Here is a 115,343-nt window from a genome sequence, read left to right on the forward strand (position 1 = left end):
GCGAGGATCTTGATGTTCAGCTGGTTCGGCCACCACACGCGGTTCGCCGACCCCGTCGCGGGGTGCGGCTGGCTGTCGCCGTGGATGACGGGGCATCCGTTCGCGTCCTCGTTCGGGCGCGGGCGGGTCTCGCCGTCCTCGCGCTCGTCGACGGGCGTGTCGATCGGGGTGACGGCCTGGTCGATGTCGGTCGGGTTCTCGCCGATACCGGGCATCGTGTCATCGATGTCGCTCATGTTTTCCTTCCTCGTTTTTCATGTCGGGGTGAGTCAAGAGGTGGGGGCGGATGCAGCGGCCGCACAGTCGGGACACACGCCCCAGTACGTCACCTCGGCCGTGTGCAGGGCGAAGCCGTGCGTATCCGATGGCGTCAGGCACGGGGCCTCGCCGATCGCGCAGTCGACATCGCGCACACCGCCGCACGTCGTGCAGACGAGGTGGTGATGGTTGTCGCCGACACGTAGCTCGAACAGGCCGGGTCTGCCCGCCGGCTCGATGCGGCGCACGAGGCCGGCTTCGGCGAAGTCGGCGAGGGCGTTGTAGACGGATTGCAGGCTCGTCTGCGGCACCGTGTTCGCGACGACCTGGAAGACCGCCTCGGCGCTGGCGTGCGGGTGGTCACGAAGCGCCTCGACCACGGCACGGCGGGGCTCGGTGACGCGCAAGCCGACGGTGCGGATGAGCGCGGCGGCATCCATCTCATCGATCTCAGCCGCGGGTGCACTCATGCCCCCAATCCTAGCGCTTTATTTTGAGTTATTCAAAGTAAGGCATCATCCCGCGACGAGGGTCGGCGTGCCCGTTTCATACTCGGTGAGATCGCCCGACTCACCTCGGCGGGCGGCGCGACCGCCGACGACGACCATGTAGAACACGAAGGCCGCGAGCGCGAGCGCGCCGATGCCGATCTTGAGCGGCCAGGGCCACGGCTGCGCCGTCACGAAGCCCTCGATGAGACCCGCCACGGCGAGCGCGAGGACGAGCCCGATCGCGATCGTCGCGAGCGAGCGCCCCGCCGCGGCGAGCGCGGCGCCACGGGACTGCCGCCCGGGCGCCACCCAGGCCCAGAAGATGTGCAGCCCTGCGGCCCCGGCGACGAAGATGCACGTCAGCTCGAGGAGGCCGTGCGGAAGGATGTACAGCAGGAAGACATCGCCGCGGTCGAACGCCAGCATGATCGCGGCCGCCGTGCCGACGCCGATCGCGTTCTGCACGAGCACCATGAGCGGCCAGATCCCCGTGATGCCGAACATGACGCATTGCGCCGCGATCCACGCGTTGTTGGTCCAGACGGTGCCCGCGAACACCGCCGCGGGGTTCTCGCTGTAGTAGGCGGTGAAGTCGTTCTCGGCATACTCCTCGAGCTGCAGCTGAGGCCCGAGGGTCGCGATGAGGGCGGGGTCGGACGAGACCCAGAACGCCACGAGGGTGCCGATCGCGATGAAGCCGAGCGCGATGACGAGGGTCGTCCAGCGCACGCGGTAGAGCGCCGCCGGAAGCTGCAGCGCGAAGAACCGTGGGATCTGCTTCAGCACGTTCTCGGGCGTGCCCGTCAGCGCAAGCCGGGCACGCGAGAGGATCGTCGAGACGAGATCGCCCTGCGGTGTGCGGCCCGCCGAGGTCTTCAGATCGGCCAGATCGGCGGATGCGGCCTGATAGCGCGCGACGAGTTCATCGGCCTGCGCACCGCTCAGCCGACGGGCCCGGCTCAGCTCGTCGAGACGCTCCCATTCCTGCCGGCGTGCGGCTGTGAGGGCGTCGAGGTCCATGCGGTTAACTGTACGCATGCCTCCGACCGTCGCGCCCGACTCCCGGATGACGACGATCCACCAGGACGAAGTGCTCACGGGCGAGGCCGTCGCCCTCGACGTGCAGCCCGTCGGGTTCTTTCTGCGCGCGCTCGGCGCGCTCATCGACATCGTCGTGGGGCTCGTACTGCTGCTCACGTTCTTCCTCGTCGCGACGTTCCTGTTCGGGATCGACCTCTTCGGCGACTCGGCAGCACAGATGGTGACGATCGCGATGGTCGTCCTCGTGCTGGTCGTGATCCCGACGGCCGTCGAGACGTTCACGCGCGGACGCAGCCTCGGCAAGCTCGCCGTCGGTGGGCGGATCGTGCGCACCGACGGCGGCGCGACAGGGTTCCGTCAGGCATTCATCCGCGCGCTCGTCGGCGTGCTCGAGCTGTGGTTCACCTTCGGAGGGCTCGCCGCGATCGTGGGCGCGTTCACGCCGCGGTCGCAGCGCCTCGGCGACCTGCTCGCCGGCACCTATTCCGAGCGCACCCGCACGCCGCGCCTCCCCGCCCCCGCGCCGGGCCTCCCGCCCGCCCTCGCCGAGTGGGGAGCCGTCGCCGACGTCGCCCGCCTGCCCGACCGGCTCGCGCGGCGCATCGCGCAATTCGCGCGACAGGCTCCCGAGATCGAGCCTCCGGCGCGGGCACGCCTGGCTGCATCCCTCGCGTCCGAGGCGGCGGCCTACGTCTCACCCGTGCCGCCCGTGGACCCCGAGTCGTTCGTGTGCGGCGTCGCCGCACTCCGGCGTGACCGTGAACTGCGGGCGCTCGTGCTCGAGGATCAGCGCGTCGCGGCCCTCGCCTCCGGCGCCCCCGTGGTCCCGCGCGGCTTCCCCGTCCGCTGATCCCGCGAGTGGGGGCATCCGCTGCGGATCAGCCGCGGAGCGTCTCGTGCCGCACGACGACCCAGCCCTTCGGCACCGACAGCCGATCGGTGTGGATCGCACAGAGATCGTGCGCGTGCGGGTCACCCGACGCCCCGAGCGGACCGACCGCCGCCATCTGGTCGTTGTAGTCGTACGTCAGGGTCGACACAGCCTCGCGGGCGCATCCCACCTTGGAGCAGAGTCTCTCGCGCATCGCTCCGACACTAGTCGCGCCCCGACGCCGATTCCGGATGCCGCGCCGCGCCGCGAGGCCCGGGCTCCCCGACGTCCATCTCCCCGTGCAGGCGTCACACGACGTTCATGTGTCGCAGAACGTCGACGATGCACGCCTCGGGGCGCAAAGTGAGACATGTGAACCTCGGGAGGACCGCCCTCGCCACGGCATCCGTCGTTCAGTTGTCACAGAACGCTGCCGAACCAGCGGCCCGGCAGCAGAGTGAGGCACATGAACCGCCGCCCGCGGCGGGATGACGATAAGCCCACCCCCGCACGGCCGCCATAGGATGGGGCGCATGGCATGGCGTCGTTCCTCGAGTGTGTCGAAGCCTGCCCGTCGTCCGGCACGTCACGGCCGGCACGGGCGCCTCGGACGCAGCGCCGTCGTTCGGCCGCCGCTTCCCCCGCTCGACACACGCGTCGAGCGCTTCGACCTCGCGGTCGGAACGGCGGCGGAGTTTCTGCGGTCGGCCTGGCCCGAGCTGCGCGAGGTCAGCTTCGAGATCGCTGACATGCCCGCGGCATCCGATGCCGACGGGATCCCGCGATGGCTCGTGCTGGGCGCCGACAAGCGGATCATTCTCTTCCGGCTGCCGATCGAGCGGCTCAGCCACCTGCACCGCGACGATGAACTGCACCGCCGCATGATGATCGAGAGCGCGGTGTTCCGCGCGGCGGCCGAGTACCTCGACCGCGATCCGTGGGATCTCGGCCCCGAGCGTTTCCGCTTCTTCTGACCGGCGTCAGGGGTACACGCGGACAGCGGGTGCGGCGGCGTCTGCGGGCCACACCGGGAATCCGGCGAGCGCGCCCGGTCCGCTCATCGTGACCGCCGCGAGCACGGGGGCACCGCCGCTGTCGAGCGTGTAGACCGTGCGCGACTGCACGCTCAGCGTCACGCTCCCACCGCCATCGAGCACCAGCTCCTGGGCCGACGAACCGGTGCTCTCAGCCACCATGACAGCCACGGGCTCGCCGCCGGGGTTGGCGACCGTGAGCTGGGCCGGCGGACCGTCGGGCACGGCGAACAGGCTCGGCACCGTGATCTCGGGCGAGGGCAGAAGCCAGGCGAAGTCGGACCCCGCACCGAAGCCCGACGCCTGCCACAGGCCGGCGACGACGGGTGAGTCCGCGAGGACCTCGACGTCGTACTCTCCTTCGGCGAGCCCACCGAGGCCGACCTCGGTCGGCACACCGGCCGCAAGCGGCACGACGAGGGGCTCGAGCATCTGCTGGTCGCCGCCCACGGCGCGCACCATGACGGTCGCCTCGGCGTCGGCGCTGGGCGCCAGCACGCGCAGGATCGTCCCGGCGCCGATCGGGCTCGCCACGTCGGACTCGGTCACGACGACACCCAGGATGCGCTGGACGGTCGCGGTCGCGCCGACTCCGCCGGTCTGGTCGGCGCCGACGGGTTCGAGCACGCGCGTCAGGCTCGACTGCACCGAGGCCTGCACGGGGGCGCCGACCGCGCTCACCCGCACGACGGGGCTCGTCTCGCCGCGCGCGAGGCCCGCCAGCGGCACGGCGCGCTGCGCGCCGGCGGCGACGACGAGGTCCGCGCCGCCCGGGGGCGTGTCCGGACCCGTCGCGCCGTAGACCGTGAGCTGGACGGTCGCTGCGACCGTTCCGGGGTTGGACAGCAGAACGAAGTCCGCCGATCCCGTCGCAGCTGATCCTGCGACGATCCACGACTCCATGAGCGGCGGCCGGCACGCGGATGCCGCGAACCCGGCCAGATCGTCGGCGTCGGCCAGCATCGAGCCCGAGGCCGCGATGTCGGTGCGCTGGTCGCCCTGCGGGGGCGCCGTGTAGGCCTCGGGGCTTGCGCCGGGTGCGACGCCCGTCAGCATCCGCGCCTCGGGCTGCGGCGTGCCAGGGAGCCCTCCGACCGTCACGCTCTGCGCCGCTGCGAGGGCGAGTTCGCTCGGTGCGTCGAGGTCTCGCCCGAGGGCGAGCAGACCGCCCGCGCACGAGATGACGGTGTCGGCGGGCGCGGGCTTGGCCGTGATGGCGACGGGTTCGCGCTCGAGCGTCGGCCAGGGCAGCGTCACGGCGGTCGCGACGGCGACGACGGCCGTCGCGGCGACGACGGTGCCGGCCAGCATCCGGGCGCTCGTGGACGCCCAGCGGAAGAAGCGGCGATCGCTCATCGGCCCTCCTCCCAGTGCGGTCCGACGACGCGCGGCGTGCGTCGTGCGTCACGGCGCGATGCGGCGGTCGGTGCGGCAAGCAGCACGGCGATCGCGACGAGCGCGAGCTGCACGGCGAAGATCCCGCCCGACGTCCGATCCACGGATTCGCCGGGTTCGGGCCGCGGCGCGACGTCGAGTTCGACCCGCCACAGCGAGCCGCGCGCGGTCTCGCCGACGGCTTCGAGGTCTTCACGCTGGTCGATGGCAGACTCGGCGGCGAGGCGGAACGCGCGGGCCGCGTCGGATTCGGGTTCGGCGCCGTGCGCGAGCAGCACGAAGCTCACGCCGCGTGACGCGAGCTGGGCGACGGGGTCATCGGCTGCGCCGGTCGTGAGACCGGCGGCGAGCTGGGCGATCTGCCGGTCCTGCTCCGACGGTTCGGTGCGGGTCGCGAGCACCGTGCTCTGCGCGCCGAGCGTCTCGCTGCCGCCCCACACGACCCGCGCCGACAGGGCGCCGGAGTTCTGCGGGGTCAGCACGAACGTGCCGACGTCGGGGTCGTCCGCGCCGCGCGCCGCGACGTATGCGGGAAGGGTGCTCGCGGGCCCGTTGGTGAGCAGCGTCGTGTCGCGGGTGACCGAGGTGAGCGCGGGCACGGCGAGCGCCACGATGCCGGCGCCCGCGAGAACGACGAGGCCACCGCGCAGCAGGGCGACCTTCGGGGCGAGGCCCGCGTCAAGGGTCACGAGCGCCCCTCCGACGACACCGAGCCACGCGAGGCTCAGGCCCGTGCCCGGCCACAGCGGAACGGCCTCGGACTGCGCGAACGCGACCGAGATGCCGACCGCGGCGAAGGCGGTGCCGGTGCCGAGCGCGGCGATGCCGAGCAGGGTCATGCCGGCCGCCCACCGCTGAGTGAGAGGTGCAGCCAGGGCGAGGATCGCCAAGGGGGCGGCCAGCAGCGGCACCCACCACGTCGGCGCGTCGCCGAGGAATCCCGCCCACCCCGCGACATCGGAGGTGGGGATGCCCGCGGCGAGCAGGCCGCGACCGGCGGCATCCGGCCCGACCTGGGGCCCTGACCACGGCACGCCGGGGTCGGCGAGAAGGCCCCACGCGCCGTTCGTGCGCAGGGCATGCCAGACGAGCGGTCCGGCCATCGCGACGGTCGGCACGACCACCCAGATCAGGCGGGCGACACCGCGCCCGGCGCGCAGCGCGACCGCGAGCACGATCGTGACGGCCCAGAGCACGATGAGCGCCGGGGCCAGCGACGGGGCGCACGCGATGACACCGGCCAGAGCGAGGGATGCGACCCCCGCACCCGGCCACGAGCGGTGCGCGACGGCGGCGGCGCAGAACAGCCACGGCAGCAGCAGGTGCGCGATGACGGCGGCGGGGCGGCCCTGCGTGAGCGAGATGAGGAACGTCGGGGCGAGGGCCCACAGGGCACCGCCGAGCACGCGGAGCACCCCGCGGTCGGTGACGCGCGTCGCGGCGAACCAGCCGCCGAGGGCTGCGAGGGGCAGGGCGAAGAGCCACAGCAGCACGAGGCCGCGCGACGGATCGCCCGGCCACAGCGTGCCGACGATGGCGATGACCGTCGCGAACGGGTCGGCGGGTGCGATCGTGTCGAGGCCGAGTCCGCGCTGGCCGTAGAGCGTGTCTGCCCACAGCTGCGCGACGGTCGAGCGCAGCGGCTGCAGGCCGCCGCCGCCGAGCACGGGCCAGGCGAGCAGCATCGGAAGCGCCGCGATCGACACGACGAGAGCGCCGAGCACGAGCCAGGCCCCGCCGCCGGAGAAGAACCGCAGATCTCCGCGCAGGCGTCCGCCGGGTTCGATGGGGTCATCGCCGAGGCGCGCGCGCAGCTGTGCATTAGTGACGCGCAACGGGGCGAGCTGGCTCCACGGCAGTCGGCGCGTGCGCCGCAGGTGCGCACGGGCGCGGGCGATGCCGGCGAACTGCACCATCGCCAGCGCCGAGGCAACCCATTCCGGCCCGATGCGCGCGGGCTGCTTGCGTACGAGATGGAGGATCGTGCGCAGCAGCGCGAGCGGGAGCAGCGAGAGCCAGTGCAGCGGAACCGCCCACAGCGGGGCGTACACGAGCCGACGATGCAGCTGCGCGACGCGCTCGGCGAAGGCGATGCGACGCCGAGTCTGCCGTGTGACGGGCGCCGGAAGACCGGCCACGCCGTCGTTCGAGACCGCCACGATCGCTGTGGGGGCCAGGGCGACGCGTGAATCGGCGAGCCGGGCGCGAACGCCCAGGTCGAGGCCTTCGTCGGCGCCGTGAAGGGCGGGGTCGAGCCCTCCGATCGAGGTCCACGCGTCGACGCGCACGAGCACACCGCGCACGTCGGTGCCGAGCACATCGTCGGCGGCGTCGTGCTGGCCCTGGTCGAGCTCGCCGTCGGCGAGGCCGACCGAGCGTCCGAAGCGCGTCATGCCCACCCCGAGCGACACGATCTCGCTGCGATCATCGGCGCGCACGAGCTTGGGTGCCGCGAACGCGACGGACGGCGACCGCTCGAGCACCCCCGCGAGGCGGGCGAGGGCCTGCTTGTCCGGCGTCGTGTCCTGGGCGAGAAGCCACACGGCGTCCGCGCCTGGCGCGGGCTTGGCGAGCGCGAGCGCCTCGGCGAAGCGGGTGGATGCCGGTGCCTCGATGACGAGGCCGGCCCGCGAATCGCGAGCCGCCTCGATGACACCGGGGTCGGTGCCGCAGATCACGATCGTCAGACTGTCGACGGGGCGCGTCTGCGCCGCGAGGGCTCCGACGGTGCGTCGCAGGTGGTGCGCTGCGGGCGTTCGGCCGTCGGGGCGCACGACGAGAAGAGCGTGGACACGTGCGGGCATGGCCTGGTCAGCCTAGGCGCGGCTCGCGCGTCCGTCGCGCCGCACGCGCCGTTCGCTGCGATCCCGTCGCCGGGGAAGACAGCTCGGGCGAGATCCGATCAGACGGCCCGGCGCTTGAGCTTGCGACGCTCGCGTTCGCTGAGGCCGCCCCAGATGCCGAAGCGCTCGTCGTTCTGCAGCGCGTACTCGAGGCACTGATCCCGCACGTCGCATGTCGTGCAGATCCGCTTGGCGTCGCGGGTCGAGCCGCCCTTCTCGGGGAAGAACGCTTCGGGGTCGGTCTGCGAGCAGAGGGCGTCGGTCTGCCACGAGAGCGGGTTGTCGTCGTCGCCTGCGACGGCACGGCGAACGCCGGGCACTCCGAGGTTGACGGGGTCGACGAACCAGTTGTCGGGTACCGCAGAGCGGTACTGGGAACCGGTCATGTCGTTCTCCCCCCGGAGGCTCCTACACACGACATCGTGCCGCGCTAGGGATAATTACACCCTTGTAGTTCGCCGCGGTCAAGTCGCAGATACTAAAGCCTCATGCACGGGTTGAACCTTCACGACGCGCCGACGGCGTGTCGCCTTCCGGTAACAACCGCGTGATCACGCGGGCGTCGCGACGTACATCTCCCCCGAGCCCGAGACGCGGAGGGTGCGTTCGTCGGCGGTCACGAGGACAGCGTCGCCTGGTCTCAGCACGACGGAGCCGCCGCTCATCCCGGCGGTGACGGTGACCGAGCCCGCCGTCGCGAGGACGATCGCGACGCCGTCGATCCCCACCTCGAGCGACGCGCCGCCCGGCCGCAGCCGGCGCAGCGCGAAGTCCGGCACGGGCGCGGGGTACCGCTCGACGCCGGGCGCCTCGGTGATCGGTCTCACGATCGGCGGTGGCCCTGTGCGCGCGTCGAGCACCGCGACGAGCTCGCCGACGTCCACGTGCTTGGGGGTAAGACCCCCGCGCAGCACGTTGTCGCTCGTGGCCATGATCTCGACGCCGAGGCCCTCGAGGTAGGCATGCAACACACCGGCCGCGACGAAGACGCCCTCGCCGCGGCGCAGTGCAACGAGGTTCATGAGCAGCGCCACGACGATCCCCGGGTCACCGGGATACGCATCGTCCAGGCGGGCGACGAGCGCGAGTTCACCGGCGAACGCACCGCGGGCCGGCCTCGCCCGCGCGGCGCCGATGATGGCACGGACGTCGTCGGCGGCGGCATCCGACAGCAGCCAGGCGATCGCATCGCTCGTCGCCTCGACGGAGCCGTCCAGGCGCGCAGCGAGCCCCGCCGTCGCGTCCCCGATCTCACCCAAGAGGCGCCGCGTGTCGGGCAGGGCGCGCAGGCCGACGAGAGCGTGGAACTCGTCGCTCAGGGCGACGATCAGCTCGGGCTTGTGGTTGCGGTCGCGATACGTGCGCTCAGCGGCATCACGGGCGATCCCGGCCGCTTCCTCCCGCGCGAAGCCCGCTTCGGCCTGCCCCTTCGACGGGTGCGCCTGGATCGACAGAGGCGACGCCGCCGCCAGCAGCTTCAGCAGGTAGGGCAGCGGCTGCGCTCCCCGCTCTGCGAGCCATGCGTCCAGCGGCGAGCCGTCAGCTGCCCGCGCCGGCGCGCCGGGGTGATCACCGAACCACAGCTCGGCTTCGGGTGCGTCCGACGGAGCGAGTCCACGCAGCTCGGCCAGCAGCGTCGTCGAGCCCCACGCGTAGTCGCGGGGTGTGTTCGACAGAAGAGTGAGCATGCGCCCGAGCGTATCCGCGCGACCGAGTACCTTGGTATGCGATGGCCGTGTATTCGAAGCATCCGGCATCGGCACCGCCGACAGCCCCGGTCCGAGAGAAGACCGGGCATCTGCTGTTGCGCGGCTGGTGCATCTTCGTGCTCGTCATGGCTTTCGCCGGGGCCGCATGGGTGCATGCCTTCGGCGAGCTCTTCGCCGCCGTCGTCGGTGTGGGCGGCATGCTCGTGTCGATCCTGCTCTGGTTCCTGCTGCGCCCGCCCGTGCAGTGGCGCCGCCTGCCGTGGTTCGCCGTCGCATACATCGTGTGGGCGACGGCGTCGATCCTCTGGTCGGCGTGGCCCGCGACGACGGCCCTGACGCTGCTGCTGATGTACGTGACGACCGTGCAGGGGTTCTTCGTGGGGGCGGTGCTGACGTGGCGAGAACTGGTTCGCGCCGTGGCATCCGCCCTGAAATGGACGCTCGCCCTCTCGCTGCTGTTCGAACTGTGGGTGTCGGTCTTCGTGCGCGTGCCGCTGCTGCCCGGGTTCGTGCCCCGCGATGAGCCGGTCGACCCGATCCTGTACTGGTCACGCAACAACCTCTTCGACGGCGGCCGGATCCAGGGCATCATGGGCAACGCGAACCTGCTCGGGCCCCTCGCCCTGCTCGCGATCGTCGTGTTCGCCATCCGCTTCGCCGCCCGCGCCCCGCGCCGCACGCTGCTGATCGGCTGGATGCTGCTGGCGGCGTTCCTCTTCGTGCGTGCGGCGTCGGCGACCGCATTCGTCGCGGCAGCAGCGGTGGTGCTCGTCCTGACGACGGTGCTGCTCATGCGCACGACGACCCGGCCCGGCGAGCGCACCCGCTACTACATCGGCTACGCCGTCGTCGGTCTCGGCGGAGGGCTCGGCCTGTGGCTGCTGCGCGATCGGCTTTTCGAGGCGATCGGGCGCGGTTCCGACCTGACGGGCCGCGAAGCCATCTGGCAGGCCGTCACCGAGCGCGCAAGCGAGCGCCCCTTCGCCGGGTGGGGCTTCGCGACGCCGTGGATGCCGTGGGACCCCGCATTCGACGGCTGGATCGTCGACCACGGCGAGACCGTCATGCAGGCGCACAACGTCTGGATCGACATCTACTTGCAGCTCGGCATCGTCGGGGTCGTGCTGTTCTCGCTCGTCATGTTCGCCTACGTGTGGCGCACGTGGTTCTTCGCCGTCGACCGTCCGCGGTGGGATCTGCGCGCCGACCGGCCCTACTCGCCGCTCACGCTGCTGCCGACCCTCGTCGGAACGATCCTGCTCGTGCAGGGCGTGGCCGAGTCCGCCCCGCTGCTGCTGTGGGGGTGGATGCTGCTGGTCATGCTCGGCTTCAAGATCAAGCAGTCGCCGCACATCGGCGTCGGCCCGGCCGAGCAGAGCGCGGCGATCGAGCGCGGCGAGCCGACGAAGCAGGGGTCGTGACGGCCGCCGCGAGCGCGCAGCGGCGCTGGCTCGGCGCGCTGCTGGGCTCAGCGGCTTTCGCGCGCGCCTACACGCTCACCGCACTCGCGGCGGTCTTCTCGTCCTTCGCGATCGAGCGGCTCATGAGCCCCGTGACCTACGCCACGATCGTCGCGGGGCTGTGTATCGTGGGCGGCGGGGTGCTCGTCGCGCGTCGACGCGAGATCTCGTTCGTGCGGCTCGTGCCGACGACGCTCGTGGTGTTCCTCGGCTGGGCGCTCGTGAGCATCCTGTGGGCCTTCGACCAGGCGGAGTCGTGGTGGGGCTGGGTGTCGCTCGCCGCAATCGCCTTCCTCGCCGTCGTCGTGGGTCACATCCGCGACACGCTGCAGACGGTGCGAGCCGTCGCCGATGTGCTGCGCGTGCTGCTCTCGATCTCGCTCGGCGTCGAGATCCTCTCGGGCATCCTGCTGGACATCCCGTTCCGCTTTCTCGGCGTGCAGGGCGCGATCGCCGAGCTCGGGCCCGTGCAGGGCATCTTCGGCACGCGCAACATGCTGGGCTTCGTGGCCGTCATCGCGCTCATCACCTTCCTCGTCGAATACCGCACACAGTCGGTGCGGGCGGGACTGTCGCTGTACTCGGTCGTCCTCGCCGGCATGCTCGCCGCGCTCTCCGACTCCCCCACCGTGCTCGTGCTCGCCGTCGGCGTCGGCGTCGCCGTCGGCGCGCTCGCTCTCGTGCGGCACACCCGCCCCGCCCAGCGCGGCGCCCTGCAGTGGGTGCTGGGAGGGCTCGTCGTCGTCGGCGTCGTCGTCGGCTATCTGCTGCGGCATCCGATCATCGCGTGGCTCGGTGCCGGCAGCGACTTCTCGACGCGCGTCGATCTGTGGAACGTCATGGTCGACTACTTGCGGACGCGACCCGTGCAGGGCTGGGGCTGGTACGGCCCGTGGCCGCAGGACGGCGTGCCGTTCGGCTCGATCAACTTCTTGCTCGACGACACGCACGCGACGGGCCTCAACGCCTACTTCGACGTCCTGCTGCAGCTCGGCTGGGTCGGGCTCGTGCTGTTCCTCGGCTTTGCCGGCGTCGCGCTCGTGCGCTCGTGGCTCGACGCGAGCGAGCGGCGCTCGGTCATCTACGCCTGGACGCCGCTCGTGCTCGTCGCGCTGCTCATCGACTCCTTCTTCGAGAGCTTCACCCTGATCGGGATCGGGTGGATGCTGCTCGTTCTGTGCGCCGTGCGCGCGGGGCAGTCCCGCTCGTGGCGCGAGCGGATAGGCGTGTCCGCAGCGCCGAGCCTGCCGCACGTCCAGGATCCCCCGAACGCGGCGGGGTAGGATCTGCTGTCGGTCCGCCGCCCCAAGCACCGCCGGAGACTCTCACGTGACACACGTCCTGCAGAATGTCGTCTTTCCCACGGATCGCGACCCTGACCTTCTTCCTCTCTATGTGGACCCCGAGACGTGGTCGGTGATCGATGAAGAGCCCGTCCGGGTATCGAGCCGCGCGCAGCTGGGCAACATCCTCGGCCGCAACACGGCGCGCATCGTCGCGGGCCGACGCGTGTCGTTCGGCACCTACTTCAACGCCTTCCCCGCCTCGTACTGGCAGCACTGGACGCCGGTGCGCGCGGTGACCCTCGTGGTGCGCACGAGCGGAGACGCCACGATCCTCGTCTACCGCTCCAACGGGTCGGGGGTGCGCCAGCGCATCGAGACGAGAGAGGTCGCAGGTTCGACGACGAGCCGCTTCGACCTGGTGCTGGATCAGTACAGCGACGGCGGGTTCATCTGGTTCGACATCGTCGCCGACCAGGAAGACGCGAAGTTCGAAGGCGCTGAGTGGACGACCGAGCAGGAGCCGGCCCGCACGGGCAAGGCGTCCATCGGCATCACGACGTACAACAAGCCCGACTACTGCATCTGGACGTTGCAGAACCTCGCCGACGCCCCCGACGTGCTCGAACTCGTCGACCGCATCTTCCTCATCGACCAGGGCGATCGGCGCGTGGACGCCCAGCCCGAGTACGACGAGGTGTCTGCGGCGCTCGGCGAGACGCTGCAGGTCATCACGCAGCCGAACCTCGGCGGCTCGGGCGGTTTCGCGCGGGCGATGCTCGAGACCCTCGAGCGGCCCGAGAGCGACTTCGTCCAGCTGCTCGATGACGACGTGCGGATCGAGCCCGAGTCCCTGCGCCGCTCGATCGTGCTCGGACAGTTCGCGACCGTGCCGACGATCGTCGGCGCCCACATGTTCGATCTGCTTGACCGCCCGAAGCTGCACGCGTGGGCCGAGGTGGTCGACGAAGAGCCCTTCATGTGGCGCGCGCTCTATCAGGAGCGACTGCCGCACGACTTCAGTGTCGCCAACCTGCGCCAGTCCCCCCAGCTGCACATGCGCCTGGATGCCGACTACAACGGCTGGTGGATGTGCCTCATCCCGCTCGACGTGATCCGCGAAGTCGGGCTCTCGCTGCCCGCCTTCATCAAGTGGGATGACGCGGAGTTCTGCCTGCGCGCCAGGGATGCCGGTTTCCCCACCGTTTCCATGCCCGGGGTCGCCCTGTGGCACGTGTCGTGGGTGGGCAAGGACGACTCGATCGACTGGCAGGCCTACTTCCACGCGCGAAACCGCATCGTGGCCGCACTCCTGCATTCCTCGATGCCCGGCGGCGGCACCCTGCTGCGGCACAGCAGTCGTGTCGACCTCAAGCACCTCATGATGATGCAGTACTACCCCGTCGCCCTTCGGCATCGAGCGCTGCGCGACATCCTCGAGGGGCCCTCCCACATGCGGGCGAACCTCGCCACGGCGATGCCGGCGGCGCGAAAGCTCGCGTCGTCGTTCCCCGAGACGGTCGTGCACAAGGCGTCCGGCGTTCCCCTGCGGGCGCGGCGCGGCCGGCTCGCCTTCAAGCGGACGGTGCGCAACACCTTCGACAGCCCCACGGGTCTGCGCCTGCGCTGGTTCACGCTGTCGACGATCGTCGCGCACTGGCTGCACGCCCCGAAGCCCGAGAACATCGCGCAGCCCGAGGTCGAGTTCGGCAAGCAGGATGCCCACTGGTGGCGCGTGCCGCTCTACGACAGCGCGCTCGTCAACTCGGCCGACGGATCCGGCAAGAACATCTACACGCGCGACCGCGCCAACTTCCGCCGGATGCTGGTGGACAGCGTCCGTCTGCACCGGCGGCTCCGCCGGGAGTGGCCGCGCCTCGCGAAGCAGTACCGTGCCGCCGCACCGGAGCTCACGTCGCGCGACGCATGGGCACGCACGTTCGGAGTCGAGTCATGACGGCTCCCGAGCAGAACCCCGTCCGCAGCTCTGCGGCCTCGTTCGACCCGGCGTCGGCGACGATCGCCATCGTGACCTTCAACCGCTCGGGACTGCTCACTCGCCTGCTCGAGAGCATCGAGCGCATGGATCCCAAGCCGGGCCACGTCGTGATCGTCGACAACGCGTCGTCCGATGACACGACCGAGGTCGTCGAGTCGTTCCGCGAACGGGTCGGCACCGACCTCGTCTACCGCAGGCTCGACACCAACACGGGCGGGTCGGGTGGTTTCAGCGAAGGCATGCGCGTCGCCTTCGAGCTGGGCTCGGACTGGATCTGGCTCATGGACGACGACGTCGAGGTGATCCCCGACGGCCTCGCCAAGATGGGCGCCTGGGCACCGCGTTTCAAGAGCATCCAGGGCCGCCGGTACGACTACGACGGCAGCGAGTTCTACTGGCAGTACCGCATCGCCGAGCGCCTGGGGATCCCGATCCCCTTCGCGCCGTCGAAGTTCGACTCCTCGGGCTTCAAAGAGATGAACTCCGGATGCTTCGAGGGCATGTTCATCCACCGCGACATCGTCGAGCAGATCGGTCTTCCCGACCCGCGCTTCTTCATCTACTGGGACGACCAGACCTACGGTTGGCTCGCATCACGCAAGACGACATCGGTCATCGTCGACGAATTCGTCCTGCGCCGCACGCGCGAGATCAAGCAGTGGGACATGGGCATCCGCCACATGAACGCCTCGAGCGACAACTACCGGTACTACATCATGCGCAACCGCGCGATCATCAAGCAGTACTACCGCGCGCACGGGGTCTACAACCCGGTGCTGTTCGGACTGGGCACCTCACTGACGTTCGCGAAGGAACTCATCCGTCTCATCGCCGTGGAGCGCAAGGTGCGCGGCACGTCGAACCTCTTCCGAGGGCTGAAGGACGGCCGGGCGATCGCTCGCGACGCGTCGTGGCGCCCGATGGAGCCGCTCACCGCAGCGAGCTGACGCCCGTTCAGGCAGCGCGCTGCGTCTCCCACGCCACGGCGTCGCGGATCGCGTCTTCGACCGTGCGCTCCGCACGCCACTGCAGCGCCTCATGGGCGCGGTCGACGATCGCGTAGCCTCCGGCGACGTCACCCGGGCGCCGGGGTCCTTCGCGCACGTCCAACCCGCCCCCGACGACGGACTCGAAGGCGCGCACGAGTTCGCGCACCGTCGTGCCGTGGCCCGTGCCGACGTTGAGGATCCTCGACGGCGTCTCGGACGAGGTGACGTCGTCGAACCGGCGCACGGCTTCGACATGTGCGCGGGCGAGGTCCCACACGTGCACGAAGTCCCGCAGCCCCGACCCGTCGCGTGTGGGCCAGTCCGTGCCCGTCACGGTGAAGGGCTGACCCGTGCGCCATGCGGCCAGCAGCAGGCCCAGCGCGTGCGTCGGCCGTTCGGCGGTGGGGCCGGTCCGCAAACGGGGGTCGCACCCGATCGGGTTGAAGTACCGCAGCGACAGCGCTCGGAGCGCGCCCCCGGCCGCAGCATCCGACAGCACCTGCTCGACCTGCAGCTTGGTTCGGGCGTACGGGCTGGCCGGGGCGACCGGCGCTGACTCATCGAGCCCCGTCCCGAACTCACTCGCGTACACGGATGCCGATGAGCTGAAGACGATCCTCTGGATGCCGTGGCGCTCCAGATGCTGGAAGTGACGGACGGACCGCGCGACGTTGACGTCGTAGTACCCCAGCGGGTCGGCGACCGAGTCCGCGACGACCGTGCGCGCCGCACAGTGGACGACGGCGTCGATGCCGGGGTGCTCGTCGACGATCCGATCGATCAGCGCCGCATCGGCGATATCCCCCCGGTAGAACGCGCGGCCCTCAGCATAGGCTTCGCGCCCCGTCGAGAGGTCGTCGAGGATCACCGGTGCCATTCCGGCGTCGAGACATGCCGAGGCGATGGTGCTGCCGATGTAGCCGGCACCTCCGGTGATGAGGATCTTCACGCCACGCTCCCGTTCTTGTTCCAAGGACATTGCCGAGTGACAGGACCTACGCCGGGTGGTCCGCGTTGTATCGGTCGAGCACTTCGGCGATGGGTGCGTCCATCGCCAGACCGTGCTTGTCGAGGTAGAGACCGCGGACGCAGAATCGCCGAAGGTCGCGTTCGTTGTGCGACACGAAGAACAGCGTGCGCCCCTCGGCGAGCAGCTGGTCGATACGCCGGTAGCACTTCTCGCGGAACGCTTTGTCCCCCACCGCCAGCACTTCGTCGACGAGGAGGATGGGCTCTTCCAACTGCGACACGACCGAGAAGGCCAGACGCACCTTCATCCCGTTGCTGAGGTGCTTGTACGGAGTGTCGACGAAGTCGGCGAGCTCGGCGAAATCGATGATGTCGTCGAACCGGCGCGAGACCTCGGCTTTCGGCATTCCGTGCAGACCCGCCGTCAGGCGCACGTTCTCGCGCACCGTGAGGTCGCCGACGAATCCGCCCGTGATCTCGATGAGCGGAGCGACGCCGCCGTGCACGGTCACACTGCCCTCGTCGGGGAGCATCACGCCCGCGACGAGCTTCAGCAGGGTGGACTTGCCCTGTCCGTTGCGCCCGACGACCCCGATCGATTCCCCCGGCAGCACATCGAAGCTGACGTCTCGCAGCGCCCAGAACTCCCCCGGTCGACTGCGGCGGGACGAATCGGCGAACAGGTCTTTGAAGCTTCGGCGCCCCCGGCGGTTGCGGCGGAAGCGCACTCCGAGGTCGCGCACCTCGATGGCGAGTTCGGAGGCGGCCATCACAGCTCCTTCAGCAGGGGACGCTCGAGCCGGCGGAAGACGAGCAGACCGACGACGAAAAGGACGATGCACATGGCGACGCTGAGAAGGACGCTCAGGGTGTCCCAGACGTCGGGGAAGAACCCGACGCGGTACAGCGTGAAGATGCCTGAGAGGGGGTTGAACGCGGCGAGCTGAGGGAAGATCCCGGGCAGGTCCGACACCGAGTAGATGATGGGTGACGCGTAGAACAGCATCCGCAGGACCAGCTTCGTCGTGCGCTCCAGATCGGAGTACAGCACGCACAGCGGGGCGATGAGAAGACCGACCCCGACCAGCAGCAACGTCTGCAGCAGGACGGCGACGGGAAACAGCAGGAGCCCCCAGTTGAGTTCGAGCGGGTCCGCGCTCGTGAGCGCCGCCACGACGACGAACGCCACGAGGACGGGGAGCGCGCAGAGGAACTCGACGCCCTTGCTGAGGACGATGCGGATGACCCAGATCGAGCGGGGAATCGCCGTCGATCGCACGAGCCGCGCATCTTTGTTGAAGGCGCGGGTGAAGTCTGAGACGGATGCGTTGAACCACACCCACGGCAGAAGGGCCGTGATGAGGAACACGATGTACGGCGCCTGGCCGACGGTGCGCTGGAAGACCTGCGTGAAGACGAACCAGTAGATGAGGCTCATCACGAGCGGGTCGAGCACCGACCACAGGTAGCCGAGCGCACTCGTGGCATAGCGGACGCGCAGGTCGCGAGCCGACAACAGCCACAGCGAGTGCAGGTAGCGCCGCGGGGATCCGGGGGCGCCGACGGTGGCGGACGTCACGTCGTCGAGTCTAGAGGCGCGCGCTCAGGCGAGCTGGTTGTTCCACATCGACAGCGCCGAGCCGATGGCCATGTGCATGTCGAGGTATTGGTACGTACCCAGTCGCCCGCCGAAGAGAACGCCGTTCTCGCCCTTCGCCAGCTCGCGGTAGGCGAGCAGGCCTTCGCGGTCTTCGGGGGTGTTGACCGGGTAGTAGGGCTCGTCGTCGCGCGTCGCGAAGCGCGAGAACTCCCGCACGATCACGGTCTTGTCGGTCGGGTATCGGTCGGCGCGCTCGGGGTGGAAGTGCTTGAACTCGTGGATGCGGGTGAACGGCACCTCGGCGTCGGCGTAATTCATGACCGATGTGCCCTGGAAGTCACCGATCGAGAGCACTTCCTGCTCGAAGTCGAGCGTGCGCCACGACAGCGAGCCCTCCGCGTAGTCGAAGTAACGGTCGACGGGCCCCGTGTAGACGACGGGCACCTGGCCGACGGTGTCGCGCTTGTTGAGCGGCTGGGTCTCGTCGAAGTAATCGGTCGAGAGCTTCACGTCGATGTTGGGGTGGTCGGCCATCCGCTCGAGCCAGGCGGTGTAGCCGTCGACGGGAAGGCCTTCCCACGTGTCGTTGAAGTAGCGGTTGTCGTAGGTGTACCGCACGGGCAATCGGCTGATGACCTCGGCCGGCAGCTCGGTGGGGTCGGTCTGCCACTGCTTCTTGGTGTAGTCGCGGATGAACGCCTCGTAGAGAGGACGGCCGATGAGCGCGATGCCCTTCTCTTCGAGATTCGCGGCGTTCTTCACATCGAACTCGCCGGCCTGCTCCTGAACGAGCGCGCGGGCTTCGTCCGGGGTGTACGCGGCCTGGAAGAACTGGTTGATCGTGCCGAGGTTGATCGGCAGCGGAAAGACGATGCCCTTGTGGGTCGTGTAGACCCGGTGGACGTAGTTCGTGAACTGCGTGAAGCGGTTGACGTACTCCCACACGGTCGGGTTCGACGTGTGGAAGAGGTGCGCTCCGTAGCGGTGCACCTCGATGCCCGTCTCGGGCTCGTTCTCGCTGTATGCGTTGCCGCCGATGTGGTGACGGCGGTCGATGACGGTGACCTTGCGGCCTGCTGCCGCCGCTCGCTCGGCGATCGTGAGGCCGAAGAAGCCTGAGCCGACGATGAGAAGATCCATGCGGGTGGCCTTTCGGCTGACAACGGAGGACACGGCCGGTCACGGCCGCACCGCCCAAGTCTAGGTGAGTCATGCTGTGCGTCCGGTTCCGGCACAGGCTCGCTCTGGCAAGATTGGCGGGTGCCCCCCACCCAGCCCGCGCGTTCGACCCTGCTCGCGCGCCTGTGGGCGAACAGCGCTGTGCGCTACCTGGTCGTCGGCGGGTTCTGCTTCCTCGTCGATATCGGCCTGCTGTGGCTGCTGCACGATGCGTTCCATGTGCCGCTGGCCATCGCCACGCCGATCGCATTCCTTGCCAGCTTCGTCGTGACCTATTCGCTCCAGCGGATCGTCGCGTTCAGCTCTGACGCGAAGGTCGCGCCGAGCGTGGGTCGTTACACCCTGCTCGTCGCGTTCAATACGGTGGCGACCACCGGTATCGTTGCGGGGTTCGCCGCGCTGGGCGTTCCGTGGGTGATCGGCAAGGTCGTCGCGGTCGCAGCGACGACGGTATGGAACTATTTCGCCTACCGCTTCTGGGTCTTCGCACGACCGGGCACCACGAACACGAAGGACGATCACGATGTATAAGGGCGCCACGATCGCGGCAGTCGTACCGGCCTACCGGGAAGAGAAGATGATCGCGCAGGTCATCGAGACCATGCCCGATTTCGTCGACCACATCGTCATCGTCGATGACTGCAGTCCCGACGACACGAGCGGCGTCGTCCGACGCGTCGACGACCCGCGGGTCGCACTGATCCGCCACGAGGTCAATCAGGGCGTGGGCGGCGCGATCATCACCGGCCACACCGAAGCGATGAGACTGGGCGCCGACATCGACGTCATCATGGCCGGTGACGCACAGATGGATCCCGCGCACCTGCCTTCTCTCCTGGACAAGGTGACCGACGACGGCTACGGCTTCGCCAAGGCGAATCGCTTCTACGCGCCGGAGTCGTTCGCCGGGATGCCGCGGTACCGCGTGCTCGGCAACATCATGTTGTCGTTCATGACCAAGTTCGCCTCCGGCTACTGGAACCTCTTCGACCCGCAGAACGGCTACACGGCCGTCCGCACCGAGGTGCTGCGCCGAGTGCCCCTCGAGCGTGTGGCCAAGCGCTACAGCTTCGAGAACGACCTCCTCATCCACCTGAACATCCTGCAGGTCTCGGCGACCGACGTGCCCATCCCCGCGGTCTACGGCGATGAGGTGTCGAGCATCCGGCTGAGCAAGGTCGTGCCCGAGCTCATGCACCGACTGACCGTCGGATTCTGGACGCGGATCTGGTATCGCTACGTGCTCTGGTCATTCTCGCCGATCGCTCTGCTGCTCTTCGCTGGGCTCTTCCTCGTGGCGTTCGGGCTCGGGTTCAGCATCTGGGTCATGTTCCAGATCGCGGCGTCGGTCGTGGCCACCGCGGCGACGGTCATGCTGGCGGCGCTTCCGCTCGTCATCGGATCGCAGATGCTCTTGACAGCGCTGCAACTGGATATCCAGTTGACGCCGTCACGGCCCGACCTGCAGCCCTACCGCGATCTCAGCGCGGAGCCTGACAAGCGGTGATCCGATAGAGGCGGGCCGCGTCGCCTTCGCTGTCGACGAGTTCGACCACCCCGGCTGACTCGAGGTCGTCCAAACCCGGGTAGGGATGCTCGGCATTGTGGATCTCTCGCGTGCCGAAATCGAGTACCCAGCGCGTGTCTGTCCTCTCGAGCGCCGCGCACACTTCGGGATCATCCTGCGCACGGTTGAGCCCGAGAAGGATCGTCGTCATGTCGGCGTCGAGCTCCTGATAGATGTGCGGAATCAGCACTCGGCGATCGGAGATCGCATACGCCAGCGACGTGCCGGTCCAGGGACTCCCGACGATCACTTCGTTCTCCGGAACATGGTCGGCGACCCGCTCCAGCAACGCGACTTCCTCGAGCGTCAGCAACGGCGAGTCGTCCGAGATCGTGTGCATCCATCGCGCGGCAGCGGTCGAACGAGCCATCGGTGCGCTCAGTTGCGTGGCGAGGATCACTCCGACGACCAGGATGCCCGTGATCGCGAGTTCGTTCCGCAGCCGTGCCTGCTGGGTGCGCGAACGCGTGTATCGGGTGATCATGGTGACCAGGGCGCCGAAGCCCACCGCCGCGAGGGGGATCACGACGACCGGGAACAGCGCCATGACACGGTACATGTCGCTGTACCAGGTTCCGGTGAGCCCGTAGCGCAGAAGACCGTACGGGGCGGCGGCGCCCACGACATAGATGACGGCGAGCGTCGCCCAGCCCGCGACGAGCCACCATTTCGAGCGCATCCCGACGAGCACGACGATGATCCCCACGATCATGAGGAGCGTCGGCGCCCACTCGACAGGCAATCCCTTGTGCGAGTTCGTGAGCACCTCGACCACCGCGCCGCCGAAGGACGTGAAGGGACCCCAGAACGCCTGCTCCATCGTGGGACGGGCAACGATAAGGATCGCGGCGACGACAGCCAGGCCCGCCGCCCACAGCAGCACTGAGGCCCACACGCGCACACGTGGTCGTTCGCGTGCACTGCGGAAGTACCGAAGGCCCGCGGCAGCGGCCGGCCAGAACCCGATGGCGAAGAACGCCATGAGCGTGCTGGGGTGGGCGAGAGCAAGAGTGGGGATCCACGCCAGCAGAAGCACCCATGCCACGACACGACTGCCGCCGAGGTCGGCGCCCACGCGCGCCACCGCGATCAGCGCCGCGAGCACGGAAGGCAGAAGCGCGATCGACAGGACGTTCGGGTACAGCACCCCGAAATCGAGCATGAGCAGCGGGAAACCGGCCATGCCCGCGGCGAGGACTCCGGCGACGAGCAGCGGTGCGGGCTGTCGTCCCGAGATCTGGCGCACGAGATAGACGCAGCCGAGGGGCCAGACCAGTCCGGCGACGAGCAGGGCGGTGAGGTTCGTGGCTGCCGCCACCGAGGCGCCCGTCAGCCCCGCGACGAGCGCGGTCACCGCGTGCCAGAGACTGGGATAGAAGCCCGGGATGAGTTGCTCGGTCGGGGCCGCGGCGCCCGTATCGAGCATGTGCCGCACGGCGTTCAGGTGATAGATGTTGTCGAACGTCTGCGAGATCGACTCCGGGTCGCCGAACACCGTGAGCAGCCGCGGGATCAGCAGCGCTGCTCCGAGCGCGACGGCGATCCACGGCGCCCACCGCCGCGACCAGTGGACCGCGGGCGACGCGGCGGGCACGGGCACGAAGCGACGCCCGATCACCCAGGCCGCAGCGGCGACGACGACGGTCGTGACCGCCACCGGGAGAAGCGACCAGCGGAAGGGGACGACGACCGCCACCATCGTGGTCAGACCGATCACGGCGAGGCTGAGCGGGGGCGCGGCCGCGGCGAGCGCGAAGCCGCGCAAGCGCAGGAGCGCTCCGATCAGAAGGCCTGGCGCGAAAAGGACGCCGAACACCACGAGCACGGACCCCCACTGAGCGAACCACATGTCAGCAGTGAGCCCCTCGGTCGCCTGGGCAGGTCTCGATCATATTCACGGGGACTCCTCGGGCCTTTCGGCTCGGCGGGCAAGGCAACGGGCAAGTCTACCGCTGTGTCACGATGGGCAGATGAAAGGCATCATCCTCGCTGGTGGCTCCGGCACTCGACTGCACCCGATCACCCTGGGCGTCTCGAAGCAGCTCGTGCCGGTGTACGACAAGCCGATGGTCTACTACCCGCTGTCGACGCTCATGCTCGCCGGCATCCGTGACATCCTCGTCATCACGACTCCGCACGATGCGGCCCACTTCGAGCGACTGCTCGGAGACGGATCCCAGTTCGGGGTCTCGATCACGTTCGCGCAGCAGCCCTCGCCCGACGGCCTCGCGCAGGCGTTCACGATCGGGGCGGACTTCATCGGCGACGACAACGTCGCTCTCGTCCTCGGCGACAATCTGCTGTACGGGCCCGGGCTCGGCACGAGACTGTCCCGGTTCGCCGACATCCAGGGCGGCGCGGTCTTCGCCTACTGGGTCTCGGACCCGCAGGCCTACGGCGTCGTCGAGTTCGACGAGTCCGGCGCCGCGGTCTCGCTCGAAGAGAAGCCGTCCGAGCCCAAGAGCAATTACGCGGTTCCCGGTCTGTACTTCTACGACAACGACGTCGTCGAGATCGCTCGATCGCTGACTCCGAGCGCTCGCGGCGAGTACGAGATCACCGACGTCAACCGCGCCTACCTCGAACGCGGCGCCCTGTCGGTCGAGGTGCTCCCCCGCGGGACGGCGTGGCTGGACACCGGCACCTTCGACCAGATGACCGATGCCGCGGATTACGTCCGAACCATGGAGCGGCGCACCGGCATGAAGATCGGGGCGCCCGAAGAGGTCGCGTGGCGACAGGGCTTCCTCTCGGACGATGAATTCCGCGAGCGCGCGCAGAAGCTCGTCAAGTCGGGGTACGGAACCTATCTGCTCGCGACGTTGGAAAGAGGGCGCTGATGTCGAAGCTGCTCGTGACCGGCGGAGCCGGGTTCATCGGTTCGAACTTCGTGCACCACGTCGTCGCCCACACCGATCACCACGTCACTGTGCTGGACAAGCTGACGTATGCCGGCAACCGCGCCTCGCTTGCCGGGCTGCCCGAGGACCGAGTGCGTTTCGTGCTCGGCGACATCACGGACGCCCCCTTGGTGGACGACCTCTTCAGCGAGGTCGACGCCGTCGTGCACTACGCCGCCGAATCGCACAACGACAACTCGCTGCACGACCCGCGACCGTTTCTCGACACGAACATCGTCGGCACGTACACCCTCCTCGAAGCCGCGCGCAAGCACGACCGCCGACTGCATCACATCTCGACCGACGAGGTCTACGGCGACCTCGAGCTGGACGACCCGGAGCGCTTCACCGAGCAGACGCCGTACAACCCGTCGAGCCCGTACTCATCGACCAAGGCCGGCAGCGACCTGCTCGTCCGCGCCTGGGTGCGATCCTTCGGCGTGCGTGCGACGATCTCGAACTGCTCGAACAACTACGGGCCGTACCAGCACGTCGAGAAGTTCATCCCCCGGCAGATCACCAACGTCATCCGCGGCATCCGTCCGAAACTGTACGGCAAGGGTGAGAACGTACGCGACTGGATCCATGCAGACGACCACTCGTCGGCGGTGCTGACGATCCTCGACAAGGGAGTCATCGGCGAGACCTACCTCATCGGGGCAGACGGCGAGAAGAACAACAAGGACGTCGTCGAACTCATCCTTCGGCTCATGGGGCAGCCTCAGGACGCATACGATCACGTCACCGACCGCGCCGGGCATGACCTGCGGTACGCCATCGACTACACGAAGCTGCGCACCGAACTCGGGTGGACGCCGACGTACGGCGACTTCGAGACGGGACTGGCCGCGACGATCCAGTGGTATCAGGACAACGAATCGTGGTGGGCGCCGGCGAAAGACGGTGTCGAAGCGTTCTACGCCTCCAAGGGACAGTGATGACGGTCGACGACGTGGAGTTCGGGAAGGAACTGCGGGTCACTCCGACCCCGATTCCGGGGCTCATCGTGTTCGACCTGCCGGTCCACGGCGATGCGCGCGGCTGGTTCAAGGAGAACTGGCAGCGCGAGAAGATGACGTCGCTCGGCCTCGAGGACTTCGGGCCCGTGCAGAACAACATCTCGTTCAACGACGCCGTCGGCACGACCCGCGGAATCCACGCCGAGCCGTGGGACAAATGGGTGTCCGTCGCGACGGGGCGGATCTTCGGCGCGTGGGTCGATCTCCGTGAAGGGCCGACGTTCGGAGCGGTCTTCACGACCGAGCTCGACCCGTCTCGCGCCATCTTCGTGCCGCGGGGTGTCGGCAATTCCTACCAGACGCTCGAGCCCGACACCGCGTACACGTACCTCGTGAACGACCACTGGTCGCCCGCCGCGGCGTACTCGTTCCTGAATCTCGCCGATGAGGCCGCCGCAATCTCGTGGCCGATCCCGCTCGAAGACGCCGAGATCTCTGCGAAGGACACTGCGCACCCGCGTCTGGACGAGGTGACACCGATCCCGCCGCGCAAGATCCTCGTGCTGGGGGCTGCCGGCCAGCTGGGGCAGGCGCTTCGCGCCGAGTTCGGGGATGCCGCGCACATCGAGTACGCCACGCGAGCTGACCTCGACCTGGCCTCGCCGGACATCGATTCTGCCCGCCGCTGGCGCGAGTACGGCACGATCATCAATGCGGCGGCGTACACGGCGGTCGATCTCGCCGAGACCGACCAGGGGCGCCGTGACGCGTGGGCCGCGAATGCCGTCGGCGTCGCCACGCTGGCCCGTGTCGCCTCGCGCCACGGCATCGTCCTCGTTCATGTCTCGACCGACTACGTCTTCGACGGCAGCGCCCCCGGCGCCTACCGCGAAGACGACGCCCTCTGTCCACTCGGCGTCTACGGGCAGTCCAAGGCGGCGGGCGATCTCGCGGTCAGCGTCACGCCGCGTCAGTACATCGTGCGCACCTCGTGGGTCATCGGCGACGGGGGCAACTTCGTCCGGACGATGGCGCGCCTGGCAGCCGACGATGTGAATCCCCGGGTGGTCGATGATCAGGTCGGGCGTCTGACCTTCACGAGCGATATCGCCCGCGGCATCCGCCATCTGGTCGAGACCGATGCTCCATACGGCACCTACAACCTCACGGGAGCGGGCGAACCGACCTCCTGGGCCGACGTCGCCCGTCTGGTCTTCGCACTGACCGGTCACGATCCCGGTCGTGTGACCGGGTGCTCCACCGAGGACTACTTCGCGTCAGCGAGGATGCCCGTCGCTCCCCGGCCGCGCAACAGTGTGCTCGACATCGCGAAGATCGAAGCGACCGGGTTCACACCGGCGGATGCGCGCGATGCGCTCGGGGCGTGGCTACGCCGCTGAGCTCTCATGGCGGGCGAGGTCGGTCTCGCGCCGTCGCTCCCCCCATGCAGGTGGACGGTAAAGCCAGCGCAGCGGGCTACGCATCGCGAAGTCGTGCATCGCGGTGCTCGCCCAGACGAGCAGCACGGTCGTCACGGGCACGAACAGGACGATCACTGCGGACGAGTCGACGGCGAACCCCGGCCACACCTGTCGAAGCGCAATGAGTCCGGCGGCGAGCACTTCCACAAGGAACGCGTGACCGACATAGATCGCCAGGGTGCGCGATGCGAGGTACCGGGACAGTCTTCGCACCGGACGTGAGCGGCTCATCAGCACGCTGATCCCGATCACCGCGCCCACGCCCGAGATGCTCAGCAAGGGCGCCTTGGCCACGCCCAGCGGGATGCCGTCCGCGAGGAGAATCGCGCCGAAAACAAGCGACGGCCCGATGACCAAGAAGATCGGGTGTCTGCCGGCGCGGATCACGAGGCGGTGACCGAAACAGCCCACGAGGAACCACACGAGGAAGACCGTCCAGCGCGAAAGATCCAGCGCGAGCGGTGGGTACAGAGACTCGTTCGCCCAGGCCATGATGGGGCCGCGCAGCACATAGGCGAGCAGAGCCGTCGACACGATGGCGAGGACCGGGAAGCCCCGCGCGAGCTTCGCGATGACGAGGAAGACGATCAGCGCCGGGAGGAACCAGAGGTGGCCGGCACCGAAGACGAGCGCGTCCGCGAGGGGGCGGAGGTGGGGCGAGCCTTCGGCGTGCAGGCGAAGACTCCAAAAGGGCGAGATGAGCAGCGTCCAGATGAAGAACGGCCACAGCAGGTCGAGCAGCCGGGTCCGGCCGAGGTCTCGCCAGCTGCGGTGGACAGCGCGGGTGGCGAGAAGTCCCGAGACCAGGAAGAAGAGCGGGATGCGCACGGGAACGAGCGCCACACTGAGTGTGCGCCACGCAGCTGCAAGGGGGTGGGTTGCACCTTCGAAGATGAAGCCGAAGAGCCAGCCCGAGACATGATAGACGACCACCAGGACGATCGCGATCGTCTTGGCCGTGTCCACCCAGTCGATACGGCTCGTCCGCTCGGCCGTCTCACGGATGACAGAGGGCACGTCGTCGGCGGGTCGAGCGGCGGCGGTCAGGCGGAGCCGACGACGATCCGCGGGATGCCCGCCCAGAGAGCGGCGTCCGTCGCGTTACGTCCGTCGACCATCAGGCGGATGCCCGGGAGCTGCTCCGGCGAGAGCGACCGGTACGCTGCGTGGTCGGTCTGCAGCACGGCGAGATCGACGGGATCGCCCAGCGTGTGCGGCTCGAAGCCGAGTGCGCGCAGCTCGTCGTCCGAGTAGAGCGGATCGTGCACGGTCACCGTGGCTCCGCGCGACGCCAACGCTTCGACGGTCGGGAAGACACCCGAGAAAGCCGATTCCTTGACTCCCCCGCGATACGACGCGCCGAGCACGACGGCGCGAAGTCCGTCGAGCGATCCCAGGATGCCCTCGGCCTGGGCCACCATGCGCTCCGGCATCGAGGCGTTCAGGATGCGTGCCGTGCGCACGATGTCGGCGTCCGGATCAGTCGCGAGGTACAGGCGCGGGTACACCGGGATGCAGTGGCCGCCGACCGCGATGCCGGGACGATGGATGTGACTGTACGGCTGCGAGTTGCAGGCCTCGATCACTTCGTAGACATTGATGCCGTGCTGAGCGGCGAAGAGCCCGAACTGGTTGGCGAGCCCGATGTTGACGTCGCGGTAGGTCGTCTCGGCGAGCTTGGCCATCTCGGACGCTTCGGCGCTCCCGAGGTCCCATACGCCGTTCGGCCGGGGAAGGTCGTCGCGTTCGTCGAACTGCAGCACGGCCTCGTAGAACTCGCGGGCACGCTGGGCGCCCTCCTCCGACAGACCGCCGATGAGCTTGGGGTACTTGCGCAGGTCGGCGAACACCCGACCGGTCAACACCCGCTCGGGTGAGAAGACGACGTGGAAGTCCTCGCCCTCGACGAGACCCGATCCCTCTTCGAGCATGGGCTTCCAGCGACCGCGCGTGGTTCCGACCGGAAGGGTCGTCTCGTAGGAGACGAGTGTGCCCGGCGTGAGGTGCTCGGCCAGGGAGCGCGTGGCGGAATCCATCCAGGCGAAATCGGGCTCCCACGTCGTGTCGTTGACGAACAGCGGCACCACGACCACGACGGCGTCAGCGCCCGGGATCGCCTCGGAGTAGTCCGTTGTGGCGCGCAGGCCACCGGCGGGGACGACGTGGCTGAGCTTCTCCTGCAGGTGCGCCTCGCCGGGGAAGGGCTCGCGCGCCGCGTTGACGCTGTCGACGGTCGCGGGGTTGACGTCGACGCCGATGACTTCATGCCCCGAGTCGGCGAACTGTACAGCGAGGGGAAGGCCGATCTTTCCGAGGGCCACAACGGCGATGCGCATGGGTTCCAGTCTATTGCGGCACGGGATCGGGTCGGGTATGCCCGTATCCGGACCAGACGCCGGCCTCTTCAGAAAGATCGGGGAGATGCGCGCCGCGACAGCTAGGACGCCTCGCGATGGTCGAGTTCGGGGAAGCGACTCACCAGCTCGTAGATGTCCGCTGACGAGAACAGGCCCCCGGCGGGCCGCAGTCGCGCGTAAGCCTCCCGCACGAACGCGAGGTCGGCGGGGGTGTCGACCGTCCACCGCAGGTCGGAGCGATCCTCAGCCTGAACGACCGAGGTCAAGGTGAATCGGTCCGGGCGACTGTAGATGCCCAGGGTGACGTGTTCGCGCTCCCGCTCCGTCGCGACGTCGGCCACTCGCCGCAGTGCCGCTGTGGTCACCGATTCCACGTCGAGTCCGCGCGGGTAGGTGCGCTGAAGGACGTTCGACGCGTAGTCGACCTCGCGCTCGTCGTGGGCGCGCACGACGGCGTCGATCACGTCGGGGTCGGTCAGGGGGCAGTCGGCCGTCAACCGCACGATGCGTTCTGCGCCGAGCGATTCCGCCGCGGCGAGGTAGCGTCCGAGCACGTCTTCGAGCGCGCCGCGAAAGACCTCGACCCCTCGCGATGAGAGAGCTTCGACCAGCACATCGTCGCTCGGGTCGACCGAAGTGACGACCACGGTCCGGTCCACCGTCTCGGCCTGGGCGATGCGGGCGAGCTGCCTCACGATCATGGGCTCGCCGTCGAGGTCAGCCAGCACTTTGCCCGGCAGACGCGACGAACTCATGCGGGCCTGAACGAGAGCCAAGACCATCAGGACCTCGACCCCGCGGCGCGGTCGAGTTCGGCGATCACCCGATCGGCAGCGTGTCCGTCTCCGTAGGGTTCAGCTGTCGTATCCGCCGGGCGCGGCCTCATGACCGCCGCAGCGATCTCGTCGGCAGTCTGGGCAAGGCGGTTCCAGCCCAGGTCGACGGTTTCGGTCCATTCGGTCTCGGTCCGCACCGTCGTGCACGGCACCCGCAGAAGGAATGCCTCCTTCTGCAGGCCGCCCGAGTCCGTCACGACACCCGCCGAGGCCAGTGCCATCGAGATCAGTTCGGCGTACGGGAGCGGATCGGACACGCGAAGCGATCCCTGAGCCAGTTCCACGCCCATTTCCCGCGCTCGCGCCCGCACGCGAGGATGCGCCAGGAGGACCGTCGGACGGTCGAGCTCGGAAAGCGCCGTCACGATCTGCCGAAGGCGGACCGGGTCATCCGTGTTGTCGGCTCGATGGATCGTCGCCAAGTAGAAGCCGCCGGTTTCGAGCTGGAACTCGCTCAGCGCCGACGGCGTGGCGCGGACCGAATCCCGCACGGCATACAGAACGTCGGTCATGACGTCACCGACGAGCACTGCCCGGTCGGACAGCCCTTCATCCGCCAAGTGCGAGAGTGCGACCTCGGTGGGAGCGAGCAGGAGGTCTGCGGCATGATCCGTCAAGACACGATTGTGTTCTTCGGGCATGCGGCGGTTGAACGATCGCAGACCCGCTTCCAGGTGAGCAACGGGATAGTGCAGCTTCACCGCGCTCAGCGCGGCCGCCAGGGTCGAGTTGGTATCGCCGTAGACCAGAACCCAGTCCGGCTGATGCTCGAGGATGACGGCGTCCAACGCGCCGAGCATCGCGCCCGTCTGCACGCCGTGCGAGCCGGACCCCACGCCGAGGTGCACATCCGGCGCAGGAATATCGAGATCCCGGAAGAAGACGTCCGACAGGAGCGGATCGTAATGCTGCCCCGTGTGGACGATGACATGGTGGACACCCGCGCGAGCTGCCGCGTGCGCGATGGGTGCGAGCTTCACGAACTGGGGGCGCGCGCCGACGACGCTCATCACCTTCACGGACATGGAGTCTACGCGTTCGGGTCTGCACGCCTGGGGCGGCTTCGCTCTTCCAGCGCGACGGCGACACGTTCGGCACCACGACCGTCGAACAGGTCGCGGCAGGCAGACACGAGTCGGCGACGAAGCGCCTCATCGTCGATCAGGGGCACCACCGCCCGCACGATCTCGTCCGCGGCCGGTGGCGAGTTCACGACATCGAAGCCGAGCGCGATCTGGGCCGAAACGGCCGCGGCCAGCGAGGCCTGCTGATTCGGCACGGTCGCAAGCAGAAGGCTCGGCGTTCCGATCGTGGCGATGTCCCACGCACTCGTTCCTCCGGCCGAGATCGTCACGTCGGCTTGTGCGAGCAGAGCGGGCAGCTCGGGCGTCGGGGGAAGCACGCGCCACAGCGCGCTCTCGCCGCCGAGTTCGTTCAGCCGGTGATGCTGACGAACGGGTGCCACGAAAGTGAAGGCGGCGCGACCGACGAGAGCGACACACGCGCGAGCGACCTCGACCGTCCGATCATCGGGGTCGGTTCCCCCGAGCACCACGACGATCTCGGGCGGTCGATGCCGGATCTCGGCGGGGTCGGGGTGTGCCACCTCACGGATGGCACGCCGCACAAGAGCGAACTCGCCCCCGATCAACTGCGCCTGCGCATCTGCGCCGGGCAGAAGAGGTGCGCCGAGGTTCTGATCGAGATACAGCGATGCTCGTGCACCTCTGGCGTCTCCGTCGGCGAGGAGCAGCACGGGCACGACGTCGTTCAACGCGGATACCGAGTCGGCCGGCACGAGGTAGCTGTCCACGACCACCCAGTCCGGCTCGAGCGCCGTCAGAGCCTCGATGTCGATCTCGTCGCGCGGCGAGTCGACAACATCCACTCGCGACGCCGTCACAGCCGCCGAAAGCCACGGAATCTCGATCTCCGCTGTCGCCAGAGTCACACGGTGCCCGCGTGCCAGCAGCGCCTCGGCGAGCGTCAGCAACCGCATGACGTGACCGGTGCCCTGCGTGCGGCCGGCGTCGGCACGCAGCACGACATGAAGAGGCCGGTGCCGCCGGTTCGCCCCTGTCTCGTGCGGATGCGACCCCGGGTACGCTTGGTTGGTCGCAGCCGTCTGTGAGCCCGCGGCACGAGCGAGAGGTTTCACGATGTCCATCCTCAATGGTTCGTCGATCCTGGTCACCGGCGGCACCGGCTCGTTCGGCAAGGCGTTCATCCGTCGCATCCTGACAGACTTCGATCCTCGCCGGATCGTCATCTATTCACGTGACGAACTGAAGCAGTACGAGACCCGTCTGCTGCTCGGAGACGACCCCCGACTGCGGTGGTTCATCGGCGACATCCGCGACGAGCACCGGCTGCGCCGTGCGATGCACGGCGTCGACTACGTGGTGCACGCTGCCGCCCTCAAGCAGGTCGACACGGCCGAGTACAACCCGTTCGAATTCGTCCGAACGAACATCATCGGTTCGCAGAACGTCATCGAGGCCTCGATCGACGCCGGCGTGAAGAAGGTCGTCGCGCTCTCGACCGACAAGGCCTCGAGCCCCCTCAACCTCTACGGTGCGACCAAGCTCGCCGCCGACAAGCTCTTCCAATCCGGCAATCACTACGCGGCCGGCTACGAAACGCGCTTCTCGGTCGTCCGGTACGGGAACGTCATGGGTTCACGGGGATCCGTCGTCCCGTTCTTCCGCGGACTCGCCGAGCGAGGCGAATCGCTGCCCATCACGGATGAGCGGATGACCCGCTTCTGGATCACGCTGCCTCAGGCGGTGCAGTTCGTCGTGGATTCCTTCGACCAGATGAACGGCGGTGAGCTCTACGTGCCGCGCATCCCCAGCACGCGGATCCTCGACATCGCCGAGGCTGTCGCGCCGGGCGCACCTCGCCACGACGTCGGAATCCGGCCGGGAGAGAAACTTCACGAAGAGATGATCTCGGCGGACGACAGCCGTCGCACGATCCTCGCCGGAGACCGCTACATCGTTCTGCCCACGATCGCTGACTGGGGTTTCATCAAGCCCGAAGGCGAACCGGTCGCCGATGGGTTCGCCTATCGCTCGGACAGCAACGACCAGTGGCTCTCGGTGGAGGAGATCCGCGAACTCGTGGACGGGATGAGCTGAATGGCCGTCCCGTACGGGCGCCAGTGGATCGATGAGTCCGACATCGAGGCGGTCATGGCGGCTCTGCGCAGCGATTGGCTGACGACCGGCCCCGCCGTCAGCGAGTTCGAGCAGGCCGTCGCAGACGCAGCCGGCACCGCGCACGCCGTCGCGGTCTCGTCGGGGACCGCCGCGCTGCATGCTGCCTACGCTGCGGCCGGCGTCGGAGAGGGAGACGTCGTTCTGACGACGCCGCTGACGTTCGTCGCGACCGCCGCGACCGCCGCTCAGCTGGGGGCTCGTATCGAGTTCGCCGATGTCGAACCCGATACGGGCAACATCGATCCCGACGCCGTCGCAGCGGCGATCACACCCACGACGCGCGTCGTGGCGGGCGTCGACTATGCGGGGCATCCGATCGACGCCGACGCCCTGCGACGCATCGCTCATGACGCCGGCGCTCTCCTTCTCGAAGACGCGGCGCATTCGATCGGCTCGACCCTCGACGGTCGCCCCGTCGGCTCGCTCGCGGACCTCACGACGTTCTCCTTCTTCCCCACCAAGAACCTGACGACAGCCGAGGGCGGCGCCGTCGCCTCTGGCGACGTCTCTCTCACTGATCGCGCGCGCGCCTTCCGCACCCACGGTCTCGTCCGTGACCGCGCGCTGCAGCGCCACCGCGACGAAGGCCCCTGGCACCAGGAAGTCCACTCGCTCGGCCTGAACTACCGTCTTCCCGATGTGCTCGCCGCGCTCGGCACGAGTCAGCTTCGACGCTTGGCGATGTTCAAGGCCCGTCGCTCGGCGATCTTCGACCGCTACTCGACCGAGCTCGCCGATCTCGGACTGACCCTCCCGACTCGCCGGAGCGGCGCCGACCCGATGTGGCACCTCTACCCGCTTCGCGTGCCGGCCGCTGACCGTCGTCGCATCTTCGAGGAACTGCACGCACGCGGCATCCTGGTGCAGGTGAACTACGTCCCCGTGTACTGGCATCCTGTTTTCGAGGATCTCGGCTATCAGCGCGGAATGTGCCCCGTCGCCGAGCAGTACTACCGCGAAGAGATATCGCTGCCCATGTTCGCGGCGCTGTCCGATGACGACCAGAGCCGCGTCATCGATGCCCTGCGTGAGGTGATCGCATGACCCCGCTCATTCCCGACACCGGCGACCACCCTCCGCTCGTCGTCGCCGAGATCTCCGGCAACCACAACGGTTCTCTCGACAGGGCGCTCGACATCGTCCGCGCTGTCGCGACGACCGGCGCTCAGGCCGTGAAGATCCAGACGTACACCGCCGACACGATCACCCTCGACGTCGACACCCCCGCCTTCCGGGTCTCAGAGGGCCACGCCTTGTGGGGCTCCCGCACGCTGTACGACCTCTACACCGAAGCGCACACGCCTTACGAGTGGCACGAGCCGATCTTCACCCTCGCTCGCGAACTGGGACTCGTGCCCTTCAGCACCCCCTTCGACGAGTCTGCGGTCGACTTCCTCGAGAGCCTCGACACTCCGCTCTACAAGGTCGCCTCGCTCGAGATCGTCGATCTGCCGCTCATCGCGCGGATCGCGGCGACCGGCAAGCCCGTCATCATGTCGGTGGGCACCGCCACGATCGAAGAGGTCGCCGCAGCGGTCGATGCCGCGCGCTCGGCGGGCGGTGACGACCTGACGCTCCTCGCCTGCACGAGTTCGTATCCTGCCCGCGCAGAGGACGCGCACCTTCGCCGTATGGCCGCGATGCGCGACCTGTTCGGCGTGAAGGTCGGGCTCTCCGACCACACTCTCGGTATCGGGGTATCCGTCGCAGCCGCTGCGCTGGGCGCACGCGTGATCGAGAAGCACGTCACGCTCTCACGCGCAGACGTCGGCGTCGACAGTGCCTTCTCGCTCGAGCCGGACGAACTGAGGATGCTCGTCACGGAATCTCGCGCCGCCGTCGCCGCGCTGGGATCGGCGAGCGCGTGGTCGACAGCGGCAGAGGCGGAATCGCTGCGCCTGCGCCCCTCGCTGTGGGTGAGCGCCGACGTGCGCGCCGGTGACGTCGTGACAGAGGCCAACGTCCGCTCGGTCCGTCCGGCGGGCGGCCTCGCCCCTGTCCACCTCCCGACGGTTCTCGGTCGCCGTTTCAGCGCGGATGCCGCACTCGGCACACCGCTGTCATGGGACCTGCTCGCCGGCGCCTGACGGCCGCGAATAGGTGTCCGCCTCGCTGCCCTCGTGGACGCGAGAGAATCCGGCGGCCTCGAAAAGCTGAACGGATGCTGCGTTCGCGGGCCGGATGATCGCGGTGAGCGTCACGATGTCGGCGTGGTCTCGCGCGAAACGATCGATCGCCCCGCTCAAGAGCGCTTTGGCGAATCCGCGACCGCGCGCGCTCGGGGCCACGGTGATGCTGACCTCGGCCGTGGGCGAATCCTCGTCGACATCGAAGCGACATGTGCCGATCGGCAGCCCGGTCTCGGCGTCCTCCCCGATGACGATCTCCCGACGCGGCGACGCAAGGCTCGCCTCGAGCCACGGGATGTGATCCGCGGGAGACACCGCGTCGGTCTGCAGCGACATCCGGCGTGTCAGCGGGTCGTTGCGCCACGCCAGCAGCATCTCCGCATCCGCCGCCGCGGCAGCGCGGAGCCGTACGCGCCGTGCGGAATGACTCATCAGGACAGCGTAGCGAGCCGTGTCGACGCCCTCGCGCGGGTAAACTGAGCCGTTGCCCTCTTCCCGCGCGAAGGAGACCGCTGTGGCTGAGACCGCCGGGATGCGTGCGCTCCTCGACCTCGAGGACGCCGCACCCGATGCGCTGTTCGAGCGGATCTCGGGGATCGACCTCCCCCTGTGGCCGCTCGCGCGCTGGCCGGTCTCGCGTGCACTCGCCGAGACAGACATCGGCACGACACTGCCCCCGCAACCGCTCCGGCCGCTTCGGCAGCGGGTCCTCACAACGGCGCGCCAGGCGTTGCCGAACCCCTGGTCGTCTCGACGGGCGCCGCATGCTGACCACCTGTTCGTCGTCTCCGGATGGACGAGGGTGCCCGGGCCCGAGGGCTTCCACAATTGGCTGAGCGACGATTTCGCCCGTGCGCTCGGGACCGACGCCGTCGTCGTGCAGGATGCGTATGTCGACCGGCTCAGCCAGAGCGACACCCGCCCCGCGAACCCGCGCACCTACTCCTATGCACGTGCCATCGAGCGTACGACGCGCGCGACACGGGCTCGGCCCCTGCCTGCCCAGGAACGCGCACGCCTCGAAGCCGCCCTCCGCGCGGCCTTCGCGGCGCTGGACCACCCTGTGACCGACTCGGGACGCGAGCGCGCCATCGCCGACGTGCTCGGCCGGGCGGATCGGGCCCCCCATGCGCGCTGGGAGTTCGGCCGGTTGCTCGATCGCGTGCGGCCGCGACGGATCTACATGCAGACCGCCTCGTACGGCACCCGGGCGAGCGAGATCATGCTCGCCCACGAGCGGGGCATCGAGGTCGCCGAACTGCAGCACGGCTGGATCGGCAGCAGTCATGCTGCGTACAACTTCGGCGCCGCGATGCACCGCGACGACCTGGAGAAATGCCTGCCGGACGCGCTCCTCGGCTATGGCGAGATGTGGGGCCGGACCATCCGGTTCCCGGGGCGGTTCATTCCCGTGGGCAAGCCCTCGCTCGACCCCGCCGTCCTCGCCACGACATCGTGGAACGAGCGACCCAAACGGGTCCTCTTCGTCTCGAGCAACTTCGAGCATGTCCTCGTGGATCGTACGCTCATCGCACTGCATGACGCTCTGCCCACTGACTGGACGGTAGCGCTGCGGCCGCACCCCGTGGAGCGCGCGAGCGCCGCGCAGCGGCACGCGACGGCGCTCGAGCGTCCTCGGATCGAACTCGATCTGAGCGCTGATGCCTCAGCAGCGCTGGCAACCAGCCGAGCCGTCGTCGGGTTCTCCAGCACGATGCTCTTCGAAGCGCTGGCCTACGGCAGCCACGTGGCGGTCGTCGACTCCGTGCTCGCCGAGCACTACGCCGATGCCAGCGTGTTTCCGCTGCGCATCGCGTCCGACCTCTCAGACGCCGCCCAGGCTGCCGCTCGTATCCAGTCCGAGCCGGATGCCCTCGAGGCTGCGCTCACCGAGGCGGTCTGGCAATCGGGATCCGTCGCGTCGTTCTGCCGGTTCGCCGCGACCTGATCACGGGTCAGCTCCCTCGGGCAAGCAGCCGCGACGCGAGGCCGAAGCGAACGGGCGCTTCGCGTGCGAACAGGAAACGAACATCACGCGGCGCGAGGTTGCGCGGTTTGAGCGCGGTGCGGTGAGGCAGCAACGTCAACGCGCGTGAGAGCTGAGGTGGCGCGCTGGTGAACGAGTCGAGGATCTCCCGATCGGTGCGAGACAGCGGATGGAACGCCCGCGGAGCGATCGCAGCACAACGACGCACGGTCTCGCCGAGGACACGCAGATCGTCGTCACTCCAGAGGGCGGCTTCAGGCCTGGCCAAGACCCACTGGATCACGTTGTTGCGCAGAATCTTCGTGATCAACGCGTCGCGCTGCGCCGCCGACAGCCCAGCGAACGTCGCGCTCGTGAGCAGGCCGTCGAGAAAAGCCACGTCAGCGGCGACGGGCTTGCGAGCGGTGGTCACACGCGTGGGCGCATCTTCGTGAACGAGGTAGGCCGGACCGCGTCGGTCGAAGGAGATGTTCGCGCCCGAGAACCACAGTCGGGTGCTGTACTCCACGTCTTCGCCGGACGCGACCCCGGCGGGAAAGCGCAGATCCCCGAAGCGCGGCCGCGAGACCAGACCGAGCGGCGCCGACCGATACGCAAGCCGGTCCGCGACGCCCTGCAATGCCCGCCGGCGTCCGACGCGCACGGGCGGCGTCAGCGTCGGACCGCGCCCGACCACCGATACGCGGGGGATGACGACGTCAGCATCCGTGTCGTCTGCGAGGGCGAGCCAGGAGTCGATCGCTCCGGGCGAGAGTTCATCGTCAGAGCCCATGATCGACGTGAACCGTGCCGTCGACTGCTCGAGGCCGAGGTTGAAGGGTCCCGACGGGCTGGGGATGCCGTCGTCGAGGCCCAGGAGCCGCAGCCGGTCGTCGTCGGCATACCGGCCGAGCGCCGTCGAGACATCGGCCACGGGGAGGTTGTGGCAGACGACCGTCACGCGGACGGAACTTCGCGTGCCGTCGAGCACCGAGCCCACGGCGCGCTCTATGGGGCGGCGCAGGTCGTGGACCGCGATGATGTGGTCGACATCCGGCTCCGGCACCCGACGAGCCTACCAATCGGCGTCAGGGCCGCGCCGGCTTCGGGTCCGCCCCCAGGAAGTCAGCCAGCACCTCTGCGGACATGCGCCCGTCGTGGACCGCCGAGACAAAATCGATACCGGCGGTGGCCACGCCCTGGAGCGCTTCGGGATGACCGGCGATGTCCCGCAAGACGTCTTCGAGGGTGCGCGGATCCGCTTGCACGACCGGCAGCTCGCGACCCGTCGTCCGTCGCACGTGGTCGCGCACCTGATCGTCGACGTTGCCCACGACGATGCGACCCGCCGCCATCGCCTCGCAGGCCGCAACCCCGTAGTCACCGACCCGCACCTGGTCCAGGACGACGTCGGCGCGTTGGAACCGGGCGGGCATCTCTGCCGCGGGGACCCCCTCGACCCGCTCGTAGCGGATCACCCCCTCGGCGGCGAGCTTGTGCAGCACCGGTTCCACCATGGCGGTGCCCTTGATCCACGGATTGCTCGGGGCGTGGACCACGAGGGGCACCTCAGCGTGGGGCGCGCGCTCCGTCTTCCAGCGCTGGGTCTCGATCACGACGGGAAGCCACCGACCCTCCGGCACGTCGATGAGCATCCCCGGCGTCGAGGCGAACGCGGGGACCTTCACGTCATCGAGAAGCGCACGGTTGCGCGCCGTCTCTTCGATCAAGCGCGGCGTCATCGCCCACTCCCCCGTGACGAACGGAGAGAACTCGTGCGTGCGAGCGTGCAGCTCGGGCGAGCGCATGTCGCTGCCGTGCGTCAGCATCGCCACCCGGAGCCCTCGCGCTTGGAGCCAGCGGATCTCGTCGGCCACGGACTCGTGATAGACGTCGCCGAACAGATGGCGCCCGGCCTCGACGATGACATGCGTGAACCGGGCGGAGACATCCGCACGCTGGCGTCGCTGCCAACGCCGTGACATCAGATACGTGGATGCCGGCACATTCTGGTCCACCGGAAAACGGAACCCCGTGCCGGCGCTGTACGCCATCGACACGGCGGAGACTTCGTCGAGATGCTGCTCTGCCGCGCGCGCCCACTGCCAGCCCTGTCCGGCGAAGTTGACGGGACCGATGAAGAGTCTCGTGCCGGTTTCCGCGGGTTCCGGGCCGCGCACCGTGGCTGCGGGCTCGAACCCCAGCCGCCCCGGCAGAACCCGCATCAGCATGGGCTCGGGCATCCTCCGAGCCGCGCGGACCGCGAGGGCACCGAGACCAGCGGGAAGAGCCATTCCTAGGCCTCCCCGGCGATTCTCTCGATCGCGCGCCGCCAGACTTCGACCTGCGCGCCCGCCGAGAGATCGAACGCGGCCGCATCCGAAGCTGATTTCCAGCCGGCGACGGTCTCCCTGTCCACGTCGTCGAGCACGCGAGTCAGTGCTGCCGTCGTGAAATCATCGGCGACTGCTCCGATCCCACGCTCTCTCACGAGCGCTTCCATCTCAGGGGAGGGACCCACGATGACTCCCAGACGCGCTTGCACGTAGTCGAAGATCTTGTTCGGCAACGCCCAGGCGTTGTTGAAATTGACGGGCGGAAGCACGTGCACTCCGACGTCGTATCGGTTCAGTGTCTCGACCAACTGCGCATAAGGCACGGGTGGGTGAAGCGTGATCCGCGGATTGCTGTCGGCGATGGCGCGAATGCTCTCGAGAAGTGGCGGGTCGTTCGGCATGAGGTAGAGGTCGAGCGAAACCTCCGTTCGAGCCTCGATCACGGCCGCGACGAGCTGCTCGATTCCGCGGTCCGGTAGACATGCGCCGCTGTGGACGAGCCGGATGGGATCATCGACGGGCGTCGGCTCGATCCGTGCATATGGGGCGGAGTTGGTCACGACCTCCACGTCCACGCCGAAGCACCGTCGGTATTCGGCCGCGATGCCGTTGGCGACGGTGGTGATGGACGCGACTCGCGGAAGGTGACGTCTGCAGATCCAACGGATGAACGGTGCGACGAAGAGTCGCCACCGCTGATTGTCTTCCTTCTGACGCGGCGCATACTCGTGGAGATCCGCGTGCACGCCGATCCGGGGGGCCAGAGCGAGGGCCAGTGGGACGGTATCGATGTCGTTCGCGATCACCACGTCGAAGGTCTCGCCCACGAGGGCCTTTCGCGCATAGGCGACAGCCGGGTTATGCCAGTACCCACGTCGGTAGAGGCGTGCGACCAGGGCCAACCGGTCGTACCGCCAGTACACGCGGTCGTCGGGCAGTCGCACGTGACGGACGACGCCGTCGGGGGCTGGACCGTAGCCGAACGTCACGACGTCCCAGTCGTCGCGGAAGAGTTCGATCTGCTTCAGCACCCGCGCATCCGAGGAGATCGGCGAGAACGACAGGATGAGCATTGTCTTCCTCATCGGCGTTCGCCCCGTTCAACGAGGTCGCCGATGAGCCGGTCCCAGATCTGCATCTGCACTTCTGCGCCGAGTTCCCGCGCCGACTCCTGCGCAGCCCGCTTGAAATCGGCGACCGCCTCGGGCGTGAGCCCATCGAGCGCCCGGCTGATGTCGTCGACGTCGAAGCCGTCGGTCACCAGGCCCAATCCGTACCGCCGAACGTAGTCGGCCATCTCCGGGGAAGGACCCACGACGATCCCCAGCCGCGCTTGCACGAAGTCGAACAGCTTGTTCGGCAGCGCCCACTCGTGGCTGAATGAATTCGGAGGCAGGATGAAGATGCCCATGTCGTAGTCCTGCAGCACCGTCACGAGCTCGCTGTACGGGACCGGCGCATTGACTCGGACGCGGCCGGGAACCTCGTCGGCCGCCGCCCGCAGCTCTTCCAGATGGACGGGGTCATTGGGCATGAGGTACAGGTCGAGAGTGCAGTCCGCAGACGACTTCTGGACCCCTCGGATCGTCTCCAGCAGATCCCTGTTCCGCAGGCACACGCCCGAGTGGACGAGCCGGATCGGAGCGTGAACAGGACGCGGTTCGACGTCGCGATAGGGCGTCGCGTTGGTGACGACCACGGGCGCGAAGCCGAAATCGATCTCATACTGGCGGGCGAGGCCCCCGCTGACCGTGCTCCATGATGAGGCCCGGCTGACGTAACGCCGGCACACCCAATCCCAGAACGGCTTGATCAGGCGCATCCATGCTTCGTTCTGCTCGTGCAGCCTCGGGCTGTACTCGTGCAGGTCGGCGTGGACACCGAACGTGGGGCGCTGCCGGAGCGCGAGCGGGACCGCCTCGACGTCGTTGGCCAGGATGACGTCGAACCGCCGGCCGCGCAGCGCTTTCGCCGCCCAGCGCACGGCGGGGATGCGCCAGTACGCGGCACGGTACTGACGAAGCGTGATCAGCTTCCCTTCCAGCTCACGTGCGGCGAGGCCGTCGGGAATGCGGATGTGGTCGATGCCTTCCCGCTCGAACTCGCCGATGCCGCACGTGGTGACGGCGTATCGATCACGGAAGAGCTCGATCTGCTTCAGTACCCGCGCATCCGACTCCAGCGGCGAGAACGAGAGGATCAACAGGCTCGGTTTGGCGGATTCCGTCGTCATCGTGGGCTCCTGTCGATCGCGTAGCGTGCGTACCTGCGCAATACGCTCTCCCTTCCGAACACCCGCGTGATCCTGCGCGGCACGAGCTGGTCGATCCGCCCCGCGGTGCGGCGGCGTGCGATCGCCTTCTCCAGATCCCGCGCCGTCGATGACGACGACGCGGCGACGTCCAGCAGCGCGCGGTCACCGCGCGGAAGATCCTCGAACCCGCGCGCGGAATATGCCGCGAGAGATCCGATCGTGTCCGCCAGTGACGCCCGCGCATCCGCCGGCCAGGAATCCGCGGCGGGCCGCGCGTGCAGAGCACCGAGGATGTTGACCCGCACCAGCTTCGCCACGAGCGACGCCCGCACGTGTGCGGGTTGCTTCGCGGCCCACGAGCTCTGCAGCAGGCGGTCGACGGGGGCGAGCACGGTGCGCATATCCCGCGGGCTCGTCGTCACGCGTTCGTCGGCATCCGCACCGATGACGTACGCAGGCTGCGTCCGATCGAACGAGATGACCCGGCCCGACGTCCACAGGGCGCTGCTCCAGGCGAGGTCGCCGCCGACGGGCATGCCTTCCGAGAGCGGTCCGTCATCGGGCACGAGGTCGCGGCGGATGAGCCCGAGTGGTGCCGTGCGGTGGAAGAGCCGATCCCGCACCGCGTCGAGTCTGAGCCGTCGCCAGGGGCGTGCGAGCGGGTTGGCAAGGAGCGCGCCGTTCTGGTAGCGCAAAGGGGCGAGGAGGATGTCTGCACCCGTCGCCTGCACCGAGTCGATCCACGTGTCGAGAGCACCGGGTTCGGTGAAGTCGTCCGACCCCATGATCATGACGTACGGTGCCGTCGCCAGCCGCAGCCCGTGGTTGAAGGGCCCGGAGGGCGACGGGATCCCGTCGGCGAACTCGACCACGCGGACATTGTCCGCAGCCGGCACACGTGGTGTCACGGCGTCTGCCGGGATGCCGTGACAGACCACCGTCACGCGCACACGCGTGCCTGCGCCGATGAGGGATTCGACGGCACGATCCACGCGCCGACGCGGGTCGTGCACCGCGATGACGACGTCGACGACGGGCGCCGTGCTCACTCGGTGACCCCGAGCCCCGCGAGCATCGCCTGCTCGGCGAAGTCCGGGTCTGCCCGAACGACATCGTCGAATTTGCCGTGGGCCACGATCGTGCCGTCCCGCATGAAGCAGACCTGATCGCTGTCGCGGATCGTCGAGAGCCGGTGGGCGATCGCGATCACCGTCACTTCACCGTGCAGCTGCCGGATCGCGTGCGCGACGGCGGACTCGGTCTTGGTGTCGAGCGCGCTCGTCGCTTCGTCCATGACCAGCACGAGAGGCTCGCCGTACAGCGCCCGGGCGATGCCCAGCCGTTGGCGCTGCCCGCCCGACAGCGACATCCCCCGGTCACCGATCTGCGCGTGGATGCCGCCCTTGCGCGCCTCGATGACGTCGAGCAGCTGAGCGCGTTCGAGCGCGCGCCGCACCTTGGCCTCGTCGTAGTCATCGCCCCAGGTCAGAGCGACGTTCTGCGCGACGGTGCCGGTGAAGAGCGACACCTCTTGCGGCACGTATCCCACGCGCGAGCGCCAGGCGGCCAGCACGTCGGGAAGGGGCTGACCGTCGATGGTCACCGAACCCTCGGTCGGCACGAGAAGGCCCAGGATGATGTCGACGAGTGTCGATTTGCCGGCACCCGACGAGCCGACCAGGCCGACGCTCGAGCCCATCGGGATCGTCATGTCGACGTCGTGGACGGCGGGGGCGCCGCCCGACGGGTAGGTGAACCCGACGCCCTGCAGCTGGAGCGTGACCGGGTCTCCCACGAGCGGCCGGGTGCCCGCGGTGTCGTCCCTCGTCGCCTCAGCGGCGACGATGTCCTTGAGGACCGCCGTGACGACCGGGATGCTCGACTGAGACTGCGTCAGGATCGATTGGAACCCGGTCAGCGACGGCACGATGCGGAACCCTGCGACACCGAAGAGCGCGACCGATGAGAATGCCTGAGCCGGCCCGCCGATCGCCCATGCGACGCCCCCGATGAGCAGGAAACCGCCCACCAGGGCTGCGTCGTAGACGTAGCGAGGAACAGCGCCGAGGAAGCTGAGGTTCGCGCGCGCCCGTACGGCGCGGGCTCGGTTCTCATGCACGACAGAGGCGACGGATGCCGCAGAACCGCGAAGGGTGATCTCTTTCAGGGCGCCGACCATGTCGGACATCAGCGCTGCGACGCGGAAGGAGTAGTCGCGGTTGACGCGTCCGGCGATGGTCGCCCGCCTGGTCACGAGGAAGAACAGCACTGTCGCGATGATGCCGAGGTAGGCGAGCGTCACGAGAGCGATGAACGGCTGGCTGATGAGCAGAGCCACGAGCACGGCGACGAAGGTCGTGACCAACGCGGGGATCATGCTGAGCGGCACCAGGAATCCGCCGATCACCGACGCGATGCCGACATCCGCCATGCGCACGAGCTGCGCCGTGTTGCGACGGAGGCGCTCCGTCCACGGTGCACGGATGTAGACGTTGAACAGCGTCGCGCCGATCTCGAGTTCGTACCTCGCGAAGCGGCGCGTGGCGACCCACTGCAGCCACGTGGCGAGGGCCGACTTCAAGACGATCAGCACGCAGACGATGACGAGCAGCCCGATGGCGCCGTCCTGCTCGATCTTGCCGATGACCGGGAGGGTGATTCCGCTGCCCTGCATCATCGAGCTGAACGCGACCGCCAGGAGCATCAGCGCGGCGATGTCCAGCACCGCGAGCGCCGACGTCAGGACGATGTACACGACCATGAACCGCCGTGCGCCCGCCGGGAGGTGCGGAAGGAGCGCGCGGAGGGTCTCGATGACGCGCTTCACGACGTGATCCGCCCGAACCGCGACAAGGGAGCAGGGGATGCGAGCATCAGAGCACCGCCGCGGTGTTCGTCCTCGCTGATTCCAGAGCGGCCTCGACGACGACGAGGGTCCGCTGACCTTGAGCCATCGTGACGACGTCACTCGGCTTGCCGAGCACCGCGTCGCGGAAGGCTTCGTGCTCCACCCGGAGAGGCTCGCGCTTGGCGAACGCGTAGCGCGTGACGTCTCCTTCGGACACCCCACGGAAGGCGGCCATCGATTCCCATTCCAACGGGACCGTGCCGTTGGCGAAGAAGGTGAGGTCGCCCGTGGACGTGTCGGCGGCGAACGCGCCCTTCTCGCCCGTCACGACGGTGAGCCGCTCCTTCATGGGGCTGAGCCAGTTGACGAGATGATTGACGATGACCCCGGACTCGAGCCGTCCGGTGATGGTGATCATGTCTTCGTACTCGCGCCCGCTCTTGAACGTCGTCTGCGCGAAGAGTGTCGCGTAGTCGCTCTGGGCGACCCATGCGGTGAGGTCGACGTCGTGCGAGGCGAGATCCTTCGCGACTCCGACATCGGCGATGCGTGCGGGGAAGGGCCCCTGGCGACGAGTCTGGATCTGGTAGACGGCGCCGAGGTCACCCGCTTCGATCCGCCGACGCATCTCCTGAAGCGCGGGGTTGAAGCGCTCGATGTGGCCGACGGCACCGACCAGCCCCGCGTCCGCGAACGCGTCGACCATGCGCTGTCCTGCGTCGATGGAATCCGCTATCGGCTTCTCGACCAGGGTATGCACACCGGCGGCGGCGAGCTTGAGCGCCGCATCCTCATGGAACCGCGTCGGCACCGCGACGACGGCGATGTCGATCCCCGCCGCGATCAGCGCTTCGATATCGGGCAGCACCTCGAGTGAACCTGCGACGCCGTGGGGATCACCGCCGGGGTCGGCGATCGCGACGAGTTCGACGCCGTCGAGTTCACGCAGCACCCGCGCGTGGTGGCGTCCCATCATCCCGACGCCGAGGAGCCCTGCCCGCAGCACGGCCATCAGGCGCCTGCCCCTGCGACGGCGTTGACCGCCGCGACGATGCGATCGAGGTCGTCCTGCGAGAGCGACGGGTGGACGGGCAGCGAGACGACCTCGCGCGCAGCTCGCTCGGTCTCGGGAAGGTCGAGACCCGGCGCGAAGTGTGCGAGCGATGGGAGCCGGTGGTTCGGGATGGGGTAGTACACCCCGCTGCCGACGTTGTGCTCCTCGCGAAGGGCGCGCACGAAGCCGTCACGATCTTCGGGAACGCGCACCGTGTACTGGTGGTAGACGTGCACGGCACCCTCGGCGACGGGGGGAATGATCACGCCGCGCAGGTTGGCATCGAGGAACGCCGCATTGCTGCGACGGGTCGCCGTCCAGCTGTCGACCTTGGTCAGTTGCACCCGACCGATTGCGGCGTGGATGTCGGTCATCCGGGCGTTGAAGCCGACGACCTCGTTCTCGTACTGCTTCTCCATGCCCTGGTTGCGCAGGAGCTTGAGCATGCGGGCGATCTCCGGCGTCGCGGCGGAGACCATTCCGCCCTCGCCGCTTGTCATGTTCTTGGTCGGATAGAGCGAGAACATCGCGAACTCGCCGAACGTCCCCACCTGACGGCCGTCGAGCGATGCACCGTGAGCCTGCGCTGCGTCTTCATACAGGGCGATACCGCGGCGCGACGTCAGCTCTTCCAGCTCACGCATGCGAGCGGGGTGACCGTACAGGTGCACCGGCAGCACGCCACGGGTCTTGTCCGTGATGGCGGCTTCAACGGCCACAGGGTCGAGCGAGAAGGTGTCCGGTTCGATGTCGACGAAGACCGGAGTCGCTCCGGTCAACGCGACGGAGTTGCCGGTCGCGGCGAAGGTGAACGACGGCACGATGACTTCATCCCCCGCTCCGACCCCTGCGGCAAGCAGACCCAGGTGGAGGCCGGACGTGCCGGAGTTCACCGCGACGGCGGGGCGCCCCGCGAGGAAGTGCTGGGAGAACTCCTCTTCGAACGCGGCGACCTCGGGCCCCTGTGCGACCATTCCCGAACGAAGGACGCGGTCGACGGCCTCTCGCTCGTCGTCGCCGATGATGGGCTTGGCGGGCGGGATGAACTCGGTCATACGACCTCCTCGTGAAGAATTCCGTCAATCTCTTTGTATCGATCTCCCGATGACGGGCAGACCCAGGCTCCATCGCCGCTCTCGACGAGCGGCACTCCGGCTCGGCCGACCCAGCCGATCCTGCGCGCGGGGACACCCGCGACGAGCGCGAAGGCGGGGACGTCCTTGACCACCACGGCTCCGGCGGCGACCGTCGACCACGCACCGATCGTGACCGGAGCCACGCAGATCGCGCGCGCACCGATCGACGCGCCGCGTTCGATCGTGACGCCGACCGGCTCCCAGTCGTCCGCGCTCTTGAGCGCCCCGTCCGGGGTGATCGCGCGCGGGTACGTGTCGTTGGTCAGCACGACGGCCGGTCCGATGAAGACACCGTCCGCCAGGCGCGCGGGCTCATAGACGAGGGCGTAGTTCTGCACCTTGCAGTTGTCGCCCATCGTCACACCCGCACCGATGTACGCGCCGCGGCCGATGACGCATTTGCGACCGAGCTGTGCGTTCTCGCGCACTTGCGCGAGGTGCCAGATGGACGTGCCCGCACCGATCCGCGCGTCGGCAGAGACATCAGCCGAATCGACGATTCGGACGGCGTCTTGTTCGGTCACAGTGAAAGCTCCTACCCGCGGCGAACTCGGGGCCGCCGGTACTGCATGAAGTCTACTCGCCGAGCCGGTTCTCACCCTGTGCGTCGGCGCCCGCGGGCCGCGGCCTCGTCGATCGCGTCGATCACACGGCCGGCGACGGCCGTCGCCGAGACGTTCGCGACCGCCCACTCGGCGATCTCAGCCCGCCGGTCCGGGGACGGCTCGGATGCCACGGCCTCTTCGATGGCGTCCGCGACAGCGGCGGGAGACTCATCACACGCCCACCCAAGATCGGCGTTCTCGACGACCGCCCCCAGGCTCGCGGGTGCCGACAGCACGACGGGGGTACCCACGGCGAGCGCGGAGTACATCTTGGTGGGCACCGCGAAGTCATAGCCGATGTGCGGTCGAAGGGAAGCGAGCGCGACGCGCGCCCCCCGGAGGCGTCGGGCGGCCGACTCTGCATCGACGGGCGGACCGAAAGTGACATGCGGCAGATCCGCGAGCTCTGTCGCGAGCTCTTCCCAGTCGCTCCCCTGCCCGACGAATGCGACCCGCGGCCGCACACCGCGTGCATCCAGAGCCTTCAGCGCCGCCGCGAACACTCCGGCACCGTGCCATTCGCTCGCGGTGCCGACGTACGCGGCATCGACCTCGGGCTGCTGTGGAACGACGTCAGCCCGGAACGACTCCGGATCGACCCCGTGGCCGACGACGGATACCCGGGCGGTCGGTGCGAGTTCGCGCACGGCGTGAGCCACCCCGTCGGATACCGCGACGACGTGGGCCGCACCGCGCAGGGCGTGGGACTCGAGCCACCGCACGACGCGCAGCACCACCCCGGGTGCGCCCGTCGATGCCGCCGCGAGCGAGAGGACGTCGGCCGCGTAGTAGACGTAGGGCGTGCGCCGCAGCGCGCAGGCGATCCGCACCGCCATCCCGGTCGTGGGTGGCGGTTCGACGATGACGACGTCTGCGCGGCGCGAGAAGAGCACGCGGAACAGCGCCGGAACATCGAAGCTGAGATAGGGCAGGTAGCCGCGGACATACCCGGCACGATCGCGCAGGACCGGCCAGCGTCGGATGCGGTAGCCCGTAGGCGACGGGTCCGCCCTGCGCACACGCGGTGGCGTGCTCGTGAGCACGGTCACCTGGTCGCCCCGCTCGGCGAGCGCACCGGCCAGCGCGGCAAGACGCTGACTGGCCGCGGACGGTTCCGGCAGGAAGATCCGGGTGACGAGAGTGATCCGCATGACGTGACGATCCTAGGCGAGGCATCCGATCGGCAAGGGCGCCGCGGGTGGCTCTGACAGAATGGAGGCCATGACTTCTTCCGTCGAGCCGGGCGTTCCCGTGTCGCCCGATCCGGAAACGTGGGTCGTGATCCCGCTTTTCAACGAGGCATCCGTCATCGCGGACGTCATCAGCGGCCTGCGTCCGCATTTCGCCCACATCGTGTGTGTCGATGACGGCTCCACCGACGATTCGGTGCGCAATGCCGAACAAGCGGGCGCGGTCGTCGTGCGGCATCCCATCAACCTCGGGCAGGGAGCCGCGCTTCAGACGGGGATCGAATACGCGCTCTCTCATGCGTCCTGCCAGTACATCGTCACGTTCGACGCCGACGGTCAGCACCGGGTCCAAGACGCCGTCGCCATGGTGGCCGACGCCCGCGCGCACGGCGCGGCGATCATCTTCGGCTCCCGATTCCTCGATGACCGCACCAATCCCGGCGTCATGAAGAAGGTCATCCTGAAGACCGCCGTCTGGGTGACGAACATGTCGACGGGACTGCGTCTCTCGGACGCGCACAACGGCCTCCGGGTCCTGCGGCGCGATGCCGCTGCGCAGATCCACTTGAACCAGGACCGCATGGCCCACGCCACCGAGATCGTGCTGCAGATCGGCCGGACGGGGCTGCCGTGGCGTGAGCACCCCGTCGAACTGCTCTACACCGACTACTCGAAGGCCAAGGGACAGAGTGTGCTCAACTCCGTCAACATCCTGGTCGACCTGATCATCAAGTAGGGCTCGTATGTGGATTCAGCTGCTGCTCATCGCCGGTGTCGTCGTGCTCGGCGGGTTGCTCATGCGTCGCACGGGTGCCGACAGCCACCTTGCGATTCGGCGCATGCTCATGGGGCTCTTCGTCGTTGCGGCGATCCTGTCGATCCTGTTTCCGCAGTGGCTCTCGTGGGTCGCAAACTTCGTGGGTGTGGGACGCGGCACCGACCTGCTGCTGTACGCGCTCGTCCTCGCCTTCTTCGCCTTCATCTACACTCAGCACCGCCGTAACCTCGCGACGCAGCGACAGGTGACGCTTCTCGCGCGTCGAATCGCCCTGATCGAGGCCGAACGAGCCGAAGGATCCGGCACCGCTGAGGAACCTATCGGCAGGCAGTGATCCGCCACAGCGACGCGTCGCCCTGGCTATCGACGAGTTCGAATCCGGGCTGCCCCTCGAAATCGGTCATTCCCGGCAGGACGAACCGGCCCGGAGTCGCCTCACCCTCACCGAAGTCGAGGACGAACTCGGGGCTGCCGAGGATCTCGAGCGCGTCGCACACGGCGTCGTCGGTTCCGGCATCTCGCAGACCGGTCTGAATCGTGCTCCACGTCGGATTGCGCGGATGTGACCACGTCCGCGGATAGACGTCCACACCGCTCATGACGTAGCCGAAGCCTGTCCCTGTCGAGGGGTTTCCGATGACGCGGGAGCCCTCGGGCACATGCTCGGGAAGCCTCTCCAGGAGTTCGCGCTCGTCCGAGGACAGCCAGGTGTCGCTCCCGATCTCGTACCGCGACTCCTCGTCCCATTCGTTCTCGATGACCTTCGGCATCAGCACGACAGGCGCAGCCACCAGGCCGACGAGCACGATCACCGACGCGGCACCGACGGCGACCCCGCCGACGAGACGCGGTCTGCGCAGGCGTCCGGCGATCCACGTGACCGCCGCCACGAGACCGATCGCCGCGAGCGGGATGACGACGACGGGCGCGAGCGCCGCGAGACGGTACGGGTCGGCGTACCAGGCGCCCAGAAGCCACTGGCGCAGGAACGGCTGCCCGATCGACGCCGCGACGATGTACAACCCGCCGAAGACGAGCCAGGAGGCCGCGAGCCACCGCAGCTGCGGACGGCGCACGGCGATGACGAGGCCGATGATCGCGAGGACACTCACCACGATGCCGAACGGGAGCATGACCTGTCCGTTGAACACGACATCGACGACGGCTGCGACCTTGCCCCGGAACGGAGGCCAGTGCGACCCCGTCGTCGAGCGGGTGAGCATGAACCAGACGACCGCGGCGAGGATCCACACCGCCGCGAGGCCGGTCCAGAACAGAGCACGCCGCCGCCCGTGTGCGCGAAGAGCCCGGGGCAGCGCCCAGCCCGTGGCGAAGGCGACCGCCAGAATCAGCCAGGCCAGCAGGGTCGCCGGCTGGGCGAGCGCGACGGCGCCGAGCACTCCGACCAGAACAGCGGCGGACAGCACGGCACCACGGCCACCAGCATCGACGGGGCCGCGGCCGGAGATCCACCCCGGCACCGCGATCACGGCGGCCGCAGCCCCGGGGAGCAGCGCGACGCTGAGCAGGTTCGGGTAGAGGACGCCCCACTGCACCATGAGCATCGGGAACGTGAGCAGTGCCGGCGACAGCGCCGCGGAGACCGCTGCGGTGACCTGGGACGACGTCGCCAGTCGGACGAGCCACGCGATCCCGACCGGCCACACCACGACGGCGGTGACCATCGTCACGGCGTTCACCGCGACGGGGACGTCCGCACCCGACAGCAGCGCGACGGACGACGTGACCGCATGCCACGCGCCGGGGTAGAAACCGCCGGCGTCCACGACGCCGGTGAGATCGAACGACGAAGCCGTTCCGGTCTCGAGGATCCACCGCAGCACGCTCAGGTGGAAGACGGCGTCGTTCGACTGCGAGATCGCGATGGGGTCGCCGATGTACAACCCGACCCGCGCCGCCCCGAGGACGGCCCCGACGGACAGCCCCACCCAGAGGAGTGCCCGCGAACCCGACGAAGCGACAGCGCGTCGAGGCCCCAGGGCGATCGCGGCGACCCACACCACGACGACGACCGCCAGGACTCCGAGGACGATCGTCAACGGCGCCCAGGCGATGCCGAGCGCTCCGAAGACGATCGCAAGTGCGCTGAGCACGACTGTGCTCGCGGCGGGCGCGAGCGCGACGAGGGCGAGGCCGCGCAGCCGGAGCGCGGCCACCACGGCAAGGCCCGGCACGAAGAAGACGCCGACCGCGACGAGCAGGGCGGGCGTCTGGACGAGCCATTCGCCGATCATGAGTCGACGAGAGCGATCGCACCCTCAACCGGGCCGTCGTAGAGGACTTGTCCCTTGTTGAGCACGACTCCGCGCACGCAGAGTTCGCGAACCATCTCCATGTCGTGGCTCACCACGACGAGAGTCTTGCGTGCCGCGATCAGCTCCTGGAAACGAAGCCGGCACTTCTCGCGGAACGGGGCGTCGCCGACCGAGAGGATCTCGTCGACGAGGAGGACGTCGAGCTCGACATGGATCGCGACCGAGAACGCGAGCCGCATGAACATGCCGGATGAGTAGTGCTTGACCTCTTGGTCGATGAACTGCTCGATCTCACTGAACGCGACGATGTCGTCGTAGCGCGCTTCGATCTCTTTGCGGCTCATCCCGAGGATCGCCGCGTTGAGGAAGACGTTCTCCCGGCCCGAGAGCTCGGGGTGGAAGCCCGCACCGACCTCGATGAGCCCGGCTACGCGACCACGCGTGAGGACCTCACCGCCGTCGGGCTGCATGACGCCCGAGATGAGTTTGAGCAGGGTGGATTTGCCCGAGCCGTTCAGCCCGAGGATGGCGACCGACTCCCCCTCCTCGATGACGAGGTCGACGCCCTTGAGCGCCTCGAAGACACTCGTCGTCTTACGCCGGCGGACCCACGCGACGATGGTGTCCTTGAGCGAGAAGGCGTGGTTCAGGAGGAAGGTCTTGCGGACATCGCGGGCGATGATGCTGGGTCGCGACAGCGGTGCGGTAGGCGTACTCATAGATCCTGCGCAAACCTTCCCTCGAGCCGGCGGAAGACCGCCTGACCGATCACGAGTGCCACGAGGGCGATGAGGAATGTCCACAGCGAGTTCGTCACGAGATCCGGCGGCACGGGCAGAGTGCTCATGGCCTCCGGGTGGCTGCGCTCGGTGATGGGGCGCCAGAAGGCGAAGTGGTAGAGCTCGACAGCCTGCGTGATCGGGTTGAGCATGTAGACGCGCATGAGCCAGTCGGGAAGGACCTCGCTCACCATCGTCCAGAAATACAGCACCGGCGATGCCCACGTCGCGAGGAGCAGCATGAGTTCGACGATGTTCTCGGCGTCACGGAAGCGCACGTTGATCGCACCGAAGAACAGGCCGAGCCCGAGCGCGAACAACATGATCAAGAGCGTCCCGGCCAGGATCGCCAGGATGCTCAGGATGGAGATCTGAGTGATCCAGCCGAAGAAGATACAGACGACCAGCAGCAGCCCGACCTGGGGAAGGAAATGGACGAACGCGACGAAGAGCGATGACACCGCGAACAGCTGGCGCGGGAGGAAGACCTTTCGCACCAGCGGGGCGTTGTTCACGATCGACGTCGTGGCGTTCTTGAATCCCTCGCTGAAGAGATTGATGACGACGATGCCGCTGAAGAGATAGATCGCGTAGTTCGGGACGCCCTTGTCGAGGTTCAGGAACAGCCCGAGCACGACGAAGAAGACGAGGAACTGAGCTGCCGGCCTCACGTAGGACCAAGTCCACCCGAGCACACTGTTGCGATAACGGGTGGTCACACCGGTGCGCACCAGGAGGCGCAGCAGGTAATGCCAACGGAAGATGTCCGTCAGGCCGCGGCTGCGTCCGGGGACAGCGAATTCGGACCGCGGCACAGCGGAGAACAAATCGGGACTATCGCTCACAGATCGGACCTTCAGCCGGAGAGAGGCGGGTCCCCGCTCCAAACCTGTTCAGTGTACGTGTTCTCTTCGATGATCCCCTGATCGCAGGCACCGCTCGGTCATCCGATACGCGCCATCCCCGCCCAGCCTGCGCCGAGCTGGGCACGCGACCCGAGCCAGCCGCCCTTGCCGTCGCCGCCGTACAGATACAGTTTGCCGTCCGAGCCGTACGCGATGATGTCCGCGCCTCCGCGGCCGTCGAACTGCCCGGGGCTCGTCAGCCCCTGCATGACCGACCACCCGTTGCCGATGCTTCGCGGATCGAGGAACGTCGAGTTGCCGCTCAACGGGTAGAGCCACAGCGATCCGCCGTCCGCACGCCGAGCGAGAAGATCCGGCGCACCGTCTCCGTCCCAATCGCCGGGGGTGAAAAGCAGGTCGTTGATCTGCCAGCCGGTGCCGACGACGGGCCTGTTTTCGTCCTTCCATCCGCCACGACCGTCACCGCGGTAGAGACTCATCCGCCCGGAGCCGTCCACGGCGAGCACATCCAGCGCACCATCACCGTCGAAGTCGAGACCGCCGACGACGTGCGTCATCGACGCCCACCCGTTCCCGATGACGATCGCCGCGCCCCGCTTGCCGGACGCCGTGCTCGGGAGCATCGTGAAGACGCCGCGCGAATCGATCCGACCGATGTCGGGTTCACCGTCGCCGGTGAAGTCACCCAGCGTCACGAGACGGTCGGTGGCTGACCAGCCGGTGGCGACCGTGGATGTGCCGGCCCACCCACCGACGCCGTTGCCCTGGTAGGACCGCAGATCGCCGCTGGCGGTCAGCGCGAGCAGGTCTCGCGCTCCGTCACCATTGAGGTCGCCTGCCCCGCCCTGGTGGGTGCGCAGCACAGCCGAAGCCTTTCCGTTCCCCAGCACGGCCGCCATCCCGCCCCAGCCCTTGCCGACCGTGCCGCCGGAGCGGATCGCGCCGTTGCCGGTGCCGGTGTAGGAGAGCAAGGTACCCGTGGCACTGACCGCGAAGAGGTCCGGAAGCGAGGAGCCGGCGAAGCTGCCGGGAACGAAGACCGCCTTCATCGACGACCAGCCGTTGCCGATCTGCGACTTGCTGGAGAAAGCGCCGGCGCCGTCCCCTCGGTACAGCCACAGTTTGCCCGCGGCGTCCCTCGCGATGAGGTCGGAAATTCCGTCGCCGGACAGGTCAGCACCGCCGGAGAGCAGGTTCATCCCGCTCCATCCGTTGCCGACCTGCACGGGCTGCCGGAACGTGCCCGCGCCGGTTCCGCGCCACAGCACGAGCGCGCCCTTCGGCGTCGTCGTGAAGACGTCCGGGATTCCATCGCCGTCGAAGTCGCCGGCATCGGTGATGCGAACGGCGTCCTTCCAATCGACGAGCATCGATCCCGGCGGTCGGTAGGTCGATCCGCCGTCGCCGCGCCACAGGTACGCCTTGCCGGTGTCATCCACCCCGATCAGATCACGGCGTCCGTCGCCGTCGAAATCACCCGGCGAGAGCAGAGTCGCGATGCCGTTGGCGTCCTGCGCAACAGCCTTGCGCGGCCCCCACTTGCCCGTGCCGGTGAACGGGTACGCCCAGATCGTGCCGTCAGCGCCGAGAGCGGTCACGTGAGCGGAGCTGTCCAAGGACACCAGGGCCGCAGCGGGCAGGCCCTGCGTGGAGCCGAACCAGTCGGTGAAGTAGTTGTAGAAGTTGCGGTTTCCGTACGACGAGCACGCGTCACTCGCCGCCGCGTAACCGGCCCGCAGCGCCGCCGCGTTCGGCTGGTAGGGGGTGTAGTAATACAACGCCGACGTCGCCTGGTTCTGGATGTAGACCGGCGTCGAACCGCACGATGCGTTGGGGTGGAACCGCACGTTCCAGGTCTTTCCGGGCGCATACCAGTTGAAGTGATTGCTGGTTCCGGGCGGGTTGCCGTAGCGCTTGAGCTGCCACGCGGCGCCGTACACCTGGTTGAAGAACCCGTAATAGCGCGTGTCGCACGCCGCGGTGTCGGGGCAGCCCTGACCCATCGCGATCGTGTAGCGCCACTCGCTGGGGTCACGGTGGGTGACGAGCGCCTGCTCCTTCTGGAGCGTGACGAGGATCACCTGCGGGTTGATGCCGCAGGCTTGCGCGACCTTGTAGATGATGCGGGACGCACGCTCACGGCCGCCTCCCGAGTACGCGCCGCACATGGCGTCGGCGGTCGTCGTGCGCGACGTGTCGTACTTGTCTTTGAGGCACGTGTATCCGGCCACGCACGAGGGCACCTTCGACTGCAGGAACGCCTGGATCTGCGCTTCGGTCATGGTGTTCTTGTTATAGAAGACCGCGTCGCTGATGATGTTGCCGGGCTGGAACTTCGACAGGTCGGCCGCTGGACGGATACCCGCGAGAGCTGTCTGCGCGGCGGCGCTCGCAGGTACGGAGACCGCGCTCGCCTGGGCCGATGCCGGCGCAGCGGCCAGCAGGCTCACGACGAGTGCGAGGGCTGCGGACAGCGCGATCGCGATGGTTCTCCGGGACGTTGGCGCGCCCGCTCCCCGCTCAAAACTCATGGGGACAGTGTGACTGATGTGACGGATGACTACAACATGAACGCACCTTCGACGGGCGACACGCCGAGGAGTCGTGCGTTTCCCGACTCGCTCCCGTCAGAGGTCCGCGTGCAGAGCCCAGACTTTGTCGGCCGCCCCGCTCCACGAGAAGACCTTGCCCCGGTCGCCCGCGAGCACCGCGAGCCTGTCGGCGGCGGCGGTCGAGGCCAGAGCCCCGGCGAGTGCGGCCCCGAGGGCTTCGCCGTCTTCGTCGGCGGACGCTTCGACGAGCACGCCGCCATCGACGATCACCTCGCGATGAACGGCCGAGTCGGATGCGATGACCGGTACGCCGAGCGTGAGTGCGTCGACGACCCGCCACGGGAACGCGGCCCGGCGCGACGGGGCCACGAAGGCGACGGATGCACCGTACACAGCCGCGCGGTCGGCGGGGTCGAGCGCGCCGCGCACATGCAGCCGGCGTTCGGGGAGCCCCGCAGCGGCGGCGAGATCGGCGACGGCGGGCTCGTGTCCCTCGTCGACGTCGATCACGACGACAGGAAGGTCCACGCCCGATGCGGCAACAGCGGCGAGACCCGCCGATAGCGCGTACGACGGCTTCGGTCCGCCCGAGAGCAGCACGAAGCCTTCCGGTAGGTCGAGTGAGCGACGGCGGCCCACATCGTCGGTCGGCACGGCGAACCCGCGAGGCGACGCGCCCGCGACGACGCGGACACGGTCGCCGAGCTTCGGCGCGATCCGGCGGATGTCGTCGGCGAGCGAGTGGGTCGGCACGACGACGGCGTCGGCGTGCTTGACGGCGCGCTTGAGCATCGCCTTCTGCCACGACGCGGCGCTGCGCCCCACTTCGTCGGGGGTCTCCCACGCGGCCAGACTCCACACCGTCACGACGGTCTGGTCGTTGTCGTGCATCCGGTCATGACGCACGAGCGGAGCCAGGAGCGTCGGGGAGTGGATCATGCCCCCGCCTATCCCGACAGCGATGCCCATCTGCAGCGCCGTCGCGAGCTCACGGCGCGGCAGCGCGAGCCGGCGCACATCCGCCAGACCCGCCAGCCCTTCGAGCTCCGAGCCCGCCGGAACGACGGCCTCGACCTCGCAGCGATCGGGAGTGCCCGCGATGAGCGCACGGGCGAGTTCGCGCGAGGCTTCGGCGAGATCACGGTCCGTGGGCGCGACCATCTGGTCGAGCATCACCCGCAGCGTCGCCACCATGCGATGAGCCTAACCGCGCGCACCGCCGTTGCCGGGGAACGGCACGGGCCGTCTCGCAACGCCTACTCGGCAGGCGTCGGAGTGGGCGGGTGCAGGGCCGTGCGCACGAGCTGCTGGATGTGCGCGTAATCGGGGTTGTACTCGTCGATGCCGTGATCGGGCGTCAGCTCGATCGTGGTGACGGGTTGCTCCCGGGCCTTGATCGCGAGCTCGGCGAGGAACGGGATCAGTGACTGCGGCAGGTCGGTCTCGACGATGTCGGCACCCGCGTTCGCGAGATCCTGGAAGCGCGTCAGCACGGTCTGGGGAGTGAACTGCGCGAGCATCGCCTGCTGCAGGATGCGCTGACGCTCCATGCGGTCGAAGTCGCTCGTCGTGTACCGCGAGCGGGCGTACCACTGGGCGGTGTCACCGTCCATGTGCTGGGTTCCCGGCTCGATCCAGCCGATCGCCCACTCCTCGACCGGCTGCCCCGGGTACGCCGGCCCGCCACCCTTGGGCAGGCGCTCCGCGACCGTGATCTCGACGCCGCCGAGGGCGTCGATGAGCGACGCGAATCCGTGCATGTCGATGAAGACGTAGTACGGGATCGTGATGCCGAGGATTCCCTCTGCGGCATCCTTCGTCGCTTCGATGCCCGGCGCCGACCCGTTGCCCGCGGCATCCGGATACAGGGCGTTGCCGTCCTGACACACCTCGACCTCGGTGCGCAGCTGGTTGATCCCGCTGCCCCACCCGCAGTTCGGGTCGGTGTGACTGGCATGCCCGTTCGGGTACTTGTCTTGCATCGGTCCGGGAGCGAAGGGGAAGTTCGGCATGTCGCGCGGGATGCCGGTGATCGTCGTCGCCCCCGTGTCGGCGTTCACCGACACGACCGAGATGCTGTCGAAGCGCATCGAGTCTCGACCTTCGCCGCTGTCGGCGCCGAGAAGGAGGATGTTGTAGTAGCCGTCGTCGGGCGGGACCGACGGTCCGCTCTCGCCGAAGATGGTGCCGATCGTGTCGCGCGTGACCCCGGCGATATGGGCGGCATAGGCCGCCGAACCCCCCGAGACGACGAGCAGCACGACGGCGAAGAGGGCAATGCCGAACCGCGCGAAGCCACCCGTCTTGACCAGCCGCACGAGCCGGATCGTGTCGACCGTGAGCACGACCCACAGCACGGCGTACCCGATGAGCACGACCTGCACCGCGAGCAGCGCGAACCAGTTCGTCGCGATCGTGAGAAAGAAGCTCTGCCACAGGAGGGCGCACAGGGCGGTGACGACGACGGCCACCCACAGCGCCACGGTCGCGGCGAGTCCGAACCGGCCGAGCCGACGGTTGCCCGCCAGCACCTGCGCCGAACCCGGGATCAGGAAGTTGCACAGCACGAGCCACCAGCCGCGCCGCGACATGAACGCGGGCGAGCGCAGATCCGGGTTGCGCAGCGGTCGTTCCTCGACGAGCCTCGCGGTGCGGTGGGGCGCAGCGGCGCCGGGTCGCGGCGGACTCGTCACGCTCACAGGGAGCCCTTCAGCCGCCGGTTCTTCTCTTCGACCTGCCCCTCGAGGTCGCGCGCATACGCTTCGACGGCGTCTGCGAGCGCAGGATCCGCCACGCCCAGCATGCGCACGGCGAGCAGCCCTGCGTTCTTCGCACCGTTGATCGACACGGTCGCCACCGGGATGCCGGCGGGCATCTGCACGATGCTGAGGAGCGAGTCGAGGCCGTCGAGCGTCGCGAGCTGCACGGGGACACCGACGACGGGAAGCGCGGTGACCGAGGCGAGCATGCCCGGCAGGTGTGCGGCGCCGCCCGCTCCGGCGATGATGACCCGGATGCCACGGGCTCGCGCTTCGCGGCCGTAGCGGATGAGCTTGTCGGGGGTGCGGTGGGCCGAGACGACTTCGACCTCGTGCGCGACCCCGAAATCGGTGAGCAGTTGGGAGGCGTCGCTCATGACGCGCCAATCGGAGTCGGAGCCCATGACGACACCGACCAGGGGCTCATCAGAGGAATGCAGCGGCCGGGTCACTCGACCAGGCTAGGGCGCGTCGCTGAAAACTCGCCGCAACGGCACGCCCCGCGCTGTGCCTCGTTTCGGCCTCATGCGACGGCGGGACGGGCGCGGTCAGTCCAGGAAGTGCGAGGCGGCGGCGCGAGCCTGGTAGGCGACATCGTCGAGATCGGTCCCGGCCACGTTGACGTGGCCGACCTTCCGGCCGGGGCGCGGCGCTTTGCCGTACGTGTGGATCTTGGCGGCAGGATGCTCGGCCATCGCCACCGCGAACCGTTCGTCCAAGCCATCCTCGGCGGGACCGCCGAGGATGTTGACCATGACCGTCCACGGTGTGCGCGGCGACGGGTCGCCCAGCGGCAGGTCGGCGACGGCACGCAGGTGCTGTTCGAACTGGCTCGTCACGGCACCGTCCTGACTCCAGTGGCCGCTGTTGTGCGGACGCATCGCCAGCTCGTTCACGAGCAGTCGTTCGTCGGTCGTCTCGAAGAGCTCGACAGCCAGCATCCCGGTCACGCCGAGACCCTCGGCGATCGCGACGCCGATGTCGCGTGCGACCTCGGTGAGGCGGGCTGCCGCCGCAGGAGCAGGCGCGAGCACCTCGGCGCAGACCCCGTCACGCTGCACGGTCTCGACGACGGGATATGCGCGCATCTCTCCCGACGGGCGTCGCGCGACCTGCTGCGCGAGCTCACGCGAGAAGTCGACGAGCTCCTCGACGAGCAGGACGCCCCCGCGTGCGTCTTCGGCGAGCGCTGCGAACCAGTCCTCGGCCTCGGTCGCCGCGGACACGACGCGCACGCCTTTGCCGTCATAGCCGCCGCGCGGAGTCTTGACGACGGCGCGACCCCCGTGCTCGTCGAGGAAGGCCTGCAGCTCGACGGCATCGCTCACGCCGGCCCAGTCGGGCTGCGGCATCCCGAGCTCTTCGAGCCTCGCGCGCATGACGAGCTTGTCCTGCGCGACACCGAGCGGCGAAGGACCGGGATGCACCTGCACCCCAGCCTCGACGAGCTGCGCGAGCACGTCCTGCGGCACGTGCTCGTGGTCGAACGTCACGACGTCGACCTCGCGCGCGAACGCCAGCACGGTCTCGGCATCGCGATAATCCCCGACGGCGGTCGCGGCCAGCGAAGCCGACATCCCTTCATCCTCGGCCAGCACGTGCAGCTCGATGCCGAGCTCGACGGCGGGCGCGATCATCATTCGGGCGAGCTGTCCGCCACCGACGACTCCGACGCGCAATGTCATGGAACCCATCATCCCAGGACGGCGGGGGGTGCGTGACGCGGTCAGGGCAGCGGCGGCATGGGCGGCGTGCCGGGAGGCAGCGGCGGCTGGGCATCGCGGTGGGCGAGGATCTGGTTCACCTCGACCTGGTCGACGAGCGCCTCATGCACGAGCGCCATGTTCGGCACGTTCACGAGCCGCAGCGGTTCGTCCATGCCGTTAGAGAGCACGAGCGTGCCCGTGCCCCACAGACGCTGAAGGATGCCGCGCCTGGCCCGGATCGTGTACCCCCGGACGTGCGCGAGTTCACGCCGGTGCGTCACGAGCAGCCCTCGGCGTTCGATGACGCGACGCGTCGTGATCGTGTACACGTGCGTCCACCACACGAGGAACGGCAGCAGCACGAGCAGGAACACGGTGACGCCCGCGGCGGTCAGCAGCATCCAATTCTCGTAGCCGGCCGGAAGGTTGTCGTAGAGATAGCCGGTGGCGCCGGCGACGCCGATCAGCACGAGCGCCGACCACGTCAGGCGCCGCGCGTGCGAGCGGAACCGCGCCACGCGCAACTCGGGCGTCGGCGCTCCCGGCGCCGGCGTGAGAGGGCGCCCGCCGTAGATCGGCTGGGTCATGCCTCTTATTGTGGCGGGGCCAACGCGTCCGGCCACGGCGCCACGACGGTCGAGGGCACGAATTCCGGTCGCAGCGCCGGCCGAACCGCCCCGCGAACCGAGTGGGCTCGGCGACCGGGGCGATCAGCGCACGTGCAGAACGTCACCGGCGGACACGGCGGTCTCGACAGCGAGGCCGCCCACGACGACGAGGCGCCCCTCGGCGTCCAGACGCGCGGCGCGGCCGATGAGACGTGAGCTGTCCGGAAGCAGCACGACGACCTCGTGCCCGATCGTCGAGCACAGCGCTTCGATGTTGCCCGCGATGCCGGCCGTCACCGCATTTCCCAGCGCGTCGGCGAGGGCCGTGAGCTGCTCGTCGAGCGCCGTCAGGTAGTCGGCGACGAGTCGGTCCTCGTCGCAGTCGGCACCGATCGCCGCGAACGATGTCGCGGTGTCGACAGGCAGGTCGACGCGGGGCATGCGGGTGTTCACACCCGCGCCGATCACAATCGCATCGGGGTTGCCCGGCACGACCTCGGCGAGGATGCCGCAGATCTTGCCGCCGTCGACGAGCACATCGTTGGGCCACTTCAGCGTGACCGAGTGCGTGCTGTCGTCGATCTGCGCCGCGATCGCCCGGGTCATCGCGGCGCCCGCGATGAGGGGCACCCATCCGCGAGAAGCCATCGGCAGCCGCGTCGCGTCGATCAGCGTCGACACCGCCAGCGCCGTTCCCGGAGGTGTCGTCCACGTGCGGTCGAGGCGGCCTCGGCCCGAGCGCTGGTCGGTCGTGAGCAGCACCGACAGGTGCGGCCACTCGCCCGGCGCCTCGGTCACGTGCGCGACGACGTCGGCGTTGGTGGAGTCGGTCGTCTCGACGACCTGCACGCGGGGACTGATCGCGGCAGTGAGGGGGTAGCCCTCGTCAGGGATAGACATGGACGCCACGCTACTCGCGCATGGCGCGCTCCACCCCGGGTTGACACGCCAAGGCACCCCTCTGCGAAGTGACGTCAGCTCGGTGATCGCGGTGCTACGGCAGATCCGGGCTGCGCTGCACGGCATCCGTCGATCGCGACAGGGGATTCCACGGGTGCTTGTGCGAACCCTCCAACGGTCTGCGAACGCCCCCCACTAGGGTTGAATCCGTGACCGAGCAGCCCGACCTCTCGACGACCGCCGGCAAGATCGCCGACCTCCGAGCCCGCTACCAGGAGGCCGTCCTCGATCCCGAGGCGGTCGCGAAGCAGAAGCAGCATGCGAAGGGCAAGGGCACCGCCCGTGAGCGCATCGAGCTGCTCGTCGACTCCGGAAGCTTCGTCGAGCTCGACGAGTATGTGCGTCACCGCACGTCTGCGTTCGGCATGGACCGCTCCCGCCCGTACGGCGACTCGGTCGTCACCGGCACCGGCACGATCCACGGCCGGACGGTCGCCGTCTATGCGCAGGACTTCTCGACCTTCGGCGGTTCGCTCGGCGAGGTCGCCGGCGACAAGATCATCAAGGTCATGCAGTTCGCCCTCCGCAGCGGCATCCCGATCGTCGGGATCCTCGACTCGGGCGGCGCGCGCATCCAGGAGGGCGTCGTGGCCCTCGGCAAATACGGCGAGATCTTCCGGCTGAACACGCAGGCCTCGGGTGTCATCCCGCAGATCTCGATCATCATGGGCCCCGCCGCGGGCGGTGCGGTGTACTCCCCCGCGCTCACCGACTTCGTCGTCATGGTCGACAAGACGAGCCAGATGTTCGTCACGGGCCCCGACGTCATCAAGACCGTCACGGGCGAAGACGTCGGCATGGAAGAGCTCGGCGGCGCGTACACGCACAACACGCGCTCGGGTGTCGCGCACTACCTCGCCGAAGATGAAGACGACGCGATCGACTACGTGCGGACGATGCTCGGCTTCCTCCCCGACAACAACCTCGCCGAACTGCCCGACTACGAGTCGGAGTTCGATTTCGAGACGACGGATGCCGACCTCAAGCTGAACACCGTCATTCCCGACTCACCCAACCAGCCGTACGACATCCACGAGGTCATCCGCCGCATCGTCGACGGTGAAGAGTTCCTCGAGGTGCAGCCGCTGTTCGCGCCGAACATCGTGATCGGCTTCGGCCGCATCGAGGGCCGTTCGGTCGGGATCATCGCGAACCAGCCGTCGCAGATGGCCGGCACGCTCAACATCGAAGCCGGAGAGAAGGCGAGCCGCTTCGTGCGGTTCTGCGACGCGTTCTCGATCCCGATCGTCACGCTTGTCGACGTTCCCGGGTACCTGCCCGGCACCGACCAGGAGTGGACGGGAGTCATCCGCCGCGGCGCGAAGCTGCTCTACGCCTACGCCGAGGCGACCGTGCCGCTGGTCACCGTGATCCTGCGCAAGGCCTACGGCGGGGCCTACATCGTGATGGGCTCCAAGCAGCTCGGCGCCGACATCAACCTCGCCTGGCCGACCGCCGAGATCGCAGTGATGGGCGGACAGGGTGCGGTCAACATCCTGTACCGCGGTGAGATCAAGAAGGCCCAGGAGGCCGGCGAAGACGTCGCCGCCGTGCGCACGCGCCTCGCGAACGAGTACACGTACAACGTCGCCTCGCCCTTCCTGGCCGCCGAGCGAGGCGAGCTCGATGGCATCATCGAGCCGGCGCAGACCCGCGTCTCGATCGCGAAGGCGCTGCGGGCGCTGCGGGGCAAGCGCGCGTCCCTGCCGCCCAAGAAGCACGGGAACATCCCGCTGTGACCGGCGACGAGCGTCCCGAATCCGTCGCGATGGACGTGCGGCGCGGTTCTCCCTCGCCCGATGAACTGGCGGCCCTCATCGCCGTCGTCACCGAGGCGTACACACAGGAGAGCGCCACCGCCGTGGTCGATGACATCGCGCGCCGTCCGGCGTGGTCGGTGACCGCCCGTGGGCTGCGTCGACCCCTCGCGCGCGAACTGGGCTGGCGCGCGACCTTCTGAGCGTGTCCCCCGAAATACCTACAGACAGCACGTTTACAGCGACAGATACTTGAGTTGCTGGAACGCATTACGCGTTCGGTCGATCTACTCCCTTCGTGGGTTGCTTAGGTTCGACCTTGCGGGCGGTTTTCGGGTAACTGCTCGCACTTGGCGAGGGGCGGGCGGCTTCGCCGCCCCTCGCCTTCTCTCTGCTTCATCGCTCCTCGTCTCGGTCTACCCTCCCCCACCGAGGCGGGGAGTGAAACCTCTGCCACCGAGCGTGCGCCGCCCTGTGCCGGGATCGCGCTCGCGCCGCTGCGGGAATTCGTTCGCCGCCATCTGCACCGCATCCCGGGCGCACAGCGCAATCTGCGTCAAGTGAACGAGTTACCCATTCGCACACTCGCCCCAGCGCGGCGCGGTTGCGTCAGGAGTGCGGGATCTCGCGCCAGAGGTCGACGCCGTCTTCGTCGCTGAGTCCGTACTCGGAGCTCGATCGACCCACCACCGTCACGGCGATGCTCTCGTGCGGAGACGTGCGGATGTAGAGGCGATCGGATGCTGCGCTGCGCAGCGTCTCGGCGAGCTGACCGCGGATCACCGCGAGCGCCTCTTCGTCGAGCCCGTCGAGACCACCTTCGTCGAGCACCGTGACGACGGCGCCCCGGCGGCGGGCGCGTTCGAGCTCGGAGCGCACGGCGTCATCGAGCAGGCGAGGTCCGCGCAGCTCGTCGCGCAGGCGCCCCTCGGCCAACCGGGCCTCGAGCCGGTCCTCTTCGTCGAGCAGGCCGCGCGTCGAGACGACGCGCGTCAGCACGGGGCCGGCCACGGCGAGAGCCCGCTGCACCTGCACGCGACGCTCGCGCTGACGCACGAGCTGCGACGCCTGCCACGCGGATGCCGCACGCTGCAGCTGCGCGAGCTGGGTCGTGTCGTGCGCGGCGCGGTCGAGCGAGAAGCGCACGAGGTGGGCGACGATGACCCACACGACCGAGCCCACGAGTCCGAGAGCGAGGGCCTGCCCGAATCCCATCCAGATGATCGAGCTCACCGCGAGGATCGCGATGCCCGACCACGCGACCCACGGGCGGCGGCGCACCATGACGATGACCATGAGCGCGCCGAGGCCGCCGAGGTACCACGTCGCGAACGGCTGCGTACGGTTGCCGTCGCCGACACCGATCGCGATCGCCGTCGGTACGATCGCCGTCGTGCCCAAGGCGAGAACCGCCGCCCAGACGGGCAGCCGCTCCGCGCGACCGTGCCCGGCGGTATCGTTCACACCGTCTCGGGCGGATGCGGGGTACCAGTAGATGCAGAGCCACGTCGTGACGAGGTAGAGCAGGACCGCCGCGAAGAGCGCGAGCGGCAGGGGCACGGGTACGGTGAGCGCCAGCGCGCGCGCCGCGATGTACGCCGTGAACGCCACGGCCAAGGCCGACAGGATGTTGCGGACACTCACGCGTCGGCCTCCCCCTGGGCTGTCTCGTGCTCAGCCGCACCGGACAGGAGAGGCGCCGGCCACTCGAGCACGACCACCGTGCCGGCGGCGCTGGATTCGAGCTGAGCCGTGCCGCCGACGGCGGCGACCCGGGCGATGATCGACCCGCGGATGCCGAGCCGGTCATCGGGGACGCCGGCCATGTCGAACCCTTCGCCCGCATCGCGCACGACGATGCGCACGCGCTCGTTCGAGCCGGCGACCGTGACGGTGAGGCCGACGGCACCGGCGTGCTGAACGGCGTTGGCGATCGCCTGCGTCGTGGCGAGGACGAGGGCGCGGGCGACTCGTCCGGGCACGCAGGGGGCGTCTTCGGCGACGCTGCGCTGCACGGTGAGGCGCACCCCCACCTCTCCTGCCCCGGCCTCGATGTCATCGGCCAGCGACGCCGAGTCCTGTGGGGCGTCGCTGCCTTCGCGGGCATCCTGCTCGGCATTGGCGAGCCGGGTCAATGCTTCGCGCGCCATGCCCGCGGCCAGGGTCCGCGCGCGCGGCCCGTCTGCTCGTTCGGCGGCGATCAGGGCCGCCAGCACGCTGTCGTGCATGAGCGCCGCCACCGCGACGCGCTCCTGCTCGGCAGCATCGGCCGCCGCGGCACGCGCGTAGGACTCGACCGCAGTTCCGCGCGCGTCGTCGACGCCGATGGCGATGGAACGCAGCACCCACCCGAGGGTCAAGAGCACGCCTCCGAGGATGAGCGCGAACGACACATCGATGCCGACGGCGAACCATACTTCGGGGCTGAAGTCACCCTGAACGAGCCGCACGAAGCCGAACAGCAACGGGGCCAGCGCCGTCCACACCAGTTGCAGCGGCGGCGCGAACGCCAGCACGGCCGCCAGCGTCGCGATGTTGACGAGGTACCAGATCCAGGGCGCCTCGGTGGGCGCGAGCGTCGAGTCGGTCGTCGCAAGCGGCCAGACAGCGAGCATCGCGACATAGACGACGGCGAACACGCCGGCCGCGATGCGCACGCCTCGGCCGGTCAGACACGCGATGACCATGATGATCAGCGGCGTGAACACGACGATCAGCAGCGGCACCTGCCAGCTGCCCATCTGGTCGCGCTGACCGATCGCCGTCACCGCCGCCTGGGCGCCGAGGATGAGCGATCCGACACCGGACGACACCGAGATGATGCGCTCGACGCGCTGGCGCGTGAATGCGCCGATACCGGCCGTCGCTTCGCGCGACCGCGGGATGTGGCCCCATGCGTCATCGAGGGCCGAGGAACCTTCGCTCGTCACCGCGAGCGCCTCGGCGGGGTCGCGGGGCCAGCGGGAGCGGCGTCGCCTCCGGCGTCGGCGAGGATGCCGTCTTCCATCGCACGACGCAGCAGGTCGACCTTCGTGGGGGCGGGGCGGCCCACCTCGACGTACTTGACGCGCACGCGCGTGATGTTCTCTTTCGCCGTCGAATACGCCACGCCGAGCCGGTCGGCGACGACCTTGAGCGGAAGCCCCGCCGCATACAGGCGCAGCACGTCACGCTCGCGGGCAGACAACTGGGCGTCAGCGAACTCGCGATCACCCTCGACGGCGCTGGCCCACTCGACGTTGTTGAGGGGTTCGCCGCGCGCGACGGTGTGGATCGCGGCGAGCACGTCATCGATACGCGAGGACTTGCTCACGACTCCTGCGGCACCCGCGGCGAGTGCTTCGCGCACCGCCGCCGGGCGGTCGGCGACCGAATGGATGATGACGCTGGAGCCGTCGCGGATCAGTTTCGTGACGTTCTCCGTCACGGTCGTCCCGTCGCCGAGGGTGAGGTCGAGCACGACGACGTCGGCCGGAGCGGACTGACTGAACGCGCGCCAGTTGAGGTACTCCGTCACACTGGAGCCCGAGAAGACGATGTCCTTCGTCTTTTCGCGTGCACAAGCCGCCTCGAGTCCCAGGCGCACGGACTCGTGGTCGTCGATAAGGGCGACGCGCGTCATCCCCCTTACTTTAGGGCAGACTCGCGACCCGGGTGAGGGTCGCAACGGCTTCGACGTGGTGCGAGTTCGGGAACAGGTCGAGCGCCTCGACGCTGCGGGTCTCGTAGCCCGCGTCGCGGAACGTCGCCAGGTCGCGCGCGAGCGCAACGGGGTCGCACGCGACGTAGACCACGGTCGCCGGCGAAAGCCCCGCGATCGACTCGACGACGGCGCGCCCGGCGCCGGCGCGAGGCGGGTCGAGCAGCACGACTCCGCTCGCGAGGCGATCGCGTTCCATGGCGGATGTCGTGCCCTCGAGCTGCGTGAGCCAGCGGTCGACGCGGCCGGTCTCCGCCCGGGCTCCGACCCACTCCGCGAGGTTCTCGCCCGCGTGGTCGGTCGCACGCGCGTCGGACTCGACCGATGTCACCCGGGTCGCGGGGCCACCGAGGCTCGCGAGCGTCGCTGCGAAGAGTCCGACGCCGCCGTACAGGTCGAGGTGCCAGGCGTCGGGGTCGACAGCGCCCTCGAGGGTGCGCGCGACGACGTCCGTGAGGGATCCGGCGGCGAGACGGTGCACCTGCCAGAAGCCGCCGGCGTCGACCCGGAAGTCACGACCCCCGACGGTCTCGATGACGACCTCGCGGGCGGGATTGCCGCGCGTCGGGGCGGCCGCGGGCGCGGGAGTGCGGCCACGGCGGCGAGAACCGGTGCGCGTCGTCTCGGGGCGCGGAATGACGCGCACCCGCCCGCCTGCGGGCTGTACGAGGTCGATGCGCCCGGGCTTGTCCTGCGACAGGTTCCGCGCCGCCTCCGCGACCGCGGGGGTCGCCAACGGAAGGTCGTCGACGGGGATGACCCGGTGGCTGCGCGCGGCATACGGGCCGACCCGCCCCTCGTCGTCGACGTGCAGGCTGACGCGCGTGCGCCATCCGGTGCCGTCGGCCGTCTCGGGCTCGGGGCCGTCGGCGGCGCGGATCGCGACGGGCAGGTCGAGCCCGGCGAAACGGCGCAGCGCGTCGGTGAGCACGTCGAGCTTGAGCTCGCGCTGATGGGCGAGGTCGATGTGGCCGAAGTCAGCGCCGCCGGGGCGCTGTTCGGGCGGCGTGTCGACGTCTGCCTGACGCCACACGTGGGCACGACGGTGGGGCGAGGCATCCAGCACCTCGAGCGTCTCGGCACGCCAGAACGAGTTCTTGGACGTGTCGGTCAGCCGTGCGCGCACGCGCTCGCCCGGGATGGCGTCGGGCACGAAGACGACGCGGCCCTCGTGTCGGGCGACGAAGACGCCGCCGTGGGCGACGCCCGTGATGTCGAGATCGAGCAGTTCGCCGGAGTCCATCCCCCGATTCTCCCCCAAAGACGCCGGCGTCCGGGCCCTACCCTGGGGAGATGCGCGTATGCCTGGCCTCGACATCGCCCGCCCGTCTCATGCTGCTGCGACAAGCGGGCATCACCGCGCACACCCTCGCGCCCGACGTCGACGAAGAAGCCGTCGTCGCCGCCGTCGAGACGGCAGAGGAGCGGACGCTGTCACCGCACGAGCACGTGCTGCTGCTCGCGCGCCGCAAAGCCGCCGATGTCGCGGCGCGCCTGGCCGACGACACGCCCGACTTCGACGGGCTCGTGATCGGCGGGGACTCGATGTTCGAACTCGGCGACGATGTGCTCGGCAAGCCGCACACACCCGCCAACGCCGTCGCCCGCTGGCGCGCGATGCGCGGCCGCACGGGCGTGCTGCACTCGGGACACGCCGTCGTGCGCGTCGAGCCCGGGCGGCCGCCGCGCGAGGTGCACGCCGTGGCGGCGGCGTCGGTCACCTTTGCACAGGACGTGACGGATGCCGAGATCACGGCCTACGTCGCCACGGGCGAGCCGTTGCACGTCGCGGGCGCCTTCACGGTGGACTCGCTCGGGGGCGCCTTCATCGAGCGGGTCGAAGGCGACCCCTCGACCGTCGTGGGCATGTCGCTCTCGACGATCCGACGGCTCGTGCGCGAACTCGACGTCGAGTGGACGTCGCTGTGGAACGGGGCCGACGACGATCCGACGTTGTCGTAGGACTCCCACGTTTTTCGACGGTTCTTGTAGGGAGTACTCAAAAGCGCGCCCACAACCCTCGGTAGGCTGACATCCATGCCTCAGACCGCTCCGGCGAAGATCACCAAGGTCCTCATTGCCAATCGCGGCGAGATCGCCGTTCGCATCATCCGTGCCGCACGTGACGCCGCCATCTCGTCAGTCGCGGTCTACGCCGATCAGGATCGCGACGCCCTGCACGTGCGACTCGCCGACGAGGCGTACGCACTCGACGGCTCGACGAGCGCCGACACGTACCTCTCGATCGACAAGATCCTCTCGGTCGCGCGCCGCTCGGGCGCAGACGCCGTCCACCCCGGCTACGGGTTCCTCGCCGAGAACGCCGACTTCGCGCGCGCCGTCTCGGACGCCGGCCTCATCTGGATCGGCCCGTCCCCCGACGCGATCGAAGCGCTCGGCGACAAGGTCACGGCCCGCCACGTCGCAGAGAAGGTCGGCGCGCCGCTCGCACCGGGCACGCCGGGCCCCGTCTCGGGCGCCGACGAGGTCATCGCTTTCGCCGATGAGTTCGGTCTGCCGATCGCGATCAAGGCCGCCTTCGGCGGCGGCGGGCGCGGCCTCAAAGTCGCGCGCACGAAGGAAGAGATCCCCGAGCAGTTCGAGTCGGCGACTCGCGAAGCAGTCAGCGCCTTCGGTCGCGGCGAGTGCTTCGTCGAGAAGTACCTCGACAAGCCGCGTCACGTCGAGACGCAGTGCCTCGCGGATGCCGCCGGCAACGTCGTCGTCATCTCGACGCGGGACTGCTCGCTGCAGCGCCGCCACCAGAAGCTCGTCGAGGAGGCTCCGGCGCCGTTCCTCACGGACGAGCAGAACCGCATCCTGTACGAATCGTCGAAGGCCATCCTCCGCGAAGTCGGCTACGTCGGCGCGGGAACGTGCGAGTTCCTCATCGGCGCCGACGGCACGATCTCCTTCCTCGAGGTCAACACACGCCTGCAGGTCGAACACCCCGTGTCCGAAGAAGTCACCGGCATCGACCTCGTCCGCGAGCAGTTCCGTCTCGCCGAGGGTCAGGACATCGGCTACGACGACCCCGTCGCCGAGGGCCACTCGATCGAGTTCCGCATCAACGGCGAAGACCCGGGGCGCGGTTTCCTGCCCCAGCCCGGACCCATTCACGTCTTCAAGACGTTCGGCGGTCCCGGCATCCGCCTCGATTCGGGCGTCACGGCCGGCGACAGCGTCTCGGGCGCCTTCGACTCGCTGCTGGCGAAGATCATCGTGACCGGCCGCGACCGCGCCCAGGCTCTGGAGCGAGCGCGCCGAGCACTCGACGAGTTCGAGATCACCGGCCTGCCGACCGTGCTGCCGTTTCATCGCGAGGTCGTGCGCGACCCGGCCTTCACCGCTGAGGACGGCCACTTCGGCGTCTTCACGCGCTGGATCGAGACCGAGTTCGCCGGCGACATCCCCCCGTGGGACGGGGAGCTCGAGGCTCCGAAGGCCGCCGAGCCGCGCCACACCGTCGTCGTCGAGGTGAGCGGCAAGCGCCTCGAGGTGAGCCTTCCGGACCGCATCACCGCGACGTCCGGCGCCACCGGACGCCCCGCCGCCGCACCCCCGTCTCGCCGCTCGCACACGACGACGGTTGTGGCAGGAGCCTCGGGTGACGCCGTCAAGGCCCCGATGCAGGCCACGATCGTCAAGGTCGCGGTCGAGGACGGCCAACAGGTCGTCAAGGGCGACCTCGTCATCGTGCTCGAGGCGATGAAGATGGAGCAGCCCATCCAGGCCCACAAGGACGGCGTCATCGGCTCGATCAACGCCGCGGCCGGCGCGACCGTGTCGGCCGGCCACCTGCTGCTCACGATCACCGCACCGTAAGGCCGGTCGGGACGCCCCGCCCGGCGGGGAGACGGATGCGCGGGCTCAGGCCCCGTACACCGTGTGATCCACGACATGCATGGCGCGGGCGGCATCCGTGATGCTGCCCGACAGCGACGGGTAGACGGTGAAGACGCGCGAGACCTGGTCGATCGTCAGGCGCCGTTCGACGGCGATCGCGATCGGGTAGATGAGCTCGGATGCCCGCGGCCCCACGATGACGCCGCCCACGACACTGCCCGACCCCTGCCGCGCGATGAGCTTGACGAAGCCGTCCTTGATACCCATCATCTTCGCCCGCGGGTTCGCCGCGAGCGGCAGCTTGTGCACGACGGCGGCGATCCGCCCGTCGAGGATGTCCTTCTCCTGCCAGCCGACCGTGGCGATCTCGGGGGCGGTGAAGATGTTCGAGGCGATCCGGCGGCGCTCGAGCGGAATGACGACATCGCCCAGAGCGTGGAAGACGGCCGTCCGACCTTGCATCGAGGCGACCGAGGCGAGCGGCACGAAGGTCGTGCAATCGCCGGCGGCGTAGATGTTGGGCACCGAGGTGCGCGCGACTCGGTTGACCTGGATGTGCCCGGACTCGGTCATCTGCACGCCGGCCTGCTCGAGTCCGATGCCTGCCGTGTTGGGCACCGATCCGACGGCCATGAGGCAGTGGCTGCCTTCGACCGTGCGTCCGTCGCTCAGCGTCACGACGACGCGGTCGCCGAGGTTCTCGACCTTGTCGGCGCGCGACTTCGACAGCAGCGTCATTCCGCCGCGCTTGAACACGCGCTCGAGCACCGCTGCGGCGTCGGTGTCTTCGCCGGGCAGCACCTGGTCGCGGCTCGAGACGAGCGTGACCTTCGCACCGAGGTTCATGTACGCACCCGCGAATTCTGCACCGGTGACGCCGGAGCCGACGACGATGAGATGCTCGGGCAGCGCCTTCATGTCGTACAGCTGGGTCCAGGTGAGGATGCGCTCACCATCGGGCATCGCGCTCGGCAGCTCGCGCGGCGACGCGCCGACCGAGACGACGAGGGTGTCTGCCTCGATGCGGTCGAAGTCGGTGCCCCCGACGTCGGTCGAGATGACGACGGCGTTCTCGCCCTCAAGCCGGCCGTGCCCCGAGATGAGGCGGACGCCGGCCTCGACGAGCGCGGCGCGCATGTCATCGGACTGCTGCCGAGCGAGAGAGAGCAGCCGCTTGTTGACGGCGCGCATGTTGATCGCGATCTCGGGCTTGAGCGGCTTCCCGGTGTCGCCCTTTGCGAACAGCTGCACTCCGAGGTCGCTCGCCCCGGCGATCGCGACAGCGGCGTCTGCGGTCGCGATGAGCGACTTGGACGGCACCACGTCGGTCATGACAGCCGAGCCGCCGACCCCCGCGCGTTCGACGAGGGTCACGTCGGCGCCGAGCTGCCTCGCTGCCAGCGCCGCCTCGTAACCGCCCGGCCCGCCGCCGAGGATCGCGACGGACTGGGTGCGCTCGAAGCTCAAGGACATGGCATCTATTCTTCCCGACGGATGGCGCGCCCATGACCGGGGCGACACTCCGGTCACCGACGTGTATAGCCGCGACGCGCTTGCGTTCCTAGAGTGGGGGGCATGCCAGACACCATCGCGAACCCGCTCGATGACCCGAGTGCCGATCCGTTCGCCGTCGCCGCCGAGGCGGCCGCCGACATCGCGCGGCTCACCGGCGTCGAGCAGCACGACATCGCCCTGACGCTCGGAAGCGGCTGGGGCAGGGCCGCCGAGCTCATCGGCGAGACGACGGCGAGCTTTCCCGCGACCGAGGTCACGGGCTTCAGCCGGCCCGCGCTCGAGGGGCACGTCGGCACGCTGAGCAGTGTCCGCACCGACAAGGGCCGCAATGTGCTCGTGATCGGCGCCCGCACACACTTCTACGAGGGCCACGGGCCGCGTCGCGTCGTGCACAGTGTGCGCACGGCCGCCGCGACGGGCGCGCGGATCATGGTGCTCACCAACGGGGCAGGCGGCATCCGGCACACATGGAGCCCCGGCCAGCCCGTGCTCATCAGCGATCACATCAACCTCACCGGCGCGTCTCCCCTCGAGGGCGCGACGTTCATCGACCTGACCGATCTGTACTCGATGCGCCTGCGCAACGTCGCACTGTCGATCGACCCGACGCTCGATGAGGGCGTGTACTGCCAATTCCGCGGGCCCCAGTACGAGACGCCCGCCGAAGTGCGCATGGCCAAGACGATCGGCGGGCACATCGTCGGCATGTCGACGGCGCTCGAAGCGATCGCCGCGCGACAGGCCGGCATGGAGATCCTCGGGCTGTCGCTCATCACGAACATGGCGGCCGGCATCCAGACGACTCCGCTCAGTCATCAGGAGGTCATCGAGGCGGGCCGCGCGGCCGAGCCCGTCATCTCGTCGCTGCTCGCCCGCGTCATCGGCGCCCTATGAGCGGCGCCGAGCCGGACATGGTCGCGTCCGAATCCGCGGGGACGGATGCCGCCCCCCGACTCGACGACGCACTGCGAGCGCGAGCCGTCGCCTGGCTCGCCCAGGACCCCGACGGCCAGACCCGCGCCGAACTGCGGGCGCTCCTGGACGCCGCCGACGAGGGCGACCCGGCAGCATCCGCCTCACTCGCGGACCGCTTCTCGACGCGCCTCGCCTTCGGCACCGCAGGCCTGCGCGGTCGACTCGGGGCGGGCAGCAACCGCATGAACCGAGTGCTCGTGGGGCAGGCCGCCGCGGGATTCGCGGCATATCTACGCGAGCACGCCGGCGCCGACGAGACCCCGACGGTCATCATCGGGTACGACGGACGACGCAACTCCGACGTGTTCGCCCGGGACTCCGCCGAGATCTTCGCGGGAGCGGGGCTGCGGGTCATCCTGCTGCCGCGCCTGCTGCCGACCCCCGTGCTCGCCTTCGCCGTGCGGTACTTCGACGCGGCGGCGGGCGTCATGGTGACGGCATCCCACAACCCGCCGGATGACAACGGCTACAAGGTGTACCTCGGCGGTGCCGACGGCGGGTCGCAGATCGTCGCGCCCGCCGATGCCGAGATCGCGGCGCATATCCAGCGCATCGCCGACGAGGGCGACCTCGCCGCGATCCCCCGCTCGCTCGCGTACGAGACGGCGTCCGAGGCGGTCATCGACGAGTACGTCGCCGCGACGGCGGCGGTCGCCCCCGCGGGGCCGGGCGCCGAGGGGTTCTCGTGGGTGTACACCGCGATGCACGGCGTCGGATGGCAGACCCTCGAACGCATCCTCGGCGAGGCCGGATACCCCCTGCCGATGCTCGTCGGGGCCCAGATCGAGCCCGACGGCGCGTTTCCCACGGTGTCGTTCCCCAATCCCGAAGAGCCCGGTGCGATGGATCTCGCGTTCGAGACCGCCCGCGCCGCGGGCGCCGAGCTCGTGATCGCGAACGACCCCGACGCCGACCGGCTCGCGGTCGCGATTCCGGATGCCGAGGCCGAGGGCGGCTGGCGGCGCCTGAGCGGAAACCAGGTCGGGCTGCTTCTGGGATGGCGGGCCGCGCGGCTCGCGGCCGGCATCGACGGCGCCTCCCTGGCCTGCTCGCTGGTGTCATCGCCCGGCCTCGCGGTCGTCGCCGAGCACTACGGGCTGGACTTCTACGCGACCCTCACGGGGTTCAAGTGGATCTCACGGGCTCCCGGCTTGGTGTTCGGGTTCGAGGAGGCACTCGGCTATCTCGTCAATCCCGAAACGGTGCGCGACAAGGACGGGATCTCCGCCGCCGTCGCGATCCTGGGGCTGGCGACCGACGCGCGGGCCGAGGGGCGTTCGCTCACCGATCTGCTCTACGAGTTCGACGAGACCTTCGGTTCGTTCGCGAGCGACCAGATCGCGATCCGGGTCGACGACGTGTCGGCGATCGCGCGCATCCTGGGCGCGCTGCGGGCCGAGCCCCCGGTGGCGATCGGCGATGTCGCCGTCGAGCGCATCGACGACCTGCTCGAGGGCGTGGACGGCCTGCCGCCGGGCGACGTGCTGCGCCTGTGGCTCGCGGACGGCTCGCGCGTGCTCGTGCGCCCGAGCGGAACCGAGCCCAAGCTCAAGCTCTACCTCGATGTGCGCGGCGACTCCCCCACCGATGCCCAGACCCGCATCAGCGCCCTCGCCTCCGGCGCCCGCGCGCTGCTGGACACGCTCGGCTGACCGGGCGGGGGGTCCGCCACTCACGCGCCGTCTCGGTGGTCGGATGCCGTCTCCTGACGGAAAGCGGCCCCGCGTGTCCGGGGTGCGTGTTATCGTGCCACCCGGTCTTCAGGTGAGGACGCAACAAGGGGGGCACGGCATGAGCGACGACACGACGACGTCGGACGCGCCCGCGGGGGTGGCATCCGATCCTCCCCGCTGGCTGCGCAATGTCATCCTGTTCCTCGGGGGGCAGACCTTCAGCCTGTTCGGCTCGATGCTCGTGCAGTACACCGTCTTCTGGTACCTGACGATCACGTACCAGTCGGGGCTCATCATGACCCTCGCGGCGCTGTTCGGCTTTCTGCCGCAGGCGGTCGTGTCGATCTTCGGCGGTGTGTGGGCCGATCGCCACAACCGCAAGTACCTCATCATGGCCGCCGACGCCGCCATCGCCGTGACGACGCTCACGCTCGCCCTGATCATGATGAGCGGCTACGACGCCGTGTGGCTCATCTTCCTGACGATGGCGATCCGTTCGGCGGGCGCCGGCATCCAGACGCCGGCCGTGTCGGCCCTGATCCCGCAGATCGTTCCGACGCGCAACCTCATGCGGGTCAACGGCATCAACGGGTCGATCCAATCGGCGATGGCTCTGCTCGCCCCCGCGGTCGGCGGCGCCCTGTACGCGTGGGCGTCGGTGGCGTACGGAGGCTCGGCCGCCTCGCTCATCCCGATCTTCTTCATCGACGTCGTGACCGCCGCGCTCGGCATCGGACTGCTCGCGTTCATCCCCGTCAAACCCGTGCGACGCACGGGGGATGTGCAGACCGGGTACTTCGCCGACCTCGTCGACGGCGTGCGCTACATCGCCCATCACGCGTTCGTGCGCTGGCTGCTCGTGCTGTTCGCGATCATCTTCGTGCTCGCCGTCGCGCCGTCCAACCTCACGCCGCTCATGCTCGTGCGCTCGTTCCCGGCGGGTCCGACACAGGATGTCGTCAACCTCGCGATCCTCGAGGTGTCGTTCAGCGTCGGAATGGTGCTCGGCGGCATCGTCGTCGCCTCGTTCTTCGCACACCGCAGCCGAATCGGGATGATCGTCGTCTCGACGCTCGTCTTCGGGGCGCTGTCGATCGGTCTCGGGCTGTCGTTCAACATCTGGCTGTTCTTCGGATTCATGTTCCTCGTCGGACTCGCCGTGCCGTTCTTCTCGACCCCGTCGATGACGCTCCTGCAAGAGACCGTCGAACCGGAGCGGCAGGGCCGTGTGTTCGGCTTCGTCGGCATCGTCATGGCCGTGGGGATGCCGCTCGGCATGGTCGTGTTCGGGCCCCTCGCCGACGTCGTGTCGATCGAGCTGCTGCTGATCGCCGCGGGCATCCTGGCCTTCATCGTGGTGGGCCTCGCGATCGGCCTGCCGGCCGGGCAGCGCGCGATCCAGGCTGCACGCCAAGCCGCGGCCGCAGCCACTCCGGCCGCCGGAGCCGCCGCCGTCGATGCCGTCATGCACGACGACGACGAGCGCTCCTGAGACCGGGGCCGTTCTCGGCCCGCCCCGGCCGTTCAGATGTCACATTCTGCGTTCGAATCGCCCGGAAGGCGACCGTTCGAGGCAGACGAACGGGAGCCACCGGCCCCGTAGACGCCGACCGACCCGGCGTCACCCATCCACGACAGCGACCAGCTCATCGAGGAACGAGGCGAAGTCCGTGCCGCGGCGCACGATGCGCTGCACCGAGTCGCGTTCGCTGAACACCTCGACGAACTGCTCGAACACGGTTTGGAACGCCTCGCGGTCGGTCTCGGAGAACGCCACGAGCGCGACGACCTGCACACGGCCCTCGCCCCATTCGATCGACGGGTCGGCGATGCCGATCGCGATCGCGGTGCGCGTCGCGGTCATCCCGAGCGCGTGCGGCACGGCGAGCGCGTCGGTGAACGCCGTCGACGACAGCTCTTCTCGCTGGATCGCCCGCTCGACGTAATCGTCGTCGATGACGCCCTTCGCCACGAGGAGCGCCCCCAGACGTCGGATCACGGCCTCCGACGAGCCGCCGCCGAGCCCATGAACGAACGCCTCGGGCGAGAAGTACCGCGACAGCTCGTCGCGCAGCCGCGCGAGCCGTCGTCCCCGCCGGATCCGCACCGCCGCAGACTGCACCCGCTCGACGTCGGCGCCCGTGAGGAACGGCTGGATTCGCACGGTCCGCTCCCCGGGTGCCGGAGGGTCGATCGTCGTCAGAACGAGGTCGGTGTCGATCGAGGCCCAGTCGGGGTCGGCGCGCGTCTCGACGCCCACGACCTCGATCGCCTGCCCGAGCGAGCGGTCGACCGACGAGCGCAGCAGTTCGTGCAGCTCGTAGTATCCGGGGCACACGATCGTCGCCGTCAGCAGCTGGTCGGCGCGGCGGCTGCGCTCGAGGCGTCCGCCGACATGCATCGCGATGTAGGCGATCTCGTCGTCGAGCAGGGGGATGTCGAGGCGCTCGTGCAGCCCCGACGCGATGTAGACGGCGACTTCGAAGATCATCGGGTACGTCGACTTCAGCGACCGCGTCAGCGGATTGCGCGACCACGCCCGCTCCCGCGCGCGGTGCCGCAGGTTCTGCACGTGCAGCGCGAGCCGCAGGATGAAGTCCTCGTGCGCGATGTCGACGAGGAACTCGGATGCCGCCCCCTCGACAACCGCGCGCACGGCTTCGTGCACGTCGGGCTCCAGCCGCGCGCGCGCCTGTGCACCGGGCTCCCCCTCCCCGGGCGCGACGACGCGCGTCAGGACGAGCGTCGCGAGATGTTGCACGTCTCCGGCCCCGAGCGTCACCCCCAGGTGCTGCTCTGACAGCGCCGCGAGGATCTCCGCGACTTGCTGCTGCGCGGGGCCCTGCGCTCCGGCGCCGTCGAGTCCGCGGTCGCGCGATACGCGGTCGGCGGCGATCGCGATGTGCATGACGACATCGGCGATGCCGAACTCGTTGACGAAGTACCCGAGCGCGCCGAGTTGCGTGACGAGGTCAGTTTTGAACGGCCCGAACGCCTGCGCGCCGATCGACCCCTCGCCGAGCGTTCGCCGCAGCGCCTCGAGGTCGAACGAGCCCGCCTCCATCTCGTCGTGCGCGAGCCGCGACAGCAACCGCCGCTGCGCCATCTCGGTGCCCCGCAGCCGCGCCTGCGCCGCCGAACGCTCCAGCGTCAGCTCGGTGCCGCCGAGGAGTCCGCGCACGCGCGCGAGGTCGGCGTCGAGAGTCGCGGGGCTGACGTGCAGCGCGTCGGCGGACTCGAAGACGTCGATGCCTTCGGGCGCATCCAGCAGCGACCGCACGAGCGTGTGCAGCCGGTCTCGGGGGGCATCGACACCGCCGGTCGTTCGCAGTGCGGCCGCAGCATACGGCCCCGCCCGGTACCCGTGCGGCCCCGACTCGACGGCACCACCGTCGGGCACCCGCGCGTTGAGCGCCGTGACATATGAGCGGATGCTGCGGGGCGTGACGCCGAGCGCATCGGCGAGGCTCGCCGCGGTCGCCCACTGGCCGTCGCGCGCGAGCAGGCCGAGCAGGCGGTCCTGTCGCGCTCTGGTCACGGTGCTCCTTCGGTGGCAGGCCACGCCCAGTCAACCACGCGCACCGTGGCCCGTTTCCGCCCCCGCGGAAGAAGGGGTGGTTGTCGCTGCCCCGGCTTTTCACCAGAATGGCGTCACAGGGAGGTCGGGTCGATGAGGATCCTCGTGGTCTGCGGTGCGGGTGCGTCGAGCACCTTCGTCGCTCAGCGCCTGCGCCACGCGGCGCACGACAGCGGCTTCGCCTGCACCGCCTTCGCCGGTACCGAGAAGTCCCTGCCGATCGATCTCGATGCCGCCGACGTCGTGCTGGTGGGCCCGCATCTCGAACACGATCTGGAGCGCATCGAGCTCGACGCCGCCTATCGCGGGACCACCGTCGTGCTGCTGCCGCCGGACATCTTCGCCGACATCGACGGCTCGCGCACGCTGCAGATCGTCCGCGATTCGGTCGGAGACCCCGCGCTGCGCCCCATGCCCATCGCACCGTACGAGAGAGACGAGACACAGATCATGCCCTCCATCACCAGGACGGTCCGGATCGGGTCGTCGCACGGACTTCACGCTCGTCCGGCGAAGCTGTTCGCTCAGGCCGCGAAAGACGCCGCGATCCCCGTCACGATCGCGAAGGATGCCGGCGGGCCGGTCAACGCCGCGAGCATCCTCGGCGTCATCGCCTTGGGCATCGAACAGGGCGACTACGTCACCCTCACCGCCGACGGCGACAGCGCCGAAGCCACTCTCGACCGGCTCGCCGAGCTGCTCTCGACCGACCACGACGCGGAGTAGGCCATGCCGGAGATTCGCGGAGTGGGTATCGGGCTGGGCGTTGCCCAGGGGACCGTCGCGCGCATGGCCGAGCCCTTCCCCCCGCCGAGCGACGCACCCAGCGAGCGCAGCCCCGAAGAAGAGCGGACGCGCGTGCGCGAGGCCGTCGCCTCTGTCGCACGCGAGCTCGAGGAACGCGGCGCGCAAGCCGGCGGCGCGGCCCGGGACGTGCTCGAGGCCCAGGCGATGATGGCCGAGGACCCGTCGCTCGAGTCCGAGATCGACGCCCGCCTGGCTGACGCCAAGACGGGCGAGTTCGCCGTGTACGACGCCTTCGCGTCGTTCCGCGAACAGCTCGTCGCTATGGGCGGCTACCTCGGCGAGCGAGCCGCCGACCTCGACGACGTGGCGCAGCGCGTCATCGCACGGCTGCGCGGTGTGCCCGCGCCGGGGGTGCCCGACCCGGGGCACCCGTTCGTGCTCGTGGCGAAAGACCTCGCGCCGGCGGACACGGCCCTGCTCGACCTCGACAAGGTGCTCGCTCTCATCACGACCGAGGGCGGGCCGACCTCGCACACCGCGATCCTCGCCCGCGAGAAGTCGATCGTCGCGATCGTCGGAGCCGTCGGGGCTCAGGATCTGACCGACGGCGAGACGGTGATCGTGGATGCCGCCGCCGGCGTCATCACGACGCAGCCGACCGCCGACGAGCTCGATCGCGCGGCGAACCGCGCCGACGCGCGGGCGGCGGCGTCGTCGGCGCCCATCACCGATGGAGCCCTCGCCGACGGCACGGCGATCCCGCTGCTGGCGAACCTGGGCAAACCCGAGAGTGCGGCCGAGGCGGTCGCACTGGGCGCCGAGGGCGTCGGGCTGTTCCGCACCGAGTTCCTGTTCCTGAGCGCGAACCAGGCGCCGACGGTCGAGCAGCAGCGCGAGGCGTACACGAAGCTGCTCGCGGCCTTTCCCGGCAAGAAGGTCGTCGTGCGCGTGCTCGACGCGGGCGCCGACAAGCCGCTGGCGTTCCTCAACGACGCGCACGAGGACAACCCCGCCCTGGGCCTGCGCGGGATCCGCGCGCTCCGCGCGAGCGAGGACATCCTGCACGAGCAGCTGACGGCCCTGGCCCAAGCGGATGCCGCCACCAGCGCCGACCTGTGGGTCATGGCCCCCATGGTCGCGACGGTCGAAGAGACGGAGTACTTCGTCGGCGTCGCCCGCGACTACGGCATCAAGACCGCCGGCGTCATGGTCGAGGTGCCGTCGTCGGCGCTCATGGCGGACCGCGTGCTCGCCCACGCCGACTTCGCCTCGATCGGCACGAACGACCTGACGCAGTACACCCTGGCGGCCGACCGGCTGCTCGGCTCGGTCGCGGCGTTCCAAGACCCCTGGCACCCCGCCGTCCTGCGGCTCATCCGCGAGGTCGGCGAGGCCGGTCGGATGAACGGCAAGCCCGTGGGGATCTGCGGCGAAGCCGCGGCCGACCCCCTCTTGGCCGTCGTGCTCGTCGGGCTCGGCGCGACGTCGCTGTCGATGGCGCCGACGGCGCTGGCCGACGTGCGAGCCACCCTGTTGCAGTACACGATCGCCGATGCCCGAGACATCGCCGCCTCCGCGCTCGCCACGGACGACGCGGGATCGGCACGAACCGCGGCCCGGACGGCCGCCACCCGGAAGAAGGAGACAGAGTCATGACGACGGCCTCGACCCCTGCAAAGGCCGCCGGCGGTGCCCGCGTAGGCGTGCAGCGTTTCGGAACGTTCCTCTCCGGCATGATCATGCCGAACATCCCCGCTCTCATCGCGTGGGGCATCTTCACGATGTTCTTCATCGAGAAGGGATTCACCCCCAATGCCGACTTGGCATCGATCGTGGGGCCCTTCATCCACTACCTGCTGCCGCTCATCATCGGCTACACGGGCGGCTACATCGTCTACAAGCAGCGCGGCGGCGTCGTCGGCGTCATCGCGACGATGGGCGCGATCGCCGGTTCTGACCTGCTGATCGCGCAGGTCAACGCCGACCTCCCCGCCGACAACCAGCTCGGCCAGGTGCACATGTTCATCGGCGCGATGATCATGGGGCCGCTCGCGGCGTGGACGATGCGCTGGCTGGACAGCCTGTGGGACGGCAAGATCCGCTCGGGCTTCGAGATGCTCGTGAACATGTTCTCGGCGGGCATCTGGGGGTTCATCATGGCCATCGTCGGGTTCTACCCGATCGCGTGGCTCGTGAACGGCCTGATGACCGTGCTCAGCAACGCCGTCAGCTGGCTCGTCGAGCTGAACCTGCTGCCCTTGACGAGCATTCTGATCGAGCCGGCGAAGGTGCTGTTCCTCAATAACGCCATCAACCACGGCGTGCTCACCCCGCTCGGTCTCACCGAGTCCGAGCGGGACGGCCAGTCGATCCTGTTCCTCCTCGAGGCCAACCCGGGTCCGGGTCTGGGCCTGCTCCTGGCGTTCGCGTTCTTCGGCATCGGCGCGGCTCGCGCCTCGGCGCCGGGCGCGGCGATCATCCAGTTCGCCGGGGGCATCCATGAGGTGTACTTCCCCTACGCCCTCATGAAGCCGACCCTCATCCTCGCTCTCATCGCGGGTGGCGCCACGGGCGTCACGACGAACATGCTGCTGGGCGGCGGACTCGTCTTCCCTGCGGCCCCGGGCAGCATCTTCGCCGTCAGCGCGGCGGCCGTCGGCGCGGGTGTGCCGAACCTGCTCGTCGTGCTGCTGTCGGTCGTGCTCGCGGCCACCGTGACCTTCCTCGTGGCATCGGTGATCCTGCGCGCCTCACGCAAGCGCGACCTGCTCGCCGAGGCCGACCAATTCTCGACCGCCGTCTCGAAGACGGCGGCCATCAAGGGCAAATCCTCTGTCGCCCTCGACGCGCTGCGCGTTTCGGACGGCAAGGACCCCGAAGCGGTCCGCGAAGCGCAGGAGGCCGTGGACAAGCTCGAGACCGAGGCCGAGACCGGCGGACAGCTCGACGGCGGCATCGTCGCGACGAAGCAGGTGCGCAGCGTCGTGTTCGCGTGCGACGCCGGTATGGGATCGTCGGCGATGGGTGCCAGTGTGCTGCGGAACAAGATGAAGAAGGCGGGCATCGACGACGTCGCGGTCACCAACAAGGCGATCGCGAACCTCGATGACAGCGCCGACCTCGTCATCACCCAGAACCAGCTCACCGACCGCGCGCGCAAGCAGGTGCCGGGCGCGATGCACGTGTCGGTCGACAACTTCATGAACTCCCCGAAGTACGACGAGGTCGTAGACCTGGTGCGCGACCAGCATCAGGATGGGACGTAGCCCCGAGACCGCTGCAGGGCCGGGCCGGCGTCATGCCCCCGGTTCTGCAGCCTCGGCGCGCGGCATCCGTCCATCGACGAAGGGAAACCGAAATGGCACGTGACGTACTGAACCCCGAGCAGGTCAGGATCCACAGCGGCAGCGCGACGCGCGAAGAGGCGATGAAGGAAGCCGCTGACATCCTCGAAGCAGCCGGTGCCGTCACCGGCGCCTACTTCGACGCGATGCAGCAGCGCGAGCAGACCGTGTCGACCTACATGGGCAACGAGCTGGCGATCCCGCACGGCACGAACGAGACGAAGGACGAAATCCTCGACTCGGCACTGTCGGTGGTTCGGTACGACGGCGGTGTCGATTGGGGCGGTGAGCCGGTCACCTTCGTCGTGGGCATCGCCGGCAAGGGCGACGAGCACCTCGAGATCCTGTCGCAGATCGCGATCCTGTTCTCCGAAGAGGACGACGTCGCCCGGCTCAAGGCCGCCCAGACGCCCGACGAGCTGTACGCCCTCGTCTCGGCGGCAGGCGTCTGATGAAGGCCGTCCAGTTCGGCGCGGGAAACATTGGCCGAGGCTTCGTCGGCATGCTGCTGCACGAGGCCGGGTACGAGCTCGTGTTCTCCGATGTCTCCGCTCCCCTCGTCGATGCTCTCAACTCCGTCTCGCAGTACACCGTGCACGAAGTCGGCGACGGCGGCCGCGACACGGTTGTGACCGGCTTCCGCGCCATCAACAGCGCAGAGCATGCCGACCAGGTGATCGAAGAGGTCGCCGGGGCCGACGTCGTCACGACGGCCGTGGGGCCGTCCGTGCTGCCCTTCGTCGCGCCGCTCGTCCTGGCGGGGCTCGCGCTGCGCGACCCGTCCTCGCCGCCCCTGCAGGTCATGGCGTGCGAGAACGCGATCAATGCGACCGACATCCTGCGCGACAAGATCCGCGAGCAGGCCGGCGACGCGTGGGATGCCATTTCGGGTCGCGCCGTCTTCGCCAACACGGCCGTGGACCGCATCGTCCCGGGACAGCCCGCGGGCGGCGGAGTCGACGTGACGGTCGAGCCGTTCTTCGAGTGGGCGATCGAACGGGGCCCGTTCGGCGACTCCGTGCCCGATATACCCGGCGCGCACTTCGTCGACGACCTTGCGCCGTACATCGAGCGCAAGCTGTTCACGGTCAACACGGGTCACGCCACGACGGCGTACTTCGGCGCCCAGGCGGGCGTCGAGATGATCTCGGACGCCCTCGCCGACCCGGCGATCGCAGCCAAGGTCGAGGCGACGCTCGAAGAGACGTCGGCGCTGCTCGTCGCCAAACACGGACTCGACCCGTCCGTGCAGGCCCAGTATCGGGCCACGATCCTGCGGCGCTTCCGCAACCCCGCGCTGCCGGACACGGTGTGGCGCGTCGGGCGCCAGCCGCTGCGCAAGCTGTCGCGGCACGAGCGGTTCGTCGGGCCGGCGGCCGAGGCGGCCGAACGCGGCCTCGGCGTCGACGCGCTCGTCAGGGCGATGGGCGCCGCACTCGCCTTCGACGATGCCGACGACCCGCAGTCGGTCGAGATGCAGCGACAGCTGCGGGAACAGGATGCCGCGACGTTCACCGAGTCGGTCACGGGCCTGGAACCCGCGCATCCGCTCTTCGCCCGCGTGCAGGAGGTCGTCGCGGCGCGACAGGCTGAACTCGGCTGACGGACGCGCGGCTCGGCGTCGTCACGGGCGCGTCACCGGGAGGCCGTAAACTCCTCGCCCGTGACCCTCGCCCTCGCCTGTGCCGCCGCGTTCGTCGCCGCCGTCATACAGCGCATCACCGGGCTCGGCTTCGTGCTCGTGCTCGTCGGCCCCATCGTGCTCGTCTACGGGCCGCTCGAAGGCGTCACGATCGCGGTGCTGCTGGCCCTCGTCGCCGCGCTCAGCGCCGTGCCGCTCGTGTGGCGCGAGGTCGACTGGCGTCGCACCGCGTGGCTCATCTGGCCGGGGCTGCTCGCCGCTCCGCTCGGCGCGTTCCTCGTGCGCGCGATCCCGGATGCCGCGGTGCTGCTGCTCATCGCCGGGATGGCGTACTTCGCGCTCACCGCCGGGTGGGTGCCCGCCCTTTCGGCGCCGCTGCGGGGCAGAAAGGGTGCCGTCGTGGCCGGCAGTGCGGCGGGCTTCATGCACGTCGCAAGCGGCCTGTCAGGCCCGGCGCTTGCCGCCTACGCCGTGGGCGACCGGTGGGAGCAGCGCCGCTTCGCGGCGAGCGTGCAAGTGATCTTCGTCGCGCTGAGCGCCGTCTCCGTGCTGCTTCGGGGTCTGCCGGTCTCGCCCACAGGAGATATCTGCCTCCTGGTCGCGGCGACGGTTGTGGGCATCCTGATCGGAAGCCTGCTCGCCCGGTTCGTCGCGCCACGCACCGCGCGTCGGGCGATGCTCGCGATCGCCTGGGCCGGCGCGACGGTCGTCCTGGCGCGCGGCATCCTCGCTCTTCTCGGCCTGCCCTGACCGCGCGCCGGCCGCGCATCCGCCCCGTCTCTGCAGGAGCGGATGCCGCGGTCCGGTCAGCGCGTGAAGCCCTCGCCGATGATCTCGATGAGCTCTTCGCGCTCTTCGACGGCGAGGAATGCCGCCGCGGCGGCGTTGAGCTGGAACGCCTCGATGTCTTCGAGGGTGTAGTCGAACGTCTCGACGAGATGCGCGAGCTCGCGCGTCAGCGACGTGCCGCTCATCGTGCGGTTGTCGACGTTGACCGTCACCGCGAAGCCGAGCTGGTAGAGCAGGTCGAACGGGTGGTCCTCGAGGGTGCGCCCCCACGCCGCGCTCGCCCCCGTCTGCAGATTCGACGACGGCGACAGCTCGAGCGCGATCTCGCGGTCGCGCACCCAGCGCGCAAGGTCGCCGAAGCGCACGTACACCTCGTCGCCGGCGCTCGAGACGAGCTCGAGGTCTTCGGCGATGCGCACCCCGTGACCGAGCCGCAAGGCGCGGCCGTCCAGCAGCGCACCGCGGATCGAATCGAGGCCCGCCGCTTCGCCAGCGTGCACCGTGACGGGGAAGAACGCCTCGGCGAGGTAGTCGAAGGCGGCGCGGTGACGCGACGCGGGATAGCCCTCTTCGGGGCCGGCGATGTCGAAGCCGACGACTCCGCGCTCGCGCCAGCTCACCGCGAGCTCGGCGACCTCGAGCGAGCGGTCGGTCTGGCGCATCGCACTGAGCAGCTGACCGACCCGGATGTCGTGACCGCGACCCTCGGCGGCATCCTCGCCTTCTTCGATGCCCTCCTGCACGGCCGCCACCGCCTCGTCGAGCGTGAGCCCGCGGGTCAGGTGCTGCTCGGGCGCCCAGCGCATCTCGCCGTAGACGACGCCGTCCGACGCGAGGTCTTCGACGAACTCCCGCGCGACGCGGGTCAGCCCTTCTCGTGTCTGCATGACCGCGGTCGAGACCTCGAACATCGTGAGGTACTCCTCGAGCGATCCGGCGTCGCTGCGCGCAGCGAACCATTCGGCGAGGTCCGCCGCGTCGGTCTCGGGCACATCGATGCCGTGCTCATCGGCGAGGTCGACGATCGTCTCGGGGCGCACGCCGCCGTCGAGGTGATCGTGCAACGACACCTTCGGCAGTCCGCGGAGCGAGACGCCCTGTACGACGGCGTCGCCGTTCTGTTCGATGGGCATGGCGTGGGCTCCTCGGGTCGTGCGGTGGGTTCAGTTCGGATCGGGCTGCCGGTGGCTCACGCCGTGATGCGCTCGAAGACGAGCGGCGTGCGCGCGGGGGGTTCGAGCGCGATCTGCCACGCCCCCTCGACCGCTTCGAGCGCGCGGTCGAAGCGCGAGGCGTCGTGACCCAGCAGCGTGAAGAGCGGTTGCCCCGCGGCGACCTCATCGCCCGGCTTGACGTGCAGGTCGATGCCCGCCGCGTGCAGCACCGGGTCCTCTGCGCGCGCTCGACCGGCTCCGAGCCGCCACGCCGCGATGCCGAACGGCAGAGCCTCGATGCGAGAGACGAAGCCCGCTTCGGGCGCGGTGACGGTGTGCGTCTCGTTCGGCTGCGGCAGCGGGGCATCCGGATCGCCGTCCTGCGCGCGGATCATGGCGCGCCAGGTGTCCATCGCGCGCCCGTCCTGCAGCGCACGCTCGACATCGGCATCGGGCTGGCCGGCGAGCGCGAGCATCTCGCGGGCGAGGGCGACCGTGAGTTCGACGACATCGGCGGGACCGCCGCCGGCGAGCACCTCGACCGATTCGCGCACTTCGTTGGCGTTGCCGATCGTCAGGCCGAGGGGCGTGTTCATGTCCGTCAGCAGCGCGGTCGTCGCGACGCCCGAGTCGGTGCCGAGCGCGACCATCGTGCGGGCGAGCTCACGCGCGCGGTCGACGTCCTGCATGAAAGCGCCCGAGCCGAACTTGACGTCGAGCACGAGCGAATCGGTGCCCTCGGCGATCTTCTTCGACATGATGCTCGATGCGATGAGCGGGATCGCCTCGACCGTGCCGGTGACATCACGCAGCGCGTAGAGCTTCTTGTCGGCGGGGGCGAGGCCTGAGCCCGCGGCGCAGATGACGGCTCCGACGTCGGCGAGCTGGGCGAGCATCTCGTCGTTCGACAGCGCGGCGCGCCATCCGGGAATGGACTCGAGCTTGTCCAGCGTGCCGCCCGTGTGCCCGAGTCCGCGGCCGGACAGCTGCGGCACAGCGACACCGAACGATGCGACCAGCGGAGCAAGCGGAAGCGTGATCTTGTCGCCGACGCCGCCCGTCGAGTGCTTGTCGACCGTGGGCTTGCCGAGGTCCGCGAAGCTCATGCGCTCGCCCGACGCGATCATGGCATCGGTCAGCACGCGGATCTCGTCGCGCGTCATGCCGTTGAGCAGGATTGCCATCGCGAAGGATGCCATCTGCGAATCTGCGACGTAGCCGCGCGTGTAGGCGTCGACCATCCAGCGCAGCGCACGCTCGGGCACGGCACCGCCGTCGCGCTTGGCACGGATGATGTCGACGGCGTCGTGCGCCTCTACGGCGGAAGGCGACCCTTCGGCGGGCTCAGACACCTTACCGGCACTCATTGGGCCACCGCCTCGAGGTCGCGCGGACCGAACGCGTCAGGCAGCACCTCGTCGATCGTGCGGATGCCAGACACCGTTTCGAGCAGCATCCCCGGCAGCGCGAACTCGTTCAGCAGCTGCCGGCAGCGCCCGCACGGCATGATCGTCTCGCCCTCGCCGTTGACGCACACGAACGCGACGAGCTGGCCGCCGCCGGACATCTGCAGCTCGCTCACGAGGCCGCACTCAGCGCACAGCCCGACGCCGTACGACGCGTTCTCGACGTTGCATCCCTGCACGATGCGGCCGTCCGACACGAGCGCCGCCGCGCCGACGCGATAACGCGAATACGGCGCGTAGGCGCGCTGCATCGCGGCGGTCGCCGCTGCGCGCAGTTCGTCCCAGTCGATGTCGGTCATCGCCGTGCTCACCCCTTGATGTATGGCTTGCCCGCCGCAGCGGGCCCTCGGATCTGCCCCGCGAACCCGGCGACCGCGAGGATCGTCACGAGATAGGGCAGCATGAGCATGAATTCGCTCGGGATCGGTGTCTTCAACACCGTCAGCAGGTTCTGCAGGTTGGTCGCGAACCCGAACAGTAGTGCCGCAAGCGTCGCACGGAGCGGATCCCACCGCCCGAAGATCACGGCCGCGAGGGCGATGAAGCCGAGCCCCGCCGTCATCTCCTTGCCGAACTGCGGCACCGACACGAGCGTGAAGTACGCGCCGCCGATGCCGGCGATCGCCCCGGCGAGCACGAGGTTCCAGAACCGCGAGGGGTTGACCTTGATACCCACCGTGTCTGCGGCCTGCGGGTGCTCGCCGACGGCCCGCAGACGCAGACCCCAGCGCGTGCGGTACATCGCCCAGGCGACGACCGCGACGACGACGTACATGAGATAGACGATGAACGTCTGGTTGAACAGCACGGGCCCGATGAGCGGGATCTCGCTGAGGAGCGGGATCTCGATGCGCGTGAAGCGGATCGGCGTGTTGAGCTCGGCGGTGTTCGGCACGAGCAGGACGCCGTAGAGGAAGCCCGTGAGCCCCGTCACGAGCACGTTCAGCACGACGCCGACGATGACCTGCTCGACGAGGTACTTGATCGCGAAGGCGCCGAGAACTGCCGCGACGAGCATGCCGCCGATCATGGCGCCGATGAGACCCACGAAGGGGCTTCCGGTGAGGCTCGACAGCAGCGCGGCGCTGAACGCGCCGAGCAGCAGCTGCGCCTCGATCGCGACGTTGACGACGCCGACGCGTTCGCCGATGACGCCGCCGAGGGCGCCGAAGACGAGCGGCACCGAGAGCGACACCGCCCCGAAGAGCAGCCCCGTCACGGGCACGAGCCCGCCCGCCGCCGCCCACGTCAGGAAGGCGAACACCGCGAGCACGCCGTAGGCGATCGCGAGCCACACGCTCGAACGCCGGTAGCCGTAGGCGTCCCATACCGACCAGAGCGTCAGCAGCACGAGCACGACGAACACGCCCCAGCACGTGGCTGCCGTCGGCACGCCCACGTTGGGCAGGGCGATCGACGAGCTCGGGTCGCCGAGGCGGAACGTACTGGTGCCGTCGCGGGGTGCGAAGAGGAACAGCAGCCCGAGCAGCACCGTGACGATCGCGAGCGTGACCGCGAACTTGATGTGCCGCACGCGCACGGTGGCGAGCTGGATCGCGCCTCCCGCGAGGTCCTGCGTCGTCGAGGTCATGCCGTCACCGCCTTCTTGGCGGCCTTCGCCCGGGCCTTGGCGGCTTTCTCGGCGTCGGTCTTGGGTAGGAAGAAGATCGTGCGGATGAGCGGCGGCGCTGCGATGAACAGCACGATGAGCGACTGCACGACGAGCACGATGTCCACGGGGATCCCCTGCGACGCCTGCATCGTGAAGCTGCCCGCCCGCAGTGCTCCGAACAGGATGCCGGCGGCGAAGACGCCCCACGCGCGGCTGCGCCCGAGCAGGGCGACGGTGATCGCGTCGAAGCCGATGCCGGCGTCGATCAGTCCGTCGAAGCCGGTCGTCACGGCGCCCTGGATCTGATTCATGCCGGCGAGCCCCGCGAGGCCTCCCGCGAAGAGCATCGCGTAGATGTACATGCGCTGCACCGAGATGCCCGCCGCGAGAGCCGCGTGCGGGTTCTCGCCGACGGCACGCAGGCGGAATCCGAGAGAGGACCGCTCGACGAGCCACCACACGAAGGCCGTCGCGGCGATCACGATGATGAAGCCCCAGTCCAGCAGCGGGAACCGCGGTCCGAGCAGCTCGGGGAACTGGGCGGTGACAGGAGTCGGGTCCGAGATCGGCTGGTCCTCGGCAGCGCGCTGCAGCACGCCGGGTGTGCGCACCATCCACGTCACGAGATAGAACGCGACGTAGTTGAGCATGATCGTGAGGATGACCTCGTGGGCACCCGTCCTGGCCTTCAGAATGCCGACGATGCCACCCCAGATCGCGCCACCGGCGATACCCGCCGCGAGCGTGAGGGGGATGTGCACGGCCGCCGGAAGCTCGAGGTGGAAGGTGAGCAGCGCCGCTGTCGCGGCGCCGATGAGGATCTGTCCGCGGCCGCCGATGTTGAACAGGCCGACGCGGAACGCCAGGGCGACGCCGAGGCCTGCCGCGATGAGCGGGGCCGCGAAGCCGAGGGTGTTCGTGAGCGGGCGGATCGCCGTCGCGAAGTCGTCCGCGCGTGCGTTGTAGATCGAGCCGCGGAAGAGCGCCTCGTATCCGCCGTAGACGGCGTTCCAGACCGCGCCGAGCATGTCGCCGGGCCGGGCGAAGAAGTACCCCGCCGTCGCCTGCACTTCACTGTTCGTGATCGCCATGAGAATGCCGCCGACGACCATCGCGGCCACGATCGCGAGGATCGTCGTGACGGCGCTGCCTCGCAGCAGCTCTTTGATGAAGACGTTCTGCCGCGGCGGTGGCTCGACGTCGGGAGTTCCCGTGAGCGGGCCGGAAACCGCGGGCAGCTGTTCCGGCGGCAACCCCTTGAGCACTTCGGGGCCTACGCCCGGTGTCTGATCGGTCATGCCGCCACCCCCTCGGGCGTCTCGCCCGCCATCATCAGGCCCAGCACGTCACGCGGCGTGTCACCGGGGACGATGCCGATGATGCGGCCGCGGTACATGACCGCGATGCGGTCGGCCAGGGCGGCGACCTCATCGAGCTCGCTCGAGACGACGACGACCGGGATGCCGGCATCCCGCGTCTCGACGATGCGCCGGTGGATGAACTCGATCGATCCGACGTCGACGCCGCGCGTGGGCTGTGCCGCGATGAACAGCGACAGCTCGCGGCTCATCTCGCGCGCGATGACGACCTTCTGCTGATTGCCGCCCGAGAGCGTGCCGGCGAAGGCGTGTGCTCCTTGCGTGCGGATGTCGTACTCCTGGATGCGTGCGCGGGCGAAGTCGTCGAGCACGTCGCGGCGGATCGTGCCGACCGAAACGAACTCGGGATCATTCGAGCGGTCGAGGATGAGGTTCTCGGCGACCGAGAAGGTGCCGACGAGGCCGTCAGCCGTGCGATCCTCGGGCACGAAGCCCACGCCCTCATCCAGGATGGCGCGCACGCTCTTGCCTGCCAGCTCGGTGCCGTTCAGCGAGATCGAGCCGCTCACCCCGGCGGCCAGGCCCACGAGGGCCTCGATCAGCTCGGTCTGGCCGTTGCCCTGCACTCCCGCGATCGCGAGGATCTCCCCCGGTCGGGCGTGGAACGACACATCATCGACGACGACGGTGCCCGTGGGTGTCACGACCCGCAGGTCGCGAACCTCGAGCCCGCCGTCAGCCGCCCGCGGCGCCTCTTTCTGCACCGTGAGCTCGACCGCGCGTCCGACCATGAGTGAGGCGAGCTCGGCGTTGGTCGCGGTCGGGGATGCCTCGCCGACGACCTTCCCGAGGCGGATGACGGTGATGCGGTCGGCGACGGCGCGTACTTCGCGCAGCTTGTGGGTGATGAACACGATCGAGGTGCCCTCGTCGCGCAGCTGGCGCATGATCCCCATGAGCTCGTCGGTCTCCTGCGGTGTGAGCACCGCCGTCGGCTCGTCGAACACGAGCACGCGCGCGTCGCGCGAGAGTGCCTTGATGAGCTCGACCCGCTGCTGCACACCCACGGGCAGATCGCCCACCCGGGCATCGGGATCGACGTCGAACCCGAAGCGTGCCGCGACATCGCGCACGTGCTGGCGCGCCTGGTTCAGATCCAGTGCCCCGATGCGGTTGGTCTCTTCGTGGCCGAGCATGACGTTCTCGGCGACGGTGAAGACGGGGATGAGCATGAAGTGCTGGTGGACCATGCCGATACCGGCGGCCATCGCGTTTCCCGGGCCCCGGAAATGCTGCACGACGTCATCGAGCAGGATCTCGCCCTCGTCGGCCTGGTAGAGGCCGTACAGGACGTTCATCAGGGTGGACTTGCCGGCGCCGTTCTCACCGAGGAGCGCGTGGATCTCGCCGGGCTCCACCACAAGATCGATGTGGTCGTTCGCGACGAGGCTGCCGAACCGTTTCGTGATGCCTCGGAGCTCGAGCTTCATACTGTGCACCTTATCTAGTCGCTCGGCGGCCCTGGAAGAAGCGTCCGGGAAGAACAGCGGCCGGGTGGATGACGCATCCACCCGGCCGCTGTTCTGGTACTGGCGTCTGCTCAGCCGCCGATGGGCGACGCGGGCGAGGTCACCTTGAGCTCACCCGACACGATCTGCTCACGCAGCGAGTCGAGCTCGTCGAGCAGACCGTCGGGCAGCTGCGACTCGAAAGCGCCGAAGCCGGACAGGCCCACGCCCTCGTTCTCGAGAGTGCCCACGTAGGGGGCCGGGTCGAAGTCGCCCGCTGCTGCCTGGATCGTGGCGTCGTAGACCGACTGGTCGATGCGCTTGAGGATCGAGACGAGGACCATGTCGGCCACGCTCGGGTCTGCCACGGCGAGGTCGGAGTCGACACCGAGCATGACGACGTTGCCGCCGCCGTCGCTGATGGCTGCTGCCGCGCTCTGGTAGATGGGGCCACCGACAGGCAGAATCACGTCGACACCCTGGTCGAGGATGCCTTGTGCGGTCTGCTTGGCGCCGTCGTTCGCGGCGAAGGCGCCCGTGAACGCGCCGTCCTGGGTTGCGACGTCCCACCCGTAGGTCGCGACGTCGACGCCCTTGTCCTCGTTGTACTTCGCGACACCGTCGACGAAGCCGTCCATGAAGATCGTGACGGGCGGGATCGGGATACCACCGAACGTGCCGACCTTGTCGACGCCCGCGGCGTTGGACCACGCGGCGGCGGCGTAGCCACCGAGGTACGCGGCCTGGACCGTGTCGAACATGAGCGGCTTGATGTTGGGCGCGTCGGTCGTGCCGTCGCCGTCGGCGTCGGCCCAGTCGTCGATGATGGCGTACTCGAGCTCGGGGTTGGCCAGCGCCGAGGCGATCGTGTCGGCCGACAGCTTGAAGCCGACCGAGACGATGAAGGTGCAGCCTTCGGCGACGAGGTTCTCGAGGTTCGGTGCGTAGTCGTTGGCAGAGTTGGACTCGACCTCGATGGGCGTGACGCCCAGCTCCGAGGCGGCACGGTCCATGCCCTCCTTGGCCGACTGGTTGAACGACTTGTCGTTCCAGCCGCCCTCGTCGGAGATGAGGCAGGGGACGAAGTCCGACGTGGCCTCGGGTGCCTCGGTGCCTTCGCCGTCGGTCTCGGGCGCGGCGCCGCATCCGGCCAGAACGAGGGCGATGCCGGCTGCTGCAGCGAGCCCGCCCAGCTTCTTGGTGCGTGAGATGGTCAACTCAGCCTCCACATCCGTAGCCCCGCGTCTCTCGCGGGGACGGTAAAGAGTACCCACGCCGATGGCGCACTCGTACACCGCGGGAGGGGGTTGACGCCGAAAGGTTACAAAGACGCAACCCGACGGGGTCAGAGCACGTCGCCGCGCCCCGTGAGCTTCAATGCATCGACGACGCCCTTGACCCGCTGGGCGTGCTCGGTCGTGGTCACCAGGAGCGCGTCTTCCGTGTCGACGATCACGATGTCCTTGACGCCGATGACGCTGATGACCCGTCCGGTCTGGCTCACGACGATGCCACTGGAGGTGTCCGAGAGGATGCGGGCGTTCTCGCCGAGGATCGCCAGGTTCTCGGTGCGGCCACCGGAGTTGAGCTTGGACAGGCTCGCGAAGTCGCCCACGTCGTCCCAGTCGAAGTGCCCCGGGATGACGGCGAGGCGTCCCTTCGCGGCGGCCGGCTCGGCGACGGCGTAGTCGATCGCGATCTTCTCGAGCGTCGGCCACACGCGGTCGACGGCAGGGCCCCGCGCCTCGCGGTCGTCCCATGCCTCGGCGAGTTCGAGCAGGCCCGCGTGCAGTTCGGGGCGATTCGCCTCGATCTCGGCGAGCAGCACGTCGGCGCGCGCGATGAACATGCCCGCGTTCCACAGGTAGGACCGCTCGGCGAAATACTCCTTGGCCGTGTCGAGATCGGGCTTCTCGACGAAGCTCACCACGAGCGCCGCCTCGGGCGCACCGTCGATGATGAGCCCGTCGCCCTTCTTTATATAGCCGAAGCCGACCGACGGCTCGCTGGGCTGGATGCCGATCGTCGCGATGTAGCCCTCGCGCGCCGTGGCGACGGCTTGACGCACCGCCCAGTCGAACAGGTGCGGCACGCGGATCACGTGATCGGCGGCGAACGAGCCGATCAGCACGTCCGGCTCGCGACGCACCAGCACGGCGGCGGCGAGGCCGATCGCGGCGGTGGAATCGCGCGGCTCCGATTCGAGGAAGACGTTCCGATCCGGGATGCCGGGAAGGTCGGCCTCGACGGCTGCACGGTGGGCGCGCCCCGTCACGACCGCGATCCGGTCCGCACCGGCGATCGTCTCGAGGCGGTCCCACGTCGCGCGCAGAAGGGAGTGGCCCGCGCCCGTGAGGTCATGCAGGAACTTGGGCGCTTCGGCACGCGACAGCGGCCAGAGCCGGCTGCCGATGCCCCCTGCGGGGATCACGGCGTAGAAGTCGGCGATGGGCTCCGTCATACGCTCCAGGCTATCCGGATGGGGGGCTAAGGGTGCCCTACGTCGCCTCGTCCTCTCAGGCGGCAATATGATGGCAGGAGCGCCCGCGTGACGCCGGTGGTCGGTTCGGCAGTGAACGATCATCCGGGGCATCGATTCCGCCCCCACTCGAGATCGATCCAGGGAGGACGGCCGTGTCGGCACCAGCCCGCGAGACACCGTCGATAACAGAGACGACTTCTCGCGTCCCCCGGGGGACGCTTTACCGAGGCAACGAAGGAATGTGGTCGTGGGTGCTTCACCGCATCACCGGCGTCGCCCTCTTCTTCTTCCTGCTCGTGCACGTGCTCGACACCGCGCTCATCCGCGTGTCTCCCGATGCATACGACGCCGTCATCGGCACCTACAAGAACCCCGTCATGGCGCTCGGTGAGGTCGCCCTCGTCGGCGCCGTCGCGTACCACGCCTACAACGGCCTGCGCATCATCCTCGTCGACTTCTGGTCGTGGGCGACGCGCCACCAGCGTCAGCTGTGGTGGGGCGTCCTCGGCCTGTGGGTCGTGACGATGCTCGGCTTCACGCCGCGCCACCTCATGCTCGCCTTCGCAGAGACAGGAGGCCACTGATGAGTGCTGCAACCATCGCTGACCCCCGCGCCCCGCGCGCCGCCGTCCGCCGCAAGGGACCGAACCTCGAGAAGGCCGGCTGGATCTACATGCGCGTGTCCGGCGTGCTGCTGGTCGTGCTGATCTTCGGCCACCTGTTCGTGAACCTCATGCTCGGCGAGGGCATCCACGGTTTGGACTTCGCGTTCATCGCCGGCAAGTTCGCCACGCCGTTCTGGCAGTGGTGGGACGTCATCATGCTGTGGCTCGCGCTGATCCACGGCGCGAACGGCATGCGCACGATCGTCAACGACTACGTGACCCACCCGAAGACACGCCGGGTGCTCGTGTGGGCACTGTGGCTTTCGGCGGGATTCCTCATCGTCCTCGGCACGCTCGTCGTGTTCACGTTCGACCCGTGCATCCCCAACCTGAGTGACGGAAGCGTGCTCGCAGAGTTCTGCAGCACCCAGCCCTGAGTCGGCTGCACCCGCACTCCACGCATCCATACAGCAGAGGCATCCATCACGTGACTACCCAGACCACTGACAGCTACGTCAAGGACGGCGTCCACTATCACGAGTTCGACATCGTGATCGTGGGCGCAGGCGGCGCCGGCATGCGCGCCGCCATCGAAGCGGCCCCCGGTGCCCGCACCGCGGTCATCACGAAGCTGTACCCGACGCGTTCCCACACGGGCGCGGCGCAGGGCGGCATGGCCGCGGCGCTGGCGAACGTCGAAGAGGACTCGTGGGAGTGGCACACGTTCGACACCGTCAAGGGCGGCGACTACCTCGTCGATCAGGACGCCGCCGAGATCCTCGCAAAAGAGGCCATCGACGCCGTCATCGACCTCGAGAACATGGGCCTGCCGTTCAACCGCACCCCCGAGGGCAAGATCGACCAGCGGCGCTTCGGCGGCCACACGGCCGATCACGGCAAGAGCCCCGTCCGCCGCGCGTGCTACGCCGCCGACCGCACGGGCCACATGATCCTGCAGACGCTGTTCCAGAACTGCGTCAAGCTCGGCATCAACTTCTTCAACGAGTACTACGTCCTCGATCTGATCACGGTCAAGGATGCCGCCGGCGCGACGCAGATCGCGGGTGTCGTGGCGTATGACCTCGCCACGGGCGACCTGCACGTCTTCCACTCGAAGGCGGTCGTCTTCGCGACGGGCGGCTTCGGCAAGATCTTCAAGACGACCTCGAACGCGCACACCCTCACGGGCGACGGCGTCGGGATCATCTGGCGCAAGGGCCTGCCGCTCGAGGACATGGAGTTCTTCCAGTTCCACCCGACGGGCCTGGCCGGCCTCGGCATCCTGCTCACCGAGGGTGCCCGCGGCGAGGGCGCCATCCTTCGCAACGCGTCGGGTGAGCGCTTCATGGAGCGCTACGCCCCGACCATCAAGGACCTTGCACCCCGCGACATCGTCAGCCGCTGCATGGTGCAAGAGGTGGCCGAAGGCCGCGGCGCCGGTCCTGAGAAGGACTACGTGCTGCTGGACTGCACGCACCTGGGCGCCGAAGTGCTCGAGACAAAGCTCCCCGACATCACCGAGTTCGCCCGCACGTATCTCGGCGTCGACCCCGTCGTCGAGCCCGTGCCCGTCATGCCGACCGCGCACTACGCGATGGGCGGCATCCCGACCAACGTCGACGCCGAGGTCCTGAGCGACAACACGACCGTCGTGCCGGGCCTCTACGCCGCCGGCGAGTGCGCCTGCGTCTCGGTGCACGGGTCGAACCGTCTGGGCACCAACTCGCTGCTGGACATCAACGTGTTCGGAAAGCGCGCCGGCCGCAAGGCCGTCGAGTACGTCAAGACGGCCGAGTTCGTGCCGCTGCCCGAGGACCCGGCGAAAGAGGTCCGCGAGATGATCGAGGGCCTGCGCAACAACCCCGGTTCCGAGCGCATCGCCGTGCTCCGTCGCACTCTGCAGGACGAGATGGACCGCAAAGCCCAGGTCTTCCGCACCGACGAGTCGCTCACCGAGGTGCTCGGCACGATCGAAGAGCTGCGCGAGCGCTACCTGAACATCCACGTCGATGACAAGGGCAAGCGGTACAACACCGACCTGCTCGAGGCCGTCGAGCTCGGGTTCCTGCTCGACATCGCCGAGGTCGTCGTCGTCACCGCCCGCAACCGCAAGGAGAGCCGTGGCGGGCACATGCGCGATGACTACCCGAAGCGCGACGATGAGAACTACATGCAGCACACGATGGCGTACCTGTCGGGCGACCCGCATTCTTCGAAGGCCGACGACCACATCGCGCTGAGCTGGAAGCCCGTCGTGATCACCCGGTACCAGCCGATGGAGAGGAAGTACTGACGTGACCAGTGCCACTGACGTCATCGAGCGCACCGACGCCGACGCGCAGGAGATCGCACAGAATGCCGCGCAGGACTCCGGCATCCAGTCGTTCCTCGTGACCTTCATCATCCGCCGCTTCGACCCTGAGGTCGACGAAGAGCCGCGCTGGGTGGACTACGACGTCGAGCTGTACTCGACCGACCGCGTGCTCGATGCGTTGCACAAGATCAAGTGGGAAGTCGACGGCTCGCTGACCTTCCGCCGCTCGTGCGCGCACGGCATCTGCGGGTCCGACGCGATGCGCATCAACGGTCGCAACCGGCTCGCGTGCAAGACGCTCATCAAGGATCTCGACATCTCGCAGCCGATCTACGTCGAGGCGATCAAGGGCCTGCCACTCGAGAAGGACCTCATCGTCGACATGGAGCCGTTCTTCGCGTCGTACCGCGAAGTGCAGCCGTTCCTCATCCCCGGCACGAAGGCCGAGCCCGGCAAGGAGCGCATCCAGTCGATCGTCGACCGCGAAGTGTTCGACGACACCACGAAGTGCATCCTGTGCGCTGCGTGCACCTCGTCGTGCCCCGTCTTCTGGACCGACGGACAGTACTTCGGCCCGGCCGCGATCGTCAACGCCCACCGCTTCATCTTCGATTCGCGCGATGACGCAGGAGACGTGCGTCTGGACATCCTCAACGACAAAGAGGGAGTGTGGCGCTGCCGCACGACCTTCAACTGCACCGAGGCCTGCCCGCGCGGCATCGAGGTCACGAAGGCGATCGCCGAGGTCAAGCAGGCCATCCTCCGCGGCGGTTCCTGAGCGTTTCGCGCGTGCGACCGCGCCCCGCCTGGTGCATCGCCCCCGCGCACGCTGGTTAGGGTGATGATCGTGTCTTCTCGTCGCCCACCGTCACCTCCCGACGACAGGTCGGCGACGGCAGAAGAATCGTTCCGCGAGCGCTGGGAGGCCACGCAGGGAAACCTGCGTGAGCGCTTCGACACGCCCCTCAACAAGGCGACGCAGATCACGAAGCGCACGCTGGGCTGGTTCCCCGTGCGCGTGTGGCGTCACTTCCTGCAGCACAACGGCTTCCTGCTGGCCGCGGGCGTGAGCTATCAGGCGCTGTTCGCGATCTTCGCCGCGATCTACGTCGCGTTCGCGAGCACGGGTCTCTGGCTCGGGGCGAGCGAAGCCGCTGTCAACGGACTCATCGCCATCATCAACGGCTACATCCCTGGGCTCATCTCGGACACGACGGACCAGGGCCTGTTCACCACCGAGCAGGTCACCGAGATCGCCCGCACGAGCGCCGGCGTGCTCGGGATCACGGGTCTCATCGCCCTGGGCGCCCTCATCTGGACCGCGATCGGCTTCGTCACCTTCGCCCGTCGCGCCGTGCGCGACATCTTCGGCATCCCGCCCGACAGCCGCAGCTATCTGCTGTTGAAGGCCGGGGATCTGGTCGCGGCCGCCATCTTCGGCGTCGCGCTGCTGCTGGGGTCGGCCGCGACGTCGGTCGGCACGTGGGCGCTCGCCCTCGCCTTCGACCTGTTCGGCGTGGGCTCCCACACCCTCTGGTACCAGTTCGGCGTGCGGTTCGCGTCGATCATCGTCTCGTTCGCGCTCTACACCGGCGCGCTCGCGGCCCTGGTGAAGTTCCTGACGGGAACGTCGCTGCACTGGCGGCAGATCTGGCCCGGCGCACTGCTGGGCGGCGGTGCCGTCACCACCCTGCAGGTCGGTGCGGGCCTGCTGCTGGGTTACACGCCCCGCAACCCGCTGCTGGCGACCTTCGCCATCTTCGTGGGTCTGCTGCTGTGGTTCCGGATCATCGGCTGCATCATCCTCGTCGCGTCGGCGTGGATGGCCGTGTCCGCGAAGGATGAGAACGCACCGCTGCTGCACCAGACCGAAGCCGAGCGTCTCGCCGAAGAGCACCGCGCCCTCGTCATCGCGGCTCGTGTGCAGCTGCGAAAGGCCCAGGATGCCCGCATGGGCGCCCCCTGGTATCGGGCATGGCTCGCGGACCGCGCCGTGAACGAGGCCAAGGCGAACCTCACCGAACTCGAAGCGAATGCTCCCGCCGAACCCAAGCGGGCCTCGCTGTTCGAGTGAGCCCGTGTCGGCGCCCGCGGATAGGCTGGCGGGCGTGTCTCGCCGTATCCGCATCGCCTCTGTCAACGTCAACGGAATCCGCGCCGCCGCGCGCAAGGGCATGCTCGAGTGGCTCGCCGAGGCCGATATCGACATCATGGCGCTGCAAGAAGTGCGCGCGCCTCGCGACGAGCTCGTGAAGGCCCTGCCCGGCTGGCAGATCGCCAACGACGAAGCGCTCGCGAAGGGTCGCGCCGGCGTCGCCGTGGCATCGCGCACCGACTCGGTCGACGTGCGCCGCGTACTCGGCGACGAACCGCTGCTCGATTCGGCCGGCCGGTGGATCGAAGTGGACTTCGACGTCGACGGCGAACGCCTCGCCATCGTGAGCGCCTACGTGCCGACGGGCGAAGCCGAGACCCCCAAGCAGGATGCCAAGTGGGCCTTCCTCGACGCCATGGAACGCCGGCTGCCGCGCCTGGCCGCAGAATCACCACTCGCGCTCGTGATGGGCGACCTGAACGTCGGCCACCGCGAGTTCGACATCCGCAATTGGCGCGGCAACGTCAAGAAGTCCGGGTTCCTGCCGCGCGAGCGCGCGTACTTCGACCGCTTCCTCGGCGAAGAGGGCGCTGACATCGTCGGCGTCGACGGATCAGCCGGCCGGGGCCTGGGTTGGGTCGACATCGGCCGGCGCACCGCCGGTGAGGTCGACGGCCCGTACACGTGGTGGTCGAACCGCGGCAAGGCGTTCGACAACGACACCGGCTGGCGCATCGACTACCACCTGGCCACGGCCGCCCTCGCGGAGCGCGCCAGCGACTATCACGTCGTGCGCGCCCCGTCGTGGGACACCCGCTGGAGCGACCACGCGCCCATCGTCGCCGACTACGCGCTGGGGCGCTGACCCGCCAGTCTCATCCACGTCTCGACGACCGTGTCGGGGTTGAGTGACATCGACTCGATTCCCTGCGCGAGCAGCCACTCCGCGAGGTCGGGGTGATCCGAGGGCCCCTGTCCGCAGATGCCGATGTACTTGCCGCGGCGCGTGCACACCTCGATCGCCATCGCCAGCATCTTGCGCACGGCGGGGTCGCGCTCGTCGAACGTGCTCGCGATGAGCGATGAGTCGCGGTCCAGGCCCAGCGTGAGCTGCGTCATGTCGTTCGAGCCGATCGAGAAGCCGTCGAAGATATCGAGGAACTCGTCGGCCAGCAGAGCGTTCGAGGGAATCTCGCACATCATGATGACCTCGAGGCCGTTCTCGCCCTGCACGAGCCCGTTCTCGGCGAGCAGGTCGATGACGGCCTGCCCCTCGGCGACCGTGCGCACGAACGGGATCATGAGCTTGACGTTGGTCAGCCCCATCTCGTCGCGCACGTAGCGCATCGCTTCGCACTCCATGTCGAAGCACTCCCGGAAGTCCGGCGAGACGTACCGCGATGCCCCGCGCCATCCGAGCATGGGGTTCTCCTCGTGCGGCTCGTAGCGGTCGCCGCCGACGAGATTGGCGTACTCGTTCGATTTGAAGTCGCTCATCCGCACGATGACCGGCTCGGGCGCGAACGCCGCTCCGATCATCGCGACCCCCTCGGCGACACGCTTCACGAAGAAGTCGCGCGGCGAATCGTACGCGCCGATGCGGTCTCCGATGTCGCTCTTGAGGTCGGCGGGCAGGGACTCGAACTCGAGCAGCGCACGCGGGTGGATGCCGATCTGGCGGTTGATGATGAACTCGAGCCGGGCAAGGCCCACGCCGCGGTTGGGCAGCTTCGCGAACGAGAACGCTTGGTCGGGCGTGCCCACATTCATCATGATCTTGACCGGCAGCTCGGGCATCGCGTCGAGACGGGTCTCCTCCTCGATGAATTCGAGCGCACCGTTGTACACCAGCCCGTCGTCTCCTTCAGCGCACGAGACCGTGACGGCTGCACCGTCGGTGAGCCGCCGAGTCGCGTCGCCCGCTCCGACGACGGCCGGGATACCGAGCTCGCGCGCGATGATCGCGGCATGGCACGTGCGCCCGCCGCGGTTCGTGACGATCGCCGAGGCCTTCTTCATGATCGGCTCCCAGTCGGGGTCGGTCATGTCGGCCACGAGCACGTCACCGGCCTGGAACTGCTCCATGTGCGCGATGTCGCGCAACACCCGAACAGGTCCGGCGCCGATCTTCTGCCCGATCGCACGGCCCGTCACCAGCACCTCGGAGCGCTCGCGCAGCACGAACCGGCGCATGACGTTGCCGTCGGCGCGCGAGACGACCGTCTCGGGGCGAGCCTGGACGATGAACAGTTCGCCCGTGATGCCGTCCTTGGCCCACTCGATGTCCATGGGGCGGCCGTAGTGCTCTTCGATCGTGAGGGCCTGGCGTGCGAGCTCCTCGACCTCGGCGTCGGTCAGGCACAGGCGTCGGCGGTCCGCCTCGGGCACGTTCTCGAACGCCGTCGTGCCCCCCACCTCGGTGCCCGAGGTGTAGCGCATCGCGATCGCCTTCTCGCCCACCTGGCGCTTGAGGATCGCGGGGCGCCCCGCGCGCAGGGCGGGCTTGTACACATAGAACTCGTCAGGGTTCACCGCACCCTGCACGACGGCCTCGCCGAGACCGTACGCACCCGTGACGAAGACGGCGCGGTCGAAGCCCGACTCGGTGTCGACGGTGAAAATGACCCCCGACGATGCGACGTCCGAGCGCACCATGCGCTGCACGCCGGCCGACAGCGCCACGTCGTGGTGGTCGAAGCTGTGGTGCACGCGGTACGCGATCGCACGGTCGTTGTACAGCGAGGCGAACACGTGCGAGATGGCCTTCAGCACGTTGTCGATCCCCCCGATGTTGAGGAAGGTCTCCTGCTGCCCTGCGAACGAGGCATCCGGAAGATCCTCGGCCGTCGCGCTGGAGCGCACCGCCCACGTCACACGGTCGGGCTCAGGGTCGCCCGCGATCAGCTGCTCGTACGCGGCCCGGATGTCCCGCTCGAAGTCGGCCGGGAACGGCTGCGCCTCGACCCACCTGCGCACTTCGGATCCGACCCGCGAGAGCCCCGCGACGTCGTCGACGTCGATCGCCTCGACGGCGGTGCGGATGCGGTCGGCCAGGCCGTCGTGTGCGAGGAAGGCCCGATACGCGTCGGAGGTCGTCGCGAAGCCGCCGGGAACCTTGACTCCCACCTCGGACAGGTGCGAGACCATCTCGCCGAGCGAGGCGTTCTTGCCGCCCACCTGCGGCAGGTCGGGCATGCCGATGTCTTGGAACCAGAGGATGCTGCTCATTCGGTGACCTCTCGGGGGGTGTTACGCACCACGCAGCCTCATGGTCTGCATGATGACGGCGGACATCTCCTCGACGCTCTTCGTCGCGGAGTTGAGGAAGGGGACGCGGTTGCGCCGGTAGAGGTCTTCGGCGCGGCGCAGCTCGAGCGTGCACTGCTCGAGGCTCGCGTACTGCGAACCGGGGCGACGCTCGTGCCGCACCTGGCTGAGGCGCAGCGGCGTGGTCGTCAGGCCGAAGCACCGGTCGGCATGGGGAGCGACCGTGCGCGGCAGGCCCTCGGTCGGGTAGTCGTCGTCGGTGATCGGGTAGTTCGCCACGAGCAGGCCGTATTGCAGCGCGAGGTACATCGTGGTCGGCGTCTTGCCGCAGCGACTCGGGGCGATGATGATGACATCCGCCATGTCGAGGGCGCGCATCGACTGCCCGTCATCGTGCTCGATCGCGTACTCGACGGCACGCATGCGCGCGAGGTAGCGGTGCATGTCGCCGACGGCGTGGTACTGGCCCAGCTGCTCCGAGGCTGTCGTGCCCAGCGCACGCTCGAGCTCGGTCAGATGCCCGGCGAGCAGATCGATCGTGACGGCCTTGGTGCCGGCGAGCACGGCGCGCAGCGGCGCCTGCTTGACCGTCGTGAACAGAAGCGGCGAGGCACCGCGCTCGGCCGCGCGGTCGATGTCGGAAGCGACGGCGCGGGCGCCCTCGATCGTGTCGACGAAGGGGATCGTGTGCCGCTCGAACTCGACGCCGGGAAAGTTGGCCAGCAGGGCGCTGCCGACCGTCTCGGCGGTGATCCCCGTCGAGTCCGACACGAAGTAGACGGCACGTCGCGCGAGCGGCACGGGGCCGGTGGTCGGCGCGACGGACACGGCCGGGTCGATGTTGTCGGGGTCGATCACGCTGCTCCTCTGCGGCGGACAAGGCCGACGCGGGCGCCGACGGGCCCCAGCGTATGGGGTGGGGCCGCCGGTTTCGGCCGATTTACCGACTGCCGCCGCGTCAAGAATGATTATTCTTTCGCGACCCTCAAGAACGCGCCCCGCGCCCCGCCACCCCGGACCGCCCGGGCGGCAGCTGCAGGGACGGAGCATCCGCCGCTCTAGGATCGAAGGATGAGCAAACCCCGCCTGTACTCCGGCATGCAGCCCTCGGCCGACTCCCTGCAGATCGGCAACTACATCGGGGCGCTCATGCAGTGGCGCGACCTGCAGGAGTCGTATGACGCGGTGTTCTCGGTCGTCGACCTGCACGCACTGACGCAGCCCAACGACCCGGCCGAGCTGCGCGAGAAGACCCGGCGCACGGCCGCCCAGTACATCGCGGCGGGCATCGAGCCGTCGAAGTCGACGCTGTACGTGCAGTCGCACGTCGCCGCGCACGCCGAACTGCAGTGGATCCTGTCGACGATCACGGGGTTCGGCGAAGCCGGTCGCATGACGCAGTTCAAGGACAAGACCTCGCGCTACGGCTCGGAGGCGACCTCGGTCGGCCTCTTCACCTATCCCGTGCTGATGGCAGCCGACATCCTGCTGTACCAGACCGACATCGTGCCCGTCGGCGATGACCAGAAGCAGCACGTCGAGCTGACGCGCGACCTGGCCGAGCGGTTCAACGCGCGGTACGGCGAGACCTTCCGCGTGCCGGTTCCGGTGATCCAGCGCGACACGGCACGGATCTACGACCTGCAGAACCCGACGGCGAAGATGTCGAAGTCGGCCGAGTCCGACGCGGGGGTGCTGTGGCTGCTGGATGAGCCGTCGGCATCTGCCAAGAAGATCATGCGGGCTGTGACCGACTCCGAGGGCTCGGTGCGCTACGACCGCGAGAACAAGCCCGGCGTGTCGAACCTGCTCGTGATCTACGCCGCCCTGACGGGCCGCCAGATCCCCTCGATCGAAGACGAATACGCCGGTCGCGGCTACGGCGACTTCAAGAAGGGTCTCGCCGAGGTCATCGTCGAGGAGTTCGGCCCCGTGCGCCAGCGCGCGCTCGATCTGCTCGACGACCCCGCCGAACTCGATCGCGTGCTCGCCGCCAACGCTGCCAAGGCCGAGACCGTCGCGAACGCGACACTCGACACCGTCTACGATCGCGTCGGTCTGCTCCGCCGCCGCTGACCCGAACCGACCCGACCACGAGGCCGGCAGTAGGGTTACGGCGTGGAACCCGTCGTCCTTCGCACCGCTCGACTCGAGCTGTCCCTGCCCACGCCCGCCGACGTCGATGCGATCTACACGGCGTGCCAAGATCCCGACACGCAGCGGTACACGACGGTTCCCTCGCCGTACGAGCGCCGCGACGCCGAAGAGTTCGTCCCCCGCGTCGCAGAGGACTGGGCCAGCGGCGCACATCTCACGTGGGCGATGCGCGAAGGTGCGACCCTCGCCGGCATGATCGGGCTCTACCGGCTCGACGGCAAAGGCAACGGCGAGCTGGGCTACTGGGTGTCGCCGTGGTCGCGCGGCCGCAGGCTGCTCACGGAAGCCGCCCGCGCCGTCATCGACTGGGGCTTCGCGCCCGACGGCGCCGCACTCGTGCGGATCGAGTGGAACGCCGCCGTCGGCAACATCGCCTCTGCGCGCGCGGCCCGCACGCTCGGCTTCCGTTACGAAGGTCTGCGCCGCCGCGCCCTCGTCAATTCACTCGGTCGCGACGACGGCTGGATGGCCGGGCTGCTCGTCGACGACGACCGCACGCCGCAGCCCTGGGCCGTGCTCGACGGCGTTGGCGGTGCGTGACAGGATGTCCGCATGCCCGAGATGCCCGAGGTGCAGGGGCTCGTCGACTTTCTGCGCGACCGCCTGACCGGACGCACGATCACGAAGGCCTCGGTTGCGAACATCGCGGCGCTCAAGACGTACGATCCGCCGATCACGGCGCTCGTCGACACCGAAGTGACGGATGCCGCACGTCACGGCAAGTTCCTCGACCTCTCCACGTCAGGGCCGCACCTGGTCTTCCACCTCGCAAAGGCCGGCTGGCTGCGCTGGTATGACGCGCTGCCGGCGACCGTCATCCGCCCCGGCAAGACGCACATCGCGCTGCGCGTCGGGTTCGACGACGGGTCGGGCTTCGATCTCACCGAGGCCGGCACCAAGAAGTCCCTCGCCGTCTACGTCGTGCGCGACCCTGCCGACGTGCCCGGCATCGCACGGCTCGGGCCCGATCCGCTCGACCCCGGCTTCGATCGCGCCTCGTTCGGCGCGCTGCTCGAGGGGCGCCGCACCCAGATCAAGGGCCTCCTGCGCGACCAGTCGGTCATCGCGGGCGTCGGAAACGCCTATTCCGATGAGATCCTGCACGCGGCGCGCATGTCGCCGTACGCCCTCGGCTCGAACCTCACCTCCGACGACATCGATCGCCTCTTCGACGCGATGCAGTCCACCCTCGCCGATGCGCGGGCCGAGGCGTCGGGCAAACCTCCCGCCGACCTGAAAGATGCCAAGAGACGCGGCATGCAGGTGCACGGCCGCCGCGGCGAGCGCTGCCCCGTGTGCGGCGACGAGGTGCGCAGCGTCTTCTTCGCCGACAACTCGCTCGAGTACTGCCCGACCTGTCAGACGGGCGGCAAGCTTCTCGCCGACCGCCGGCTCTCGCGCCTGCTGAAGTAGACCGGTCTCGGGGGCGAGCGCGGGTCAGCCCGCGGTCGTGCCCATCAGCACCCGTGCGTCCTCGTCGACCCACTCGAGCGACTTCGTCACGGCCTTCTTCCACTGGCGGTAGCGACGGCTGCGTTCGTCCGCGCCCATGCGCGGCTCGAACCGGGCGTCCTCGCGCCAGTGCGCGCGCAGCTCGTCGCGCGACGCCCACACGCCCGTTGCAAGGCCGGCCGCATAGGCCGCGCCGAGCGCCGTGGTCTCGACGACTTCGGGCCGGACCACCGGCATCCCGAGGATGTCCGCCTGGAATTGCATGAGCATGTCGTTGCGGGTCATGCCGCCGTCCACGCGCAGCTCCGTCAGCTGCCGGCCGGCGTCGGCGACGACGGCCTCGATGACGTCGCGCGTCTGGAAGGCAGTCGATTCGAGCGCCGCGCGGGCGATGTGCGCCTTGTTGACGTAGCGCGTCAGCCCGACGAGGGCTCCGCGGGCGTCGGGGCGCCAGTAGGGCGCGAACAGGCCCGAGAACGCCGGCACGAAGTACGCGCCGCCGTTGTCGTCGACCGTTTTCGCGAGGGCCTCGACCTCTTCGGATCTGCGGATGATCCCGAGGTTGTCGCGCAGCCACTGCACGAGTGATCCGGTCACGGCGATCGAACCCTCGAGCGCATACCGAGCGGGCTCGTCGCCGCAGCGGTAGGCGACGGTCGTGATGAGCCCGTGCTTAGAGCGAACGATCTCGGTGCCCGTACCCACGAGCAGGAAGTTGCCCGTGCCGTAGGTGTTCTTCGACTCCCCCGCATCGAACGCCGTCTGTCCGAACGTCGCAGCCTGCTGGTCGCCGAGGATTGCCGCGATGGGGATGCCGCGTGCCACACCGGGCAGCTGCACCTCGCCGACGACCTCGGACGAAGAGCGGATGTCGGGCATCATCGACCGCGGGATCCCCCACGCGGCGAGCATGTCGTCGGACCAGTCGAGCGAGCGCAGGTCCATCAACAGCGTGCGACTCGCGTTCGTGACGTCGGTGACGTGGAGCGCGCCGCCGGCGCTGCCTCCGGTCAGGTTCCAGATCAGCCACGTGTCGGGGGTGCCGAACAGCAGGTGTCCGGCTTCGGCTGCTTCGCGCGCACCGGCGACGTTGTCGAGGATCCAGGCGATCTTCGACGCCGAGAAGTAGGTCGCCAGAGGCAGCCCTGTCACCTCGGCGAATCGTTGGATCCCCCCGTCGGCGGCGAGCGCATCGATGCGCGGCTGGGTGCGCGTGTCCTGCCAGACGAGCGCGTTGTGCACGGGTCGGCCCGTGCGACGATCCCACACGATCGCCGTCTCGCGCTGATTCGTGACCCCCAGACCGGCGACATCGACCGACGCATCGGAGAGCGCGGTCGAGACGACCCACTCGGCGTTGGTCCAGATCTCCATCGGATCGTGCTCGACGCGGCCGGCACGGGGCAGGATCTGCTCGTGCTCACGCTGCGCCGTCGAGACGATCCGGCCCTCGTCGTCGAACACGATGGCACGCGTCGATGTCGTGCCCTGATCGATGGCCAGGATGTGGCGGCTCACGTCGTCCTCCTCGTCACGCGCGCCCGTCTGCGGACGCACGGCTCAGGCTATCGCGGGGTGTGATCAGTTCCGCGCGGTCGAGCGCGAGGCGTCGTCCCACGTCGGGTCGGCGGCGTGCACGCGCGCGACGGCTCGGTCGACCTCACGGCGCTGAGCCTCGGCATCCCACCCCAGAAGCGGAGCGATGACGTCGGCGATCTCGATCGCGGCCGCTTCGGTCGCCGCGCCCGTGAAGGCGAGGCTCGTGCGGCGCTGCAGCACGTCGTCGAGGTGCACGACCTGCTCGGTGCGAACGAGGTGGCGCAGTTCGGCCGAGCTGTATCCGGCGGCCGCCTCGAGCAGCCGGTCGTCGGGATCCGAGACGATCGCCTCGATGACGTCGGCCGCGACGGTGCCGTACCGATCGAGCAGCACGGCGGCCCGAGCCGTGCCGAGGCCCTTCTCGTTGAGCTCGACCCACTGACGCCGCGCGCGCTCGGTCTGCGGAAAACCGCGGCCACCGCCGATCGCGACACCCTTCGTCGAGCGTCGCCGCGGGTGGGCCAGCAGTTCGAGCGCGCGGTCGGCGAGGTGCTCGGCCGACGCGCGGAAGGTCGTCCACTTGCCGCCGACGAGGCTGAGCACACGGGGGCCCGTGTCACCCGCGAGGGGCGCCGACTCGATGCGGTAGTCGCGCGAGACGAAACCGGGGGCGAGGTCGCCGTGCCCGGGAAGGGGCCGGACGCCTGAGAAGCGGTACACGACCTTCGAACGGTCCACGGCGACGCCGGGAAGCACATGGGCGATCAGGTCGAAGAAGTAATCGACCTCGTCTTCCGTGCATACGATCGGGTCGGCCATGTCGTGCTCGAGGTCGGTCGTTCCCACGAGCACGCGCCCCTTGAGGGGGTAGATCAGCACGATGCGGCCGTCTTTGTGCTCGAAGAACAGCTCGCGCCCGCCCGTCGCGGCGAGCAGCTCCGGGTCGTCGATGACGATGTGCGAGCCCTTCGTTCCGCCCATGTAGGACGTGGGATCGCCGAGCGCGAGGTTGGTGATGTCGGTCCACGGTCCCGACGCGTTCACGACGACGGATGCCGCGAACGCGATCTCTTCTCCGGAATCGACGTCGCGAAGCGTGACCTTCTCGCCGTCGACGCCGACCGCCGCCGTGTAGTTCGCGGCGCGGGCGCGGTCGCGGCCGGCCTCTCGGCCGTCGCGGAGCAGGTCGAGGGCGAGGCGCTCGGGGTCGTGTAGCGAGGCATCCCAGTACGTCGCCGTGTAGCGCACGTTCGGGTTGAGCTGCGGCAGGTCGGCGAGCGAGCGCTTGCGACCGCGGAAGGTATGCCGCGGAACGCGGCCGCCGCCGCGCGAGAACGAATCGTAGATGACGAGGCCGATCTTGATGAGCACGGCCCCTCGTTCGCTCGCGCGGCCCGCACCATGGCGCAGGAAGCGCAACGGTGCGCTGAGGATGCCCGAGAAGGTCGAGTAGATCGGGATCGTGGTCTGCAGCGGCCGGACGTAGTGCGGTGCGGTGCGCAGCAGAACGTTGCGTTCGGTGACGGCTTCGTGGACGAGGCGGAACTCGCCGTTCTCGAGATAGCGGATGCCGCCGTGGATCATGTGCGACGAGGCCGCTGAGGCGCCGCTGATGAAGTCACAGCGGTCCACGAGAGCGACATCGACGCCCTGCAGGGCGAGATCTCGGAAGGTGGCGATGCCGTTCACACCACCGCCGATGATGAGGACGTCGGCGTACGGCCGCTTCGCCAGCTCGTCGAATCCGCGCTGCTGCATGGTTCCTCCCGGTGCCCGTGTGACCTCCATCCTCGCACCGCTGATCGTTGTTGCATCCGGAATGCACATACGTGCACAATCGAGCGATGGACGATCCGATAGACGTGAACACCGCGCAGCGCGCGCTCACGGCGGCGCACCTCTATTACGTGCAGGACCGCACAATGGAGGCCATCGCCACCGAGCTCGCGACGTCACGCTCCACCGTGTCGCGGTTGCTGTCGCACGCGCGTGCGACCGGCATCGTCGACATCCGCATCCGCTCCCCCTTCGCCGCGCCCCGACTGCTCGAAGAGCACCTCGCCGAGCGCTACGACGTCGTTGCGCACGTCGTGCCCGTTCCCGACGACGCGAGTGACGTCGACCGGCTCGAACGCGTCGCCGCCGCCGGGGCACACCTGCTCGGCGAGCTCGTGCAGCCGGATATGACGATCGGCGTGGCGTGGGGCGCGACGACCGCCGCCGTGAGCCGCCGGCTCGTGCCGAAGGCTGTGCACGGCACGACGTTCGTGCAGCTGAACGGCTCGGGCAACACCCGCACGACGGGCCTGCTGTATGCGAGCGAGATCCTCAGCCGGTTCGCGGCGGCCTACGGCGGCAGCGCCCAGCAGTTCCCGGTGCCCGCCTTCTTCGACGAGGCCGCGACCAAGCAGGCCATGTGGCGAGAGCGCAGCACCCGTCGCATCCTGGCGATCCAGAACACGATGGACCTCATCGTCTTCAGCACCGGTTCGGCGGATTCGCGCGTGCCGAGCCACGTGTACTCGGGCGGCTACCTCGAACCCGACGACCTGGCCGAGCTCGAGACCGAGCGGGTCGTGGGCGACGTCGCGACGGTGTTCTTCCGCGTCGACGGGTCGAGCGACCGCATCGCCCTCAACGACCGCGCGACGGGACCCGCGCTGAACGTGCTCCGACGCATCCCGCGGCGCCTGTGCATCGTGTCGGGCGAGTCGAAGCTCGACAGCATCCGCGGGGCGCTCGCTGCGCAGCTGGTCACCGACCTGGTGATCGACGAGGCGACGGCTCGCGCCCTGACGAGTTGACCGGCACGCGGGAATGACTGGGCGCCCGCGGCGTTGACTACACTCGTGAGCATCGACGTGCTCCGGGGTCGGTGAGAATCCGAACCGGCGGTGACAGTCCGCGAGTCGTGGTTCGCATCCGAGAGGATGCCGCGCCACGACCGATCCGGTGGAAATCCGGAACCGACGGTGATGCGGGGAAACCCGCTAGTCCGGATGGGAGGCAGCACGTGAGGCGAACCGGTATCCGGCCTGCCTCGCCTACCCGTCTGTCCGGGACCCGTCGATCAGGATCTGCTGAGCGGTGAGACGGATGACGACGAACGACGCGGAACGCACGGCCATGGCGCGAGCCCTGGCGCTCGCCCTGCGCGGTCCCCGGGGCATCAACCCGCAAGTGGGCGCGGTGATCCTCTCGCCGGCGGGTGATGTGCTCGCCGAAGGCGCCCATCACGGCGCCGGAACCCGTCACGCCGAAGTCGACGCGCTCGCCGCTCTCGCGCCGGGCGCGGCGCGCGGTGCGACCGCCGTGGTCACCCTCGAGCCGTGCAATCACACCGGCCGCACGGGACCGTGCTCGCAAGCACTCATCGACGCCGGCATCGCGCGCGTGGTCTACGCCGTCGATGACCCGGGTGAGGCCTCGGCGGGCGGCGCCGAGCGACTGCGCGCCGCGGGCGTCGACGTCGTGTCCGGCCTGCGTGCCGAAGAGGCGACCCAGCTGCTCGCATCGTGGCTCACGGTGCAGCGCCTCGGGCGCCCGCACGTGAGCGTGAAGTGGGCGCAGAGCCTCGACGGGCGCGCGGCGGCCGACGACGGCACGAGCAAGTGGATCACCGGCCCCGAGGCTCGCGACGACGTGCACCGGCGCCGTTCCCTGGTCGACGCGATCGTCGTCGGCACGGGCACACTCCTCGCCGACGACCCCGCCCTCACTGCTCGACGCGGCGACGGGTCGCTCTACGACCACCAGCCGCGTCCCGTCGTCCTCGGAACGCGCACCCTCCCGACGACGGCGGCCGTGCACCGGCATCCGCTCCCTGTCATGCAGCGCGACGGCCGTGATCTCGCCGCGGTGCTCGATGAACTGCGCGCTCTCGGAGTGCACCATGTCTTCGTCGAGGGCGGGCCCACGCTCGCGAGCGCGTTCGTGCGGGCGGGCCTCGCCGACGAGATCCTCGCCTACGTCGCTCCGGTGCTGCTCGGCGGTGCGCGCCTCGCGCTCGACGACATCGGAGTGCAGACGATCGACGACGCGCGGCGGCTGGCCGTCGCATCGGTCGAACGGCTCGGCGACGACCTGCTGGTGGTCGCGACCCCCCAGAAACCGGTCCGGAACCAGCGACCGACACACGCTCACACTCTGCAAGAAGGAGACAGCTGATGTTCACGGGAATCGTCGAAGAGATCGGCGAGGTCACGGCCGTCGCACCATCCGGCGACGGCGTACGCCTCACGGTTCGGGGCCCACAGAGCGTGTCGGATGCCGCACACGGCGACTCGATCGCGGTGAGCGGCGTGTGCCTCACGGTCATCGACCAGGGCGAGGACTGGTTCACCGCAGACGTGATGAAGCAGACTCTGGACATGTCCACGCTGGAGGGCGTCGCTCCCGGCCGCCGCGTCAACCTAGAGCGGGCGACGGCGGCGCACGGACGACTGGGCGGCCACATCGTGCAGGGCCACATCGACGGCACGGGCGAGGTGCTCGACGTGCGCCCGGGCGAGCAGTGGCGCGTCGTGCGCATCGCGCTCCCCGACCACCTGGCACCGCTCGTCGTCGACAAGGGCTCGATCGCCGTCGACGGGATCTCGCTCACGGTGAGCGGCGCCTCGGACGCCTCAGCAGGCTCAGCTGCGGGCGGCGGAGGGCACTGGTTCGAGGTCTCCCTCATCCCCGAGACGCTCACGGCGACGACGCTCGGCGAGCGCGTCGTGGGCGACCGCGTGAACCTCGAGACCGACATCCTGGCGCGCCACGTGCAGCGCCTTCTCTCTTTCGCCTCTCCCGCTCTCGACTCCGCACCGACGGAAGGAGGCTCGCTGTGAGCCTGTCCACGATTCCCGATGCCCTCGCCGCTCTGGCGGAGGGCCGACCTGTCATCGTCGCCGACGATGAGAACCGCGAGAACGAAGGCGACATCGTCATCTCGGCCGAGCTGGCCACTCCCGAGTGGCTCGCCTGGACGGTGCGCTGGTCGAGCGGCTTCATCTGCGCGCCGATGCCCGCCGAGTGGGCCGACCGCCTCGATCTTCCGCCCATGGTCGCCTTCAACGAGGACGCCCGCTCGACGGCGTACACCGTGAGCGTCGACGCCGCCGATCGCGTGTCGACCGGAATCAGCGCCGCCGACCGCGCGCACACGCTCAATGTCCTCGCCGACCCCGAGTCCACACCCTCGAGCGTCATCCGCCCCGGGCACATCCTGCCGCTGCGCGCCGTCGACGGCGGTGTCCGCGAGCGCGCGGGCCACACCGAGGCGGCGGTCGAGCTCATGCGCCTCGCAGGCCTCCAGCCGGTCGGCGCGATCGGCGAGGTCGTCGACGAGGACGGCAGCATGATGCGTCTGCCCGCCCTCAAGGAACTCGGCGAACGTGACGGCGTGCCCGTCATCACGATCGAGCAGCTCATCGCCTACCTCAACGAGCACGAGCCGCTCGACCCGGACACCCCGGTCGTGCGCCGTCGCCGGGTCAGCCTGCGCGCCGAGGCGAATGTGCCGACGGCGCACGGCGATCTGCGCTTTCTCGCATACAAGGACCGCGCGACCGGCACCGACCACGTCGCCGTCGTCTCGGGCGATCTGACCGAGGCGGCCCCGATCGTGCGCGTGCACTCGGAATGCCTGACCGGCGAAGCATTCGGCTCACTCAAGTGCGAGTGCGGGCCGCAGCTGTCGGCCGCCCTCGCCACCATCGCGAAGGCCGGCGGCATCGTCATCTACATGCGCGGACACGAGGGACGCGGCATCGGCCTCATCAACAAGCTCCGCGCGTACAGCCTGCAGGAGCGCGGCCTGGACACCGTCGACGCCAACCTCGCGCTGGGCCTGCCCGCCGATGCCCGCGACTACGCCGCGGCAGCCGGCATCCTCGCGGACCTGGGTGTCGAGCAGGTGCGTCTCCTGACGAACAACACCAACAAGACGGCGCAGCTGCGCGCACTCGGACTCGACGTCGTCGAGCAGGTTCCGCTCATCGTCGGCGTCGGGCCGAACAACCACCAGTACCTCGAGACGAAGAGAGACCGCATGGGCCACATCCTCGATGCCGACGAGCTGCGCGACGCGCTCGCCGCCCTTCACGACGGATCCGAGCGATGAGCCGCGAGGGCGCCCCCCAGGCGAGCCAGCCGATCGACGCTCGAGGGCTCCATGTCGTCGTCGTCGCCGGGACATGGCACGACGTCATCACCGACGGACTCATCGCGGGGGCGCAGCGCGTGCTCGAAGCCTCCGGGGCGAGCTGGAGGCTCGTTCGGGTGCCCGGGTCGTTCGAGCTTCCCGTCGTGGCGAAGGCCGCGCTCGATGCCGGCGCCGACGCCGTCGTCGCTCTCGGCGTCATCATCCGCGGAGGCACGCCGCACTTCGAGTACGTCTCGGCGTCCGCGACCGACGGGCTCACGCGCGTCGCACTCGACACGGGCAAGCCCATCGGGTTCGGTCTGCTGACGCTCGACGACGAAGAGCAGGGCCTCGACCGCGCGGGCCTGCCCGGTTCGAAAGAGGACAAGGGCCACGAAGCCGCTGACGCCGCCCTGCGCACGGCGCTCGTTCTGCGCGACCTGCGCGACTGAGCGACGCGGCGGGGCCCTGTTGCTGGCCGCACGCGCGCGGCGCTAGCGTGTCGGCATGGAGACCCTCCGACTCATCGTCATCTTCCTGCACATCACCGGCTTCGCCCTGCTCTTCGGAGGGTGGGCCGTAGAAGCGTTCTCGCGCCGGTTCCAGGTCAACCGGGCCATGAGCCTCGGTCTGGTCCTGGCCACCCTCGCAGGCCTTGCCCTCGCCGCCCCGTGGGGCATCTCGTACGACCTGAACTACACGAAGATCGCCATCAAGCTGGTCGTGCTGCTCATCATCGGAGCACTCATGGGCATCGGCGGTGCCCGTGCCCGCAAGGGCAACGGCGCGGTCGCGCCCGCGCTGTTCTGGCCGATCGGCATCCTCACCCTCGCGAACGCCGCCATCGCCGTCATCTGGCGCTGACCACGGATCGAACGGATGCCGCGGGCCTCAGGCTCGCGGCATCCGTTCTTTCCTGCGGGTTCCGTGCCATCTGCACGGGAGCGACGAAACCGCCCCTGGCACGAAGTACGGTCGAAGGTGACCGAATCACGAACGAGGTAGCCGCATGTCCTCCGACGCACCTTCCCGCCCCGCCCGTCCGACGCGTCGCTCGCCCCGCGTGAAAGACGACGGGCCGCGCGCCAGCTTCGGCCAGCTGCTGCCCTATCTCTTCGAGCACAAGCGCACCCTGATCGTCGTGTCGATCCTGAGCGTCTTCGGCTCGATCACGATGCTCGCCCAGCCGTTGCTGGTCGGCCAGGTGATCGACCGCGTGCAGCGCAGCCTCGACCTCGGTCTGCTGCTGTGGGTGCTCATCGGCTTCGTCGTCGTGTCGTCGCTCATCACGGCGTGGCAGCATTACCTGCTGCAGCGCACGGGCACGGCCGTGGTTTACTCCAGTCGCCGCAAACTCATCGCCCGCATCTTCCACCTGCCGATCAGCGAGTTCGATGCCCGCCGCACGGGAGACCTCGTCTCGCGCGTCGGCAGCGA

Annotated in this window: 103 protein-coding genes, 1 pseudogene and 1 riboswitch (2 of these 105 only partly in view); of the genes and pseudogenes, 47 read left to right on the forward strand and 57 right to left on the reverse strand. The window is 69.0% G+C overall.

All coding sequences use genetic code 11. The annotated features are described in order from the left end of the window. The 3 genes in view from katG to AC25Y0_RS06440 are tightly spaced (at most 45 nt apart) and all read right to left on the reverse strand, a layout consistent with a single transcriptional unit that may run on beyond the window. Positions 1-236: the 5' end (the start) of a catalase/peroxidase HPI gene (gene katG / locus AC25Y0_RS06430; protein ID WP_488134396.1), read on the reverse strand. The gene continues 2,083 nt to the left of window position 1, outside the view; only the first 236 of its 2,319 coding nucleotides appear in the window; the start codon lies at positions 234-236; its stop codon lies off the left edge, out of view. Between the two features lie 33 nt (positions 237-269). Beyond that, a complete protein-coding gene (locus AC25Y0_RS06435) occupies positions 270-728 on the reverse strand; it encodes a Fur family transcriptional regulator (protein ID WP_488134397.1) in 459 nt (152 codons plus the stop codon). Between the two features lie 45 nt (positions 729-773). Further along, entirely contained in the window at positions 774-1,769 is a 996-nt protein-coding gene (locus AC25Y0_RS06440; protein ID WP_488122070.1) for a stage II sporulation protein M, read from the reverse strand. 16 nt (positions 1,770-1,785) lie between these two features. Here AC25Y0_RS06440 and AC25Y0_RS06445 point away from each other — a divergent pair, with 16 nt between their 5' ends. Then, positions 1,786-2,640 (forward strand): RDD family protein, encoded by an 855-nt coding sequence (locus AC25Y0_RS06445; RefSeq protein ID WP_488122069.1) that lies wholly within the window; start codon positions 1,786-1,788, stop codon positions 2,638-2,640. Positions 2,641-2,668: 28 nt separating this feature from the next. On the opposite strand, the gene AC25Y0_RS06450 is transcribed toward AC25Y0_RS06445, so the two are convergent. After that, entirely contained in the window at positions 2,669-2,875 is a 207-nt protein-coding gene (locus AC25Y0_RS06450) for a DUF3499 family protein (protein WP_488122068.1), read from the reverse strand. A 319-nt stretch (positions 2,876-3,194) separates the two neighbouring features. Between AC25Y0_RS06450 and AC25Y0_RS06455 the strand changes: the two genes are divergently transcribed. Next, complete coding sequence (locus tag AC25Y0_RS06455) at positions 3,195-3,635, forward strand: metallopeptidase family protein (RefSeq protein WP_488122067.1); 441 nt, start codon at positions 3,195-3,197, stop codon at positions 3,633-3,635. A 6-nt stretch (positions 3,636-3,641) separates the two neighbouring features. Here the strand turns inward: AC25Y0_RS06455 and AC25Y0_RS06460 are convergent, their stop codons facing one another. The 4 genes from AC25Y0_RS06460 to manA all read right to left on the reverse strand — a co-directional run bounded on the left by AC25Y0_RS06460 (position 3,642) and on the right by manA (position 9,621). Then, positions 3,642-5,051: a DUF5719 family protein gene (locus AC25Y0_RS06460; protein WP_488134398.1), complete on the reverse strand. Its 1,410-nt coding sequence runs from the start codon at positions 5,049-5,051 to the stop codon at positions 3,642-3,644. After that, positions 5,048-7,894, reverse strand: coding sequence for a glycosyltransferase (locus tag AC25Y0_RS06465; RefSeq protein WP_488134399.1), 2,847 nt, complete (start codon positions 7,892-7,894; stop codon positions 5,048-5,050). Before AC25Y0_RS06465 ends, AC25Y0_RS06460 begins: the two co-directional genes overlap by 4 nt. A 98-nt stretch (positions 7,895-7,992) precedes the next feature. Continuing rightward, the gene (locus AC25Y0_RS06470; protein WP_488122064.1) at positions 7,993-8,319 is read right to left on the reverse strand and encodes a WhiB family transcriptional regulator; all 327 of its coding nucleotides are present in this window, start codon (positions 8,317-8,319) and stop codon (positions 7,993-7,995) included. A gap of 165 nt (positions 8,320-8,484) precedes the next feature. Next, the gene (gene manA / locus AC25Y0_RS06475; protein ID WP_488122063.1) at positions 8,485-9,621 is read right to left on the reverse strand and encodes a mannose-6-phosphate isomerase, class I; all 1,137 of its coding nucleotides are present in this window, start codon (positions 9,619-9,621) and stop codon (positions 8,485-8,487) included. A gap of 41 nt (positions 9,622-9,662) precedes the next feature. Between manA and AC25Y0_RS06480 the strand changes: the two genes are divergently transcribed. The 4 genes from AC25Y0_RS06480 to AC25Y0_RS06495 are packed head-to-tail and all read left to right on the forward strand — an operon-like array spanning position 9,663 to position 15,331. Then, complete coding sequence (locus tag AC25Y0_RS06480; RefSeq protein ID WP_488134400.1) at positions 9,663-11,063, forward strand: O-antigen ligase family protein; 1,401 nt, start codon at positions 9,663-9,665, stop codon at positions 11,061-11,063. Continuing rightward, positions 11,060-12,385, forward strand: coding sequence for an O-antigen ligase family protein (locus tag AC25Y0_RS06485; RefSeq protein WP_488122061.1), 1,326 nt, complete (start codon positions 11,060-11,062; stop codon positions 12,383-12,385). Before AC25Y0_RS06480 ends, AC25Y0_RS06485 begins: the two co-directional genes overlap by 4 nt. A gap of 46 nt (positions 12,386-12,431) precedes the next feature. Beyond that, complete coding sequence (locus AC25Y0_RS06490) at positions 12,432-14,342, forward strand: glycosyltransferase (RefSeq protein ID WP_488122060.1); 1,911 nt, start codon at positions 12,432-12,434, stop codon at positions 14,340-14,342. After that, on the forward strand, positions 14,339-15,331 hold the full coding sequence (locus AC25Y0_RS06495) for a glycosyltransferase family 2 protein (protein ID WP_488122059.1): 993 nt from the start codon (positions 14,339-14,341) through the stop codon (positions 15,329-15,331). The genes AC25Y0_RS06490 and AC25Y0_RS06495 overlap by 4 nt, the downstream gene beginning before the upstream one ends. 7 nt (positions 15,332-15,338) lie before the next feature. Here the strand turns inward: AC25Y0_RS06495 and galE are convergent, their stop codons facing one another. The 4 genes from galE to glf are packed head-to-tail and all read right to left on the reverse strand — an operon-like array spanning position 15,339 to position 19,082. Next, positions 15,339-16,322 (reverse strand): UDP-glucose 4-epimerase GalE, encoded by a 984-nt coding sequence (gene galE / locus AC25Y0_RS06500; protein ID WP_488134401.1) that lies wholly within the window; start codon positions 16,320-16,322, stop codon positions 15,339-15,341. A 46-nt stretch (positions 16,323-16,368) separates the two neighbouring features. Beyond that, on the reverse strand, positions 16,369-17,112 hold the full coding sequence (locus AC25Y0_RS06505; RefSeq protein ID WP_488122057.1) for an ABC transporter ATP-binding protein: 744 nt from the start codon (positions 17,110-17,112) through the stop codon (positions 16,369-16,371). Then, positions 17,112-17,921 (reverse strand): ABC transporter permease, encoded by an 810-nt coding sequence (locus tag AC25Y0_RS06510; protein ID WP_488122056.1) that lies wholly within the window; start codon positions 17,919-17,921, stop codon positions 17,112-17,114. The genes AC25Y0_RS06505 and AC25Y0_RS06510 overlap by 1 nt, the downstream gene beginning before the upstream one ends. Positions 17,922-17,945: 24 nt before the next feature. Then, positions 17,946-19,082 (reverse strand): UDP-galactopyranose mutase, encoded by a 1,137-nt coding sequence (gene glf / locus AC25Y0_RS06515; protein ID WP_488122055.1) that lies wholly within the window; start codon positions 19,080-19,082, stop codon positions 17,946-17,948. A 120-nt stretch (positions 19,083-19,202) separates the two neighbouring features. On the opposite strand from glf, the gene AC25Y0_RS06520 reads away from it, so the two are divergent. Together AC25Y0_RS06520 and AC25Y0_RS06525 are read left to right on the forward strand one after the other, a co-directional pair. Then, positions 19,203-19,652 carry a GtrA family protein gene (locus AC25Y0_RS06520; RefSeq protein WP_488122054.1) on the forward strand — a complete coding sequence of 150 codons (450 nt, stop codon included), beginning with the start codon at positions 19,203-19,205 and terminating at the stop codon, positions 19,650-19,652. After that, on the forward strand, positions 19,645-20,628 hold the full coding sequence (locus AC25Y0_RS06525) for a glycosyltransferase family 2 protein (protein WP_488134402.1): 984 nt from the start codon (positions 19,645-19,647) through the stop codon (positions 20,626-20,628). The genes AC25Y0_RS06520 and AC25Y0_RS06525 overlap by 8 nt, the downstream gene beginning before the upstream one ends. Here the strand turns inward: AC25Y0_RS06525 and AC25Y0_RS06530 are convergent. After that, on the reverse strand, positions 20,603-22,537 hold the full coding sequence (locus tag AC25Y0_RS06530; RefSeq protein ID WP_488134403.1) for a DUF6541 family protein: 1,935 nt from the start codon (positions 22,535-22,537) through the stop codon (positions 20,603-20,605). The two genes, AC25Y0_RS06525 and AC25Y0_RS06530, sit on opposite strands and share 26 nt — an antisense overlap. A 121-nt stretch (positions 22,538-22,658) precedes the next feature. On the opposite strand from AC25Y0_RS06530, the gene rfbA reads away from it, so the two are divergent. The 3 genes from rfbA to rfbD are packed head-to-tail and all read left to right on the forward strand — an operon-like array spanning position 22,659 to position 25,947. After that, on the forward strand, positions 22,659-23,528 hold the full coding sequence (gene rfbA, locus AC25Y0_RS06535) for a glucose-1-phosphate thymidylyltransferase RfbA (protein ID WP_488122051.1): 870 nt from the start codon (positions 22,659-22,661) through the stop codon (positions 23,526-23,528). Beyond that, positions 23,528-24,526 (forward strand): dTDP-glucose 4,6-dehydratase, encoded by a 999-nt coding sequence (gene rfbB, locus AC25Y0_RS06540; protein ID WP_488122050.1) that lies wholly within the window; start codon positions 23,528-23,530, stop codon positions 24,524-24,526. Before rfbA ends, rfbB begins: the two co-directional genes overlap by 1 nt. Next, positions 24,526-25,947, forward strand: coding sequence for a dTDP-4-dehydrorhamnose reductase (rfbD, locus tag AC25Y0_RS06545; protein ID WP_488122049.1), 1,422 nt, complete (start codon positions 24,526-24,528; stop codon positions 25,945-25,947). Before rfbB ends, rfbD begins: the two co-directional genes overlap by 1 nt. Here the strand turns inward: rfbD and AC25Y0_RS06550 are convergent. The 5 genes from AC25Y0_RS06550 to AC25Y0_RS06570 all read right to left on the reverse strand — a co-directional run bounded on the left by AC25Y0_RS06550 (position 25,936) and on the right by AC25Y0_RS06570 (position 31,379). Next, positions 25,936-27,045 carry an acyltransferase family protein gene (locus tag AC25Y0_RS06550; RefSeq protein WP_488122048.1) on the reverse strand — a complete coding sequence of 370 codons (1,110 nt, stop codon included), beginning with the start codon at positions 27,043-27,045 and terminating at the stop codon, positions 25,936-25,938. The genes rfbD and AC25Y0_RS06550 overlap by 12 nt on opposite strands. A gap of 26 nt (positions 27,046-27,071) precedes the next feature. Further along, on the reverse strand, positions 27,072-28,364 hold the full coding sequence (locus tag AC25Y0_RS06555) for a nucleotide sugar dehydrogenase (RefSeq protein WP_488134404.1): 1,293 nt from the start codon (positions 28,362-28,364) through the stop codon (positions 27,072-27,074). A 101-nt stretch (positions 28,365-28,465) separates the two neighbouring features. Further along, positions 28,466-29,167, reverse strand: coding sequence for a cytidylyltransferase domain-containing protein (locus tag AC25Y0_RS06560; RefSeq protein WP_488122046.1), 702 nt, complete (start codon positions 29,165-29,167; stop codon positions 28,466-28,468). Beyond that, positions 29,167-30,240: a non-hydrolyzing UDP-N-acetylglucosamine 2-epimerase gene (gene wecB / locus AC25Y0_RS06565; protein WP_488122045.1), complete on the reverse strand. Its 1,074-nt coding sequence runs from the start codon at positions 30,238-30,240 to the stop codon at positions 29,167-29,169. The genes AC25Y0_RS06560 and wecB overlap by 1 nt, the downstream gene beginning before the upstream one ends. Positions 30,241-30,251: 11 nt before the next feature. Then, a complete protein-coding gene (locus AC25Y0_RS06570) occupies positions 30,252-31,379 on the reverse strand; it encodes a hypothetical protein (protein WP_488122044.1) in 1,128 nt (375 codons plus the stop codon). Between the two features lies 1 nt (position 31,380). On the opposite strand from AC25Y0_RS06570, the gene pseB reads away from it, so the two are divergent. The 3 genes from pseB to pseI are packed head-to-tail and all read left to right on the forward strand — an operon-like array spanning position 31,381 to position 34,529. Next, positions 31,381-32,361 (forward strand): UDP-N-acetylglucosamine 4,6-dehydratase (inverting), encoded by a 981-nt coding sequence (gene pseB / locus AC25Y0_RS06575; protein WP_488122043.1) that lies wholly within the window; start codon positions 31,381-31,383, stop codon positions 32,359-32,361. Further along, entirely contained in the window at positions 32,362-33,486 is a 1,125-nt protein-coding gene (gene pseC / locus AC25Y0_RS06580; protein WP_488134405.1) for a UDP-4-amino-4,6-dideoxy-N-acetyl-beta-L-altrosamine transaminase, read from the forward strand. Continuing rightward, positions 33,483-34,529 (forward strand): pseudaminic acid synthase, encoded by a 1,047-nt coding sequence (gene pseI / locus AC25Y0_RS06585; protein ID WP_488122041.1) that lies wholly within the window; start codon positions 33,483-33,485, stop codon positions 34,527-34,529. Before pseC ends, pseI begins: the two co-directional genes overlap by 4 nt. Here the strand turns inward: pseI and AC25Y0_RS06590 are convergent. Further along, a complete protein-coding gene (locus tag AC25Y0_RS06590) occupies positions 34,503-35,003 on the reverse strand; it encodes a GNAT family N-acetyltransferase (protein ID WP_488122040.1) in 501 nt (166 codons plus the stop codon). The genes pseI and AC25Y0_RS06590 overlap by 27 nt on opposite strands. 82 nt (positions 35,004-35,085) lie before the next feature. Between AC25Y0_RS06590 and AC25Y0_RS06595 the strand changes: the two genes are divergently transcribed. Continuing rightward, positions 35,086-36,519 carry a hypothetical protein gene (locus tag AC25Y0_RS06595; protein WP_488122039.1) on the forward strand — a complete coding sequence of 478 codons (1,434 nt, stop codon included), beginning with the start codon at positions 35,086-35,088 and terminating at the stop codon, positions 36,517-36,519. 7 nt (positions 36,520-36,526) lie between these two features. Here AC25Y0_RS06595 and AC25Y0_RS06600 read toward each other — a convergent pair whose 3' ends face one another. The 10 genes from AC25Y0_RS06600 to AC25Y0_RS06645 all read right to left on the reverse strand — a co-directional run bounded on the left by AC25Y0_RS06600 (position 36,527) and on the right by AC25Y0_RS06645 (position 47,921). Further along, complete coding sequence (locus tag AC25Y0_RS06600) at positions 36,527-37,603, reverse strand: glycosyltransferase family A protein (RefSeq protein WP_488122038.1); 1,077 nt, start codon at positions 37,601-37,603, stop codon at positions 36,527-36,529. A 22-nt stretch (positions 37,604-37,625) separates the two neighbouring features. Beyond that, a complete protein-coding gene (locus AC25Y0_RS06605; RefSeq protein WP_488122037.1) occupies positions 37,626-38,780 on the reverse strand; it encodes a glycosyltransferase in 1,155 nt (384 codons plus the stop codon). A 53-nt stretch (positions 38,781-38,833) separates the two neighbouring features. Beyond that, positions 38,834-39,958: a glycosyltransferase family protein gene (locus AC25Y0_RS06610; protein ID WP_488122036.1), complete on the reverse strand. Its 1,125-nt coding sequence runs from the start codon at positions 39,956-39,958 to the stop codon at positions 38,834-38,836. After that, the gene (locus AC25Y0_RS06615) at positions 39,955-41,106 is read right to left on the reverse strand and encodes a glycosyltransferase family protein (RefSeq protein WP_488122035.1); all 1,152 of its coding nucleotides are present in this window, start codon (positions 41,104-41,106) and stop codon (positions 39,955-39,957) included. Before AC25Y0_RS06615 ends, AC25Y0_RS06610 begins: the two co-directional genes overlap by 4 nt. Then, on the reverse strand, positions 41,103-42,176 hold the full coding sequence (locus AC25Y0_RS06620; RefSeq protein WP_488122034.1) for a glycosyltransferase: 1,074 nt from the start codon (positions 42,174-42,176) through the stop codon (positions 41,103-41,105). The genes AC25Y0_RS06615 and AC25Y0_RS06620 overlap by 4 nt, the downstream gene beginning before the upstream one ends. Next, the gene (locus AC25Y0_RS06625; protein ID WP_488122033.1) at positions 42,173-43,954 is read right to left on the reverse strand and encodes an ABC transporter ATP-binding protein; all 1,782 of its coding nucleotides are present in this window, start codon (positions 43,952-43,954) and stop codon (positions 42,173-42,175) included. The genes AC25Y0_RS06620 and AC25Y0_RS06625 overlap by 4 nt, the downstream gene beginning before the upstream one ends. Before the next feature lie 46 nt (positions 43,955-44,000). Beyond that, positions 44,001-44,987 (reverse strand): Gfo/Idh/MocA family oxidoreductase, encoded by a 987-nt coding sequence (locus AC25Y0_RS06630; RefSeq protein WP_488122032.1) that lies wholly within the window; start codon positions 44,985-44,987, stop codon positions 44,001-44,003. Beyond that, on the reverse strand, positions 44,987-46,084 hold the full coding sequence (locus tag AC25Y0_RS06635) for a DegT/DnrJ/EryC1/StrS family aminotransferase (protein ID WP_488122031.1): 1,098 nt from the start codon (positions 46,082-46,084) through the stop codon (positions 44,987-44,989). Before AC25Y0_RS06635 ends, AC25Y0_RS06630 begins: the two co-directional genes overlap by 1 nt. Beyond that, positions 46,081-46,689 carry an acyltransferase gene (locus AC25Y0_RS06640; RefSeq protein WP_488122030.1) on the reverse strand — a complete coding sequence of 203 codons (609 nt, stop codon included), beginning with the start codon at positions 46,687-46,689 and terminating at the stop codon, positions 46,081-46,083. Before AC25Y0_RS06640 ends, AC25Y0_RS06635 begins: the two co-directional genes overlap by 4 nt. A 71-nt stretch (positions 46,690-46,760) precedes the next feature. Next, complete coding sequence (locus tag AC25Y0_RS06645) at positions 46,761-47,921, reverse strand: glycosyltransferase family 4 protein (protein ID WP_488122029.1); 1,161 nt, start codon at positions 47,919-47,921, stop codon at positions 46,761-46,763. Positions 47,922-47,991: 70 nt separating this feature from the next. Here AC25Y0_RS06645 and AC25Y0_RS06650 point away from each other — a divergent pair, with 70 nt between their 5' ends. Both AC25Y0_RS06650 and AC25Y0_RS06655 read left to right on the forward strand, forming a co-directional pair. Next, positions 47,992-48,696: a glycosyltransferase family 2 protein gene (locus tag AC25Y0_RS06650; protein ID WP_488122028.1), complete on the forward strand. Its 705-nt coding sequence runs from the start codon at positions 47,992-47,994 to the stop codon at positions 48,694-48,696. 7 nt (positions 48,697-48,703) lie between these two features. Further along, positions 48,704-49,072, forward strand: coding sequence for a DUF2304 family protein (locus AC25Y0_RS06655; RefSeq protein WP_488122027.1), 369 nt, complete (start codon positions 48,704-48,706; stop codon positions 49,070-49,072). Here AC25Y0_RS06655 and AC25Y0_RS06660 read toward each other — a convergent pair. From AC25Y0_RS06660 to AC25Y0_RS06705, 10 genes are all read right to left on the reverse strand, one after another. Then, positions 49,056-50,993 (reverse strand): DUF6541 family protein, encoded by a 1,938-nt coding sequence (locus AC25Y0_RS06660; RefSeq protein WP_488134406.1) that lies wholly within the window; start codon positions 50,991-50,993, stop codon positions 49,056-49,058. The genes AC25Y0_RS06655 and AC25Y0_RS06660 overlap by 17 nt on opposite strands. After that, positions 50,990-51,733, reverse strand: coding sequence for an ABC transporter ATP-binding protein (locus tag AC25Y0_RS06665; RefSeq protein ID WP_488122025.1), 744 nt, complete (start codon positions 51,731-51,733; stop codon positions 50,990-50,992). Before AC25Y0_RS06665 ends, AC25Y0_RS06660 begins: the two co-directional genes overlap by 4 nt. Next, positions 51,730-52,638, reverse strand: a complete 909-nt coding sequence (locus tag AC25Y0_RS06670) for an ABC transporter permease (RefSeq protein ID WP_488134407.1) — start codon at positions 52,636-52,638, stop codon at positions 51,730-51,732. Before AC25Y0_RS06670 ends, AC25Y0_RS06665 begins: the two co-directional genes overlap by 4 nt. A 98-nt stretch (positions 52,639-52,736) precedes the next feature. After that, positions 52,737-55,190 (reverse strand): FG-GAP repeat domain-containing protein, encoded by a 2,454-nt coding sequence (locus AC25Y0_RS06675; protein WP_488134408.1) that lies wholly within the window; start codon positions 55,188-55,190, stop codon positions 52,737-52,739. Positions 55,191-55,286: 96 nt separating this feature from the next. Next, the gene (locus tag AC25Y0_RS06680) at positions 55,287-56,405 is read right to left on the reverse strand and encodes a glycosyltransferase (protein WP_488134409.1); all 1,119 of its coding nucleotides are present in this window, start codon (positions 56,403-56,405) and stop codon (positions 55,287-55,289) included. Positions 56,406-56,467: 62 nt separating this feature from the next. Next, positions 56,468-57,910: an LCP family protein gene (locus AC25Y0_RS06685; protein ID WP_488134410.1), complete on the reverse strand. Its 1,443-nt coding sequence runs from the start codon at positions 57,908-57,910 to the stop codon at positions 56,468-56,470. Beyond that, positions 57,907-58,374, reverse strand: coding sequence for a 5-(carboxyamino)imidazole ribonucleotide mutase (purE, locus tag AC25Y0_RS06690; RefSeq protein ID WP_488122291.1), 468 nt, complete (start codon positions 58,372-58,374; stop codon positions 57,907-57,909). The genes AC25Y0_RS06685 and purE overlap by 4 nt, the downstream gene beginning before the upstream one ends. 144 nt (positions 58,375-58,518) lie before the next feature. Further along, complete coding sequence (locus AC25Y0_RS06695) at positions 58,519-59,655, reverse strand: 5-(carboxyamino)imidazole ribonucleotide synthase (RefSeq protein ID WP_488122021.1); 1,137 nt, start codon at positions 59,653-59,655, stop codon at positions 58,519-58,521. Between the two features lie 41 nt (positions 59,656-59,696). Next, on the reverse strand, positions 59,697-60,263 hold the full coding sequence (locus tag AC25Y0_RS06700; protein ID WP_488134411.1) for a PH domain-containing protein: 567 nt from the start codon (positions 60,261-60,263) through the stop codon (positions 59,697-59,699). Positions 60,264-60,386: 123 nt separating this feature from the next. Then, positions 60,387-61,184 carry a biotin--[acetyl-CoA-carboxylase] ligase gene (locus AC25Y0_RS06705; RefSeq protein ID WP_488134412.1) on the reverse strand — a complete coding sequence of 266 codons (798 nt, stop codon included), beginning with the start codon at positions 61,182-61,184 and terminating at the stop codon, positions 60,387-60,389. Between the two features lie 209 nt (positions 61,185-61,393). Here AC25Y0_RS06705 and AC25Y0_RS06710 point away from each other — a divergent pair, with 209 nt between their 5' ends. Together AC25Y0_RS06710 and AC25Y0_RS06715 are read left to right on the forward strand one after the other, a co-directional pair. Beyond that, positions 61,394-62,983 (forward strand): acyl-CoA carboxylase subunit beta, encoded by a 1,590-nt coding sequence (locus tag AC25Y0_RS06710; RefSeq protein WP_488134413.1) that lies wholly within the window; start codon positions 61,394-61,396, stop codon positions 62,981-62,983. Further along, positions 62,980-63,204, forward strand: coding sequence for an acyl-CoA carboxylase subunit epsilon (locus AC25Y0_RS06715; protein WP_488134414.1), 225 nt, complete (start codon positions 62,980-62,982; stop codon positions 63,202-63,204). Before AC25Y0_RS06710 ends, AC25Y0_RS06715 begins: the two co-directional genes overlap by 4 nt. Before the next feature lie 406 nt (positions 63,205-63,610). Here AC25Y0_RS06715 and AC25Y0_RS06720 read toward each other — a convergent pair whose 3' ends face one another. Genes AC25Y0_RS06720 through AC25Y0_RS06735 form a run of 4 tightly spaced genes read right to left on the reverse strand, consistent with a single transcriptional unit; the run spans position 63,611 to position 67,944 of the window. Further along, a complete protein-coding gene (locus tag AC25Y0_RS06720; RefSeq protein WP_488134415.1) occupies positions 63,611-64,645 on the reverse strand; it encodes a hypothetical protein in 1,035 nt (344 codons plus the stop codon). Further along, positions 64,642-65,931: a sensor histidine kinase gene (locus AC25Y0_RS06725; RefSeq protein ID WP_488122015.1), complete on the reverse strand. Its 1,290-nt coding sequence runs from the start codon at positions 65,929-65,931 to the stop codon at positions 64,642-64,644. Before AC25Y0_RS06725 ends, AC25Y0_RS06720 begins: the two co-directional genes overlap by 4 nt. After that, complete coding sequence (locus tag AC25Y0_RS06730; protein WP_488122014.1) at positions 65,928-66,623, reverse strand: response regulator; 696 nt, start codon at positions 66,621-66,623, stop codon at positions 65,928-65,930. Before AC25Y0_RS06730 ends, AC25Y0_RS06725 begins: the two co-directional genes overlap by 4 nt. Before the next feature lie 10 nt (positions 66,624-66,633). Next, positions 66,634-67,944 (reverse strand): class I SAM-dependent RNA methyltransferase, encoded by a 1,311-nt coding sequence (locus tag AC25Y0_RS06735; RefSeq protein WP_488122013.1) that lies wholly within the window; start codon positions 67,942-67,944, stop codon positions 66,634-66,636. 50 nt (positions 67,945-67,994) lie between these two features. Here AC25Y0_RS06735 and AC25Y0_RS06740 point away from each other — a divergent pair, with 50 nt between their 5' ends. Further along, on the forward strand, positions 67,995-68,663 hold the full coding sequence (locus AC25Y0_RS06740) for a Maf family protein (RefSeq protein ID WP_488122012.1): 669 nt from the start codon (positions 67,995-67,997) through the stop codon (positions 68,661-68,663). 75 nt (positions 68,664-68,738) lie between these two features. Beyond that, positions 68,739-70,526 carry an acetyl/propionyl/methylcrotonyl-CoA carboxylase subunit alpha gene (locus tag AC25Y0_RS06745; RefSeq protein ID WP_488122011.1) on the forward strand — a complete coding sequence of 596 codons (1,788 nt, stop codon included), beginning with the start codon at positions 68,739-68,741 and terminating at the stop codon, positions 70,524-70,526. 45 nt (positions 70,527-70,571) lie between these two features. Here the strand turns inward: AC25Y0_RS06745 and AC25Y0_RS06750 are convergent, their stop codons facing one another. After that, positions 70,572-72,020, reverse strand: a complete 1,449-nt coding sequence (locus AC25Y0_RS06750; RefSeq protein WP_488122010.1) for an NAD(P)H-quinone dehydrogenase — start codon at positions 72,018-72,020, stop codon at positions 70,572-70,574. Positions 72,021-72,122: 102 nt separating this feature from the next. Between AC25Y0_RS06750 and AC25Y0_RS06755 the strand changes: the two genes are divergently transcribed. The 3 genes from AC25Y0_RS06755 (at position 72,123) to AC25Y0_RS06765 (ending at position 76,202) form a co-directional block, all read left to right on the forward strand. Then, positions 72,123-72,956, forward strand: coding sequence for a purine-nucleoside phosphorylase (locus AC25Y0_RS06755; RefSeq protein ID WP_488122009.1), 834 nt, complete (start codon positions 72,123-72,125; stop codon positions 72,954-72,956). A gap of 17 nt (positions 72,957-72,973) precedes the next feature. Further along, on the forward strand, positions 72,974-74,689 hold the full coding sequence (locus AC25Y0_RS06760; protein WP_488122290.1) for a phospho-sugar mutase: 1,716 nt from the start codon (positions 72,974-72,976) through the stop codon (positions 74,687-74,689). Positions 74,690-74,828: 139 nt separating this feature from the next. Then, the gene (locus AC25Y0_RS06765; RefSeq protein ID WP_488134416.1) at positions 74,829-76,202 is read left to right on the forward strand and encodes an MFS transporter; all 1,374 of its coding nucleotides are present in this window, start codon (positions 74,829-74,831) and stop codon (positions 76,200-76,202) included. Between the two features lie 129 nt (positions 76,203-76,331). Here AC25Y0_RS06765 and AC25Y0_RS06770 read toward each other — a convergent pair whose 3' ends face one another. Further along, positions 76,332-78,248 (reverse strand): BglG family transcription antiterminator, encoded by a 1,917-nt coding sequence (locus AC25Y0_RS06770; protein WP_488122007.1) that lies wholly within the window; start codon positions 78,246-78,248, stop codon positions 76,332-76,334. A 132-nt stretch (positions 78,249-78,380) separates the two neighbouring features. Here AC25Y0_RS06770 and AC25Y0_RS06775 point away from each other — a divergent pair. From AC25Y0_RS06775 to AC25Y0_RS06805, 7 genes and pseudogenes are all read left to right on the forward strand, one after another. Further along, a pseudogene (locus AC25Y0_RS06775) lies at positions 78,381-78,560 on the forward strand (PTS sugar transporter); the annotation flags it as partial. A 177-nt stretch (positions 78,561-78,737) separates the two neighbouring features. Next, a complete protein-coding gene (locus tag AC25Y0_RS06780; protein WP_488122289.1) occupies positions 78,738-79,013 on the forward strand; it encodes an HPr family phosphocarrier protein in 276 nt (91 codons plus the stop codon). A 3-nt stretch (positions 79,014-79,016) separates the two neighbouring features. Next, on the forward strand, positions 79,017-80,690 hold the full coding sequence (gene ptsP, locus AC25Y0_RS06785) for a phosphoenolpyruvate--protein phosphotransferase (protein WP_488122006.1): 1,674 nt from the start codon (positions 79,017-79,019) through the stop codon (positions 80,688-80,690). Then, the gene (locus AC25Y0_RS06790; RefSeq protein WP_488122005.1) at positions 80,687-82,300 is read left to right on the forward strand and encodes a PTS mannitol transporter subunit IIBC; all 1,614 of its coding nucleotides are present in this window, start codon (positions 80,687-80,689) and stop codon (positions 82,298-82,300) included. Before ptsP ends, AC25Y0_RS06790 begins: the two co-directional genes overlap by 4 nt. 92 nt (positions 82,301-82,392) lie before the next feature. Next, the gene (locus AC25Y0_RS06795; RefSeq protein WP_488122004.1) at positions 82,393-82,830 is read left to right on the forward strand and encodes a PTS mannitol transporter subunit IIA; all 438 of its coding nucleotides are present in this window, start codon (positions 82,393-82,395) and stop codon (positions 82,828-82,830) included. Continuing rightward, a complete protein-coding gene (locus tag AC25Y0_RS06800) occupies positions 82,830-83,981 on the forward strand; it encodes a mannitol-1-phosphate 5-dehydrogenase (protein WP_488122003.1) in 1,152 nt (383 codons plus the stop codon). Before AC25Y0_RS06795 ends, AC25Y0_RS06800 begins: the two co-directional genes overlap by 1 nt. A gap of 60 nt (positions 83,982-84,041) precedes the next feature. Further along, complete coding sequence (locus AC25Y0_RS06805) at positions 84,042-84,770, forward strand: TSUP family transporter (protein ID WP_488122002.1); 729 nt, start codon at positions 84,042-84,044, stop codon at positions 84,768-84,770. Between the two features lie 56 nt (positions 84,771-84,826). On the opposite strand, the gene AC25Y0_RS06810 is transcribed toward AC25Y0_RS06805, so the two are convergent. The 8 genes from AC25Y0_RS06810 to AC25Y0_RS06845 all read right to left on the reverse strand — a co-directional run bounded on the left by AC25Y0_RS06810 (position 84,827) and on the right by AC25Y0_RS06845 (position 94,329). After that, a complete protein-coding gene (locus AC25Y0_RS06810; protein ID WP_488122001.1) occupies positions 84,827-85,942 on the reverse strand; it encodes an adenosine deaminase in 1,116 nt (371 codons plus the stop codon). 56 nt (positions 85,943-85,998) lie between these two features. Beyond that, positions 85,999-87,330, reverse strand: coding sequence for a thymidine phosphorylase (locus AC25Y0_RS06815; protein WP_488122000.1), 1,332 nt, complete (start codon positions 87,328-87,330; stop codon positions 85,999-86,001). Next, positions 87,327-87,728 carry a cytidine deaminase gene (locus AC25Y0_RS06820; RefSeq protein WP_488121999.1) on the reverse strand — a complete coding sequence of 134 codons (402 nt, stop codon included), beginning with the start codon at positions 87,726-87,728 and terminating at the stop codon, positions 87,327-87,329. The genes AC25Y0_RS06815 and AC25Y0_RS06820 overlap by 4 nt, the downstream gene beginning before the upstream one ends. A gap of 8 nt (positions 87,729-87,736) precedes the next feature. After that, positions 87,737-89,020: an ABC transporter permease gene (locus AC25Y0_RS06825; protein WP_488121998.1), complete on the reverse strand. Its 1,284-nt coding sequence runs from the start codon at positions 89,018-89,020 to the stop codon at positions 87,737-87,739. Further along, positions 89,017-90,339, reverse strand: coding sequence for an ABC transporter permease (locus AC25Y0_RS06830; protein WP_488121997.1), 1,323 nt, complete (start codon positions 90,337-90,339; stop codon positions 89,017-89,019). The genes AC25Y0_RS06825 and AC25Y0_RS06830 overlap by 4 nt, the downstream gene beginning before the upstream one ends. Next, a complete protein-coding gene (locus AC25Y0_RS06835; protein WP_488134417.1) occupies positions 90,336-91,850 on the reverse strand; it encodes an ABC transporter ATP-binding protein in 1,515 nt (504 codons plus the stop codon). The genes AC25Y0_RS06830 and AC25Y0_RS06835 overlap by 4 nt, the downstream gene beginning before the upstream one ends. A 110-nt stretch (positions 91,851-91,960) precedes the next feature. Continuing rightward, positions 91,961-93,085, reverse strand: a complete 1,125-nt coding sequence (locus AC25Y0_RS06840) for a BMP family lipoprotein (RefSeq protein WP_488121995.1) — start codon at positions 93,083-93,085, stop codon at positions 91,961-91,963. A 128-nt stretch (positions 93,086-93,213) separates the two neighbouring features. Further along, on the reverse strand, positions 93,214-94,329 hold the full coding sequence (locus AC25Y0_RS06845; RefSeq protein WP_488121994.1) for a mannose-1-phosphate guanylyltransferase: 1,116 nt from the start codon (positions 94,327-94,329) through the stop codon (positions 93,214-93,216). A gap of 173 nt (positions 94,330-94,502) precedes the next feature. On the opposite strand from AC25Y0_RS06845, the gene sdhC reads away from it, so the two are divergent. The 6 genes from sdhC to AC25Y0_RS06875 all read left to right on the forward strand — a co-directional run bounded on the left by sdhC (position 94,503) and on the right by AC25Y0_RS06875 (position 100,229). Continuing rightward, positions 94,503-94,934: a succinate dehydrogenase, cytochrome b556 subunit gene (sdhC, locus tag AC25Y0_RS06850; protein WP_488121993.1), complete on the forward strand. Its 432-nt coding sequence runs from the start codon at positions 94,503-94,505 to the stop codon at positions 94,932-94,934. Next, entirely contained in the window at positions 94,934-95,392 is a 459-nt protein-coding gene (locus tag AC25Y0_RS06855) for a succinate dehydrogenase hydrophobic membrane anchor subunit (protein WP_488121992.1), read from the forward strand. The genes sdhC and AC25Y0_RS06855 overlap by 1 nt, the downstream gene beginning before the upstream one ends. Positions 95,393-95,442: 50 nt before the next feature. Continuing rightward, on the forward strand, positions 95,443-97,248 hold the full coding sequence (gene sdhA, locus AC25Y0_RS06860) for a succinate dehydrogenase flavoprotein subunit (RefSeq protein WP_488121991.1): 1,806 nt from the start codon (positions 95,443-95,445) through the stop codon (positions 97,246-97,248). 52 nt (positions 97,249-97,300) lie between these two features. Continuing rightward, the gene (locus AC25Y0_RS06865) at positions 97,301-98,047 is read left to right on the forward strand and encodes a succinate dehydrogenase iron-sulfur subunit (RefSeq protein ID WP_488122288.1); all 747 of its coding nucleotides are present in this window, start codon (positions 97,301-97,303) and stop codon (positions 98,045-98,047) included. A 63-nt stretch (positions 98,048-98,110) separates the two neighbouring features. After that, positions 98,111-99,343, forward strand: coding sequence for a YihY/virulence factor BrkB family protein (locus AC25Y0_RS06870; RefSeq protein WP_488134418.1), 1,233 nt, complete (start codon positions 98,111-98,113; stop codon positions 99,341-99,343). A 34-nt stretch (positions 99,344-99,377) separates the two neighbouring features. Then, positions 99,378-100,229 carry an exodeoxyribonuclease III gene (locus AC25Y0_RS06875; protein WP_488134419.1) on the forward strand — a complete coding sequence of 284 codons (852 nt, stop codon included), beginning with the start codon at positions 99,378-99,380 and terminating at the stop codon, positions 100,227-100,229. Here the strand turns inward: AC25Y0_RS06875 and ppsA are convergent. Further along, a complete protein-coding gene (gene ppsA / locus AC25Y0_RS06880) occupies positions 100,211-102,592 on the reverse strand; it encodes a phosphoenolpyruvate synthase (RefSeq protein WP_488134420.1) in 2,382 nt (793 codons plus the stop codon). The two genes, AC25Y0_RS06875 and ppsA, sit on opposite strands and share 19 nt — an antisense overlap. Before the next feature lie 21 nt (positions 102,593-102,613). Continuing rightward, positions 102,614-103,489, reverse strand: coding sequence for a pyruvate, water dikinase regulatory protein (locus AC25Y0_RS06885; protein WP_488121988.1), 876 nt, complete (start codon positions 103,487-103,489; stop codon positions 102,614-102,616). Between the two features lie 213 nt (positions 103,490-103,702). Here AC25Y0_RS06885 and trpS point away from each other — a divergent pair, with 213 nt between their 5' ends. From trpS to AC25Y0_RS06900, 3 genes are read left to right on the forward strand one after another with little or no spacing between them, the layout of a single operon-like run. Beyond that, complete coding sequence (trpS, locus tag AC25Y0_RS06890; RefSeq protein ID WP_488121987.1) at positions 103,703-104,707, forward strand: tryptophan--tRNA ligase; 1,005 nt, start codon at positions 103,703-103,705, stop codon at positions 104,705-104,707. A 42-nt stretch (positions 104,708-104,749) separates the two neighbouring features. After that, positions 104,750-105,328: a GNAT family N-acetyltransferase gene (locus tag AC25Y0_RS06895; protein WP_488121986.1), complete on the forward strand. Its 579-nt coding sequence runs from the start codon at positions 104,750-104,752 to the stop codon at positions 105,326-105,328. Positions 105,329-105,340: 12 nt separating this feature from the next. Further along, positions 105,341-106,201 (forward strand): Fpg/Nei family DNA glycosylase, encoded by an 861-nt coding sequence (locus AC25Y0_RS06900; RefSeq protein WP_488121985.1) that lies wholly within the window; start codon positions 105,341-105,343, stop codon positions 106,199-106,201. 24 nt (positions 106,202-106,225) lie between these two features. Here AC25Y0_RS06900 and glpK read toward each other — a convergent pair whose 3' ends face one another. Together glpK and AC25Y0_RS06910 are read right to left on the reverse strand one after the other, a co-directional pair. Next, positions 106,226-107,758, reverse strand: coding sequence for a glycerol kinase GlpK (gene glpK / locus AC25Y0_RS06905; RefSeq protein WP_488134421.1), 1,533 nt, complete (start codon positions 107,756-107,758; stop codon positions 106,226-106,228). Between the two features lie 63 nt (positions 107,759-107,821). Beyond that, on the reverse strand, positions 107,822-109,537 hold the full coding sequence (locus tag AC25Y0_RS06910) for a glycerol-3-phosphate dehydrogenase/oxidase (RefSeq protein WP_488134422.1): 1,716 nt from the start codon (positions 109,535-109,537) through the stop codon (positions 107,822-107,824). An 86-nt stretch (positions 109,538-109,623) separates the two neighbouring features. Here AC25Y0_RS06910 and AC25Y0_RS06915 point away from each other — a divergent pair, with 86 nt between their 5' ends. The 7 genes from AC25Y0_RS06915 to AC25Y0_RS06945 all read left to right on the forward strand — a co-directional run. Further along, the gene (locus AC25Y0_RS06915; RefSeq protein WP_488121982.1) at positions 109,624-110,583 is read left to right on the forward strand and encodes a sugar-binding transcriptional regulator; all 960 of its coding nucleotides are present in this window, start codon (positions 109,624-109,626) and stop codon (positions 110,581-110,583) included. Positions 110,584-110,636: 53 nt separating this feature from the next. Then, positions 110,637-110,796, forward strand: a riboswitch (FMN riboswitch). 79 nt (positions 110,797-110,875) lie between these two features. After that, positions 110,876-111,946, forward strand: a complete 1,071-nt coding sequence (gene ribD / locus AC25Y0_RS06920; RefSeq protein ID WP_488121981.1) for a bifunctional diaminohydroxyphosphoribosylaminopyrimidine deaminase/5-amino-6-(5-phosphoribosylamino)uracil reductase RibD — start codon at positions 110,876-110,878, stop codon at positions 111,944-111,946. Continuing rightward, on the forward strand, positions 111,946-112,611 hold the full coding sequence (locus AC25Y0_RS06925; RefSeq protein WP_488134423.1) for a riboflavin synthase: 666 nt from the start codon (positions 111,946-111,948) through the stop codon (positions 112,609-112,611). Before ribD ends, AC25Y0_RS06925 begins: the two co-directional genes overlap by 1 nt. Further along, positions 112,608-113,885: a GTP cyclohydrolase II gene (gene ribA / locus AC25Y0_RS06930; protein ID WP_488121979.1), complete on the forward strand. Its 1,278-nt coding sequence runs from the start codon at positions 112,608-112,610 to the stop codon at positions 113,883-113,885. Before AC25Y0_RS06925 ends, ribA begins: the two co-directional genes overlap by 4 nt. Continuing rightward, positions 113,882-114,358 carry a 6,7-dimethyl-8-ribityllumazine synthase gene (ribH, locus tag AC25Y0_RS06935; protein ID WP_488134424.1) on the forward strand — a complete coding sequence of 159 codons (477 nt, stop codon included), beginning with the start codon at positions 113,882-113,884 and terminating at the stop codon, positions 114,356-114,358. The genes ribA and ribH overlap by 4 nt, the downstream gene beginning before the upstream one ends. Positions 114,359-114,413: 55 nt before the next feature. Further along, positions 114,414-114,770 carry a Fe-S protein gene (locus tag AC25Y0_RS06940; RefSeq protein ID WP_488121977.1) on the forward strand — a complete coding sequence of 119 codons (357 nt, stop codon included), beginning with the start codon at positions 114,414-114,416 and terminating at the stop codon, positions 114,768-114,770. Positions 114,771-114,915: 145 nt separating this feature from the next. After that, positions 114,916-115,343, forward strand: the start of a protein-coding gene (locus AC25Y0_RS06945) for an ABC transporter ATP-binding protein (RefSeq protein ID WP_488121976.1). Its footprint extends 1,483 nt past the window's final position; the window shows 428 of its 1,911 coding nt (coding positions 1-428); the start codon lies at positions 114,916-114,918; its stop codon lies beyond the right edge, outside the window.

Source organism: Microbacterium sp. Y547 (genome assembly GCF_057669785.1).

Coding starts and splice junctions, on each gene's coding strand:
- ptsP (WP_488122006.1), top strand. CDS start 79,017: ATGCCGGAGATTCGCGGAGTGGGTATCGGGCTGGGCGTTGCCCAGGGG.
- AC25Y0_RS06440 (WP_488122070.1), bottom strand. CDS start 1,769: ATGGACCTCGACGCCCTCACAGCCGCACGCCGGCAGGAATGGGAGCGT.
- AC25Y0_RS06855 (WP_488121992.1), top strand. CDS start 94,934: ATGAGTGCTGCAACCATCGCTGACCCCCGCGCCCCGCGCGCCGCCGTC.
- AC25Y0_RS06445 (WP_488122069.1), top strand. CDS start 1,786: ATGCCTCCGACCGTCGCGCCCGACTCCCGGATGACGACGATCCACCAG.
- AC25Y0_RS06660 (WP_488134406.1), bottom strand. CDS start 50,993: ATGATCGGCGAATGGCTCGTCCAGACGCCCGCCCTGCTCGTCGCGGTC.
- AC25Y0_RS06765 (WP_488134416.1), top strand. CDS start 74,829: ATGAGCGACGACACGACGACGTCGGACGCGCCCGCGGGGGTGGCATCC.
- AC25Y0_RS06555 (WP_488134404.1), bottom strand. CDS start 28,364: ATGCGCATCGCCGTTGTGGCCCTCGGAAAGATCGGCCTTCCCCTCGCT.
- AC25Y0_RS06800 (WP_488122003.1), top strand. CDS start 82,830: ATGAAGGCCGTCCAGTTCGGCGCGGGAAACATTGGCCGAGGCTTCGTC.
- AC25Y0_RS06610 (WP_488122036.1), bottom strand. CDS start 39,958: ATGAGGAAGACAATGCTCATCCTGTCGTTCTCGCCGATCTCCTCGGAT.
- AC25Y0_RS06790 (WP_488122005.1), top strand. CDS start 80,687: ATGACGACGGCCTCGACCCCTGCAAAGGCCGCCGGCGGTGCCCGCGTA.
- manA (WP_488122063.1), bottom strand. CDS start 9,621: ATGCTCACTCTTCTGTCGAACACACCCCGCGACTACGCGTGGGGCTCG.
- AC25Y0_RS06730 (WP_488122014.1), bottom strand. CDS start 66,623: ATGACGCGCGTCGCCCTTATCGACGACCACGAGTCCGTGCGCCTGGGA.
- AC25Y0_RS06435 (WP_488134397.1), bottom strand. CDS start 728: ATGAGTGCACCCGCGGCTGAGATCGATGAGATGGATGCCGCCGCGCTC.
- glf (WP_488122055.1), bottom strand. CDS start 19,082: ATGGATCTTCTCATCGTCGGCTCAGGCTTCTTCGGCCTCACGATCGCC.
- AC25Y0_RS06740 (WP_488122012.1), top strand. CDS start 67,995: ATGCGCGTATGCCTGGCCTCGACATCGCCCGCCCGTCTCATGCTGCTG.
- AC25Y0_RS06465 (WP_488134399.1), bottom strand. CDS start 7,894: ATGCCCGCACGTGTCCACGCTCTTCTCGTCGTGCGCCCCGACGGCCGA.
- AC25Y0_RS06455 (WP_488122067.1), top strand. CDS start 3,195: ATGGCATGGCGTCGTTCCTCGAGTGTGTCGAAGCCTGCCCGTCGTCCG.
- AC25Y0_RS06505 (WP_488122057.1), bottom strand. CDS start 17,112: ATGGCCGCCTCCGAACTCGCCATCGAGGTGCGCGACCTCGGAGTGCGC.
- AC25Y0_RS06635 (WP_488122031.1), bottom strand. CDS start 46,084: ATGACCGAGTTCATCCCGCCCGCCAAGCCCATCATCGGCGACGACGAG.
- AC25Y0_RS06630 (WP_488122032.1), bottom strand. CDS start 44,987: ATGGCCGTGCTGCGGGCAGGGCTCCTCGGCGTCGGGATGATGGGACGC.
- AC25Y0_RS06780 (WP_488122289.1), top strand. CDS start 78,738: ATGCCCTCCATCACCAGGACGGTCCGGATCGGGTCGTCGCACGGACTT.
- AC25Y0_RS06910 (WP_488134422.1), bottom strand. CDS start 109,537: ATGCAGCAGCGCGGATTCGACGAGCTGGCGAAGCGGCCGTACGCCGAC.
- AC25Y0_RS06845 (WP_488121994.1), bottom strand. CDS start 94,329: ATGACGGAGCCCATCGCCGACTTCTACGCCGTGATCCCCGCAGGGGGC.
- AC25Y0_RS06645 (WP_488122029.1), bottom strand. CDS start 47,921: ATGCGGATCACTCTCGTCACCCGGATCTTCCTGCCGGAACCGTCCGCG.
- AC25Y0_RS06675 (WP_488134408.1), bottom strand. CDS start 55,190: ATGAGTTTTGAGCGGGGAGCGGGCGCGCCAACGTCCCGGAGAACCATC.
- rfbB (WP_488122050.1), top strand. CDS start 23,528: ATGTCGAAGCTGCTCGTGACCGGCGGAGCCGGGTTCATCGGTTCGAAC.
- AC25Y0_RS06810 (WP_488122001.1), bottom strand. CDS start 85,942: ATGCCCATCGAACAGAACGGCGACGCCGTCGTACAGGGCGTCTCGCTC.
- AC25Y0_RS06460 (WP_488134398.1), bottom strand. CDS start 5,051: ATGAGCGATCGCCGCTTCTTCCGCTGGGCGTCCACGAGCGCCCGGATG.
- trpS (WP_488121987.1), top strand. CDS start 103,703: ATGAGCAAACCCCGCCTGTACTCCGGCATGCAGCCCTCGGCCGACTCC.
- AC25Y0_RS06470 (WP_488122064.1), bottom strand. CDS start 8,319: ATGACCGGTTCCCAGTACCGCTCTGCGGTACCCGACAACTGGTTCGTC.
- AC25Y0_RS06815 (WP_488122000.1), bottom strand. CDS start 87,330: ATGAGTGCCGGTAAGGTGTCTGAGCCCGCCGAAGGGTCGCCTTCCGCC.
- AC25Y0_RS06530 (WP_488134403.1), bottom strand. CDS start 22,537: ATGTGGTTCGCTCAGTGGGGGTCCGTGCTCGTGGTGTTCGGCGTCCTT.
- AC25Y0_RS06820 (WP_488121999.1), bottom strand. CDS start 87,728: ATGACCGACATCGACTGGGACGAACTGCGCGCAGCGGCGACCGCCGCG.
- AC25Y0_RS06745 (WP_488122011.1), top strand. CDS start 68,739: ATGCCTCAGACCGCTCCGGCGAAGATCACCAAGGTCCTCATTGCCAAT.
- rfbA (WP_488122051.1), top strand. CDS start 22,659: ATGAAAGGCATCATCCTCGCTGGTGGCTCCGGCACTCGACTGCACCCG.
- AC25Y0_RS06615 (WP_488122035.1), bottom strand. CDS start 41,106: ATGACGACGGAATCCGCCAAACCGAGCCTGTTGATCCTCTCGTTCTCG.
- AC25Y0_RS06835 (WP_488134417.1), bottom strand. CDS start 91,850: ATGAAGCTCGAGCTCCGAGGCATCACGAAACGGTTCGGCAGCCTCGTC.
- AC25Y0_RS06825 (WP_488121998.1), bottom strand. CDS start 89,020: ATGACCTCGACGACGCAGGACCTCGCGGGAGGCGCGATCCAGCTCGCC.
- AC25Y0_RS06480 (WP_488134400.1), top strand. CDS start 9,663: ATGGCCGTGTATTCGAAGCATCCGGCATCGGCACCGCCGACAGCCCCG.
- AC25Y0_RS06760 (WP_488122290.1), top strand. CDS start 72,974: ATGGTCGCGTCCGAATCCGCGGGGACGGATGCCGCCCCCCGACTCGAC.
- AC25Y0_RS06900 (WP_488121985.1), top strand. CDS start 105,341: ATGCCCGAGATGCCCGAGGTGCAGGGGCTCGTCGACTTTCTGCGCGAC.
- rfbD (WP_488122049.1), top strand. CDS start 24,526: ATGACGGTCGACGACGTGGAGTTCGGGAAGGAACTGCGGGTCACTCCG.
- purE (WP_488122291.1), bottom strand. CDS start 58,374: ATGGGCTCCGACTCCGATTGGCGCGTCATGAGCGACGCCTCCCAACTG.
- AC25Y0_RS06655 (WP_488122027.1), top strand. CDS start 48,704: ATGTGGATTCAGCTGCTGCTCATCGCCGGTGTCGTCGTGCTCGGCGGG.
- AC25Y0_RS06830 (WP_488121997.1), bottom strand. CDS start 90,339: ATGACCGATCAGACACCGGGCGTAGGCCCCGAAGTGCTCAAGGGGTTG.
- AC25Y0_RS06795 (WP_488122004.1), top strand. CDS start 82,393: ATGGCACGTGACGTACTGAACCCCGAGCAGGTCAGGATCCACAGCGGC.
- pseC (WP_488134405.1), top strand. CDS start 32,362: ATGGCCGTCCCGTACGGGCGCCAGTGGATCGATGAGTCCGACATCGAG.
- AC25Y0_RS06940 (WP_488121977.1), top strand. CDS start 114,414: ATGGAGACCCTCCGACTCATCGTCATCTTCCTGCACATCACCGGCTTC.
- AC25Y0_RS06700 (WP_488134411.1), bottom strand. CDS start 60,263: ATGACCCAGCCGATCTACGGCGGGCGCCCTCTCACGCCGGCGCCGGGA.
- pseI (WP_488122041.1), top strand. CDS start 33,483: ATGACCCCGCTCATTCCCGACACCGGCGACCACCCTCCGCTCGTCGTC.
- AC25Y0_RS06735 (WP_488122013.1), bottom strand. CDS start 67,944: ATGGACTCCGGCGAACTGCTCGATCTCGACATCACGGGCGTCGCCCAC.
- AC25Y0_RS06450 (WP_488122068.1), bottom strand. CDS start 2,875: ATGCGCGAGAGACTCTGCTCCAAGGTGGGATGCGCCCGCGAGGCTGTG.
- AC25Y0_RS06590 (WP_488122040.1), bottom strand. CDS start 35,003: ATGAGTCATTCCGCACGGCGCGTACGGCTCCGCGCTGCCGCGGCGGCG.
- AC25Y0_RS06560 (WP_488122046.1), bottom strand. CDS start 29,167: ATGGTCTTGGCTCTCGTTCAGGCCCGCATGAGTTCGTCGCGTCTGCCG.
- AC25Y0_RS06705 (WP_488134412.1), bottom strand. CDS start 61,184: ATGTCTATCCCTGACGAGGGCTACCCCCTCACTGCCGCGATCAGTCCC.
- AC25Y0_RS06750 (WP_488122010.1), bottom strand. CDS start 72,020: ATGTCCTTGAGCTTCGAGCGCACCCAGTCCGTCGCGATCCTCGGCGGC.
- AC25Y0_RS06525 (WP_488134402.1), top strand. CDS start 19,645: ATGTATAAGGGCGCCACGATCGCGGCAGTCGTACCGGCCTACCGGGAA.
- AC25Y0_RS06695 (WP_488122021.1), bottom strand. CDS start 59,655: ATGACATTGCGCGTCGGAGTCGTCGGTGGCGGACAGCTCGCCCGAATG.
- AC25Y0_RS06870 (WP_488134418.1), top strand. CDS start 98,111: ATGATCGTGTCTTCTCGTCGCCCACCGTCACCTCCCGACGACAGGTCG.
- AC25Y0_RS06680 (WP_488134409.1), bottom strand. CDS start 56,405: ATGGTGGCGACGCTGCGGGTGATGCTCGACCAGATGGTCGCGCCCACG.
- AC25Y0_RS06925 (WP_488134423.1), top strand. CDS start 111,946: ATGTTCACGGGAATCGTCGAAGAGATCGGCGAGGTCACGGCCGTCGCA.
- pseB (WP_488122043.1), top strand. CDS start 31,381: ATGTCCATCCTCAATGGTTCGTCGATCCTGGTCACCGGCGGCACCGGC.
- AC25Y0_RS06650 (WP_488122028.1), top strand. CDS start 47,992: ATGACTTCTTCCGTCGAGCCGGGCGTTCCCGTGTCGCCCGATCCGGAA.
- ppsA (WP_488134420.1), bottom strand. CDS start 102,592: ATGAGCAGCATCCTCTGGTTCCAAGACATCGGCATGCCCGACCTGCCG.
- AC25Y0_RS06605 (WP_488122037.1), bottom strand. CDS start 38,780: ATGCCCGAGCCCATGCTGATGCGGGTTCTGCCGGGGCGGCTGGGGTTC.
- AC25Y0_RS06755 (WP_488122009.1), top strand. CDS start 72,123: ATGCCAGACACCATCGCGAACCCGCTCGATGACCCGAGTGCCGATCCG.
- ribD (WP_488121981.1), top strand. CDS start 110,876: ATGACGACGAACGACGCGGAACGCACGGCCATGGCGCGAGCCCTGGCG.
- AC25Y0_RS06665 (WP_488122025.1), bottom strand. CDS start 51,733: ATGAGTACGCCTACCGCACCGCTGTCGCGACCCAGCATCATCGCCCGC.
- AC25Y0_RS06495 (WP_488122059.1), top strand. CDS start 14,339: ATGACGGCTCCCGAGCAGAACCCCGTCCGCAGCTCTGCGGCCTCGTTC.
- ribH (WP_488134424.1), top strand. CDS start 113,882: ATGAGCCGCGAGGGCGCCCCCCAGGCGAGCCAGCCGATCGACGCTCGA.
- AC25Y0_RS06915 (WP_488121982.1), top strand. CDS start 109,624: ATGGACGATCCGATAGACGTGAACACCGCGCAGCGCGCGCTCACGGCG.